This window comes from Acinetobacter sp. BMW17 (genome assembly GCF_001592855.1).
Lineage (GTDB): Bacteria > Pseudomonadota > Gammaproteobacteria > Pseudomonadales > Moraxellaceae > Acinetobacter > Acinetobacter johnsonii.
Window position 1 is genome coordinate 33,228 of the sequence record NZ_LSOD01000036.1, and the last position, 113,519, is coordinate 146,746.

Consider the following 113,519-nt stretch of genomic DNA (forward strand, 5'->3'; position numbering starts at 1 on the left):
AACATGTTGAGCAGTCCAAAATGACCGCTATATTAACCAAGGGGGTCAGTTTTTAAATGCCGTTAGGGGGTTATTTTTACACTGCCGCTAACAGAAGCAATGCGGCAGTATCTGATTGATGTACACCATATCCCAGTGAAGCGTATTTACACCGAAGATCAAAGCACCAGCACTGAGTTAAATCTGATCAATAGTAAAAAGATTTTAGCCAAGCAGCATATTTCTCTCCAGCAACCTATTGCTATTGTGACCAGCGATTTTCATATTCCACGTAGCCGCGCTATAGCCATACGTCAGGGTTATCAAACGCCCATCATGCTCAGCGCTCAGACACCTCTTGCCACTCGCTATAATGCATGGTTACGTGAGTATTTTGCATATTTGAGTGGTTGGTTACTCAATGAATACTAAAATGGGATCATCTTGAATTAATGGAGGCGAATTGTCCGTGGCGATGGTAATTGTAATTGTTTAAATAATTCAGGTTTCTGCATTGAAAATTGATATAAATAGTTTTTGATATCTAATAATAATTTTTCTGGAGCAACCAAAACATTTTGCCCTTCTGGGCTTAAATTCATCGAGACCGTGGTTTTTTCCGAACGTAAGAATGGAATCACTTTTTCGACTAAATCGCTAAGACCAATACTTTGGATTTCGTAGCCCGCCCAATTATCTTTCACTAAAAGTTGTGCTAAACCTTTACTCTGCCACATCGCAAAAGAACGTTGTCCAGTCGGCGTAGCACATAAAGCCCAGCCATCTTGATATAATGCAATAACATAGCCTTGATGTACGATAGTTTCGATAAAAAGACGATAGATTTCAAGAGGATCGTAAGTAGTATTTTGATTTTTAGACGCAGCTTTGCGTTGATATGGGTTTCTCATAAATCTGTCATATTTTAAAATTATTATTGCACAGAAGTGTATGAAAACAGCTTGAGATAAGCAAGGTTTTTACGATAAGGGAATATGGTGGGCGCTGACGGGATCGAACCGCCGACATTCTGCTTGTAAGGCAGACGCTCTACCAACTGAGCTAAGCGCCCTTGAGAATTAAAAATAGCATTGCTATTTTTATGAAGCAAGAAAGAAATCTTGCTTGATTCCATTTACTAGCACAAGGGATCTAGAAAATGGCGCAGCGGACGGGGCTCGAACCCGCGACCCCCGGCGTGACAGGCCGGTATTCTAACCAACTGAACTACCGCTGCAACGGTAATTGCGAATGCAATTAGGGTCATTAAGCTTTACAGCTTGAATATGGTGGGCGCTGACGGGATCGAACCGCCGACATTCTGCTTGTAAGGCAGACGCTCTACCAACTGAGCTAAGCGCCCTGATTTAAGATTGTCAGTCTTTGTGTTCAAATTTAAGCTCAGGGACTTAAATTTATATTTTAAATGGCGCAGCGGACGGGGCTCGAACCCGCGACCCCCGGCGTGACAGGCCGGTATTCTAACCAACTGAACTACCGCTGCATCGTAAAATATGGTGGGCGCTGACGGGATCGAACCGCCGACATTCTGCTTGTAAGGCAGACGCTCTACCAACTGAGCTAAGCGCCCTGATTAAGATTGTCAGTCTTAGTTTTTAAACTCAAGCTCAGGAACTTAAATTTAATCGATTCTTTGAATGGCGCAGCGGACGGGGCTCGAACCCGCGACCCCCGGCGTGACAGGCCGGTATTCTAACCAACTGAACTACCGCTGCATCGCAAAAAATCTGGTGGGCGCTGACGGGATCGAACCGCCGACATTCTGCTTGTAAGGCAGACGCTCTACCAACTGAGCTAAGCGCCCTCATTAAGGATTTTGTATAAATGGCGCAGCGGACGGGGCTCGAACCCGCGACCCCCGGCGTGACAGGCCGGTATTCTAACCAACTGAACTACCGCTGCACTTACACAAAGTCACTAATGTGGTACAAACAATATTAAAAATCTTAAGTGGCGCAGCGGACGGGGCTCGAACCCGCGACCCCCGGCGTGACAGGCCGGTATTCTAACCAACTGAACTACCGCTGCACTTAAGATCTTTAACGTAAAGGCTTGGTGGGCGCTGACGGGATCGAACCGCCGACATTCTGCTTGTAAGGCAGACGCTCTACCAACTGAGCTAAGCGCCCTTAACGTCTTTATCGTTTGTGAGGTGCATTATAGAGAATCTTTACAGGCTGTCAAACGCTTTTCGGCTTGTTTTCACTTTTTTGCAATCGAGTGATTAAAAAATAGGTCAAATGGTATAAAAACAAGTATTTTCTGTATGTTATTTAACATATTTGCGAAAATTAAAATGATTATTCCCTAAATTTCTTTTCCTCAAAATACACATTTTCTATGATTAATCCCCTTCTTCTACTCAATATTCATATTTTAAATTACAGCGTTGAATACTCAATAAAATAAGCTTGCACATTTTTAACAGCTATTTTTAGATTTCAAGTTTATGTTCGAAAATATAAACCAGTGCATTGCAATCAATTAGTTCAAATAACTCTATGACATCCGTATTACGCATACGAATACAGCCATGCGACATCGGCATCCCCATTGGTTCGCTATCTGGTGTTCCATGAATATAGATATAACGTTGATAGGTATCGCAGCCTTCCCCGCGATTAAAGCCCTCTTCTAAACCACTCAGCCATAAAATCCGAGACAAAATCCAGTCCCGTTCAGGAAACTGGTTGGCTAAATCGGTGTCGTAAACTTCCCCTGTAGGCTTTCGAGCAATAAAAACGGCATTTTGAGGTTGCTCAGCACCATGCTTCTCAGCAACCAGATGCCAGCCTCGCGGCGTTTTACCACTATTTTCAGTTTCGCCAATGCCATTTTTCCCCGACGAGATCAGATAAAATTTATTCTTTTTAGGCAGCGTTAAAGTCTGTTCAGCCAGATCAATCAAGACGTCTGCATCTGCAATTACATAAGACATCAGTTGTCCTCTATTTGTTTTTTATCTATTCCAGTATTTGGTTCTGGGCGTAACCATAACCATATTGCGACAAGTAGCATGGTGGTATTGGTAAATAATTTCACTAAAAATGGTGCATTGGTCAGTAGCATGATCAGCCCACTGATCAACATCATGATACTGGCAAACCATTTCGCTTTACGTGGTACAGTGCCATTGGCACGCCATGCTCTTAACGTTGCGCCATATTTAGGATGGTTGAGTAACCAAGCATCCATTTGTGGCCACCCTTTAGAAGCAGCCCAAGCGGCCAAGATCAGAAAAACAGTTGTTGGCATACCCGGCAACAGTGCACCGATAAAGCCTAGGATGACAAAGATCACCACTAAACAACGCCAAAACAACGTTTTCATACCACTTTCCTGAGCACCGAATTGCGGTAGTATAAAGTGTTTTTTAATTTTATCCGTTGTCCTTCTGCATATTTAGCTTCTTTTTTAAGGCACTCACATGCATCTCATTTCACAGCATCAGTTGTTCGAACCTTGGCTCCAACTCAAACATCCATTGGTTCGCCAGTTAGCTTTTGCTGTAGCAAGTCCAAACATTTTGTCTGCGTTGCCGTTAGAGCTCGATATACAACATGCTTTTCATTTTCATCCCTCACAGATCTGGCAACAGCACTTTCAAACCTATTTACCTCGCCTTAAACAGCTCGATCAAGACCCAAAAGAACTTGAAGACTTTATGGCTCAACTGAAAAGTACCCGTCTGGGTCTGCGCTTTGAAATGTTCATATGGTTTTGGTTATTGGATCATCGCTATCATGCCTATGAATTATTGGGTCATAGTATCCAAATCATTGATGGTGCACGTACTACGGGCGAGTTGGACTTTTTAATTAAAAATACCGAAACCAATCAAGTCGAGCATTGGGAAGTCGCCTTGAAATATTATTTAGGTGAAACAGATCTAAGCTTAACCACATGGTATGGGTTGAATCGTACTGATACTTTAAACCGAAAACTAAAACACTTTACCCATAAACAGTTTCAATTCCAGCAAGCTTTAGACACAGACATTCAAACGCGCTTTGCCGTTTTAAAGGGGCAACTTTTTCTCCCTCTAAGAAATGGTTTCACGGCAGTTGATGCTTTAAATCAATACTCCCTTCCCGATTGGCTCAACCCAGACCGTCGACTAGGCACTTGGGGTAACATCATTCCAAAGGCCGACTTGAATTACTATCGCCTACAACGTCAAGAGTGGATTTGCCCAAATGCAGAAATCAGCAGCCAAAATGCACATTGGTGGACAAATGGCCTGTACTTACAAAATCAAAACAATCAGTTTTATATGTATCGAAATCCAAATTTGATTTTAACTTGATTTTGCAGAAGTTCCTTTATACAAAAATACATAATACAACATACGCTTACTTATCTCCTGTAAAACCATGCTATTTTTTATAGTGTTTATTTTTTAATCTTAAACAACATCAGAACAAAATCATTTGATGAATACACTAAAAATTTTGGAGATAGAGATGAAAAAAATTGTTTTAAGTTCACTAGTGATGCTTTTTGTTTTAACAGGCTGTAATACCGTCAAAGGTATGGGTAAAGATGTCTCTTCAGCAGGTAATGCTGTATCAAATACCGCTGAAAAAACCCAAGATGAAATCCGCAAGTAATTAATATCTGCACTTCAAAACCTTATCAATTGATAAGGTTTTTTTATTGCTAAGTTTCGCATTCCAGAGATTAATCGCCTATTATAGTGCCGACTGTTTTATTGACTTTGAAATGCGCATGACCTCTTCTGCTACTCTCGATTTAAGCCTCCAACTTTTACGTCAGCCATCGGTTACACCTGTGGACCACAACTGTCAAAATATTATGGCTGAACGCTTAAAAAAAATTGGTTTCAACATTGAGTCTATGCGCTTTGATGATGTTGATAACCTATGGGCACGAAAAGGCACTGAAGCACCTGTATTCTGCTTTGCGGGTCACACCGATGTCGTTCCTACAGGTAATTTAGATGCTTGGAACTCAGACCCATTTGCCCCTGAAATTCGTGATGGCAAGCTTTATGGTCGTGGCAGTGCAGACATGAAAACGGCCTTGGCTGCAATGGTGGTTGCTTCTGAGCGCTTTGTTGCAAAACACCCAAATCATAAAGGCTCAATCGCGTTCCTCATCACATCAGATGAAGAAGGCCCATCGATCAATGGCACGGTCAAAGTGATCGAAACACTCGAAGCCCGTAATGAAAAAATGAAGTGGTGTTTGGTGGGTGAACCTTCAAGTACCCATCAACTGGGTGATATTGTTAAAAATGGTCGTCGTGGTTCACTCAATGCAGTACTGACAGTCAAAGGAAAACAAGGTCACGTGGCTTATCCACATTTAGCCATTAACCCAATTCACATGGCCTCTAAAGCTGTTGCTGAACTTTGTGATACGGTTTGGGATCAAGGCAACGAATACTTCCCTGCGACGTCTTTCCAAGTGTCAAATATTCAAGCTGGTACAGGGGCAACCAATGTCGTTCCAGGCACCATGACCGTGACTTTCAACTTCCGTTATTCAACTGAATTGACCGCTGAAGAATTAAAAGCACGTGTTTTAGAAATTTTGGATCGTCATGGTTTAGTCTACGACATTAAATGGACACATTCAGGCTTACCATTCCTGACGCCAGTGGGTGAGTTGGTGAATGCAGCTAAAAATGCCATTCGTAATGTAACTGGTGTAGAAACTGAGCTTTCAACCTCAGGCGGAACATCTGATGGTCGCTTTATTGCTCCTACAGGTGCTCAAGTACTTGAACTTGGTGTTCTCAATGCCAGCATCCATCAAATTGATGAGCATGTGAATGTCGCTGATCTTGAACCACTTGCTGAAATTTACGAACAAATTTTAGAAGGCCTTTTGATATAAGCATTCAAACCCATATAAAAAAGGAACTCAGTTGAGTTCCTTTTTTATTACATTCAAACTTAAGCTTAAAGCCCTAAACTCGCCTGAATTTTATTTAAATTCGGTACATGGTAAGTCTCATCTCCCATACGCACCAACTGGAAAATAGTGGGATCATTCACAGGGCTTTCATCATCAACAATTTCAGAAATACGCAAACGAATTGACTTCGGCATTTCATTACACATCAAAGCAAAGCGCTGAGAAGCATCATCCCCCTCAATCACCAGCGCCACCCCTTCCATTTGGTCAGGACGGTTGATGGCATAAACAGGCAGATGAAGATCATGCCATTCCACCGTTTTCACTTGCGTATCACTATCGAGCGCTGAAAGTACAATATTTTGCGGCAAGAGCATGGGGTTTTTACCATGACACTCAATAATATAAGCATCAATAAAACCTGTTGATACTGTAATCAGGTATTGCAACTCTTGCTGACTGATTTGCTCATTCATGCTCTTTGAAACATTTACATTCATTTATTTACCCCTGCTTTTCAGCCAATAACTGCTGAATGTTGGCAAGTAATTCTGCCTCTTGGAATGGTTTGCCCATGTAGTGTGTCACGCCCAAGCTGAAAGCACGTTCACGGTGTTTTTCACCCGTACGCGATGTAATCATAATAATCGGCAAGTTCTGGTGAATTTCATGGTGACGAACCAAATTCGTTACTTCGAAACCATCCATACGTGGCATTTCAATATCCAGCAACATCAAGTCTGGTTTAACGCTCTCAAGCTGCTCCATCGCATCGACACCGTCTTTAGCAGTCACAATATCAAAGCCTTGGCGCTCTAATAAGCGCGATGTGACCTTACGAACCGTGACCGAGTCATCCACAATCATCACTAAACGACGCATATCCTGATGACGACCAAAGTCACGGTGATCGGCGGCATGCGTTACACGCTTGGTACTTAAAATCTGACGTGCGATGTTCTGACCATCTAAAATCAAGCAGACATGACCATCACCCAAAATCGTTGCACCCGCAATTGCACCAATGCTGGCAAACTGTTGTCCAACGGGCTTCACTACAATTTGCGCACGTGAACCAATCAGCTGATCAACCAATAAGGCAATGGTTTGTCCACTATTGCCTTTAATCAATAACACCGGCAATGAATGTCCAATATTACTCAAACGCGGAATCGGCTGATTGGATAAAAACTCAGATAAATAGCGCAGTTTATAACTCACACCATCAATTTTGAATTGGTCATCTTTGCTGTGGAAATAGTGATCCAATGCTGTTGGAGCAATACGCACAATGCGATCAATCTGCGCCAATGGAATCGCATATTGTTGATCGCCTGCTTTCACCATCAAGGCATCGCTCACCGCTACCGTAGTCGGTACGCGAATAATGAAGGTTGTGCCGAATCCAATTTCCGATTCAACCGTGACATGTCCACCCAGTGCTTTAATTTCACTTTGCACCACATCAAGACCGACACCACGTCCAGAAATTTGCGTCACTTCTTTGGCTGTACTGAAACCCGGATGGAAAATAAACTGTAAGATTTCCTGTTTATCCAACACTTGATCGGCTTTAATTAAACCTAAGTTTAGCGCTTTCGCTTTAATCGTGCTTTCATCAATACCTTTACCATCATCTTTAAAGCTGACGATAACGTCTGTACCTTGACGGCTAATGTTTAGTTCAATTTGGCCTGTCACTGATTTTTTCGCAGCACTACGTTGTTCCGCATCTTCAATACCGTGGTCGATTGCGTTACGTAGCATATGCTCAAACGGCGTAACCAAACGTTCAAGAATCGTACGGTCCAACTCACCTTCGGTGTTATGGACGACCAATTCCGTTGGACGGTTCAAAGTTGATGCGGTCTGACGTACAATACGTTGCAAACGAGGCAGCATACGTGAGAACGGTACCAAACGTGTCCGCATTAAGCTTTCTTGAATCTCTGCTTGAATACGGGATTGTTGTAATAACAAGCCTTCCGCATCACGAATTTTCTCAGCCAAAGTGCTCTTGAAGTCGACCAAATCCGAAGCTGATTCGGCTAAGGATTTAGACAATTGATTCAGCGATGAATATTGGTCCATTTCCAAGGGGTCAAAGTCTGCGTAGCGCGAGTTTTCAGAACCGTGCTTCGCAATAATTTGACTCTCAAGCTCACCTTCCATTCGACGCAACTGATCCGCCAAACGCTTAATTGCAAGCTCCATCTCGTTCAACGTATTGCCGAGCTGACCTAAGTCCATCTCAATACGTGAACGGTTAATCGCATTTTCACCGGACAGGTCGATCATTTTCTCAACCAAATCAGCTGAGATACGAATCATTTCATTACCACCATCCAAGTGAGTCGTTTCTTTCCACTCACCCAGCATTGCTGGCGGCTCAGTACCATCACCCTGCACAAACTCAAAACTTGGTACCGCATTGAGTAAATCAATTTGAGTTACACGCGTCGGTAATTGCGCAATCACATCCACATAATCAATAGATGCTAAGCTGTTTTTCAAACCATCATAATTACTAAAATCACGTTTGAAGATGGCTTGTTTTAACCATTCAAATGCGGTTTGCAATAATGGGTCATACACGTTTGAACTGAAATTATGTACAGCAAATTGCTCAAATGTGGTTTCTAGTTCATAAGCAATCGCACCAACGGGTTCATTCTCCGCCATACGTGCGCCGCCTTTTAAACTGTGCGCGGCACGTTGCAATTGTAGTAACACACTACGGTCACTACGTTGTTCAGTCCACTGTTTCAGTAAGCCATCCGTAGTCGCTAAAATTTCTTCAGCTTCTTCCAAGAAGGTTTCTTCAACAATTGATAACAGACTGGCTGCTTCTTCTTGGACAAGTGACGGAGTATCCAGCTGTTCAACGACAGTAACGTCCGTGTTTTCAACTACACTTGACGCTTCAATTGCAGTTGCTGACTCAACAGCAGCAGCAGCTGTTTCAACTTCAATCGTTCTATCTACATTAGATAAAGGTTCTTGAACTAGAGGCTGAGCCTCTTCAATTGCTTTAACAAACGCCTCAACCAAAGGCTCAGATGCTGAAGCGGTAAGAGTCGTACCCTCAACCAAGCTCTGAATGTTATGCAATACCTTAATGGTCGCTGTTGCTGGGTAATCAACCTTCTCCGTACGAATGACCTGAATTCGGTCTGCGACGTCATCCTGTACTAAGCGAATGATGCTGATCAACTGTGGCGTTGTGGCTATTTGCTGACGAATCACACGCTCATAAATAGACTCTAATTCGTGTGCAATCGAACCAATAAAAGGTGCAGAAATCATATTGGCACCACCTTTTAAGGTGTGCAAATAACGCATTAAATTATTGAGCGCTGCTGTATCATTGCCATTTTTAGACCAAGTATTAAGATCCTGATCCATCCCCATCAATAATTCTTCGGCTTCTTCCAAGAAGATATCGAGCAAATCATCATCAAAATCGGTATTGGCCGTATTCGATTGCTTGTACTGATGATCCGATGCAATTTGCTGCGAAATCTGCGCAAGATCAAGGCTTGGTTGTAAAGTATTTCCAGAAACAATAGCCTCAGCAACAGGTTCAATTACCGTCGTCGAAGTCGATTCAACATCTTGCTGTACGAAGGCCATTAATTCATTCAGAACTTTATGCACTTCTTCAGTCAGAATGACACGCTGACCCGCAGCTAAAGTGTCAAATAAATGGATAAATTCTTGATGTGCCTGACCAAATAACTCATATGCATAGTCTACATTGAGTAATTCTGGCTTTTCCAGTAAGGCTTGATAACCCGCATATAGCTCAGAAGTAAAGTCATGAATTCCTTGAGCAGCACGGTTATTGGTGAATTCTAGCAATTGTTTTGCTTGTTCACCTAAGTGCTGAATATAGTCTGGATATTCAACTTTAGCCCGCTGATCAAACTCAAACTCAGCATCAAGCAGCAGATCAATGTTTAACTCGATCAGCTTCGAGACCATACCTTGTGGGTTCAGTTCATCGTCTACGTCTTCTATACTGAAACCATAATTATCCCAAGCCGTAGTGAACGTAGCATAAATCACGTCAAGCTGTTCGTTCGTACCACGCCCAAGCACATGTAAATAGTCACGTACAAATTCAGCATATTGGGTGAGTAAAGATATTTCCTTCGAGGTGGAAACAATCTCTTCTTGAACCAAGGTTTTAAATAGATTTTCGACTTTTGAGCTGGCATTAAAAACATGCTCAATTTGCGCCATAGACGAACTACCGCGCAATGTATGTAAAGCACGGATTAAGCCATTGTAATCTTGTACTTTGGTTTCATCTGCATTTAAGAACTGATCGATAGTCGCTAAATGGTCTTCCGCTTCTTCAATGAAGATCGCTAAAGTTTCTTCAAGGACATCATGCACTTGATTATCCTGCTCAGAAACGTCTACAACTTGTGGCTCAGATTCAGCCACTTCGATATCGCTCAACTCTAATCCCGTCACGACATCATTACTATTTAGATGATTAGACAGTTGTAGCAACTCTTCTAGAGCAGGTTCTAAACTTTGATTTTGTTGTAATTGTTGTCCAATTAAAACCAATGGACGAAGATCAAGATCAATTTCCTGCACCGCTTTAAAAGTCGGATACAGTTTAAATTGAAACAGTTTGAATACTGTTTTAGCAAATTTTTGAACCGTTGCTGTGAGCGGTACAGCTCCTGAAATCACACGATTTAAGGTATCTTCAACCCCCCATGCTGTTTCACCTGCTGACTTTGCCCCCACCATACGACCAGAGCCTTTTAAGGTATGGAAGTGACGACGTATGCTCAACAAGGTTTCTTGATGGGTTGGTTCAGCGTACCACTTTTCAAATAATGGATCTAACTCAACGAAGATTTCTTCAATTTCTTCAACAAAAATTTCAAGAATTTCTGCATCTTGATCTAGATAACTATCTTCCGGAAGCGTTGTCGTTTCAACTAAATGTTTTAATATTTCTTTCATAGCTAAGGCTTCTTGCGTTGTCAGCTACCCAAAAAAGGTGCATAAACTTCATTATAACCATCATCCCAAACCAGTCTTTTTGCTCAAGCTAATTGGGTTGATGTGTATCCTGATTTGGTATGCCACTCAAGCGATGAGCAGCATACCCTCCCCCAAAGCAAGCGCTTAATCAGGCAGTTTAAAGTCTGTTACAGACTCACGTAACGCTTCCGCCATATTTGCAAGTTCAGAGACTGAACGTGCTGTATCGAAAGTCGCAGTGGTGGTTTGTGAGGTAATTTCTTGTACGACGTTCATCGTGGTTGCAATATGACCTGCAGACGCGGATTGTAGCTTTGCTGCATCCGAAATGTTTGCAATCAATTTCGCCAAATTACCCGATACGTTTTGAATCTCATCCAGTGCAACACCCGCATCCTTAGATAAGTTCGCACCGCGTACAACCTCAGACGTGGTTTGTTCCATCGAAATTACAGCTTCGTTGGTGTCGGTCTGAATGGTTTTTACCAGTGTTTCAATCTGTTTGGTTGCTGAAGCTGAACGCTCTGCAAGGCGCTGTACTTCATCCGCAACCACGGCGAAACCACGACCTGCTTCACCGGCCATCGATGCTTGGATCGCTGCGTTTAAAGCCAAGATGTTCGTTTGGTCGGCAATATCGTTAATCAAGGCAACGATGTTACCAATCTCTTGCGAAGATTCACCTAAACGTTTAATACGTTTAGAGGTTTCTTGAATCTGCTCACGAATGATATCCATACCTTCAATTGAACGGTTTACAACGTTCGCGCCATTTGCAGCAATTTTTACTGAACGCTCTGCTACCACCGCTGATTCTTCAGCGTTTGAAGATACTTGGTCAATTGACATTGCCATTTCGTTAATCGCGGCAGATGCACCCGCAATTTCTTGCGCTTGGTGTTCAGATGCTTCGGCTAACTGGTTGGTAATCCCCTGCGTACTTGCCGTATATTGTGCAACCTCTTGAGAGGTTTCAGTAATACGCGATACAAGGTCACGTAATTGGTCAATTGCGAAGTTAATCGAGTCGGCAATTGCACCCGTGAAGTCTTCAGATACCGTTGCATATGAACGTAAGTCACCATCTGCAAGATCGGCAATCTCATCCAGTAAACGTAAAATCGCGTTTTGGTTACGGTCATATTCATCTTGTAGACGAGATACACGTTTTTTATCTGATTCACCACGAAGTACGAGTAATTTAAATACACAGAATAAGAAGGCAATCAAGGCTAGAATTAGACCTAAGGCAGGAATTGCAATCGCTAAACCTGTACCACCAGATAATTTATTTAAATTGCTTAACAAAGCATCTGACTGTTCAAAAATCGATGATGACGCTTGACGTACTTTAACAATTTGTGATGAGTTCTTTAAGACCGTTGCTGCTGCTGACTTCAGTACATCATCATATTCAGATTGAATACTGGTTAAAGAATCACGCATTTCAGGGTCATTAATACGCTCTACACCTAAGTCCGCACTGCCATTTAACTGTGCGTTTAAGTATGACGCGAAGGTTTCTGTATCTGAGCTAAAATCATCCGCAGATTCACGCGAGTTGGCTGAACCCGTCAAGACAGAACCAATTGAACGTAGGATACGTTCCGCAATGAATACTTGGTTTTTTGCAATCACGACTTGGTTGGCTGGCACATTTTGACGTGCCATTTGGTCAACCATTAAGTTATATTCGGCCTGAATCCCAGGAATACTTTCACTAATCGCGATGTTGGTATCGTAGAGTTGGTTAATGATTTTTTGTTGCGATGCAATTAAATCAATATTTTCAGAAACTTTTTTCCACTGCGCATCTACTTCACGCAGTGCATCTGTACTCGCGTGAATATCTTTTACTGTTTCTAAATTTTCAGCAAAAGACTTTTGTGACTCTGTCAGTTTTTTAATAGCTTCAGGGGTACCTGATGCTGTTGCTTCAGTTGCCTGACGAGAAATCGTTTGTGATAAAAGACGTAAATCACCCAAGCTACGGGTGAATTCGTTATTTCGAGGTACGCTATAGAATAGGTACAACAGCAAGAAAATAGCCAGTACGATACAAAATGCCGCACCCAAAATTAATGGCTTGGACTTTTCACTATCACCAAATACACGTGAAAACTGTTCCGTCTGTGATTGAAGTTTTGCTACTAAAGCATTTCCACCTGAGCGGTTACTGCTTCCATCCGTATTTTTCTTTTTAAGTTTAAAGCCCATGCAGCTTCTCCCCAATTTACGCCCTTATAATTTCGCGCGCGACAATGATATTAATTTATAAATTTTATAGATACGTTCATATACTTTGGATTGTCTAATAAGCGACTGAATAAGAAAACATGCCATTGTTGGTTGTGTTGGTGAAAATACCCTTGGCAATATTCTTTTAAATTCCGATCTAAATCTTCATGTTTAGAAAAGAAACTTTTCTTATTAAAGTGCTGAATCCCCAGAACCTGATCTACAACTAAACCGACATAGTGGTCATTGTGACTAATACAGAGTACTTTTTGAGTTGGTGAATACGCACTGCGATGCCCTGATACATAGTGCGCTAAATCGGCAACAGAAAGTAAACGTCCCCGAATATTGGCCAAACCCACAACCCAAGGTTGAGTATTTGGCACTAAGGTATATTTCGGAGGATAAATCACCTCTGCAACTTCACCTAATGGCGCAACGAAATATTGCCCCATCATCTCAAATGCAATGCCCGACCAGCGGTTTACCTCATTTTCGTTTGAAACGTAGTTTTTATTACCACGTTTAGCAAGTCGAAGTAATTCGATAAATCCATTTGCTGCCATAGAGCTTATCCTGCGTTCAGGTGTTGCTTAATCACATCAATCAGTTGGTTTTCATCAACAGGCTTGGTTAAATAATCACATGCACCTTGACGCTTACCCCATACACGGTCCGTAGCCTGATCTTTAGTACTGACGATCACTACGGGAATGTGTTTTGTTGTTGCGCCACGCGCAATTTGACGGGTTGCTTGGAAGCCATTAACGCCTGGCATCACCACATCCATCAACACAAGATCAGGAAGTTCAGCTTGAGCCATGGTTACACCATCGGCACCATTCGACGCTTCAATCACTTCAAAACCGTGTTTCCCCAAAATTTCTTTAAAGCGGAATGTCTCTGTAGGTGAGTCATCCACAATTAAAATACGCGCCATAATTTTCCCCAATTACACTTATATTATTTATGCTGAAACGTGATTACGAATCGCATTTAATAATTCATCTTTACTAAACGGCTTTGTTAAATATTCGTCTGAACCGACAACACGCCCTTTGGCTTGGTCAAATAGACCATCTTTGCTAGAGAGCATCACGACAGGAATATTTTGATAATTTTGTGAATTTTTGATTAATGCACACGTTTGATAACCATCTAGTCGTGGCATCATAATGTCGACAAATACGATATCAGGATTGGCTTGAGCAATTTTTGACAATGCGTCAAAACCATCGACTGCAGTCACCACTTCACAACCTTCGCGTTGCAATAATGTTTCAGCTGTACGACGAATGGTTTTTGAATCATCAATGACCATTACTTTTAGATTCTGGAATTTATCGTCCATTTAATATGACCCTTCCCATTTTTAGAATGTTTGTAGAAACAGATTCGTAGACGCTTTACAAGTTACGTACACTTTTAACATATATTTACTTATATTTTCAACGAACAGTTTCCGCATAAAACCACACTTCATCTTCTTTTTAAGAACGGCTTCACACTTTCCTATACCCGTCGATTTTTTTTTGACTGATTATATTTTTTATTCCTAAATTTAGGACTAATATAGCACTATTTATTGCTTGTAAATAAGTAATTTAGTCAACTTTAAACTGGGGGTATCGATGCTTAGGGAGTTTAATCACAAACTTGCTTTGATCGTGAAAAAAAGGATGACTGCGAAAGTCATTTTGCTGGCTTTGCTAAGTTTGCAGACCATCTCGATTATGGCCGATCCACCTAAAGCGGTCTGGTATCGATATTACGACAGTAAAGGCATCGCGAACGTCAGTAGCAGTGTCACCCCCAACCATATTCGTTATGGTTATGAAGCACTCGATAGCAACATGCAAGTGATTCAACGGGCTCGTCCATACAACGCAGAAAAAGATGCGCAGTATGCGCCACAACGTGCAGCAGCAACCAAGCAACGCGAGTCAGATCTTAAATTAAAACGCGCTTATACCAACAGTCAAGTCGCCACTCAAAAACGCAATACTGCCCTTTCCTATATTTTAAAACAGATTAAGTTCCAGCAAGATGAATTAAAACAATTACAGAATGACCGTATTGGATTCTTACGCCAAGAAAAAGAAAACATGCGTAAAGGCAAAAGCAATCCGAAACCACTCCAAGATATGATTGATTATAATTCCAAAAATATTGTGATGAAAAAAGAACAAATACAATCGTTACAAAGTCACTATCGTAATACCAAGGCTGAATACGACAGAATTATTGCTCGTTTAAAAACCCTTGAATAATCTGCGTTTTATTTACAGTATGCTGACTTTCGCCGCTAGACCAAAGGATTTGACTCAATGCAGGCTGCACCATGTATAAAAACTAAATTAAGCCGCCAAGTGCTCCCTATTTTAAAACTCAGTCCGCTGTGTTTGTGCTTACTCCTCTCGGCCTGCCAAAAACAAGACGAGGCCACATCTCCGACTTCATCTACAGCTAAAATCGAGCTGATCGCAGAAGACTTGGTCCAGTTCCAAGAAGGGCCTTCTATCCAGCGTACAGCTTTTACTGGCACCATTCGAGCCGTCAATCAAAGTTCTATTCAGGCTCAAGTGACAGCAACAGCCACCGCCGTCTCCGCTCAAGTTGGACAAGCCGTTCAAAAAGGCCAAGTACTGGTTCGATTGAACAATCAAGATAATGCTGCGCGTCTCGCTCAGGCTCAAGCCAATCTTGCTTCAACCCAAGCCCAAGCCAATCTTGCAAAAAGCATGGTTCAAAGAAAAAAACGTTTACTCGACCAGGGCTTTATTTCTAAAGTGGAATATGAACAAAACCTTGTGGACTATCAAGCTCAATTAGAAAATGTTCGTGCGCAACAAGCCAATGTTGATATTGCCGAAAAAGCGGATCGCGATGGCACTATTTTAAGCCCGATTTCAGGGGTTATTACTCAACGTCAGGTGGAACCTGGACAAACAGTATCCGCAGGACAAACTCTTTTTGAAATCATTGACCCGAGTCATTTAGAAATACAGGCCAAAATTCCAAGTGATCTACAAGCAGCTTTAAGTTTGGGAGAAAAAATTGAATATCGGCTGCAAGGCAATCCCCAAAAACTGACAGCCAAACTTATTCGTATTTCCCCGATTTCAGATCCCGCAAGCCGTCAAATTGAGTTTTTTGCTCAGCCAATTGAAAGTATTAATTCATTGAGTATTGGGACCTTTGTAGAGGGAAACATACTTGGTTCACAGTCCATCTCAGGGCAAATTATCCCGCTGGATACCATTCAAAATATACAAAATTCGCCTTATGTTTGGGTGATTCGCCACAATAAAATTAAACGTGTTCAAATAAAAGTATTGGAACAACGCTATAGCAACAACAGCGCTGTAGTACAGGGACTACAAGCCGGCGACCGTATCAGCCGTATAAAGTTTAATGAAAAAGATTTGCATCAAATGGTGACAATCAATCCATAAAAATAAGAAAAGGTTGTTGCTATGTGGTTAACCCGTATTAGTGTGAAATATCCTGTTTTTACCATCATGATGATGTTCTGTCTGATGGTTTTGGGCTTAGCCTCTTGGCAAAGAATGGGAGTTGAGGAGTTTCCTGATGTCGATTTCCCCTTCGTGGTGGTTTATACCACTTATCCAGGGGCATCGCCTGAAACAGTTGAGTCTGAAATCACCAAGAAAATGGAAGATCAAATCAATACCATTTCAGGTTTAAAACAGGTCATTTCTCAGTCTAGCGAAGGCTTATCGACCATTATTGCTGAATTTGATCTCGATGTTTCTTCCGCTATAGCCGCACAAGTTGTCCGTGATAAAATTGCACCAGTCACCGCTGAGTTTCGAGACGAAATTCAAGACCCAATTGTTGAACGTTACGATCCTTCTGCCAATGCCGTGATGTCGATTGTATTTGAATCACAAAACATGTCACTGAATGAGCTCAGTTCTTATTTGGATCAGCGCATCGTTCCACAGTTTAGAACCGTTTCTGGTGTCGGGACAGTCAACTTATTGGGTGATGCCAAGCGACAAATTCGCATACAGATTGAACCTGAAAAATTACAAAGTTTTGGGATTGGTATTGATCAGATCATCAACACTCTAAAAGCTGAAAATGTTGAGGTTCCGGGTGGAACGTTGAAGCATGGTAACAGTGAACTCGTGGTCGAGATCAAGTCTAAAGTGATTCATCCTTTAGCCTTCGGCGATTTGGTGATTGCCAATAAAAATGGTGTACCGATTTATTTGCGCCAAGTTGCAAGCATTTCAGACAGCCAAGCCGAACTTGAGTCGAGTGCCTATTTAGATGGTAAAACCGCGGTTGCGATTGATATTTTACGCAGTTCCGATTCAAATGTGATTGATGTAGTCGATGGTGCTTATGAGACCTTAGCAGATATCCAAAAACAGTTACCTGAAGGCACCACAGCAAAAGTCGTGGTAGATTCATCCAAAGGCATTCGTAATAGCATCACCGATGTTGCACGTACCATTATTGAGGGTGCAGCTCTTGCCGTTTTGATTGTCCTGCTGTTTTTAGGCTCGTTCCGTTCCACCGCCATTACAGGCATGACGTTGCCGATTGCTCTTCTTGGCACTCTGACGTTTATTTGGATCTTCGGCTTTAGCATCAACATGATGACCTTACTGGCACTATCACTCAGTATTGGTCTACTGATTGATGATGCGATTGTGGTCCGTGAAAATATTGTGCGACATGCAGACATGGGCAAAGACCCTGTCACAGCAGCCCTTGATGGCACCAAAGAAATTGGACTCGCTGTTTTAGCCACCACCTTAACCATTGTTGCGGTGTTTTTACCTGTGGCATTTATGGGTGGTATTATTGGTCGATTTTTCTATCAGTTTGGCGTAACCGTCAGTACTGCTGTGCTGATCTCCATGTTTGTCAGCTTTACTTTAGATCCCATGCTATCTGCACATTGGGCTGAAAAGCATAATCCACATAAACCACCCAATCGAGTCAAACGTTTCTTCAATTGGATTTCTGGCAAACTAGATAATCTCAGCCATGACTATGAGAAATTACTCAAGCTTGCTCTGCGCTTCCGATTCATCACCCTCATGATTGCTGTGGCTTCACTGTTCGGTGCATTAGGCTTATCTAAACTAATTGGAACCGAGTTTGTCCCTGTTCCAGATAAAGGTGAGATTCGGATTAAGTTCGAAACACCTGTCGACGCCTCTTTGGAATATTCACAAGCCAAACTGCTGCAAGTCGATAAAATTATTCAGCAGCACCCTGACGTTCGAGCAACTTATGCGGTGATTAATGGCGTTACGGATCGTGGTAAAAACCATGTCAGTATTCGCGTAACCGTTACGCCACGCACAGAGCGTAAGAAAAGCTTAACCGACTTAAACAATGAGTTCCGCCAACGCCTACAACAAGTAGGTGGCATTACTGTGACCTCAATTGCCTCGGCAGATGAAACGGTATCGGGCGGACAAAAGCCCGTAATGATTTCCATCAAAGGTCCTGACTTAGCGGAACTCCAGAAGATATCAGACCGCTTTATGGCTGAAATTGCGCAAGTCAAAGGCATTGTCGACTTAGAAACCTCACTTAAAGCCCCTAAACCGACTTTAGGCGTGCATATTAATCGGGTCTTAGCCAGCGATTTAGGACTATCGGTCAACCAAATTGCCAATGTCATTCGCCCACTGATTGCAGGGGATGATGTCACCACATGGCAAGATGACAAAGGCGAAACTTATGACGTTAACCTACGCCTAACTGAAACTGCACGTAGCTTACCTAGTGATGTACAAAACCTTTACCTCACATCGCAAAAAACGGATGCCAATGGCCAAGCTTTATTGATTCCCCTTTCTAGCGTTGCGCATTTAGAGCAAAGTCTGGGGGCATCGCAGATTAATCGTCGCGATCTAGCACGGGAGGTTTTAGTCGAAGCCAACACAGCAGGTCGTCCTGCAGGCGATATTGGTGTAGATCTTAAAAAAATTGAAGACAACTTTGACCTTCCAGCAGGTTATAGTTTTGACACGCAAGGTTCAAACAAAGACATGGCTGAATCCGCAGGTTATGCCATGACTGCAATCACCTTATCCATTGTGTTTATTTATATTGTGCTAGGTTCTCAGTTTAATAGTTTTATTCACCCTGCGGCGATTATGGCTTCCCTACCACTATCATTGATTGGGGTGTTTTTAGCGCTCTTCTTATTTAATTCCACCATGAATTTATTTTCCATTATCGGCATTATTATGCTGATGGGGTTGGTGACGAAGAATGCGATTCTATTGATCGATTTCATTCAAAAAGCCATGGATCACGGCGTTGATCGTTATCAAGCGATTATTGATGCGGGTAAAACACGTCTACGCCCTATTCTGATGACCACAAGTGCCATGGTGATGGGCATGGTGCCTCTGGCTTTAGGGCTAGGTGAAGGGGGGGAACAAAGCGCACCTATGGCACATGCAGTGATCGGCGGTGTCATTACATCGACACTGCTGACCTTGGTGGTGGTTCCTGTGATCTTCACCTATTTAGATGACTTTAAGAACTTTATGCTGCGTCAAGTACGTAAAACCATGTCATAATAATCAACATTTTTCTGAGGCGGTGTCGACATGCCTCCTCATTTTTTATCGTATAATCTTTGACTTTCAAAGTTTAAAATTTTAGGACAGTTTCCATGCGCGCGAGTCGCTTTTTATTTGCAACGTTAAGAGAAACCCCAAATGACGCAGAAGTGATTTCACATCAACTAATGCTACGTGCTGGGATGATTCGTAAATTGGCTTCAGGTTTATATACTTGGCTGCCGATGGGCGTTCGCGTATTAAATAAAGTTGCAGCGATCGTTCATGAAGAAATGAACAATGCGGGTTCACTCGAAGTCCTGATGCCCGTAACTCAGCCAGCGTCTTTATGGGAAGAATCTGGTCGATACGTCCAATATGGCCCTGAACTGCTTCGTTTCAAAGACCGCCATGGCAACCCTTTCGTGCTTGGTCCTACCCACGAAGAAGTCATTACCGATCTTGCGCGCAATGAACTCAAAAGCTATAAACAATTGCCTGCAAACTTCTATCAAGTACAAACCAAATTCCGTGACGAAATTCGTCCACGTTTTGGTGTAATGCGTTCACGTGAATTTATCATGAAAGATGCTTATTCTTTCCACGCAAACCAAGAATCACTGCAAGAAACCTATGACATCATGTACGACGCGTACTGCAAAATCTTTAGCCGTTTAGGTTTAGATTTCCGTCCAGTGCAAGCCGATACAGGTTCAATTGGTGGTTCAGGGTCACATGAATTCCACGTGTTAGCATCAAGTGGTGAAGATGATATCGCCTTCTCGACAGAGTCTGACTATGCAGCAAATATTGAAATGGCTGAGGCCGTTTTAGTTGGGGAACGTGCAGCGCCAACCAAAGCATTAGAAGTTGTCGATACACCAAATCAAAAAACCATTGCAGATGTCTCTAACTTCTTAAAATCTGATCCTGCTCAATCTGTAAAAGCCTTGTTAGTACAAGGTATTGCAGCCGAAGAAGGCCAAGCAACACCGGTAGTGGCATTGTTCTTACGTGGCGATCATGAGCTAAATGAAATTAAAGCCGAGAAGCATCCGCGCATTGCATCACCATTAACTTTTGCAACAGAAGAACAACTTGCTGCACTGGGTTTAACCGCTGGTTTCTGTGGACCACAAGGCTTGATAGAAAAAGGCTTAACGGTCATTGTCGACCGTGCTGCATCGGTACTGTCTGACTTTGTTGCGGGTGCAAATGAGGTTGATAAACACGTGACTGGTCTAAACTGGGAACGTGATGCGCAGTTCACCGAAGTTTATGACTTACGTAATGTGGTTGAGGGTGATCCGTCTCCAGACGGTAAAGGTACGCTGCAAATTAAACGTGGTATCGAAGTTGGGCATATTTTCCAACTGGGTCAAAAGTATTCAGAAGCTTTGGGTTGTAAAGTTTTAGGTGAAGATGGTAAGCCATTTACGGTAACCATGGGTTGTTACGGTATTGGTGTAACACGTGTAGTTGCCTCTGCAATTGAGCAAAACTTTGACGAAAAAGGCATTATTTGGCCTATGGCAATTGCACCGTTTGAAGTTGCCATTGTGCCGATGAATGCACATAAGTCTCCACGCACTTTGGAAGCAGCTGAAGCACTGTACGCTGAACTTACGACAGCAGGTTATGATGTATTGCTGGATGATCGTAACGAACGTCCAGGCGTGAAATTCTCAGACCTTGAGCTTACTGGGATTCCTCACCGTATTGTGATTGGTGAGAAAGGCTTGGATGCAGGTACTTTTGAATATAAAGGCCGTCGTGACGCTGAATCTGTAAACATTTCTAAAGAAGAGTTATTGGCGAAAATTGCAAAATAATTCATTTTAGAATAAAAAATCCCGCGTATATCGCGGGATTTTTTATTACGTTATATATTTAACAGAACTTTAATCCACCGTAGCAATTGGAAATAACATTTTGGCTGGCTCCTAATGGAATATTATTCAGCGGTAAAGGCAATGCTGGCAATGAGCCTAAATTCACCTCCCCCACGTTACTTACAAGTTTTGATGTAAATAATGCACTTACAGCAGAGCCAAAATCTACATAGAGTGGATGATCATCAAACCAATCACTTAAATAAGTCGCAACATCGGGTAAAATTGGATTAATGTCAACTGCGTAATTTTCACTGGCATTCAATGTTCCGAGCTGTACAGGATCATTTACTGCCAACCACCACCCAGGGTCGGCTACCGCTTGCTCTTTAGGCCAAAAAAGTTTTGATTTTTGAAGTGATAGGCTTACAGGGTTGTTCAGTGGTAAAGAATGGATTAACCCCAAACTCTGATTGAGTGCAATATCTGTTTTTAAGCCTGAAATTTGCATATTTACACGCATATCACTGATAGTAAAATTAGATAAAGGGATAATTGTTACCCAAGTTGTTCCCGGCACCACAGCTTTCATATTACCTGAATTTTCTGTCAAAATAATTGTGGGAACATCTGCAAGAGCATTAACATTTACTGAGGTTAATCTTGACCCATTTAAGATAGCTTCTTTAGTAGTAAAATTCACAGGCATAGAAGGAATCTTAATCGTACTATTACTGGTGACAAACTCTCTTGGGCAGTTCAAACAACCTGCAATGTTTACTTTTCCTGTTAACGATTGTGTAAATGGTGTTTCTTGAGTTTTTGTGGAACCCGTTGCAGGTGCAATTTTCATATAACCGCTTAATGTATTAATACCATTTTGGGTACCATCATTTGTTCCCGCTGTAAGTAACCCCACAATTTTTTCTGCGCTGACACGAAATCCCATTACTTCTCTTGTCGCAGCACTCGTAGGATTCTTAATAGCAAACTCTATAAATGGGTTGGTTAGCTTCGCTGATGTTTCCGGTCTCTCTTGACCTGCTTCCGGTATACCACTTAGGCTCAGATTATCAATATCAATATCACAGCCAGCTCTTATACTATTATTGCTACCGCCACAACCTAGTTGTAACTTCTTAATATTGGCATTCAGTTCTATTTCCGCACTTAGTCCCAATTTATAAAAACCAAGATTTGATTGTGTATAAGATTGGCCAAGCGAGTCCGTGCCATTTGAGCCAGCGGTATATTCTAAATTCATCAAAGCTTGGCCTTCGACTTCTGACAATTCCTCGTCATTTAAAGCAGTCATCGCATAACTTTGACTAAACCCTAAAGTCGCTGTGATTAAAATTGAAATTAAAGACTTATTCATTTTATTTATTCCTTGTCATTTTTTTAGCGCGGCGTAATCCCTAATGTGCTACGCATAGCCCCACCCGTAATAGCAATATCGGCAACCTTCTGCATGGTACCCGTTGGAGATAATGCGATCTCCGCTCTAAAGGCAGTCCCTTGCCCACCTGCTAATGCCTTATGGTTAAATTGCACTTGATTGTCGATGACAACTGAGTCCTTTTGCATATGAATTTTTCCATTCAAACCTAAGTGACCTTGCATTTTGTTTAAGTTAAAACTTGAGGTTTTTGTTGTTGTTCCATTGCTATCGGTATTACTTAAACTAATAAAACTGCCTTTTTTACTTTCATTACTTAGGTCTGTGCTACTCAACGTATTAAACTCAAAATTAGACTTAAATGAGAGGTAATTGCTTTGCGATGTTCCGCCTACAGCTTCAAGTCCTGGAATAATAAAGAGTTCGCCTTTACCATCTAACATAAAAGCAATCGATGCGAGAACATCATCTTTTTTGGCAAAGTTATTAATCGGTACGACTTCTTTGGCGCAGCTATCCACCCCTGCTGGGCAGTTATACAGTGCACCTGGAAGCTGCCCGATTGCGATTTCCGCATTGGCAGCAAACAATAAATTATCAGCTTTGATATAGATTTCATTTTCATTAAAGCCAATCACCCCATTGGCTTTAAAATACGAGTCAATATTACGTAAGCCTGTATAGTAGTTAACTTCTTCGCCATGCTTACTCATCGCACCATCGATGACGATAATCGACGTTGTTTTCGGGTTGCCTTGACTATCTTCACCATAACCATCGGTTGATACCGCGATGTCATAGCCCAACCCATCCTTCACTGTTCCAACGGTATTCGTATATTTCTTGGCAAAAAATGCTGCATTGGCATTTAGGTTATAAAGTGGAATACCTAAGCCCCATGTCCCCTCGTTAGTGTTGTTTACCGCAATGGAATTATCTGAAATAAAGCGGGCTTTACGTGCAATGGCTTGAAAATCGAGTCCACGTACAGCAATAAAAGCCATATTTGAAGCATTACCCGTTGGCGATGGGTTATAAATCAGTTCATAGTTTTGCGCACCCAATATCGTCTTAATTTGGTCATTAACCACAAAACCCATTGAATTGGTGCGAATGTTATTAATGTAAATCTGGCCAAAATCAATATAAGCATTTTGACTGTTTATTGCTGAATTGGGGTCAGTAGAAGTACGTACATTGAGCGGTGATAAATTTGAAAACTCGATGGCGTAACTGCCTGTACCAGTGTGTCCTAATTCAAACGTTGTCGGTGTCGCAGCGCCGAGCAAACTATTCCCTGCACGGGTAAAGTCAGCCGATACATTTAAATGTAAGCCGCCCGCATTCTTAAAACCATAACCTGCAGATGCAATCACCTCATTTTCTTGAACATTACCGTTAACACGGTTGACCGTATTAAACTTAGCAACACCAGTTTGGTCAGCATTCAACACGATCTTGCCATTGGTTAATGCACCCGATGCCCCTATTCGAATTAAGTTTCGATGAGTCGAGTTTACTGAGCCATAACGTAAATCAACGTTTAACCCCGGATTTGTGGCATTACCTACACGACTGTCATGCACATCAGTTTTATCTTCCACTCGACCTAAAACAACAATATTATCGCCGACACTGCCCTTTGAAGTGAGAACCACACCTTCCGTTTCATCGATATAAAGATATCCATCAGCAGATAAATTAAAGTTGAAATCTTTTAAGGTTAAATCTTGATTATTCTGTCCATAACTAATACTGGCATTCTGCAATTTAAAATCTAAATGCACCTTTGAGTCGCGGTTAAACAGACCATTCGTCGTTGCTAAGTACACTTCAAAAGGTGAAATAGTTGAAAGCTTAAAACTTCCTAAATTTTGATCCGTTTCACCCGTTGCACAATTTGGTGAACACATCAGCATGATTTGGGCAACCGTTGCGGTAAAAGGTGACACACTTGCAGAGAGCTGAATACCAACCCCTTGCGTACCATTGGCTAATTGTGTTGTTCCCACATCAAAATCGAGTTTGGTTTTAATGTTGTTATAACCAGTCGCCGTTTTTACTTCAATATTATGTAACCCCAGTTTAATCGGTGTTTTTCCGACTTCCGCTGGATCAACCCAATTCAGTTGTTTAATGTCAACTTTTGAAGCTTCATGGGTAATTGAAATACCATCTTGACCCGTTACATCACTTAAAATCTGATCATTCAAAGCTTGTAATGCATAACTTTGATTGGCTGCACAAATACACAGTGTCAGAAGGTTTAGTTTTATTATTTTATGCATTTCAATATCCTTTTGAAACTATAGGTCTAACAGCGGCTACCCACAGTACCCGAGCAGTTATAGCTAAAGATTTTTAGATTTCCATCTAGATGTAAGTTTCCATGGACATTTAAGCCCATAAAGCCTTGTTCCTGACCTTTATCAAAACTTGGTACAGTTTTACTCGCACCATAACTGTTATACGTTGAGGTATTGAAATATCCATTTTCACCACTTTCCACTGAAAGGCTGGCAAAGCCCAAGTTACGAATTTTGAGGGGTTTATCATCGAAAAACTTTAACAGCATCGCAGTTTGTGGCTTGCCTTCTTTATTCAGAATTGTGGTGCCTTCTAGCGAAAATTTATCAATTTGCATTGTGCCTTGGAACTGCTTAAACACCAGCCATTTTCGTTGCCCATTTTCCTTATGATTATTTGGGGAAATGGCGATACGACACAGTTCTAATAAAGCGCAATCTTGATTTGCGCGCATTTGATAATAGGCTTCAGTGACAATAGCCCGCCCATTCGCATCTACACTATTGGTTCTGGAAATCGTATTTAGACTCATATCATTGGCATATTGGTGGTTGATCGATAGCGTTAAGCTCAAATCTGCGCCGCTCTGTCCAGTCACACCAACCAGTTCCGTATTATCCAAATCCACCAAACCCGCTTGAGACAACATAGATCCCGACATCAACAGGGTTATACATAACTTTTTCATCATGTCAGTGTCCTATAGGCCTGTGGTCTTAATTTTTAAGTGTTGGATCAACACACCATCTATAGCAACCGAACCCAGATTCACAGGAACTGCTGTTCCAGTCCCACGAAATACCACTCCCGTAGAATTATTGGCTGTATTGGCTTTGAGCGTATTGGTGGTCGGATCTCGTGTCACACTACCAATCGAAATACTGCTATGTGTTGCGTTATTCCCTTGGTATTGAATCGCGGTACTTCCTGCCCCAGTTTGAACAATATTCGAACCGCAATAGGCCACATTACAAGTTGATCCTTTATAGTCAGTGCTGCTTCCACCTTGTACATCTGGGTAGTAGGTATAAATCTGCTTATAAATCTCAGGCACATTTGGAATACGCGTGACTTCAAGAATAATATTGCGTCCTTCCGAACCTACAACAAAAGGCTGATACATATTGCCCAAGACCAAATTAATATTTGGGCTGTATAAATAAAGTCCTTCACTGGCATCAAAGATTGGAGCCAATGAACGATCTAATGCGGGTGTGACTGCCGTACCATCGTTGGTCGCGGCTGTGCTCAGTCGAAGGACTTTGCCATTCAATAGCGCTTTATTTGCATCTGTATTTTCATAGATTAATGTAGATGGATTATCATTGGTATTAAGCCGAAGTAAAGTTGCCATCCCAAAGGTTTTATTTTGCTGGTCTAGGGTAGATGCTTGGGTTTGAAACATACGAACCTGTGAGCCATTTAAACTCAATCCGTTGGCAACCGTTTGTAAACGTATTCTTTGATTTAAACTTAAATCAGGATCCGCAGCCGCATTGGTTGTTGTTGGTGCACCAGTGATAGGGTCGACTTTATTTTGGGAGTTCCAGCTACGCGAAAAAGCATCCCACCATAGACCTAATTTAATATTATTATCTGCGTCACTGGCTAGAACGGTCGCTAAAGGGGCTTCCAGCCCTAGAAAGCTCACATCTGAACTTGCATTCGATTGATGAAACTGTTTAATCCCCGTGGCTGTGCCAGCGCGAAATAACCAAGGGTTAACATCACTTCCCCATGTAAAGCCCTGATTGCTGAAACGACTATTGGCATTATTATCAGACCGTGAAAGTGCCAAACCATAAATAAAGATGTCCGCTTTGGTTCGTTTCGTGGTCAGATCATCGGCATTGGTATATTTGGAGTAGTTCTCACCTACAGGAATAATACGAATGAAACCCGTGTCGTATTGTTGTGGATTGGCCACGCCACGGTTGTAGCTAGAAGCCGTGGAGAGATCATTGGCCCCTTGGAACACCATCTTGAAGTTTTCAGGAAGTAAAGCAATGCCTTCACCCGTAGTATCCGCTAGATATTCATCGGAAAGTGACTCGAGCGCAAATGTAGACTGTGCAAGCATGAGTCCGACAAGACTAGCTAAACAGGATTTTTTCAATCCTGCGGGATATATACGATTCGTCATCTCGACCATCCTTATTATTCGATGCTCCGCATCTTTATGTACTACATCCTTTGCTTGGCATTCTACTCTGCGCACTATAATTTTTATTTGCGTCAACCAAAGCACTCTAATTCACAATTGATTATGCTGAAACTCAGCACAAATGCAAAACCAACTGTCCGATAATATTTATTTTCCGATGAATGAATTGACATAAAAAAAGCGGATCAATGATCCGCTTTTTTAAATATCAATAACTTAGGTCTTCGGCAAAGTCACACCTGTTTGACCTTGGTACTTACCACCACGGTCTTTATACGATGTTTCACACACTTCGTCAGATTCGAAGAACAACATTTGTGCAACACCCTCACCTGCATAAATACGTGCAGGAAGATTGGTTGTGTTCGAGAACTCTAAAGTAACATGACCTTCCCACTCAGGCTCAAGTGGTGTGACGTTTACGATAATACCGCAACGTGCATAGGTCGATTTACCCAAACACACAGTCAACACATTACGTGGAATACGGAAATACTCAACGGTACGTGCTAAAGCAAATGAGTTTGGTGGAATAATACAAACATCAGCTTCAATGTCGATAAAACTTTTATCATCAAAGTTTTTTGGATCTACAATTGCCGAGTGAACATTGGTAAAAACTTTAAACTCACGTGCACAACGAACATCATAACCATAGCTCGACACACCATAAGAAATGAGTTTTTGACCATTTTCATCTAAACGAACTTGGTTTTCTGCATACGGTTCGATCATGCCGTGTTTTTCGCTCATTTCGCGAATCCAACGATCGGACTTAATAGCCATTTATTCTTTCCAAAAAAGCTTAATTTCAATAATTGCGTTGTACTTTAACTGAAATCGCTTTCAATGAAAATAAGCGCGTTTAAGTTCTCAAAATTTCTGTCTTTAATTACTAAATTAAAAACTTAAAATCGCAGAATAGCTCAGTGGAATCGAAAAACTCATCAAAACCAGCGACGCTGTTTTTTGCAGGTTGGATTGGTTCAGCCAACGAATTTTATTGCTCGCTAAAATTGACCCAATAAAAGTCCAAAAGAAAGCTATCGGAACAATCAACACCAAAAACAGCGACATATGTGACAAGTAATAATCCAATTTTGTCCACGCAATGGTTGGGAAAATGGCAGAAGCAAATAACAATGCTTTAGGGTTCAATAACGTTGCCAAAAACAGTTCACGCGCCCGAATAGTCGGTTGATTAAAACTCACTTCAGCATCGGCTGTACGCCATAATTTGATGGCCAAATAAATGATATAGCTTGCGCTGAACAATTTTAAAATGGTCGGCAATAAAGGCAAGTGCACAGACACTTTTCCAATGAGGAAGCCCCATGCCGTGATTGAAATGAGATAACCAAAAGCTTCTGCAGGAATGAGACGCAATGATTTACGAATACCGACTTGAATACCCGAAGAGGCAAGTAAGGTATTGGTTGGTCCTGGAGTTAAAAGAATGGTTATCACTAAACCAATAAAAAACCAAGTGACCATATTCACAGACCCACATATATATAGCTATAAGCGTAATGACTTGCCTTGCTGAAAGCAATCAAATTTAGTGAACCGTGATAACAGTTTTTTTAATTTTCATTCAATAAGTAACATAAATGAAGCGTAAGACCCTTACCCAATCTAGCATTCATAAAAATGACGCCACATGCTTTATTCTTTTTTCAAATCAATGATTTTATAAATCAAATAGACATGCCTAATGAAAAAAAAACTATTCAAATGATTTTTAATCAGTTACTTTTTAAAACATGCGTATTTTTTATTCATCAATCTGATCACGCTAAGTCAAGGATAAAAGAGCCAAGTGAATGGCTTTGAAGATAATAAAACGAGGAAAAGTATATGAAAAAATGGACTCAACTCACGCTACTTTCAATTGCACTTGCAGGTCTAGGAGCATGCTCAAGTGACAATAAAACCGCAACTTCAGCCGATGCTCAAACTGAAACCAGTGCACAAGCATCCGACAAACTCCAAAGTAAATTTGTCAACATAGCAACAGGCGGCGCATCTGGTCCGTATAACGTGGTTGGCACCAGTTTGGCTGAAATTTATAATAAAACCTATGGTGTAAATTCAAAAACTCAAACCACAGGCGCATCGGTAGAAAATCTTAACTTACTCAAACAGAAAAAAGTTGAAATGGCTTTTGTCATGAGTGACAGCTTAACCGAAGCACTGAATGGCACAGGTAGTTTTGCCAGTGGGAAAATTGATAATGTCCAACAAATTGCAGCACTTTACCCCAACTATGTGCAAATTGTGGCATCAAAAAAATCAGGCATTAAAAAGCTTGAAGACTTAAAAGGTAAACGCATTGCCGTCGGTGCCCAAAACTCAGGGGTTGAAGTTAATGCGCGCACCCTCTTAAATGGTTTTGGTATTACTTACAATGACGTGAAGGTCGATTATCTAGGCTATGCAGAAGCCGCTGATGCTTTAAAGGGGGGAAAAATTGATGCTGCATTCTTAACCAGTGGTATCCCCAACTCATCCTTGATGGAACTGCAACAAGGTTTCGATTTACAACTGGTCGGGATCGATCCTGAGAAAGTGAAACAAATCGCCAAAAACCAAACCTATTTCCTATCTCTGAATATTCCGAAAGGCACTTATGGTAATGCAGAAGATATTCCAACTGCGGCCATTATGAATGCTTTAGTGGTACGTTCCGATCTTTCTGAAGATGATGTCTACAAACTGACCAAAACCTTCTTTGATAGTTTAGGACAGTTGGCCAACTCACATCAGGCAGCGACAGAAATTAATCTGGAAACGGCCCAAAAAGGCGTGGTTGCTCCGCTACACCCTGGGGCTAAGCGTTATTACGATGAACTCGCAGCGAAAAAATGAAGCTGAAAAAAAGTGCAGTGTTTACTGCACTTTTTCTACTCGGTTTATGCGGGCTGTTGTTCTTACCTGTTCGCTATAGCGAAGTGATTGTTGCTCAAATGCAGTGCCGAATTTCAACAGCACAATTTAGTTTGCAATGGAAACATTCAGTTGAAAAAACTCGTTGGATTGAAAACTATCAACGAGGGCAACAACACTTTATATTGCGCTACACCGAACTGATTTCTTTCGGTGCAGGCACACCGAATGACTATCCCATCATCTTTCAAAAAGACGGTATGGTCAGAATGAAAGTTAATCGGCGCATTGATCAAATTAACTGGATCATTTCCAAGAATATGCAAGGCAGTATCATTATTAACCAGAGCGTCTGGCCCATTTTTCAACAATATCCAGATTACACCTTGGTACAAATTACAGCACAACAACAGCCCTTGTGGAAAGCATGGCAGATCGGAGAATGCCGATGACTCAAAATGAAGAAAAAGTTGCCCCTGAACAATTAGATGAGCAACAACAACAAGCCATTTTAGAAAAATTTGATCGTGAGTCAGTGACTCGTTCCCCAAGCAACAAATCTGTGGCATGGTTCATAGCAGCGATTGCTATTTTCTATTCTTTATTTCATTTATTTATTACCTTTAATCCACTACCCGAACTGATTCAACGTTCCGCCCATGTCGCTATTGGTTTGGTTTTGATCTTTCTACTTTATCCTGCGCGTCAGTCCAGTTCACGACAAAGCATCCCTTGGTTGGATTGGTTACTTGCCTTAGCCTCTTTAGCAACCTTTTTATACCTTTGGAAAGAATATCAAGCCATTATGACCACACGTGGTGGTATTCCAAACACCTTAGATATTGTTTTTGCCATTTTAGCCGTTGTGCTGGTGGTTGAAGGCGCACGGCGGGTTATGGGATGGATGCTGCCTATTTTAGGTTTAGTCTTTCTGTCTTACCCGTTTTTTAGCCACTATGACTGGGTCCCTGATCGTTTATTGACGCGTCCATATAGTATTAGTGATATTTTCGGGCAAATGTATTTAAAAACCGAAGGTCTTTATTCTTCCGCAATCGGTGCTTCAGTCACTTTCATTTTCCTGTTTATTTTGTTTGGTGCTTTTCTAGCGAAATCAGGTATGGGTAAACTATTTAATGATCTCGCGATGGCACTTGCGGGACATAAACAAGGTGGTCCTGCAAAAGTTGCCGTCATTTCCAGTGGATTTATGGGCAGCATTAATGGCACAGCAGTGGCCAATGTCGTAGGTACTGGTTCATTCACCATTCCCCTGATGAAAAAAATTGGCTACCACAAAAATTTTGCAGGTGCTGTTGAAGCCAGCGCTTCTGTAGGTGGACAAATTTTACCCCCTGTGATGGGAGCCAGTGCCTTCATTATGGCTGAAACCACGGGTGTCAGTTATGGCACCATTGCCCTTGCCGCCACCCTTCCAGCTTTGCTCTACTATTTAGGCGTGATGGCGCAAGTCCATTTCCGTGCTGGTAAAGACAATTTAAAAGGTGTACCGAAAGCGGATTTGCCACGGGTTAAAGATATCCTAAAAGAGCGAGGGCACTTACTTATTCCAATCGTGGCTTTGGTGTTTTTCCTATTTCAATCCATTCCTGTCAGTTATGCCGCAGTCTACACCATTGTCTTAACTGTGATTGTAGCGAGTTTCCGCAAGTCGACCCGTATGGGTTTCAAAGAAATATTAGAAGCGCTCGCCGATGGTGCAAAGCAATCCCTTTCAGTCATGGCAGCCTGTGCTGTGGTGGGGATTATTATTGGTGTGGTGAGCCTGACCAGCTTTGGCTCTGTCATGACCTCCTCGATTATGAGCATCGGTGCAGGCAGCCTATTTTTAACGCTGTTCTTTACCATGATTGCATCAATGATTTTAGGCATGGGACTTCCTTCGATTCCAGCCTATATCATTACCGCGACTATGGCTGCACCTGCTTTGGCAAACTTTGATATTCCCACGCTGGTGGCGCATATGTTTGTGTTCTACTTTGGTCTGTTTGCCAATATTACTCCCCCTGTCGCCTTAGCCGCCTTTGCAGGTGCGGGAATCGCAGGAGGCGACCCAATGCGCACAGGTTTTCAAGCATTGAAACTTTCTTTGGCTGGTTTCATTGTCCCGTTCCTGTTCGTCTATAACCCTGCCATGCTGATGATTGATACAGCCAATGTCGCAGTCAATGCACGTGAGTTTGCTTTTCCTGCATGGACAACTATTGTGAGTATTGTCTTTACCTCAGTAGTCGGTATTTTGGCGCTGGGTGCAGCAGTTGAAGGTTACTTTAAAGTTGGTTTGAACTGGTTCTGGCGAATTTTCTTAGGTGCAGGTGCTTTATGTATGATTATCCCTGAAACTGTGACTGATATTATCGGGATTGTGATGGTGGTGATCGCCATCAGCATTAATATTATGCAAGCCAAAAAACAAAATCAGTCCTATTCACTGTCCTAAAAAAGAAACAAAAAAAAGCCCAACTTAATGTGTTGGGCTCTTTTTGTTTATGGCTCATTTAGAAAATACGAGTCTGGTCTTTTTCAGCCTGAGGCAGTGCAGCTGCAATTTTTTCAGCAATTTGCATATAGCTGTCTGCTGCACTATCTTCCGCCAAAACAGAAGGCTTACCTGCATCCGCATTTTCACGAATTTGTACATTTAAAGGCAAACGTCCCAACAGCGGAATAGCATATTGCTCCGACAGTTTATCACCGCCGCCCGTCCCAAAAATTTGTTCTTCAAATCCACAATTTGAGCAAATATGGGTCGACATATTTTCAACAACGCCCATGACTGGAATGTGTACGCGGTTAAATAGCTCAATGCCTTTGGTCGCATCCATAAGTGCCACATTTTGCGGTGTGGTTACAATCACCGCACCTGTCACAGGAATACGTTGCGCAAGGGTCAACTGAATATCGCCTGTACCCGGTGGCATATCAATTATCAAGACATCTAAATCAGGCCATAAGGTTTGATTGAACAACTGCATCAATGCCCCTGTCGCTTTCGGCCCACGCCAAGCCACAGGAGTATTGTGATCACCTGTTAAATGCCCAATCGATAACACTGCCAAACCATAGGCATCTAAGGGTACAAAATTTTCCGCTTCAATCATCGGCGTTTTGCCCGCATTGCCCAACATAGTTGGAATACTTGGACCATAAATGTCCGCATCTAAGACCCCAACTTTTAAGCCGAGCTTTTGCAAAGCAAGTGCAAGGTTTACCGTAGTGGTGGATTTGCCCACGCCCCCCTTGCCCGAGGACACCAAAATCACATTTTGAATACGCGGATGCTTCGGCACATCACGTTGTTGTGGCGCTGCTTTTTGAATAGGTGGATTGTTTGGATCAGTTTCAACGGGTTGTGCAGCAGCTTGGGCTGCTGAGCCTGAAGCATCAATCACTGGGGGTAAATTGCTTTTCGGTGCAGCCTCTTTTGCTTGGCTTGAACAGCTCTCACCTTCAGCATGCTGATGTCCACAGCCGCCTGACTTTTCTTTATGTCCCGTTTTTTGTTGAATCACATGCATGTTTAATTCTTTGATACCGCATGCTTCAAGCGCAACCGCCAAATCATCATGAATCTGTTGTAAATCATCAGCTTCGGCAGGAAAAGTATTGATGGTAATTTGCAGAATATTGCCCTGCACATTCACTTGAGTAATGCGGTCTTTCAACGCATGGTTTGAATTGGGCAAGATATAGTTTTGCAGTACTGTTTGGATTTCTTCTTCCTTTACCTCCTGCGCAGGAGAAAAAACTGATTTAAGAGAAGAAAGCCACGACATATATGTACTCCAAATTCGAGTATTCAGCTGAATGCTATAGTTTAACCACAAAACGAACTTAGGTTAAGTTCAGTATTTATAGATTATGCCATGAAATTTAGTATTCCTAGCTTTTTAGTTGGTTTTATACGCTGAATATCAAAGGGCAAAGCATAGCTGTTTAAGCTAACTGAAAAAATAAAATCGGTGAATTGGATCAAATTTGAACGTAAAGAATTGTAAGTACAATCCAATCTCCCCATTTAAGGTGATGTTATTGCATAGCAAAATATCTATATTCTGTTGTTCTATCTTGACGCGATTTGGGGAGAAAAAAATGAAACTTTGGGCCGTGGTTGTTTTGGCTTGCACCATATCTAGCTTTAGTTTTGCAGATACATCAACCAATTCATTTAAAACCCCTGCGGGTCAAACGGTGACTATCGGTGATCAAGTTCAAGACATGCAGAAAAAAATCGATTTATCGCCAATTTCTATGTCCTCTACCCCAATCAGCAGTGCGCCTAATAGCCCACTTGAGACGGTATATGTATATGAAATTGCAAACTATCGTTACACCATCCGCACCGTGAACAATCAAATTCAGAGCATCATGTGGTTTAATTTAGACGCAGACCCTGCACTGAGTACACAGTCTACGCCGTAGTCTTAGCAAACATTTAAGGCCGACATTCGCCATTTCAAACGGATTAAGCTTGGTCGTCTTTTTTAAACTTTTGCAGTGTTTCTGTGGCTTTCTTTTTCAACTCGTCAAACTTTTCAGTGGCTTGCACCTTAAATTCTTCCAGTTTAATTTCAGCCTCATGCTTTAACTCAGTGGCTTTAAGTTTCGCCTCATCCAGTTTATGCCCTGCTTCAACTTTAAAATGATCCAATTTTTCCTGCGCAACTTGTTTCGCATGCTCGGCTTTGGCTTGTGCAGACTCCAACTTTTGCTCAAAGGCTGCATCACCTTCGGCTTTACTTTCTGCTGCGTTCTGCTTTAAGTCAGTCAGCTGCTTTTCAGCATCAAGCTTAGCTTCAGTAGCCTGATGCTTAACATCTTCCAGTACTTTCTCGCCTTCGAGTTTTGCCGCTTGCGCTTTCAACTTCAAGTCTTCGCCCAACTCAGCCGCTTTGGTTTTTAAATCATCGAGTTTATTATCATTCGTCATATCACAGCCCTCTTTCGTATTTAAAATTTTGCTTAACTCAGAGTTATACCTTGCTTTTTAAGTGCTGACCTCATTTGCATCATTTGGAAACAATAGCTGTACAGGATGCAGCAATTTAAACACCATCCTGTACCACTCAACGGAAGAGACTAACGCTTTAACGTACTGATAAAGCTGATGACGGCAAACAGCCAAATAAACAAAATGAAACTACGTGCTTGAGTGAAATGGGTCACGTCTGCACCGTGTACCATATTATGACGGCTGGCCGTGACACTAGAACTCGCATCCATTTTCAATGCTTCAAGGCTCAGAAAATACGGATTGATTTCACTGGCAATTTTAACTTTATGCCATAGGCTTTTGACTTCATGGCCTTTCAAACCTGGTACGATTTTATAGACATCGACAAACTTGGTTTGATTTTGCTGTAAATAGCCATGTTCAATCAGCGCATCCGTCAAAATCCCTTCTATTTGACCATAAAGAACCGTAATACAACCTGCATAACACTGCTGTTGATACAGTTTTAAAGTTTCTTCAATCACGCTGCGGCGTTGGGCTTGGAATGCCCCCAAATCCATCGCGTCGTAAGCGTCAAGCAAAGTCGTTTGGAAATAGTCCGTTTGGATTAAATTGGGCAACTGAAACTTAGTCATATCAGCTTCTTTTTCATTGGCCATTTGCCAGAAAAACAACAGATTGAGCACGTCATTGGCCATTGGTTCATCACTTTCATACTCAAGTTGATCCGCCATGACTGCAAAGTACGGATCTTCAGACTCGAGCTGACGGAGCGACTCGACCAATTGTGCATGTGGTCGACTACCCATTGAAGCAAGATATTGTTCAGCTTGTTGTAAAAGTCGATTGCCCAGTAGTTTAGTCGCTTGTGGATTTTGCGGAATTCGGGTCACAGGTTGGTCAAAATCATCATCGATCATGGACGGCATACTCTTAAAAACGGGCTGAATGCACGTATTATCGCTGTTAATGGCGCATGAATATAGAGAAAATATGCATTAGTTTTAAGCTCTATGACTTGAGTTCTGAACAATCCCTTCAATCTTTCATTAAAAGATGTATAAGCTGCTTTATGCCGTTTTAGACCATGCATTTCCCATGATTTTTTCAGTATTTTGCTCAAATTAGCCATTGATGCTCAATCTAGTGATCAATTCATATGGGCTTTAGTCTCATTTGAAAACTTTTCACTGATTCACTTGTGCAAGTCGCGGCTATCTAAGGTAAAATCGTTGACCTTATATAAAATACGAATGAGAGAGTCATATCCGTGCGTAATATTTTAGTCACTAACGCCCTACCATACGCCAATGGCCCCATCCATATGGGACACTTACTCGGTTATATCCAAGCAGATATTTGGGTTCGTGCCATGCGTGCAATGGGACACGATGTGACTTATGTATGTGCGGATGATGCTCACGGTACAGCCATCATGCTACGTGCCGAAGCGAATGGTATCTCACCTGAAGATCAAATTGCCAATGTGCAAAAGGAACACATCCGTGATTTTGACGGTTTCGGTGTGCATTTCGATCATTATGATTCAACCCATAGTGATGAAAACCGCTCTCGTGCTTCTGAAATTTATGTGAAAAACCGTGAAGCAGGCAATATTGCAATTCGTCCTGTCAACCAGCTTTTTGACCCTGAAAAAGGCATGTTCTTATCGGATCGTTTCATTAAAGGCACGTGCCCGAAATGTAAGTCGGAAGATCAATATGGCGATGCGTGTGAAGTCTGCGGGACAACTTACAACGCAACTGAACTGTTAAATCCAAAATCGACTTTAAGTGGTGCCACGCCTGTAGAGAAATCTTCAGATCATTACTTCTTTAAACTGCCGAATTTCTCAGAATATTTACAAAAATGGACGCGTGACCAAGGTCGCTTACCTGTTTCAATTGCCAACAAACTGGATGAATGGTTTGAAGCGGGTTTATCAGACTGGGATATTTCACGTGATGCACCGTATTTCGGTTTTGAAATTCCAGATGCGCCGAATAAATATTTCTACGTTTGGGTCGATGCGCCGATTGGTTATATGTCGAGTTTTGAAAACTATATCAAAGCTAAACGTCCTGATTTAAGTTTTGACGACTTTTGGAAGAAAGACTCTGACAAAGAAGTCTATCACTTCATTGGTAAAGACATCGTTTACTTCCATGCGCTGTTCTGGCCTGCAATGCTTGAAGGTGCAAATTACCGTACGCCATCGGGTTTATTCGTCAATGGTTTCTTGACTGTAAACGGTCAGAAGATGTCGAAGTCTCGCGGTACATTCATCAAGGCTGAAACGTATTTAGAGCACTTAAACCCTGAATACTTACGTTACTACTTCGCGTCTAAACTGTCTGATAAAGTTGAAGACTCTGATCTGAACTTGGATGATTTCGTTCAGAAAGTAAACTCAGATTTGGTTGGTAAAGTGGTCAACATTGCCAGTCGCTGTGCAAAATTTATCAATACTAAATTTGATAATAAGTTAAGTGCAACTTGTGCAGAGCCTGAATTGGTACAAAGCTTTATTGATGCAGGCGATTCAATTGCGAAAGCCTATGAAGCACGTGAGTTCTCTGCTGCGATTCGTGAAATTATGGCGCTTGCAGATAAAGCCAACCAATATATTGATGAGAAAAAACCTTGGGCTTTAGCAAAAGTTGAGGGCGAAGAACAGCAAGTACATGATGTATGTTCGGTCGGGATTAACCTGTTCCGTCAATTGGCTGTGTACTTGGCACCTGTACTTCCAACCTTAGCGGCTCAAGTTCAAGATTTCTTAAAACTAGATCGCTTTGACTTTGCTTCTGCTCAAACAGCATTGGTCGATCATGAAATTGCATTGTTCCAACCTTTAATGCAACGTGTAGACCCGAAAGCAGTTGCGGCAATGGTCGATGCTTCTAAAGACTCTTTAGCGGCTGCGGCTGAACCTGTAAAAGTGGAAAAGAAAAAAGAGAAAGCCAAAGAGAAGAAAGCTGAACCTAAAGTTGGCGAAGCTGCTCTTAACACAAGCACCATTGGCATTGACGACTTTATGAAAGTTGAACTACGAGTCGCTGAAGTTTTAGAAGCTGCAACGGTTGAAGGTTCAGACAAACTTCTGCAACTGACTTTAAATGTTGGTGAAGCTGAACCACGCAATGTATTCAGTGGTATTCGTGAGTTTTACCAACCAAAAGACCTTAAAGGTAAATTGGTGGTGATGGTGGCTAACCTTGCACCACGTAAAATGCGTTTTGGTATTTCAAACGGTATGGTTTTAGCTGCTGGCAATGGCGAAGGCGTTTGGGTGATTTCACCTGAAGCTGGTGCTAAAGCTGGTGATAAAGTGTCTTAAGGTTTAATCCTTAAAAGTAAAAGCCTCTACTTTGTAGGGGCTTTTTTCTTGGTTTTAAGAACTATCTCCTATAAGGAGAGGTCTAGAAGCACTGCCCCATTTTACAATCTAAACTCAATTTTCACTGTGTGGGCATTGCTTGTCTTACTTTTGAAAGATCAAAAGTAACAAAAATCTTTTGTTAGCTTGATAATACGTCCATGTATCACAAGCTAACGGCGACATCCATGTCGCCTACATCTGAATTAATTTGGTGACGAATTCTGCTTCTTAATTACTTCCAATAATGCCGCTGTCGACTTGAGAACCTCAGTATTCGCTTTAGATTGTTCTTGTATCGAAACTGAGTCTTCTTTAATAGAATCAAAAAGGTTTTGACCAAAATAGCATTTTGCCAAATCTGCTCTTATTTCATCTTGTTTTACCTTTGGTAAATGAACGAGATACTCAGGTAATGCTTCTAACTCCATAAATGTTTGGTGTGCTTGCTCTGAAATTTTTCGATAGAAGCCAATCTGTTTAAAACAGTAAGTAAATAAAGTCGCAATTAAAGCCAGAATTGTTAATTTAATCATTAGAGCATTAGAAACATTTAATGAATCAAAAAAATTGTGTGCGAATAACTGTCCTACGATCAAAGTCACAGATAAACATACGAGTAACATCAGGTACAGTTCATAGACTTCAACAGTTTGCTTATAATCTTTATATTTCTTTTTATAAATTTCTTTTGTTTTTCTTGACGAGGCTTCACCTTTATATAAGTTTAAATCTGATATGAGTTCATCTACTTGATTATTTTTAGCATTAAAACTTGGGTTCAGATCATCCAATATTTTCCTATTTAAGATATCTAAAGAAGTTTTTGTAATTCTTGCAAATACAGTAAATGCTTCATAAGAATTTATAAAGCTTTGGTCTATATCAAACAAGTTACCAATTGAACCACCACTATCAAAAAGAGAGCTTAGATCATCAATATAGTGAGATATGGTTCTTAAGTGTTTACGCATTTCATCCTGCGTATCCTTTGAAATATCATAAAAAAATTCTCGCTCTTGATGACTTAATGATCTAATAATTTGTGATAAATACTTATCCCTACTCTTTATTATTTTAAAAAACTTCTTTTTTTGTATTCCAAAATTTTCAATATCAATTTGAATATTAAAATTAATTTCTTTACTAAAAATGGTACCTATTTCTACATCACTTTTAGAATCCAAATACGCTACAACTTGATCAATCTTTAAAGTTAATCCTTCAAAATACTGACTATTCATCTCCCCCCCGATAGTTATTATTACTCAGTAAAAAATGACTAATTTTACCATTTAAAATAATCAAAAAATCTATTATGTAATAAATTATTCCACTGTACTCAAGCAAGATATAACTTCACATTTTATAAAGATTTTCTTTCTATTCATTATTCAACCTCTCTTATAAGAGGAGAAGAATTTTTCATTAGAAAATGAGGCTCCATATAAAAACTCTATTAGCATTTAAGCAGTACTGTTTTACAAAGATGAAGTTGCAAAGATATCCCCAAAAAACTAGATGAAAAAAATCACCCCACATGCTAAAAAATAGACAATTCAACAAATTTCGTGGAACTTTATAAATGAATAAATTATTTGCTTCGGCTTTAATTAGCTCCAGTCTCATTAGTGTTTCAGCCTTCGCCCTTTCCCCACCTGTCCCAATTCCACAACAAAAACAAGTTTCAGGCTTTTACCAATACCAAGCGGGTGATGTACAAATCACCGCCCTATTAGACGGCACAAACTTCATGTCGCCTAAACTCTTTCAAAATATTCCTGAAAAAGAAATACATGAAATTTTAAAGAAATACGCTGCCGACCAAGCCAAAGGCGTGCAAACCTCTGTCAATGCCTTCCTCGTGAATACAGGCCATTCGCTGGTTTTAGTGGATAGCGGCGCTGCGAGCTGTTTTGGCGAACATTTGGGGTCAGTATTGAGCAACTTAAAAGCATCAGGTTATCAACCAGAACAAGTCGATACCATCTTACTGACGCACCTACACCCAGACCATGTCTGTGGCATTAGTCAAAATGGCGTGGCAAACTTTCCAAATGCAACGGTTTATGTTTCGAGCGATGAAGCGAACTATTGGCTAAACCCGAAACAGGTCGAAAGGCTTCCGAAAGAAAAACAAGCCGGTTACTTAGGAACTGTTGAAAAAATTAAACAAGCTATTGCGCCCTATCAAGCCAAACAACGCTTCAAACCGTATCAGTTGGGTGATCAAGTTCAGGGCTTTAAAGTCATTAATACCGCGGGCCATACGCCGGGGCATTATAGCTATGAGCTGAAAACCATAGATGAAACGGTGGTCTTTATTGGTGACATTGTGCACTCTCATACTGTGCAATTCGACAAGCCAGAAACCGCAATCGATTATGATATCGACCCCAAAAAAGCAGTGCAAACCCGCTTAAAGCAATTTGCTGAATATGCAAAAGGCGGGCAAACCATTGCAGCACCACACTTGCCATTCCCAGCTATTGGACATATCTATTCGGCAGATGGGAAAAGCTATCAATGGATTCCTGTGCATTTTAAGGATTAATTTATACGATAATCGTCTCTTCTTTTGACTGAGAGTTAAAAGTCACTTCAAACCAAATAGAAGTTTGTTAAATCATAAAAATCCCCTCATTTGAGGGGATTTTTTTACTGCTGTGGACTCATCGAATTTTGTACAAAATGCGGAGAGCGAGGTCCATATAGCAACCCTTTTTGCTGCATCAACTGCGGAGCATACAACCGGGTACTCACACTGTTAGACAGCACATAGGCTTTGTCCGATAAGTGATTGGAAATTTGATCAATCAAGGCACCCACCAACATCCCGACCAGACCCGCGTTGCTATTATTATTGGCTTGTTGGATTTTTTCCTGACCTTCCCATAATAATGCTCCGGTTTTTAAATCAACCAATTTCGCCTCTACCGCAACGGTCGAAACGGATTGAATCACCTGATACTTAGAACCATATTCTTTAACTTTGACATACAGTGCGGCATCCGCTCCAAAAATTTCATTGAGTTTCTGAATTGGAATTTGCTGCGCATCATAGCCGTTCGTTACGCCATTTTCTTTAAATAGCGTATCGACCACAGAAATAGGGAACACATAATAGCCCGCTTCTGCTACAGGTAAAGTCACGGTAGACCAATACCCATAGGTTGCCCGTGTATCGGGTGATTCATTTACAGGCGGCAACACCAAAATGGATTTTGGCATATTGGCATGATATGCAGATAAGTCACGTTTACTTTTAGGTGTCGTAGCACAACCCGTGAAGAGTGTCACAGCAAGGCCAAGTACGCATAGTTTTTTGAAATGTTTCACTTCACACTCCCTGCCGCAGTCTGGGCTGTCATTTTTTTCAAAAGACGATCCATTAATACTGTCGACTCTGGGTAGGTTTGACGTTCAAGTTCAAAATACTGAACAGCACGTGGCCCGTTATTGATATTCAAATTCAACAAACCCAAATGTGCATACAATCCCGGAGGCACTGCTGCATTTTTGGCTTTGGCTTTTTCAATATCTTTTTCAAGTTTGCCAATCTGTTCTTGTGGAGAAGTCTTTTCTGGCAGACTCAACATCAAATAGGTTTGCTGTGGATATTCGCCCCAGCTGTATAACGACTTTGGTGCTGAAACACAGCCCACCAGAGTCATGGTGCAAATCGCACCTAAAACCAATACGATTTTTTTCATTGATTCAAACCAGTTACTGCGCAGACCACTTATTGGTTTGAATATCCAACACCAAATTATTAACCGCTTCACGTACAGCCAAATCTAGAACTTTACCGTTTAAAGTTGAGTCATAAGAAGCGGTAGAGCCAAAACCTAAGATTTCACGTTCACTGAGTGCATACTCGCCTGCGCCTTGCACAGAGTGAACAATTTCTGCTGTTTTTACATCGACAATATTTAAGTTCACTTTGGCATAAGCAATTTGGGTTTTACCACGGCCCAATATGCCAAATAGCTGGTGATCACCAACTTCTTTACGGCCAAATTCAGACACGTCGCCCGTTAATACATAACGTGCGCCTTTGATGGCTTGAGAGGATCTAGTAAAGCCTGCTTCTTGTTGTAATTCAGCAAGGTTGTCACGGTTTAGGACAGAGAAATAGCCTGATTGCTGTAAATGCGTTTCTAAAATGGTTTTTGCTTGACCACCTAAACGGTCAACATTGTCTGAAAATATGCCACGCATGTAGCTTGAGCGGTTGTCAAATTTCCCTACAGAAACAGGCGTTTTAGTGCCCGCGTACTTAACTGTCGCTACTGCTGCTGTTACTTGTGGTGCTTGAATTGTTTTTGACGTTTCTGTTGTTGAACATGCAGATAATGCTAAGCCACTCAAAACGGCCAAAAATATAGATTTATTCAAAATTTATCCCTCAAATCTTTAATTTAAAAATCATTAAAAAAATCAAAGGGATTATAACCATTTAGCTTTTAGTTACCTATACAAAATCCAGTTTTGTTGTTGTAACCCTTATCACTTCATTCCAAAAATCAGTTTTAAACCCAACACCGTCATCACCGCCCCTGCTGCGCGGTCAAATACTGCTTTAAACTTCAAATACACACGGCGCGGCTTTTCAGCAGACAATGCCACTGCAACCAACGAACACCAACCCGCATCAATAAAGAAACACAGGATAGGTAGTACAAAATAGTAATAGGTTGGGATTTCTTTGGGTAAAAGTGCAGTAAAAATACTGGCTAGAACAATCGCAATTTTAGGGTTGGAGAGCTGGGTAATTAAGCCAGTCATAAAGGCACGGCGTAAAGTCATTGCTTTTGAGCTGGAATGATCTGCCTCAATCGGCTCTTTGGCATGTTTAATAATTTTAAATGCGAGCCAAAGCAAATAGATTCCACCACAAATTTTTAAGGCCAAATATGCTGACGGCACTGCCAACAAAAAGGCTTGTAAACCAAGTACAGCCAACAGACCAAAAACAGCTGCGCCTGTTCCTGTCCCCAGTGCGGTAAAGAGTCCATGCTTTCGAGAAATCGCAATCGAATTTTTTGCTACATAAATCGATGTCGGTCCAGGGCTCATTGCGCCTAACATTAATGCAAAGGCAATCGAGCCCAAAATCCAAAATGATTCCAAGAGTGACCTCTAAATTGAGAGAATTTATCAGCTGCGATTTTACGCTAAACAAAGTTTTTACGATATTCACTTTATCAGTTATTTTTCACATTTATATCGTGATCAAGCCGCAGCGTGTACGTCCATTATATTTTTTAATGATAAATAAAAAGCCTATTTTTAAGGAAATTTGGCATAGGCCATAGTGAAAACAACAATAGAGCAATTACTCAACAATAAACTGCAACATCAGTTATTTAGATCATATTCAATTTTAATAAAAAGACAAATGTGTATTAAAAATAGCCATCATGTGCTTTTTTTTGATTACAAAATATAATGGGGGGATTGCTTCCCTTTTCATACATTTTTCATATATAAAAAGACTTACTATTTATAAGGTTTTATGTCTCTAAACCACATTTTTTAACTTCATAATTTTTAACATCATAATTAAAGGTGAACCATGCAAAATAAGAAGCGCACCCCATTAGACGCGCAACAGTCCCATCTTTGGATCATTGGTGGTGGTATCGCAGGTATGGCTGCTGCTGCATTTGCGATCCGTGATGCCAAAATCCCTGCCAAAAATATCCATATTTTAGAAGAACTCGATATTTCAGGTGGCTCAATGGACGGCGGACATACACCGCATGCCGCGCAAGCTTGGGTAACACGTGGTGGGCGGATGCTGACCGATGAAACTTATTTGTGCCTATGGGACTTATTTTCCAGTATTCCATCATTAGAAGACCCAAACGTTTCGGTACGTGAAGAATGTCGTGAGTTTAATGAACAAGTGAAAACCCACGCCAATGCACGTTTGATTGATGCCGAACATGTCATTGCGGATGCAGCAAAGCTTGGTCTGAATACGCTACATCGTGCACAGATGCTGCGCCTATTGGCTTCAAAAGAAGAAAAAATTGGCAGTCGCCGCATTGATGAGTTTTTTGATGAAACCTTTTTTGAAACCAATTTCTGGCGCATGTGGCGCACGACTTTCGCTTTTCAAAAATGGCACAGTGCAGCAGAGTTAAGACGCTATTTCTTGCGTTTTATTCAAGAATTGCCACGCATTCATACCTTAGCGGGTGTGAAACGTACCAAGTACAACCAATATGATTCGATGATTCTGCCCCTACAGCGTTGGCTAGTCGCACAAGGCGTCGATGTGCGTTTTGGACACTATGTCACAGATGCGGACTTCATTACCAATGCTGAAACTCAAGAGCGCCATGCGTCGCGCCTATATGTACAATTGCCTGAAGGCTCAGAGCAAATTAATCTAAAAGCCAATGATTTAGCCATTTTCACTTTAGGTTCCATTACTGCGGACTCACGTTATGGCGGTAATCATGACGTGCCTGCCCTCGTTCGTAATCGAGAAGACCATGGCTGGACACTTTGGGAAACTTTGGCACAAAAAGCCCCAGACTTTGGCCGTCCAATGACTTTTTATGGCAATGTTGATGAACATAAGTGGGAGTCTTTCACCCTGACCATGAAAGATGACGTGCTGCTTAAACGCATTATTGACTATACGGGGAATGAACCAGGCACAGGTGCACTGATGACTTGGTATGAGTCGGGTTGGCATTTATCCATTGTGGTCCCTGCGCAGCCACACTTTGCCGACTTACCTGAAGGTTTATATACCTTATGGGGCTACGGTTTCCAAATTGACCATATAGGCGATTACATCAAGAAACCAATGTCCGAAGCCACGGGGCAAGAAATTCTAACAGAACTGATTAAACAACTCGGTTTTGACGACATTTTAGATCATGTTTTAGCAACGACTGATGTTACTACCGCCATGATGCCATATGCCTCTGCCCTATTCGCCTGCCGTAAACCGGGGGATCGTCCACAGGTAATTCCACAAGGCTCACAAAACTTTGCTTTCCTTGGACAGTTTGTGGAAATTGAAGATGACGTGGTCTTTACTGTGGAATATTCAGTTCGTGGAGCAATGCTTGCCATTTATGAATTCTTTGGAGTAGAACGTGAAATCCCTGAAATTTACAACGGTCTGCTTGATCCGAAAGTCGGTTTGAAAGCTTTGGAAACCGTGTTCCACTAAGCTTTTTAATATATAGCGATAAGAGCACCTTTATGTCGCCACTATTACATAGTTTAATTTAAGCAACGTTTGGATACACGAGTGTGGCAGGGATGCCATACGTTATCCATCCTAACAGGAATGTTATGTATGGATAACAAAGGATTTTGCTTACTTTTGGCCTATCAAAAGTAAGGGTATTGCCTACACAAACACCTTTTATACTTTATTGAAAGTTGAGGCCGTGTACGCACCTAATTTTAAATCAGATAAAAAGAAAAATTAGATAAAACTTTATACCTCATTCGTAAATAAATTGACTAATCAACATCGGAAAAACCTCTCCACGTTTTAAATAACACTCCGAAACTGACTAAGTGCTTTTCTATCGTTTTCTCATGATTTTAGATTTCATAAAAATTACAAAACTCACTTGAAGCTTTGACTGCACAGATGCAGCATAAGACTCATCTAAAACTTTAAAAATAAACCTATGAAACTAGCAGAAGCACTTTTATTGCGTAGTGACTTACAAACCAAACTCGCTTCTTTACAACAACGCATCAACAATAATGTGCTAATCCAAGAAGGCGATGAACTGAGTGAAGACCCCAATGCGCTGATTCTTGAGGCCTTTAGTGTAAATACAGAGTTACATCATCTGATTGAAAGAATTCATGCGACCAATGCTCAAGCTAAAACCAGCACGGGTCAATCGATGCTCAGTGTTTTAAACACACGTGATTTGCTCACGCAACAACATCGTATTATTCAACAGGCCATCGACAGCTCACGACGTGAAAATGGTCGTTATAGTTCGAGTGAAATTCGCTGGGTTAAAACCATTGCGGTTGCAGACTTGCAAAAAAAAGCCGATGCAATTAGCCAGCAACTCAGGCAAAATAACTTAGAGATTCAAGCTTCAAATTGGCAAATAGAACTGATCTAACCAATTTGAGCCACAACAGTTTGGGCATATTGGGCGAGTACATGGCCTTTTATACGTTTGTAAGGCTTTAATTCAACAAACGTTTGCAGGAAGTAAGACGTCTACTTCACATTTTCACAAATCTGGCGTAGCACAATGCATCTTTTATACTGCACATCGCACCTTGCACCACCATGTACTGACAATATGCCTCCCTATTTTTACCTATTAGTAGGCATCAGCCTGTGGAGGCGTTTTCTGATTAAAAGCCATTTCTTGTGATGGAAGTTTATAGTCACGATCATGCACAGGAACACCACCAATAATCATGGTACGAGCCTCAGTTCTAGGCTGATTCAACTCCTTTTTTGCATCACACGCGGTCAGTTGAGTGAGCAATAAAACCAATACCAGGGTAGATAAGGTTTTCATCATATCCCCTCATTTATCATTATTGTTCTTTCAGCATAGCACTTTTATTTTTCCAATCCTATCGACTTTGTTACAACTCTTATCCATCTACATGATGGTTCTGTACGTATTTTTTTATTTAAAAAAACATTAATTATTAATAGATAAAACAATAACATGAATGATTTAAATTAGAAAAGGACCAACTGATTTACAAAATCTTACAGGATTGAATATTTACAACGGACACTTTTGTCCGTTAAATAATAGCACCCCCAAATCAAATGAAATAATCGCCATGACCAGTCGTCAACAGCGTGCTGCACAAAACCGTGAAGAATTGCTGGAAGCCGCAGTTCAGGTTTTTCGTACACACGGGATCAATGCACCCTTACAGCAGGTAATTGATGCCGCCAATGTCGGGCGGGCGACGTTTTATCGTAATTTTGCTGACCGTCGTGCCTTGGTGATTGCACTCATGGAGCAAGCTTTGGAACGTCTTGCAGTTCGTGCTGAAGCATTTTCTCAATATGACGATGGTTTTATTCGTTTAATTGAAAACCATGTCTATAACTTGCCGTATTTAACTGCACTGATGGAATATTGGCGAGTGATTGAGCGTAATGATCCCGTCATGGTTGATATCTACGCACGCCGCGATGCGATTTTACAACCTTTAATTGATCAAGCTATTCGACACGGCGTATGCCGCCCCGATTTGACCACTCAAGATTACGCCATGATTACGGCCATTTTAAGGACTTCATTCCAAGGGCTGACCGATATAGAGCAACAACAACTTGCACAACGTGCGATTGAGCTCTTACTCAATGGTATTCGGGCATAAAAGGTCACCAGTCATGACACAGCCACCACGTTTACTCGAACCTGCTCCAAACTGGACAGCCGAAGAAAAACCAACCCTACCCGGCTCTCCTGCCGTGATTGCGCACTCCACACCAAAGCGCTTCATATATTTTTTTATTGGTTTGTTTGTCGCACTGTCTGCAAGTCTCAGTAACGGTTTCATTACCGCCAATTTACCCTTAATTCAGGGTGAATATGGACTAACACCCTCTGAAGTGGCATGGATTCCTGCGGCTTATGTGATGGCCAATGTCAGTGCGAACCTGATTTTGTTTAAAGCCCGCCAGCAATACGGTCTACGTCTATTTTCTGAAATGGGCCTACTGATTTTTATTGTGGTTTTGGTTCTACACGTCTTTGTACATACTTTTGAAATGGCTGTACTGGTGCGTTTTATCAGCGGCATGGTTGCCGCACCTCTCAGCTCCTTAGGCATGTATTACATTATGCAGGCCTTTAAACGGGAGGATTTTGGTCGCAGTATCTATTTGGCTTTAGGCTTTCAACAGCTTGGAATTCCCTTGGCATGGATCATTTCTCCGTATCTCATTGACGTCAATAACTGGAATGTCCTGTATACCTTTGAAATTGGTTTAGCGCTCTGCTGTTTCGCAATGGTGGTGTCGCTTAAATTACCCCGCAGTTTAAGAATTGCTGTTTTTGAAAAGCAAGACTTCTTCACCTTTGCCCTGCTTGCGCCTGGTTTTGCTTTTTTGTGTATTGTGCTGACCCAAGGGCCTATCTTGTGGTGGTTTGAAGTGAAGTGGTTGGCATACCTTTTAATTGCAGGGTTCAGCCTGATTGTGATTGGTTTGGTCTACGAGCATTATCGGGTCAATCCACTGATTATGACGCGTTGGCTGGGTACATCGTCTACGCTTCGTTTTATCATCGGTGCCTTTGCAATTCGCTTCTTAATGTCGGAGCAAAGTTATGCTGCGGTAAGTTTTCTCAAAACCATGGGTATGGGACCCGATCAATTTGTTCCGCTCTATGTGGTGATCTTTTTAGGCATTGTGTCTGGTACCTTATTTAGTGCCATCACTTTTTCACGTGAACGGATTATTTGGCACCTACTATTAGCAGAAGTTTTGGTATTAATTGCTTGCGGGCTGGATTTTCACCTTACCAGCGATATTCGCCCTTCCAACTTCTACGGCAGTCAGTTTTTGGTGGGCTTTGCCAGTGGTGTGTTTATTGGTCCACTATTGATCACAGGTATCTTAAGCGCCATGCAAAAAGGCCCCACTCATATTGTCACGTTTATTGTTTTATTTTCAGCGACTCAAACATTTGGTGGCTTAGTCGGTTCATCGTTTTACTCCACCTATCAACAAGTCCGAACCCAGAACTATCGTGCTGAAATGATTCAACAACTCCCTGAAACCAATCCATTGATTGCACAGCGTCTTTTAGCGTATCAACAAAGTTCGCATAGTTACACGCTCGATCAGCAGTTAGAGCAACAACAAGCCTTAAAAAATTTAAATCAAGTGGTGACTCGAGAGGCTCAGGTGCGTGCCTATAACGATGTGATTAGTTTCAATGGTGTCGTTGCTATGCTGCTGTTGCTGTGGGGGACATTCCTGATTGCACGAAATCAATATCAACTGCGACAACAAGCGAAAATCGGTCCTGCCTAATGCCACTGTTTCCTATTTATTGAGAAATTGTTATGTCTGAAGATCAAAAACCAGTAGCTCCCGCTGAAACAACCGCAAGGTCTGAAAATACCTCTCAGCCTGAACAGCCCGTGGCAGTAGCAACACCGATTACGCCACCTTCGAGTAAATTGATTCCAACAGCGAAACGTACGCTGATTTTGATGTTTTTAATACTCATCATCGGTATTGGCATCATTTTATGGGCATGGAAAATTGGACCATTTGACAGTGCGGTTGAGCCCACTGACAACAGCTATGTCAAAGGCAAAACTACGGTGCTTTCTTCGCAAATTAATGGCTATGTCAAAGATGTATTGGTCAGTGATTTTGATCACGTCAAAAAAGGACAGGTGTTGATGCATATTGATGCCACGACTTATGACCAAAAAGTCACTCAAGCAGAAGCTGGAGTGGATCAAGCGCAAAATAACCTATCTAATCAAAGCCAAAATATTGCACAGCGTAAAGCAGATATTGTGGCGGCAGAAGCTAAGGTCGAACAAGCGCGAGCAGCGTACCAACTGTCATTGGCACAACAGCAGCGCTATCAACAGTTGGGAGACTCTGGCGCAGCGTCTAAATCAGAACAAGACAAAGCCTTTGCCGATACCCAAAATAATTTAGCCTTACTGCAACAAGCACAGGCCAATGTATTGGTGGCGAAAGAAGCGCTCAAAACCGCTCAAGTGGCTGAAACAGGACTCAAAGCGCAAGTAACCAATGCCGCTGCGCAACTGGATCAAGCCAGAACAACTAAAAATTACAGCAGTATTATCGCCCCGATGGATGGGCAACTGGGTGAAGTCAACCCACGTGTGGGACAATATGTGGCAGCAGGCACACAGTTGCTCTATCTGATTCCACAGCAAACTTGGGTGACGGCTAACTTTAAAGAAACTCAAATTGCCAACATGAAAATTGGGCAAAAAGCATGGTTCACGGTGGATGCCCTCAATCATCAGAAATTTACAGGCCATGTCGAGCAAATTTCCCCAGCAGCGGGTTCAGAGTTCAGTGTATTGAAAGCCGATAATGCGACAGGCAACTTTACCAAAGTAGTGCAACGCATTGCGGTAAGGATTGCGATTGATCCAAATCAAACGGGTATCGAAAATTTACGCCCAGGCATGTCCGTGATTAGTTCGGTCGACACCTACTCTGCACAGCGTTAATTCTGTGCAGAAACCACGACTTTTCACTTACACTAAGCACTCAACCTGATTGATAAAAGTCCTATGTTTGAACAGATTGCGCAGTCCATTCCCTATCAGCACATCAGCGTTGGCGGAGTCAATATCAGCATCAAACGTTTAGACCTAGTCCATCCGCAAATTTCAGGCAATAAATTTTTTAAACTGAAATACAACCTGTTGGCGGCACAGCAACAAGGCTGTAAAAAACTGCTGACTTTTGGCGGTGCCTATTCCAATCATATCGCCGCAACGGCCTATGCAGCACAGTTGTTTGGATTTGAGAGTCTGGGCATTATTCGAGGTGAGGAGCTGGCTAGTAAAGCTTTGAATGCAACTTTAAGTACAGCACAGCAATTCGGCATGCAGTTGCAGTTTGTGACGCGAGAAGCCTATCGGCAAAAGCAAAGCCCAGCCTACTTAGCACAGTTACAACAAGATTATCCTGATTATTATGTGATTCCTGAAGGGGGAACCAATCCTCTTGCCATTCAAGGCTGCACAGAAATTCTCTCTGATGCGGATAGACAAAATTTCGATCTGATTTGCTGTGCTGTGGGTACAGGTGGCACCATTGCGGGTCTGATTGAAGCCAGTCATTCACAGCAGCAAATTTTAGGTTTCTCTGCACTCAAGGGCGATTTCCTGAACACAGAAGTCGAGCAACTGACTAAAAAACGGAATTGGCAAATTACCGATCGATATTGCTGTGGCGGTTATGCCAAAACCACCGCTGAACTATTGCAATTTATCCGTGCGTTTGAACAGCAATATGACATTCCACTGGAACAGATTTACACAGGCAAAATGCTGTTGGGCTTAACCGATTTAATTCAACAAGGTGAATTTCCAGTAGATCATCGCATTTTAGTGATTCATTCTGGCGGGCTTCAAGGCCGTTTAGCTGCGCTTTAGATAGTCCTGAAAAAGCAAAAAAGATGGTCTATAATGCCCTGCTTTATTCTCCCGTGAGTGTGTCATGTCCACAAATCAATATGATGTCTTAGTTTTAGGTGCTGGTGCATCTGGCTTAATGACAGCCTATATGGCAGCTCAACGCGGACGTAAAGTCGTGGTGGTAGAAAAAGCCAATAAAGTCGGTAAAAAAATTCTCATGTCGGGTGGTGGTAAATGTAACTTTACCAACCTCTATGTCGAACCAAGCAACTTTATTTCACATAATCCGCACTTTGTAATTTCAGCCCTGACCCGCTATACCAATTGGGATTTTATTGGGATGGTTTGTGAGTACGGCATTGAATATGAAGAGCGTAAACACGGTCAACTCTTCACCCTCAATGGTGCTAAAGAGATTTTAGCCATGCTATTAAGTGAGTGTGAAAAAACAGGTTTGGTCGATATTAAAACCAACTGTGAAGTGAAAGCCATCACTGCACTTGATGAACAAGGTTTTCAAATTGCCACAACACTGGGTTATTTTGAAGCTGAATCTGTCGTGGTTGCATCGGGTGGCTTGTCTATTCCAACCTTGGGAGGGTCAGGCATTGGTTATGAAATTGCGAAACAATTTGGTCATCATGTTTATCCGACTCGTGCAGGTTTAGTGCCTTTCACCTTCTCGGATAGTTTTAAAGAAGTGACCACTCGCTTAAGTGGCAACGCTGTAGATGCAACTTTATCGAATGATTTAAACGCTTTCACTGAAGCTCTTTTATTTACCCATCGAGGACTCAGTGGGCCAAGCTCGCTACAGCTTTCAAATTATTGGGATATTGGGCAAAGCTTCAAAATTGATTTCTTGCCAAGCATAGATTTGCAAGATTACTTAAAAGCGAAAAAACAGAGTCAACCTAAAGCCCTACTGCGTACTTTACTGGGTGAGCATTTCCCGAAAAGTGTGGTGGTTGAACTGCAAAACCTCATTTGGTCTGAACTGGCTGAAACAGCGATTGGCCAACTGTCGGATGAAAAACTGGAGCACATTGCCACGCGCTTGCATGCATTTGAAGTCAAACCATCAGGAACCGAAGGCTACCGTACTGCTGAGGTGACTTTAGGTGGCGTAGACACCACTGAAGTTTCATCGAAAACCATGGAAAGTAAAAAGCAAAAAGGCTTGTACTTTGTCGGTGAAATACTGGATGTTACAGGACATTTGGGAGGCTTTAACTTCCAGTGGGCATGGTCATCTGCGCATGCCGCATCAGAATATGTCTAAGCCATCTGCTTAAATGATAAATTATTCTAAATAATCAGTGCGTAGCAGTACGCACTGCTTTTGCTTCCGCTGACGGGCAAGTGCTAAGTCCATTTTCGCAATGGCAATATGGACATGGCTCGGCTGGATCACTGAACGTTTCATCATCAATGTTTTTTTTAATATTTGTATCATCTGTTTTTTCCTTTTTAAACTGCAATTTATAAAAATAAATCGTGAAATGTCCATGCAGCTATCACAAAAGTATAGGCATGTAAGTATTTCTAATTTATGAAATATCCATATTCCACATGCATCAAACATACCAAATTAAATTTCATTCCACACTATAGACTTTTGTATTATTTTTCATCAGATTTATCCTCATCACGGCCTTCAGTTGCCGCAGTCTGTATTCTTTCAGCATTAGCGTGTGATGTTGTATCGATCTTCGGTTTTGCAAATACAAATTTATAAGCACTCACAAAAAATCCAACCGTAATACCCGCGATGATGATTGGGGCAAAATATTTATTTGGGGCTTTTTTTGACATGAGCTTACTCCAATAAAAAAAACACCAACCGCCATCAGCGGTCGGTGTTTTAGTGTGATTAATTTAGTCTGGATCTTTGGGGTGAACGTCAATATCTTGTTCAGCTTCACCCGTTGAACCAAAAGGTTTATTTAAAGGTTTATGCACAGGATCGACCTCTGCTGTAGTTGGAATATCATCTGCATGTTGGTATTCCTCTGCAACCGTTGGCGTATCCATTTGCTCTTTCAGTGAGGCATGCTCTTCTTTGCCTTGTGCTGATTGTGTGCTTTCAGCTTTGGCCTGATAAAGTGGATTCGGTTGCGTACCTTCTTTTTTGGCTTTATCTAACAAATCGGTCAAAACCCGTTCCGCAGGTTGACGCCCACCGAGACCAAAAGCCAGTGCAAATGCAATGGCAACTGCCCCAAGCGTTAAGCCAAAAGCCAAGTTTACGATCGAATCTGCTATACCCATTGCACGCAAGCCCATCGCCAACACCAAGCCAATGATCAAGACACGTACAATGTTCGCCACCCAACGAGAGCTGTTGTATTCACCACGTTCAATCACCTGTGCAACCAAGTTCGCCAGCCAGAAGCCCACGCCCAGAATGACTGCACCTAATAGGATGTTTGCACCAAACTGGATAAACATCGCAATCAAACCACTGATCTGTTCAAAGCCGAGTCGATTTGCTGCTTCAGAGACCGCAAATAGCATGGTAAAGAACACAATGAAATAACCCACGACGCAAGACGCTTTGGTGTTTCCTAAGAAACGTTGCAAGCCAACTTTGCTTGGAATGTCATCTACACCTGTTCCCGACAAGACTTCAACCACAAGGCTTGCGACAAAACGTGACACCACATAGGCCAAGATTAAAATCAATGCCGCCGCAATGATGTGCGGAATCGCATTCATGATTTCATACAACATAGCCGTCGCTGGTTGAGAAATTGCATCAATGCCTAAAGCTTCAAACGCAATAATCAGCGCTGTGATAATAACGATTGCAAAAACAAAAGATCCGAGCACTTTAGCCAAATCTGAGTTTTTAAACAGTCCTACTTTTTCAACCTGTTTTTGTACATCTAGGCTTCTCAATAAACCCTCAATAATGCCCCGTACAATTTTGGCCAGAATATAACCCGCAAAAACAATCACACCTGCAATAAAGATATTTGGCAGATACAGTACGGCTTCATTGACCATATTTTGGATCGGAAAGAGCAGCCCAGTCAGACCGAGTATCGACAAAACAATGGGTAAGAATAGTAATAAAATCAGCCAATAGACAATTTCACTGATGTTTTGACTCAGCGTACTGACTCCGACATCCTGGCTGAGCTTTTCATCTAGCTGAGTCCGATCAAGTCCTTTTTGCAAACCCACTTTGACCAGATTTGCCACAATCCAACCAATAAAACCCACAGCAACAGCAGCCAACAGTTGTGGAATAAACAACAAGAACTGTTGAACCATATTACTAAATGGCCCACTTACACTGGTGAGATTGAGAACATTGAGTGCACCAATCACCGCAATAATCAAGATGAGCCAAAACACAACTCGAGAGATAATATTTTCAATATTTGAGCGATGGCCGGTAGCACTGGAAAGTTTTTGGTTGGTCCCAAGTTTGGTTAAAACCTTTTTCACAGCACCTGCAATCAATAATGCAATAATCCAACCAATGATCAGGATGGCGATTGCGGACAGGATCGGGTGAAACTGGTCCCAATAATACATCGCATCAAATCGACCCTGATGCCCTACATAATCATTCATTTTGTTCTCCCTCTTGTTATGTCTACCTCACAGCGACCTTTGCTCAAATACAGATTTTAGTTTTGAAGTGATTGTCTGCCATGAGGTATGAATGAGAAATGGAATACCTTTTTGGTGACTGCTAAAGAAAAAACCCCTGTACATTACAAGGGCTTTAGTCACATTTAGCGGTCAGTTGCAGTCGCCGTATTGCTATCGGTGGCTACCGCTTCGTCACCTGCTGTTGCAGTGGTGCTATTATTCGGTGTTGCAGGCTCTGCGCTCGGATTCGGATGGCCTGGAGGCGCCTCAGTCGGATTTGGCTTGGTATCTGCAAACATATAAAGTAATAATGCGATTAAGAAAATTCCAACCAATGCCAACATATACACAGGCACGCGTTTTTTCTTTTGCCGCTCCTCTGGCGTTTGTACATGGGGCGGTTTATTGAAATCATGTGTCATAGCTCCCCCTCAATTTTCTATTATCAAGTTGTCGAATTTTTATACTAACAACTGCTTGTGTAGCATTGTGTTTCAAAGCATAGTGAGATAGTAAACAAGCACTTTATTTTAATATAAGTTATTATTTTATAAGGCTTTAAAAATACTCACTCATCTGTCAATTCAGTGTTAAAAGTCATATAAAAGGTATTTCACCTAGGCATAGACAAAAAGAGTCTGGCGAACAGCGCTCTTCAACTGAATTTGCGCTATAATTATGCACCTTGTTTTAGCTGTTTTTGGACTTTATGGCATATCGTCAACAAAGTGTAACGCTTGATTTAGACACTGATGTTACGCACCAATGTCATTTGCACTACACGCGAGACCAACATCTTATTGGTATTATTGAATTTTCTAAGCCTAGTTATATTCTAAAATGGGGCGATCTGGAGTTTTTCCGTCGTCGTACTGAAGAGTTTTCTGTGATGCCTTTTCCTGAATGTGTCAATGCCATGATTATTGATATTCGAAATGTGCAAGCCTTTTTAGACAATGAAACACCCATCATTCCTTGGCGCTTACTGGAAGAAGAATGTCCTGTGCGTTTAGTTGTACCTCAAGACCGTTTAGATCACTATATTGGACTGTTTGAGCCAACATGGCTGACGACGGATATTGAAACGGCTATTTCTGAAATCCGTGAATATATGGATATGTTTGTGCACTAAGCACTTCTTGATACACACCTGCTCATCTCCTCCCCTTGCGATTGTGCCCCGTCATTTGTTCATAACGTACAGTCGCTTTTATTTTTTAATCCTCTGCAGAAAACGTAGGACAGTAAACCGAATCTAACTGACTTTTATATACTGCGTCATAAAACGGATCATCTTCAAAATAAAGCACTTTCCTTTGCTATTGCAGTTTTAGCATGTTCTACACGAACAAAATCCATTCTGTCATGCATCCATAACGAAACGCATAGCCAACCCTGTGGCATTAGACATTAGCCTAATAAAATGAATTATGAAACTTGAAATGGCACGCATTATGCATAATTTTCTTTTTAATATCAGAGGAATATAGCGATGCACTTATTTAAAGCATTATTAACAAAATATTAAAAATCCCACTTGAGCAGCAAAAGCAATCTCGATTAAGATGCAGACTAAGCTGTAAAAAAATACCATAAAAAGAACATCTTTTGCACAGAATAAAGCTTTAACCCAATTCTGACGTTTTTGATAAAAACAATGCAATTGATGCTGCAAACAAAAGGAGTTTGTACATGACCATGCAACGTAATCTTTCTGCCTTATTTTGTGCAAGTGCACTTGCGCTGAGCCTCAGTGCATGTAGCGACAACAAAGCACCTGCAACGGATGCAGCTAGCACTGGCGCAGATGCTTCACAGTCAGGCACTTTAGATAAGATTAAAAAATCAGGAACCATTGTTTTAGGTTACCGTGACTCCTCTATTCCATTCTCCTATATCGCAGACAACCCAAATCAACCTGTCGGTTATGCACATGATTTACAGCTCAAAGTAGTTGAGGCTGTTAAGCAAAAGCTGAATATGCCTGATTTGAAAGTTCGCTATAACTTAGTCACCAGCCAAAACCGTATTCCATTGGTTTCAAATGGCACAGTCGATCTTGAATGTGGTTCAACCACAAACAACAAAGAACGCCAGCAACAAGTTGATTTTTCTGTGGGCTTCTTTGAAGTGGGTTCACGTTTACTTACTGCAACCGATTCAGGCGTGAAGGATTTTGCTGACTTAAAAGGCAAAAAATTAGTAACGACAGCAGGAACAACCTCAGAACGCTATATTCGTCAGCATGAAAAAGAACTTGGTATTGGTGAAGTGATTTCTGCCAAAGACCATGCTGAATCATTCTTGATGCTCCAAAGCGGTCGTGCTGCTGCGTTTATGATGGATGACATTTTACTTGCTGGGGAAAAATCGAAAGCCAAAGATCCAAACAAGTGGCACATTGTCGGTACAGCACCAATTCAAGAAGTTTATGGCTGTATGTTGCGTAAAGGTGACACAGGCTTTAAGCAAGTGGTTGATGATGCAATTAAAGCCACTTATAGCTCAGGTGAAATTAACAAGATGTACAACAAATGGTTTGAACAGCCAATTCCACCGAAAAATATTAACCTGAACTTTGCTATGTCAGACCAACTTAAAGCCTTAATTGCAAACCCACATGACCGTGATCAGTAAACGATAAAGGAAAGATTAATGTTCACTCAGGCAAAGTTTCTTTGCCTGACCTATTTTAGGGGATTGTCATGAATTATACCTGGAACTGGGGCGTCCTTTGGCAATCCACAGGCGTCGGAGATAGTACCTATCTCAGTTGGATTTTAATTGGTTTAGGCTGGCTGGTTGTTATTGCCATTGTGGCTTGGAGCATTGCAATGGTGCTCGGAAGTATTCTCGGCATTATGCGCACGCTTCCCAATAAAACCGCACGTGCTATCGGCACTGGCTACGTCACCATTTTTCGTAATGTACCGCTACTGATCCAATTATTTATTTGGTTTTATGTGGTGCCGAATTTCTTACCTGGTCCGATTAAGTCATGGTGGATTAATGATTTAAGTGCAGGAACAACAGCACTGATTTCAGCCAGTATCGGTCTTGGACTGTTTACCGCAGCACGTGTCTGCGAACAAGTTCGCACAGGTATTGAAGCTTTACCTACTGGACAGGTCAATGCAGGTTATGCCATGGGGTTTAGTACCGCACAACTATACCGCTATGTCATTTTACCGCAGTCCTTCCGTACGATTTTGCCGCCTCTGAGCTCCGAGCTGACCAACTGCGTCAAGAATACTTCTGTGGCCTCTTTGGTTGGGGTCTCCGAGATTATTTCGCAGATGAAAACCATCAGCGAATATACGCAGAACACCATCGAAATCTATACCTATGTCACGATTATTTTCATCGTTATCAACGTGTGCCTAATTACCTTAATGACGCTGCTTGAAAAACGTTTGCGTGTCCCAGGTTTAATTGCAGGAGCTAAATAATGGAATGGCTCACCGCATTTACCCATGATTTGCAGTTATCTGCACCTGCCCTATGGCATGGTTTAAGTATCACTTTAAAAGTGGTCTGTATTGCCACCATTGGTGGTATTTTCATTGGCACGCTGTTGGCACTGATGCGTTTGTCTTCAATTCGGATCTTGAATTTAATTGCCCAAGGCTATGTCAATTTATTTCGCTCGATTCCACTCCTATTGGTATTGATGTGGTTCTACTTTGCTGTACCGTTCATCTACACCACAGTCACGGGAAATTACCTGACCATTGATACCGCTTTGGTCTCAAGTATTGTGGCGTTCATGTTGTTTGAAGCGGCTTATTTCTCGGAAATTGTACGTGCAGGAATTCAATCGATTCCTAAAGGACAGTCTGCCGCGGCTTATGCACTAGGCATGACCTATGGTCAGTCCATGCGTTTAATCATTTTGCCGCAAGCCTTTCGTAAAATGACACCGCTGCTGTTACAGCAAACCATCATCTTGTTCCAAGACTCGACCATGGTGTACGCCATTGGCCTACTCGACTTTTTCCGCACCAACTACGTGCGGGGCGATTTGATGTCTCTATTAACGCAATATATTTTATTTGCAGGCCTAGTGTATTTCACCATCAGTATGCTAGCCACATATGCAGTAAAACGATTACAAAGGAGGTTAAGCGTATGAGCGACCAAAAAGTAATGATTGACCTCCAAAATGTCAGTAAATGGTATGGCGATTTTCAAGTCTTAACCGATTGCACCACACAAATTTGCCAAGGTGAAGTGGTGGTGGTCTGTGGTCCATCCGGCTCAGGCAAATCGACCCTGATTAAAACAGTGAATGGACTGGAAGCCTTCCAACAAGGTCAAATCACAGTCGATGGAATTCCCATCAAAGACCCGAAAACAGATTTGACCAAATTACGCAGTCGTGTAGGTATGGTGTTTCAGCATTTCGAGTTGTTTCCACATCTCAGCATTACTGAAAATTTAACCATTGCCCAAATTAAAGTATTGGGACGCTCTGAAGCTGAAGCGAAAAAGAAAGGCTTAGGCTATTTAGAACGGGTTGGGCTGAGTGCACATGCACATAAATTTCCAGCCCAACTTTCAGGTGGACAACAACAACGTGTCGCAATTGCCCGTGCATTAAGCATGGATCCGATTGCCATGTTGTTTGATGAGCCGACATCGGCACTTGACCCTGAAATGATTAATGAAGTTCTTGATGTGATGGTCGAGTTGGCACATGAAGGCATGACCATGATGTGTGTCACCCATGAAATGGGCTTTGCCCGCCAAGTGGCCAACCGTGTGTTGTTTATGGATCAAGGTAAAATTGTCGAAGACTGTAGCAAAGATGATTTCTTTAACACCAAACGTGGTGATCGTGCTCAACAGTTCTTAGACAAGATCTTGCACTAGCACAGACGTGTTATCCCACATTAAAAAAGCAGATCACACGATCTGCTTTTTTAATTCACGCTCTAGTCTAAAACCAAGCGCGCATTGGTGGCTTGAACAGGACGATTATTCGGATACCCCATCAGTGCAGCGAAGTTTGCGATTTGCTGTGCTGATGCCTGCTGAATATCTTTTAAGACCACCCAACGTACACCTTCAGTACACGGTGGTGTCGTGAGCGAACCATTAAAACGGTAGTACTCGCGATGTGTCGGCAGAAATTGATCTGCGTTTAAATTGAATACTTTCTGGGATTGCCTATACTGCTGCCATAGTCCATCAAGTGCTTGATTCTTTTTCCCTTGTTCATACATCACTGCAACCACAGCCAGCTCCCCTTTTTCAGAAGCATGGACTAAATGTAATTCCATTGGAAAGTTTTTGCCGTGGATCGTATTTTCTGAAGGGCTATGTAAATGCATTTGTAATAATTGAAATCGTTCTCCTTCTAAACTTAAATAACTGCCTTGATGAAAATTGGCTTGTAAAGTATGAGGGAGCTTCACGATACTCGTTGCAGCCGTTTTATAATCAAAATCAAGTGCCGCAAGGTCTGCTGAAATAACATGCTCAATATTAATGGGCGATTGATTATGCCCCGCACAAGTTTGGTATTTGCTATTGAGCTGGCTCCAATACTGCGGTGCTGTTTGTGCTTGATAACCCCAATCCGAAGTTACTTCACTACTGGCCCAAGCCATCACACATGGGAGACCAAACAATGTTGCTATTAGTTTTTTCTTCATCATAATCCATCAAAAAATATCAGTTTAAAACGCCCCAATATCCTCTAAGAAATCACGTTCAAGCAGCAAAACCTAAAATGCCAATTCTGCCTGCTTGTCTTTGTTTTTTGTGCAAACTCTGTAATCATAACTTTTCAGCAAAAAGCCAATATTGCCCGACTATTTTGTCTCGTTTTAGATGTAAAACGATGAAATAGGACTGATCATATATGACAATAATTACAATTAATCACATGCAGTTATGTGATTATTCACCTTTTATCCGTGATAAATTAAAATAAGAATGAGAAAATACAATCATGTTTAAAATCTTTCACTGATGCACAATCAGCACGCACATTTCATGGTATGTGCGTTCCAAAAGAGAACAAAGCAACGGAGACTCGGCTCACAATAGCTGCTAACCGAATTTTTTTATCATTTTTTTGTGTTGCTACTTTTTGGGTTTCACTCAAAAGATAAACTATACACCTGTATATTTAAAATAAAGAAACTTAGATAAACATAATATATTCATAAACTTAATATTAACTTATATTTTAACCCATGCACCACTGCAATGCACAAACACCATCATGGTGCATAGTTTTGCTTTATATCGAGTCTTATTATTTTTAAGCAAAACTTAATCAATATTTCCTTTTTGCTGAAATCTTCACGAAATTACAAGCATCAGTATACTGGGTTTCTTTTTGCAAAATTTTGCACTCAAATGGAACCCAAACATGCAAAATATTGACTTACTTTTTCTTCTTCTTGGTGCGGTTTTAGTCCTTGCCATGCATGCAGGCTTTGCTTTTTTAGAACTAGGGACAGTTCGTCATAAAAACCAAGTCAATGCTTTAAGCAAAATTTTAACGGACTTTTCACTTTCTGCAATCGCCTACTTCTTTGTAGGTTACTATATTTCCTATGGACACCATTTTTTCCATATCGGAGATACCTTAGCGGCGGATCATGGCTATAACCTGATGCGCTGTTTTTTCCTGCTCACTTTTGCAGCCGCAATTCCAGCGATTATTTCTGGCGGTATTGCCGAGCGTGCTAAAATGCGCTCACAAGCGATTGCAACCGTGTTATTGGTGGCCTTGGTTTATCCTTTTTTTGAAGGGATCGCGTGGAATGGCAACTTTGGTTTACAGCAGTGGCTACAAGATACTTTCGGCGCAAGTTTCCATGACTTCGCAGGTTCAGTGGTTGTACATGCTATGGGAGGCTGGATCGCTTTGGCTGCGGTGGTTTTACTCGGTGCACGTGATGGACGCTACAAGAAAGATGGTCGTGTCAGTGCGCATCCTCCTTCCTCTATTCCTTTCTTGGCTTTAGGTTCATGGATTTTGATCGTGGGTTGGTTTGGCTTTAACGTGATGAGTGCACAGCGTTTAGATGCAATTTCAGGACTGGTCGCGATTAACTCACTTATGGCCATGGTTGGCGGAACCTTGGCAGCCAACTTCGCAGGAAAAAATGACCCAGGCTTCTTACACAATGGGCCCTTAGCTGGTCTCGTTGCAATTTGCGCAGGTTCGGATGTCGTACATCCGATTGGGGCATTGGTGATTGGCGCCATTGCTGGACTGATTTTTGTCAAACTTTTCACCTACACCCAAAACAAGCTGAAAGTCGATGATGTACTCGGTGTATGGCCTTTGCACGGCGTCTGTGGTGCCTTTGGGGGGCTTGCAGTCGGGATCTTTGGTCAAAAATGGCTTGGTGGTTTGGGCGGTGTTGCGATGATGTCACAGCTGATTGGTACACTATTGGCTATTGGTATTGCTGTTAGTGGTGGATTGGTGGTCTATGGCGCGTTAAAAGCCACGATGGGCATCCGTTTAAGCCAAGAAGATGAATTCCGCGGTGCAGATTTATCTATTCATAAAATCTCTGCCAACTCAGATGACAGCATGTTCTAAAGCATTTTCATTTTAGTGCGGCTCACATGGGCCGCTTTTTTTATTCGTATTGAACATTATAAGAGGCTTTTAGCGCTCTAAATAATCAAAAATCTCGGACAATGCCGTGATACTTGGTGCAGACATCTGTACTGAGGGTACATGAAAGCCAGATAGCCACAGTGCTTGCATTCCAGCCTGCTGCGCACCTTGTACATCATTAATAGGATGATCTCCTATAAATAAGCACTGCTCCACCTCAACAGCCAGTTGCTGTGCGGTGTCAATAAAAATATCAGCTTGGGGTTTGGCTTGACCAAACAATCCAGAGCTATTAATCACATCAAAATAATGCTGAAAGCCCAAGCCATTTAATATAGACAGCCGTGTGGCATGACCGCCATTTGAAATAATGGCGAGTTTATATCCTGCTTGCTTTAGACGGGTCAGCGTTTGTTCAGCCTCAGGCATCGCCACAGCACTGCAACCAAACTGTGCAAACCAGAAATTGCTTAACGCTTCTAAATGCGGAGGCGCCTGCCAGTTTAACTCCTGTAGCAACGCATAAGCCACTGAAGCACCGATGCTGGGATGAGTTAAATACTCTTTTAAGGGATAGCCACCATTGTCGATCCGATTCACAATCGACTCAATCTGCTCCACATCAACGCAGTTAAGTTGGCTTTGATAATAGTCGACAAGGTTTTGACTAAAAGCCGCAACACTTCGCCCACGATGCGTCAAGGTATTATCCAAATCAAATAGAACAGCACGTATCGACATGTTTAAACCTCATGTGTTTGAGAGCAAATGTAACACTAACACTGAACCGACACTTTGTATTCGCCTTAAAGCGATAACCAAAGCACAGATCATGCTAAAGCAGATGAAACAGCGTTTATGTTAAGCCTCGTTTAAGCTGACGCTGTTGGAATAGCGCTTATTTTCATAACATGGCCTCACTTGTGTCGGATCAGCAACGTTTTTTCATCCTTCAGTTTTTTATTTTGACGCTGGGTTTTGCCATATTGTGGCTGCTCTTCCCTGTGGCGGGCACCATCGACTTACAACTGATTCACCCCTTTATGGATCAAACTGGTCATTTTCCACTAAAGCGCGACTGGGCCTTAGCAGAACTGAATCATCGTTATATCAAAGACATCATCATCGCGGTGTATGTGATTTATTTACTGAAATGGCTCGCTTCGTATAAATGGGCTGCGTTCAAACCCCAGCGTTGGCAAAATGGCTATTTCATTGGCTTAGTCCTCATCAGTACCAGCCTCATTGGAATTTTAAAATCACAATCCGCGCATGCCTGCCCATGGGACATGACTTTGGCCACGACACATGATTTCTTTTGGGACTTATCTGCCAGCGCAGGACATTGCTTCCCTGGAGGACATGCCGCGACAGGTTTTGCGCTCTTTGTGGGATATTTCGTATACCGTCTAAATGAACCCAAACGCGCGTGGTTTTATTTGCTTGCTGCCCTGATTCTAGGATTTGTCATGGGTTGGGCGCAAATGATGCGGGGTGCGCATTTCCTTAGTCACAATTTATGGACGGCATGGGTGATTTGGCTGATCAATGTACTGGTATATGCACTGTGTTATAAGCAGTTTACACAGTCCAGCCCAAATCAAACCGAAACTACAGCTTAAAGATCACTTGAACTTGTAAGCCGCCCAATCCTGTACTTTGTCCAAAGTGCAGTTTGGCGCCAATTTTTTCCGCGGCTTTATCGACAATGGATAAGCCCAGTCCACTGCCGACTTCCAGATGATGATGTACGCGATAGAAGCGTTTTAAAATATGATCATAAAGTTCTGGCGCAATGCCTGGCCCACTGTCTTCAATTTGAACAATCGCTTGTTGATCTTGCTGATAAATAGAGACATTAATCACGCCCTGTTCAGGGGTATATTTAATCGCATTATCCAAGAGATTATAAACAATGGAATGTAAGGCTGAACTTTGAGTTTCTATCCACAGTGCTTCATGCTGTTCCAAGCCTAAATCAATGTTTTTCGCTAGTGCCAGCTCCATCAGTTGCTCCATACATTCAACCGCCACATCACTTAATCCTAGTCTTTGTGTCGGTTCTAAACTTGGAACAGAAGCATCCTGTTTCGCCAAATTGAGCAATTGTGATACCAAATGTTGAATCCGAATTAAGCCTAGACTTAGGTTTTTTAACGCTTGGTGTTCTGGAAATTCATGCAGCAAAATTTTCATTTGCAAATTCAGTGCAGTAATCGGGGTTCTGAGCTCATGCGCTGCGTCGGCAATAAATTGCTTTTGTTCTTGTTGCGACAGCGAAATTCGTTCAAATAAACGATTCATTTCATTAATGGTCGGAAGAATTTCCAGTGGATAACCGTCTGGACGAATCTCACTCAGTTCATATGGTTCACGCTGTGCAAGTTCCGCTTTAAACTCATCTAAGGGCTTTAGACTACGCCCAATAATCCAACTCAGTCCCCATAAAGCCAAAGGCATAAACAGTAAATATGGAATCAACATATTGGCCGCCAGCTCTAAAGCCAGCTTTTGTCTTACACTGCGCTGCTGACTGACTTGAATTTGATACTTTTCTGTTGGCAGCACATAGGTATTCCATAGCCCCTGTGCCGTGTGATGGGTATAAAATCCAGCTTTTTTAACGGGTTGTATTAATAAATCAAACTCATGTTGCCGTTGTTCAGGCAGCCCATACGACCAGACATCTACAAATAAATCTTCTTCGTGATAGTGTCTGTCCGCCTCAAATTCACTCTTAATTGGAGCGGGATCATGCGCTGCAACACGCTCTGCCAAATTACGCATTTGTGCATCGAGGATCTCATTGGTCTCTTCAAGGGCAATGCGATATGCTGCAATCACCAACAAACAGCCCATCACAATACTAAATAAAGAGGTATAGGTAATTAGTTGACGCTTTAAGGAAACAGGAGTCGACTTCGCCATTTTATGCTTCAACCTGCCCCAAACGATAGCCTAAACCTCGAATGGTACGGATAAAGTCTTTGCCAAGTTTGGCACGCAAATGGTGAATATAAACTTCAATGGTATTGCTGTTAATTTCCGAATCAAGGTCATAGAGCTTTTCTTCCAAATTGGTTTTGGAAAAAATTTTATTGGGATGACTGACCAAAGGAATTAAAATAGCCCATTCACGGTTCGACAAATCAATGGTCTGCCCTTTGTACTTGGCTAAGTGCAAATCTTCATCTAACTCTAGACCTGCATAACTCAAAGTCTGGCTTTGCTTTTGCTGTTTTAACGCGCCACTACGACGTAATAACGCATGAATACGTGCCAGCAACTCATCAAACTCATAAGGCTTAATTAAGTAATCATCCGCACCATGGTTTAAACCATCGACTCTGTTTTGTAATTGATCTCGTGCCGAAATAATCAGCACAGGCAAAGTCGGATAAAGCGAGCGAATATTTTTTAGGACCTGCATCCCATCCATCATCGGCAGACCCAAATCCAACAACACCACATCAAATGGATATTGTTGTAATTGCTTTAAACCATCAAAACCATTGTTGACCCACACCACATCAAACTGCTGATAACGCAGCAACGTTTGTGTGGACTCTGCAATCATAAAATCATCTTCAATAATCAATATTTTTGACATGGTCTAAGCGCTCGCTTTGGTCGCAGTACAGTGTTCTATCATATTATTTTTTGAATCAATCACCGTACTTTTTACCCCAAGTAAACTCAGTAAGCTTGGGAACAAATGATCTTGGCTTAATTCTTGGCTTTTTTGTTGCCCTAAGCAAGCGATTTGTTGCGGATTCTGCTTTTGCCATGTTTCTGAAAACCACATCAGCATCGGTACGTGGGTCTGTTGGCTCGGTGCAATAGCATAAGGTGAACCATGTAAATACAGCCCATGTTCACCAGTCGACTCACCATGGTCAGATAAATACCAAAAACCTGTTTCAAAGTTTGAGTTTTGCTTTAATACACCAATCAGTTGACTCAACACATGGTCGGTATAAAAAATGGAGTTGTCATAACTATTTTTCAGCTGTTCAGGTGTGCAGGCTTGAATGGCATTGGTTTCACACATCGGTTGGAAAGGCTGAAACTTAGGCGTTGAACGCTTATAGTAAGCTGGTCCATGACTGCCCATTTGGTGTAACACAATTAAACGTGGCGTTTTATCATCAGCCGCAATACCAGCCATATAGGCTTTTAAGCTATCCACCAAAATTTCATCGGTACATTCGCCATCGGCTGAACACCATTTTTTCTGTATCGGTTCTGGAATTTTATACTGTTCAACCCGATCACAAACGCCTTTACAGCCAGAGTTATTGTCAATCCATGTCACTTTGTAACCAGCACGCTGTGCAAGATCTAATAAACCTTCACGGTGGTGCGCTAACTGTGCATCATAGTTTTCACGTGGCATGCCTGAAAACATACAAGGCACAGAAACCGCAGTGGCTGTCCCGCAAGAACTGACTTGATTAAAGTTGATGACATTGAGTTTTTCCAGCTCAGGATTGGTCTTTTTCGCATAGCCATTTAAAGAAAAACTTTCTGCACGTGCCGTTTCACCGACCACCAAAACCATCAATTTCGGCAAGTTTTGCTGTCCGACTTGCTTCATCAAATGAGCATCTTCACCATAAGTCACTAACGGTAAATGCTGCTGTGGTCGATTCTTTTTATAATACGACAGGGTTGAACTGATCGCATTTTGCGGTGAAATCATCCCTTTGAGATCACGATGCTCACGGAAAATCGCGGCATAATCAACAAAGAAAATAAACAACATGCCTGCAATCAGTAAAATAGAAACTGCACTACCGAACAGCTTGTGCAGTAACACGGTTTTAAAAGGATCACGGCGGATTTTAACCTTAAATAAAACGACTAAAGGTAGCACCACCATCGCCCCAATCCACAGTACTAGACGCCATGACAACAAGTCGCGCACTTCATTGCCATCGGTTTGCATCATGTTTTGGATCTGATCTGGTGTGATCGAAACGCCTAAGCTGTTGACAAAATAGGCACTCATTCCACCAATGATGATCAATAACGCAGCCAACCCTTTAGCCATCGGCCGCCACTGTAGCAGCTGAAAAACCAAATGATAAAAAGCCAACACCACCAAAATGGTAGCACCGATAAAAGCATACGCTTTGAAACCGTGATACGGCGTAAGCAACTGAACTTGCTTGTAGAACATCACGTTTAAAACCATGGCTAACCACAGCGCCAAATATACGTTAAAGCGCGAAAGTGAAACTTCTTTAAAAATAGACTGCAAATTGAACATTTTAAATCATGTCTTGCTGAGCGGATGCCCCAATGTAGTTTTCTAAACTTAAAACTCGCTTAAATAAAAAAGGCGCTGTGGCCGAATATATAAAGTCATACCGATCAGTTAAGCAATCAGATGCCCTTTTTGAGCCGCCCAATATTATTTGATACGCGGAAGCGTCATCCGCAACCTGTATGTCCATTTAAAAGGAATGTTTTTGCAAAATGATCATTTAAATGCAGAAAAGCAAAAGGTTTTGCGGATGACAAATGTTTTTGGTTCTTTTGGGTCAACCAAAGAACGGACCAGCTCCAAATATTGAATTTTAAAATACGAAAATTCCATCATAAATGACAAAAAGTTAAGGAGTTTCTATAAAACTCCTTAACTGATTCGCATTAATCTTTAGAGACTTTGCCCTTTTCTATCACTTAAACATTAAAATTTGTATTCAATCCCTGTGCCTACTACAGGTTGTTTGGTTTCAAATGATGCTTGTTCAAGGGTCAAAATCCCTGCGTAACCATAAGCTTTAACTTGCTTGGTAAATGCATAGTCAGCACCTGCAATAAACTGCTGCGCATCAAAGTCTTCTTTAGATGTTTTAAAACTGGTTGAGTTTTGACTGTATTGAGCTTTCACTGTCCAAGCTTTGGCAGTCGGTAAGTTATATTCAGCCCCAACCAACCAGCCTTGTGCATCGTCTATGGCAGCCGCGGCAGCATCATTGCCTTGTACATCCGCCACTTCAGAAGTTTGATATAAGGCTTTCAACGCCAGACCATTATTGAGATTTACTCGACCAATCGCGCGTAAAGTATCAGCTGCTGCAAAGGCACTACCAGCCACCCCGCCAGTCACTTCAGGCGCTGAAGCATTCAACGTGCCACGTCCTGCAAAGGTTGACGGAATGGCCTTATCATAACCAATCCCTGCAACAAACTTTTTACTGTCATAGACTACTGATGCTGACCATGCATCGCCCAGACCACGCCCTGCAACTTTTGCACCGCCTTTAGATTTTTCAATACCACCAGCTTCACCTGTTGCTAACAGTGCCGCAGCTTTCAGTTTACCTGCGCCCACTCCCCAAGCAGGTGTTTCATAGACCAGCACGTTATCGACTCGGTTTTCACCCGTGAAAATCCCCGCCACATCGGCTTTGTTGGCCACATAGTTATTAAAGGTATCTACCACTGAAGACAGTTGTTTAACGGGGGTATCAATTTTACCGACTTTCAATGTGCCAAGTTTCTGGTCTTGTAAGCCAACGAGTAAATTACGCGGAACGAAAGTATCCGTGCTACCACCATTGTCCACATAGAAGGTAAATTCAGCTTGGTATAGTGCATTTAAGCGATCTGTTAGCTTCTCTTCGCCCTTTAACCCCAAAAAGGAGTTGTTAGAGTTCAGCTCGACCACATCGCGGTCTTTATTTGGTGAAGTATTGTCTTCAGGTAAATAATCGGCCGTAACATCAATTTCACCATAAAAAGTAGGTGCTGCGAATGTTACCCCTGCCACTAAACTTAAAGCGATTGCGGCTGCAATTTGTGTTTTCATTATCAAAATATCCTACGGTAAATTTGTTACAAATATTACCGTTCAGACATATATGACAAAACAATTAAAAAATTATTTAGTTATATTTTTTAATTGTTTACATCATTATTTAGCACTTTTTATGATTTATTTATGAATGAATTATGAAAGGTCTGAATGCATCGCAATGCCACGCCATTTGAAGATAAACCACAGGCTCAACATCGCAATGACTACAATCATACACAGATAATTAAAATAGCCGAGCCAATCTCCCAATAGACCGCTCACACTATACAAACCACCACTGACAGTGGCCATCAACGCTACTTGAAAAGTAAAGTCCGTGCCTGCCATATGTTTACGACTGTACTGCATCACTAGGGTGAGCATGACCACCAACAGCATCGATGAGGTCATATCTTCAAAGGCATTGATCAGATATATCAGCCACGGCTGCATACTGTGCTGGTTTTCATATTGAAAGGCCAACCATGTATAAGCCGCCAGACTGAATATTTTAAGCACCGAATACAGCACTAAAGCCGTGGCACGACGAATCAACTTCAAACTATAGCCCGCAAGTCCTGCACCCATTAAGGCGGCACATGCACCTAGCATGGTGACATAAAGCCCTATCTGAGAAAAACTCAGCCCCAAATCGACCATTAAAGGTTTCAAAAGTGGCCCTGCTAAACCATCCGCTATTTTAAAGCTCAGCAGCACTGCCAACCATGCTGCGAGTACGGGACTCTGGACAAAATAAGCCAAATAGTTTTTGATCTCTTGGAGATTGAAAGGTGAAGGCTGAGCTTCTGAAACAGCTCGATGCTTTGGCTCTGGATAAATTAAAATCGGCAGCGTGTTTATAAAGACCATTGCCGCCAGCATCAAAAAAGTGGTCTGCCAGCTCAGCCAATCTAGTGCCCACAAGATTGCACCACCACCGACAATAAAACCCAGACGTGATCCAATTACCTGAAAGGTATTACCCCAGTGCTGTTGCTCCCCTTTTAAAATATTAACCGCCAATCCATCGGTTGCAATATCTTGCGTTGCCCCTAGCAAATTCATACTCAGGAGGCCCACAAAGAAAGCCCATAAATAAATAGGTTGATTTAATCCATCAATCGGGAGGAAAGACAGTCCGATCAGCACCAGCACCGTAAGAAACTGCAATGGAATAATCCAACTCCGATAGTGGCCGAAACGGGTGATCCCAAAGCGATCTAACACTGGTGCCCAAAACACTTTGATCGACCATGGCAACATCAGCAGTCCAAAGCCCCCAATCTGTGCCAATGAAACACCCTGCACTCTTAAAATGACGGGCAAGGCATGGGTCATAAACCCGACGGGTAAGCCCTGCGCCCAATACAATGAAAACAGCAAAATATATACATTGCGAATCTGTAGCATGCTGTTCCTATATACATGGATTGGTCAAAATGTTCATCTGAGATCGGTATCCGTTCACTTTTTTTGCCAATGAATTCAAGCCAATCAGTGCTTATGATGAGATGATATACATCTTGGTCGATTGAGTATAATAACAATGAACCAATATTTTCCAGAGCTACCAGATCAAGTTCCAAGTCGTAACTCATCTGCATTCACTCGCGCTATTTTTAAGCAGCTCTTTTTAGCGCAAGGTTGGCGCTTTGTTGGCGAATTTCCCAATCTACCTAAAGCGGTAGCAATTATTTCACCGCATACCTCAAATATCGATGCATGGCATGGCTTTACGGCTCTATTGGGCTTAGGCCTGCAAATCACCATTTTTGGCAAGAACAGCTTGTTTCATACCCCATTGAAACCGTTACTTGAGTGGATTGGCGTGATTCCAGTCAATCGTAGCCATGCTCAAGGGTTAACCCAAGACATTATCGATATTATTCACAGCAAAGAAAAAATTTGGGTCGGTATGGCACCTGAAGGCACACGTAAGCAAGCGGAATCCATCCGTAGTGGCTTTTATCGCATTGCGCATGGTGCACAGATTCCGATTGTGATGTTTTCTTTTGACTATGCGCAAAAAACCATCCACTGCTTGGGCGTATTTCATCCCACAGGACATTTTGAGCAAGACCTAGAGCATATTTTAGATCTGTATATCGGCAAATTTTCAGCCAAGAACCCAAAATGGTTAGCCAAGCCTTTACAAAAACGCTTAAAAAATAGCTAGTAAATCAAGGTCGAATCTGCTGAGATGTGCACCATTATTTGTTTTGCGTTTTAGTATTTTTGACCATGAATTTTGCTCGTTTATCTCTGATTGGTGTACTCACACTGACTATGGCAGGATGTGATCTTGCATCAAAGAAAACACCAACAACTACTCCCATTCAAGCTCGTGAACCTGTGATTGCGATTGCACTCGGCGGTGGCGGTGCCAAAGGTTTTGCACACATTGGGGTGCTTAAAGTTTTAGAGTCACATGGTATTAAACCTAAAATTGTTACGGGAACCAGTGCTGGAAGTTTTGTGGGTAGTATCTATGCCAGTGGTAAAACGCCTTTCCAACTTCAGCAAATTGCCTTGACCTTAAAAGAATCGGACATTCGAGACTTAACCCTCAACACCCAAGGGTTTGTTCAAGGCCAAAAGCTGCAAGACTATGTCAATAAACACGTCGGCAACAAACCGATTCAACAGTTCCCTATCCGTTTTGCTGCGGTGGCGACCCGTCTTGACACTGGACGTAAAGCCGATTTTATCAAAGGCAATGCGGGCCAAGCCGTGCGTGCTTCATGCAGTATTCCGAACGTTTTTGTCCCTGCGGTGATTGGTAGAACCAAGTATGTGGATGGCGGTCTGGTCAGCCCAATTCCAGTAAAAACAGCCAAGGACATGGGCGCGGATATTGTTATCGCAATTGATATTTCAGCGCGCCCTGTCGGCAACAAACCCCTCAATATGTGGGGCTTGCTCGACCAGACCATTAATATTATGGGGCAGCAAAGCATCAATGAAGAATTGAGCCAAGCGACTGTGGTGATTCAACCCAAAGTCGGACACTTGGGCACTTTGGACTTAAAAGCCAGCAATCAATCTATTTTAGAAGGTGAAAAAGCCGCGCAGCTCAAAATTAAATCGATCGAAAAAGCCATTGTCGATTTTAAAAAGACCCCTGCTGCCTTTAAACCAGCCCCTAAAGCCAAATTCTAAAAAATTTGATTTTTAATATTCAAAGACTTATTCATCTGCTAAATTGATATAGATGCTTCTGCATCTATATCCCTATAACGAATATATGAGTAGATGTATGGAATTTGCTTTTGAACCTTGGCACTGGTTTGTATTGGGCGTTCTGTTAATGTTATCAGAGCTGGTTCTGCCTGCTTTTGCCGCATTGTGGTTCGGTATTGCGGCCATTATGGTCGGTATTTTGTACTGGATGTTCCCCATGATGGGTGTTACCACGCAGTTTGTGACGTGGATTATTTTGTCGATTTTATGCACTTTACTTTGGTTTAAATTTATTAAACCGCTTTCGACTGACAAAACCAAAGCAGGACTGTCTCGCGAAGCAACCATCGGTCAAATTGGCATGGTGATTCAAGCAAGTCCTGAAAATGAACACATTCGCGTTCGCTTTCCCATTCCAGTACTCGGTTCAGATGAATGGAACTGTCGTACTTTAGATAAAGTCCACGTCGGCGACCGAGTGCGTGTCGTTGAAATACTGGGCAATGATTTAATGGTCAAAGCACATCTCTCAACCAACGAAAATAGATAAAAGTGAGTTAAGCATATGTCTGGTGGATTTATTGTCGTTTTAGCAATTTTGGCTTTTGCCGCTGTCACCATTTTTAAAGGTGTCCGTATTGTTCCACAAGGTTATAAATGGATCGTGCAACGTCTAGGTAAATACCATACCACGTTGAGTCCAGGTCTCAACTTTGTGATTCCTTATGTCGATGAAGTGGCTTATAAAGTGACGACCAAAGACATTGTATTAGACATTCCCTCTCAAGAAGTGATTACCCGCGATAATGCCGTTTTGCTCATGAATGCAGTGGCCTATATCAACATCACCACGCCTGTAAATGCCGTCTATGGGATTGAAAACTATACATGGGCCATTCAGAACTTAGTGCAAACCTCACTGCGTTCAATCGTTGGTGAAATGGATCTCGATGATGCGCTATCGTCTCGTGATCACATTAAAGCCAAACTTAAAGCAGCCATTTCGGATGATATTTCAGACTGGGGCATTACCCTCAAAACCGTTGAAATCCAAGACATTCAACCCTCTTCAACCATGCAAGCCGCAATGGAAGCGCAAGCGGCAGCTGAGCGTCAACGTCGTGCGACCGTGACCAAAGCAGACGGTGAAAAACAAGCAGCGATTTTAGAGGCAGACGGCCGTTTAGAAGCGTCTCGTCGTGATGCAGAAGCACAAGTGGTCTTAGCAGAGTCTTCTCAGCGTGCCATTGAAATGGTCACTTCGGCTGTGGGCGACAAGGAAATTCCTGTGGCTTACTTGTTGGGCGAACAATATGTCAAAGCGATGCAAGACATGTCTAAATCGAACAATGCTAAAACAGTGGTGTTGCCAGCCGATATTTTAAGTACCATCCGTGGTGTTATGGGACGTAAAGACATCTAACTGATGTGTGGTTTGATTGAATGAAGACAGCTTTCGAGCTGTCTTTTTTATTGTGGTTGAGGAAAAACTCAAGCCTCTTAAGGAACAAACATTAAAAAGAGGACACGCTATGTCCTCTTTTTTTAATCTAAACACTGAAACTTAGCTTTGGCGAGCCAATAAAAACTGTGAAATCTGATTCAGTTCTGCTGCCGCATCCGTTGGGAAATAAGCCAAAGCAGCAAAGGCTTGATCATGCAAAGTCTTGGCATAGTCTTGTGCAGTCTCAAGTCCCATTAAGGCTGGATAAGTCGATTTTTCGACTTGCTCATCCTTCCCTGCGGTTTTACCCAGTACATCTGTATTTGAAATGATATCTAAAATATCGTCTTGCACCTGAAAAGCCAAACCAATTGCCTGTGCATATTCGCGTAACTTAGGAATCGCTTGATCACAACCGTCAAATACAGTCACCGCTGCCATCATCACCGCAGCAGAGATTAATGCACCTGTTTTATTCCGATGGATATTTTCAAGTGCAGCCTGATCGACACGTTTACCTTCGGCTTGTAGGTCAAGGACTTGTCCACAGACCATTTTAGAGCTCGCTGTCGCTAAAATTTGCATCTGCTTCAGTACAATGCCCTGCTCAACTACTGGGCCAGCATCAAACAGACGGCTACCTAAAATTTCAAATGCCATGGACTGTAAGATATCACCAGCTAGCAAAGCCGTATCTTCACCATAAGCCACATGACAGGTCGGCTGACCACGACGCAAAAGATCATTGTCCATACACGGCAAATCATCATGTGCCAAGGAATAACAATGAATCAACTCCACAGCCACAGCGGCGCGGCGCACGGCAGCTGCATTATTGTTTGGATTTAAATGTGCGGTGGCATAGCACAGCGCAGGACGTACACGTTTGCCACCTAACATGACCGCATGATGCACAGCACTCTTTAACGGTTCCGGAATTGAAAAAGCATCAAGTGCCGTCAATAAATCATCGTGAATACGTTGTTGAGCCTGTTGGAGTGCATTTGCTGATACGTCGGTTAGTGCTGACACATTCGCCTCGAATAACAATAGGATAAATTAATCTGGTACTCAGTTTTCCTGAGCCGATCATTTGAAATGATCTGTTGGCATGATACTGCTTTCTGCCCGCTTTCTCTATGCCGAAAGCACAAACAAGGCACAGTATTCTATTAATTTTTGCAGACGAGGTGATAAGAATGACTTTTCTACTATTTCAAGCAGCCATTACACAAGCAATCAAGCTCTAAAAGTCACCTCTCATGCTCTTGGTTATTTTTCACATGCTTATCACAGACCTTAGAGTTGACATAAAAAAGCCTCTACAGAGAGAGGCTTTTTACATCGCGTTAATCCAAGCTTTCAGCTGGGATACGCACCCAACCTTCCATCAGCACACGAGCACTACGGCTCATGGCAGCTTTTTTCACGACCCACTGACCCTTTTCTTGTATTGCTTGCGCTCCTACACGTAAGGTCCCTGAAGGATGACCAAAACGAACCGCTTCACGCGCTCCACCTCCCGCGGCCAAATTGACCAAGGTACCAGGTATCGCTGCTGCAGTACCAATGGCAACAGCTGCTGTCCCCATCATCGCATGGTGTAATTTACCCATAGAAAGTGCACGAACCAATAAATCGGTGTCTTGCTCTGTAATGGTTTTACCACTCGACGAGACATATTGTTTTGGCTTAGAAACAAAAGCAATTTTAGGCGTGTGTTGACGACTGGCAGCTTCAGAAATGTCTTGAATCAGCCCCATCTGTTTTGCACCATAGGCACGAATGGTTTCAAACCGTGCTAAAGCTTTGGCATCGCCATTAATTGCGTCTTGTAATTCACTCCCCCTGTAGCCAATGTCTTCTGCATTTAAGAAAATGGTCGGAATACCTGCATTGATAAATGTCGCTTGAAAGCGACCAATCTCTGGAACCTCTAAAGTGTCAACCAAATTCCCTGTTGGGAACATTGCACCACCATCTTCACCATCATCGGCTGGATCTAAAAATTCAATTTGCACTTCTGCAGCTGGGAATGTCACGCCATCAAGTTCAAAATCACCTGTTTCTTGAACTTGGCCCTGCGTAATAGGTACGTGTGCAATAATGGTTTTTTGAATATTCACCTGCCAAATGCGGACTGTGCAGATGCCATTTTCTGGAATTCGTGTAGCATCGACCAAACCATTTGAAATCGCAAATGAACCAACAGCTGCCGTTAAGTTACCGCAGTTTCCGCTCCAGTCGACAAAAGGCTGATCAATCGATACTTGCCCAAATAAATAATCGACATCATGTTCAGGCTGTTGGCTCTTCGCTAAAATCACCGTTTTACTGGTACTCGATGTTGCACCACCCATACCATCAATCTGCTTTGCATAAGGATCTGGGCTACCAATTACACGGAGCAATAACTGATCTCGAACGCGTCCAGCCTGTTGCGCGGCTTCTGGGAGGTCATCTAATTTAAAGAATACGCCCTTACTGGTCCCTCCACGCATATACGTTGCTGGAATTTTGATTTGCGGTGCAAAACTCATTTTTATTAAATCCTTCATATTTATCATTGTGTTAAGTCAAGCATGCTGATTTAACTTTGGTTCATCATACCTTTTTTCAATATCCATGCGTAACGTACAGGACTTTAGTCTAAGTAAGTATAAAAAAAAACCATTTGTGAACGTCCGGTTTCCAAATAAAATTCCCGATTTTATAATTTAAATAAAATTAATATATTGATTCGTATGTTTTTTATTTACAATTCATTACACATTATTTTTCATATGAATAATAACTTTTTTTCATGAATTTTGAGCTACTATGCGATTTCTTCGCGATCTATTACAATCGGAAACACTTATCCATTGTCGGGCTGAAATAACTTGAATAAAGAGTCGTCTCAACTTCAGCGTGGCTTAAAGAACCGTCATATTCAATTGATTGCCATGGGCGGCGCAATTGGTACTGGCTTATTTTTAGGTTCCGCACATGTGATTGAATCTGCTGGCCCATCCATTATTTTGGGTTATGCAATTGGCGGTTTAATTGCGTTTCTAATCATGCGTCAACTCGGGGAAATGATCGTTGAAGAACCTGTTGCAGGTTCTTTTAGTCATTTTGCAAACAAATACTGGGGCAAATTTGCAGGCTTTCTTGCAGGCTGGAACTACTGGATTCTATATGTTCTAGTAGCCATGACCGAGCTGACCGCTGTTGCGAAGTATATCAACTACTGGTGGCCTCATATTCCTGCATGGGCATCTGTTTTAACCTTCTTTGTTATCATTACCTTAGTCAATTTAGGTAATGTGAAGTTTTACGGTGAATCAGAGTTCTGGCTAGCTATTATCAAAGTCACGGCCGTCGTCGCTATGATTGTATTTGGTCTTTATCTTTTGGCTACGGCAGGCGCAGATTCCACGGCTTCATTTAGCAATCTTTGGTCACATGGCGGTTTCTTCCCGCATGGCGTTGAAGGCCTCTTCTATATGCTTGCCTTCCTTATGTTTGCCTTTGGCGGTATTGAATTGATTGGTATGGCTGCAGCAGAAGCTGATAACCCACAAAAATCAATTCCGAAAGCAATCAACCAAGTGGTATTCCGTATCCTCATTTTCTATGTGGGTTCATTGACCATTTTGTTATCGCTTGTACCTTGGAATGAATTGCAACTTGGCGGCTTAGATAAGAGCCCATTTGTAATGATCTTCAGTCAATTAGGTATTGGTTGGGCTGCGCATTTGCTTAACTTTATTATCTTGACTGCAGCACTTTCTGTATATAACAGTGGTATGTATGCTAACAGCCGCATGTTGTTTGGTTTAGCACAGCAAGGCAATGCACCTAAAATATTCAGTAAAACCAATAAACAAGGTGTGCCAATTCCAGCAGTCTTGTTCTCTGCTTTACTGATTTTCGGTTGTGTACTATTGAATTATTTTGCGCCAGAAGATGCTCTCAGCAACTTAATTTACATCGTTGTTGGTGCTTTAGTATTGAACTGGGCCATGATCAGCTTAACTCATCTTCAATTTATGAAGGCCATGAAAAGTGAAGCGAAAAAACCATTATTTCCTGCACTTTGGTCGCCTTTCAGTAACTACCTTGTTCTTGCATTTATTGCTGTAGTGCTTTACATCATGTGGACTCAAGGTTTAAGCGGCGCTGTGATCATGATTCCAATCTGGATTGCATTAATGTTCGTTCTATACAAAATTCTGTATAGAAAAGCATAAAATATTCATTTTTAAATAGTTATTGTTTCGGCAATAACTATTTTTTTTGAGTAAAATCAGCTACATTAACCGCACTTTTGCGCTCTTAGCTTAACTGGATAGAGCAGTTGCCTCCTAAGCGACCGACGTGGGTTCGAGTCCCGCAGAGCGCACCATTTTATGGTTGTTTTCAACCTCTCTAAGCCTAATCATAAACACTAAAAATTCGATTTATCACACTGTGATACTAATAATCCCCTTCAATATTGGACGCTGATTCAACAGCCGCTCAAACTGATGCAAAAAATTCAGCGTGAAGAAACTCGCTCGCGGCGTCACCTACATCTGGATTTTCAAGTCAGGTTTTAGTAAGTCAAACTGTTCTTGATATTTTACAATTAATTTTCGTCCTCAAATCAATTGCTTGGCTGTTTCATTTTCAAATAGCTGTTCTCAATAGATGCACTGAATGAGCCAAATTTCATACCCAATTTTTCCCTTCTATTTTAGTCCTATAACACAGATTTCATCCTGAAATCTTGGTATAACAAAGCCCCCCTATTTTAAAAAATATTTTTATGAATAATATTAATTTAATTTATAGGTTAATCATTTACCAATTTTATTTATTGCGTAATTAAATTACGTATTGAATAATAATTTAGATCAAGTATGATGAATTAAAACTTCTACACTTGCTCACTCAACATTGAGAATGCTGCTGAACAAGTGCCCCATGTCAGACAAACGGATTTGTCTCTCTCGCTCTAGAATTGTAGCGACCAGTCCGTTGGCTCTGAAAGGAATCGTTAAAAAGATAAGCAATAGGATTGCTTAAAAAAGAAATGAGGACGTTGTATGAATGAATTAGCCAACCCATTAGAATTGTGTGGATTCGAATTTATTGAATTTGTTTCTAAAGATGGTCAGCTAGATGCGGTGTTTGAAACCATTGGGTTCAGCAAAGTGGCAAAGCATAAGTCTAAAAATGCGTATTTATGGCGTCAGGGCAAAATTAATATCATTCTTAATTATCAGCCTGAATCATATGCAGCTTATTTCTATAAAGAACATGGCCCTTCTGCCTGTGCAATGGGTTTTCGCACCAAGAATGCGGCAAAGGCATTTAAAAAGGCAATAGAAATTGGTGCAGAACCAATTTACAACCAAGTTGGCCCGATGGAGCTGAATATCCCAGCAATTAAAGGGATTGGCGGCTCTCCTATTTTCCTCGTCGATTGTGACATTTACCAAAATGACTTCATTTTCTTTGATGATGTACCCTCTCATCCTGTCGGCACAGGTTTATATGAAATCGACCATTTGACCCACAATGTGTATAAAGGCCGTATGCAGTATTGGTCTGATTTCTATGAAAAGATTTTTAACTTCCAAGAAATTCGCTACTTCGATATTAAAGGTGAATATACTGGCCTGACGTCCAAGGCACTCACGGCGCCAGATGGCAAAATCCGTATTCCGCTCAATGAAGATTCGGATAAAGGAAATGGTCAGATTGCCGAATTCCTCAATGAGTTTAACGGTGAAGGCATTCAGCATATTGCCTTCATTTGTGATGACCTGATTAGCACTTGGGACAAGTTAAAAGCTTTAGGTGCCAAGTTCATGACACCTCCGCCAAATACCTATTATGAAATGCTAGATGAGCGTTTGCCTAACCACGGTGAACCTGCTGATGAACTACAAAAACGGGGCATTTTGCTGGATGGCAATACTAAAGACGGTAATAAACGCCTCTTGTTGCAAATTTTCTCCCAAAATATGCTAGGTCCTGTCTTCTTTGAATTTATTCAACGTAAAGATGACGACGGTTTTGGTGAAGGCAACTTTAAAGCGCTATTTGAGTCGATTGAACGCGACCAAATTAAACGTGGCGTTTTAGATGTATCTAAAGCTTAAACGATTTCTAGAATTTCCCTGTACATATAGTTTTATGTACAGGGAAATTTAACTTTTGTGCAAGAACTATACTCGTAAAATTAAAGTCTGCTCCGATGACAATATAAAAATAACGAAACATCATCATGGTTCAAGGCTTTATCTCACATGGATGAAGAATAAAAATGCAGCACATTGAACAAGGAAACCTGAAAAAAGGTTTAAGTAATCGTCATATTCAGCTCATCGCTCTCGGTGGTTCTATCGGCACAGGGCTCTTCCTCGGTATTTCACAAACCATCAAACTCGCAGGACCTTCTGTTATTTTAGGCTATGCCATCGCAGGCCTTATAGCCTTTCTCATGATGCGCCAGCTCGGTGAAATGATTGTGCATGAACCCGTGAGCGGTTCTTTTAGTCATTTTGCTTATAAATACTGGGGCAAATTTGCGGGCTTTATGTCTGGCTGGAATTATTGGGTACTGAATATTTTAGTGTGTATGGCTGAACTCAGTGCTGTCGGCCTCTATATCCATTACTGGTGGCCTGATATTCCAACGTGGGTTTCTGCTTTGGGTTTCTTTATTTTCATTAATGTCATTAATTTACTGCACGTGAAATTATTTGGTGAAATGGAATTTTGGTTAGCCATCATTAAGGTCGTGGCAATTATTGCCATGATTGCTTTTGGTAGTTACTTGTTGGCCAGCGGTAGTGGTCATAGCCAGTCTAGCTTACAAAATTTATGGCAGCTCGGCGGCTTCTTCCCCAATGGTATTACAGGTTTAGTGATGGCTATGGCCATGATTATGTTTGCTTTCGGTGGAATTGAACTGGTAGGTATTGCAGCAGCAGAGACAGATAATCCTCAGAAAACTCTCCCAAAAGCCGTCAATCAAATTGTTTACCGCGTCTTATTGTTTTATATCTTGAGCTTGGTCGTAATTTTGTCGCTTTATCCATGGAATATGATGGCTGAAGGCGGTAGTCCTTTTGTATTGATTTTCGACTCTTTAGGCAGCCAGACCGTGGCCGCTGTTTTGAATTTTGTGGTTTTGACTGCGGCTGTTTCTGTCTATAACAGCACCAATTACTGTACCAGCCGAATGCTGCTTGGACTAGCACAACAAGGTAATGCCCCAAAATTTTTAAGCAAAATTAATCCGCGTGGTATTCCTGTAAATGCCATTATGGTTTCAGCTTTCTTTACTTTAATATGTGTTCTAATTAACTATTTATTTCCTGAAAAAGCATTTAACTTACTCATGATGCTGGTCGTAGCAGCTATTGTGATTAACTGGGTCGTGATTTCTTATACACATTTAAAGTTTAAAAAAGCCATGAATCGCATGCAGGTAAAAACTCAATTTCCAAGTGTGGCCTATCCATTTACCAATTATTTATGTATTGCCTTCATGGCGAGTATTCTGCTCATTATGAGTCGTAGCCCAGATATGCAAATTGCAGTTCTCATGATTCCAGTCTGGATCGCGATTTTACTGACAGCTTACCTCTTTAAACGGAAGCAAGAAGATCATGTTGCGTTGCTTGAAAAAAGTAAAATCACTTCCTTACCAGAAGCGTAATATCGTATTTATCATATTAGGATGTATTCATGTTTCAACATATTGATGCCTATGCAGGTGACCCGATTCTTTCTCTGATGGAGGAATTCAGCAAAGATGCGCGCCAGAATAAGGTCAATCTCAGTATCGGACTTTATTATAATGAAGATAATATTGTACCGCAGCTACAGTCGGTTCAAAAAGCCTATACTCATTTAATTCCTGACTATGACAAAGTCCGAGTCTATTTGCCAATGGATGGACTCAAGAGCTTTAATCAGGCTGCACAAGAACTGATTTTCAGTCAGGCTAGCCCTGCCCGTCAGCAAGGGCGTGTCGTCACCATTCAGACTTTGGGTGGTTCTGGTGCACTCAAAGTAGGCGCAGACTTCTTAAACAAATATTTTCCGCAGTCCGAGATCTGGGTCAGTCAGCCGACTTGGGAAAACCATATTGCGATCTTTAATGGCGCTGGTGTTCAAACCCATTTCTACCCTTATTATGATGCGGACACCCATGCCGTAAATCTAACGGCGATGCTAGATACCTTAAGGCAGCTACCTGCTCAAAGTATCGTACTACTGCATCCTTGCTGTCATAACCCAACAGGTGCAGATTTAGCACCTCACGAATGGGATCAAGTGATTGAGGTTCTAAAAGCAAATGACTTGATTCCTTTCTTGGACATGGCCTATCAAGGTTTTGGTCAAGGCTTGGAACAAGATGCTTATGCAATCCACGCGCTAGATCGGTCTGGTATGAACTTTATTGTCAGCCATTCTTTTTCCAAGATTTTCTCCCTATATGGCGAACGCGTTGGTAGCTTAAGCTTTGTCTGTGATGACGCAAACATTGCCCAAAATGTATTGGGCCAGCTTAAAGCGACAGTCCGTCGCATTTATTCTAGCCCAGCCGCCAACGGTGCGTTATTGGTGAGTCAGGTATTAAATGACACAGCGTTGTCTCAGCTATGGCAGTCTGAATTAGAAGAAATGCGTCAGCGCATTTTACAGATGCGTCGCTTACTTGAAGACAAACTCAGTCAAGCGCTACCAGATATGGATTTTAGCTATCTGACCCAGCAACAAGGTATGTTTAGTTATACGGGCTTAAGTGCAGAACAGGTCGATTTGCTGAAACACGATTATGGTATTTATTTAGTCCGCAGCGGCCGTATGTGTACTGCTGGCCTGAATTTAAACAATATTGATTATGTTGCTGAGTCGATGGCAACTGTGCTTAAAGCAGCAAGTTCCGCTGAGTCTGTGCTTGCTTAAGATATATCATGCTCACTTAGGCTTCTCACTCTAGAGTCAGAAGCCTTTTTTATCGTTATTTTTCAGAACTTGAATCAAGGCAACCTAAGTCTACGAGTTTCAGCTTAGCTATCTAGTTCGTGATTCCCCCTTCGCCTTTAGACAGCGCGGTAAAAAATCAAATATTTCGACTGCCAACCACCACAACCCAATAAAAAAATCCACCAAAGGGTGGATTTAAAACTTAATTCATCTTTTTAATGTCATTGACGCTTTTATATGGCAGCGGCGGGATGAAATAAAGCCTCGATCTGTCGCTGTACGCCAAGTACATAATCAATTGCTTGCTGCATTTGTCCTTCGGGTAACTGATCTTCTGTACCAATACAAGTAATGACATGATCCAGTTGCTGCGTGAAATTAAAGACTGGAATACTAATCGCATTGATCCCAGCCATCATATCTCCTGTGACTGAGGCATAACCTTGACTCAGGATTTTCGCTTTCAGCTCTAAAAAATCTTCCCAATTTGCAGGATACTGCTCTGGTTTAGCGCTACTTTCCCATTCTTTTTCCAATAATGGCTTGATGATGTGCTCGGGCTGATAGCAGGCATGCAAGCGCCCTGTCGCAGATTTCAGCAGAGGCATGCGTGAACCAACTCGAGTAATAATATTAAAGACATGGTTAGATTCTAGAGACTGAACTACGACCGCACCATCGGCGAACCATTTACTGACATGAATACTGCAATTCAGATGTTGCTGAATGTCCTGAATATAACGCTGGCTTAATTCCAACATATCTGTTCGTTTGAGTGCATTCACCCCAAAAGCATGTGCACGCTCACCTAAGCTATAACGCCCATCATTTAATTGCTGAGCATAGCCTTTACGAATCAAACTCACCACATAACGGTGTACTTTGGCTGGATGCATGGATAAAACTTCGGACAGCTCTTTTAACATCATCGGTGCATTATGTACGGTCAATGCATCTAATACGGTTAATCCAACTTCCAGAGACTGAACCCCTCCCTGTATTTTTTCTTCCTCAACACTCATCGCTTTACCCTGCATAGCTGCATTAGTTTTCATGACTCCATCGGTGAATTGTACTACTTAAATCAAAAATGTGAGCCATCTAAACCTGACTCTCTCATTCAGAGTAGTATAGCTCAACAATTTACACTATTCATAAATAAATTATTTATTGCGTAATTTTAAAATATAAGTATGATTCTATCTAGAACTTAAATTTTCCACGGAAAGGATCAATATCCATGAGCAAACGCTTGAAGTCATTTGTTGAAATCGCTGCACATTCAGATTTCCCGCTAGAAAACCTGCCTTATGGCATTTTTAGTGAAAAACACAGTTCGCAGCCTCGTGCTGGCGTAGCACTGGGAGAATGGGTGATTGATCTGGCGGTACTGGAAGCGCATGGTTATTGCAAAGTGGCAGATGGCAAACTGCTCTTTAATCAACCGACACTGAATTTGTTTATTGAATCAGGTAAAGCCAATTGGTCTAAAGTCCGCGCAGAATTACAAGCTTTGTTGTCCGCAGATAATCCTGATCTTCGTGATAATCAAGCTCTGCGTGATCAGGTTTTCTTCAAACAATCAGACGTCAAAATGCATATGCCTGTACACATCCCTGGCTATACCGATTTCTATTCGTCTAAAGAACATGCCACCAATGTCGGTTGCATGTTCCGTGACCCGAAAAATGCGCTGCTGCCCAACTGGTCAGAACTCCCTGTTGGTTATAACGGTCGTGCCAGCTCGGTCATTGTGAGTGGTACAGACATTGTCCGTCCATCAGGACAAATCAAGCTGTCAGATTCAGAACGTCCTGTATTTTCTGCTTGTCGTAAACTCGACTTTGAACTGGAAACTGGTTTTATCGTAGGCAAGGCAAGTCAGCTGGGTCAACCTGTTCCAATTGAAAACGCTTGGGATCATATTTTCGGTATGGTGCTGTTTAATGACTGGTCTGCTCGTGACTTGCAGCAATGGGAATATGTGCCACTTGGTCCGTTTAATGCCAAAACTTTTGCGTCGTCTATTTCACCTTGGATTGTGACGCTGGAAGCACTTGAGCCATTTAAAACCAGTTCGCCTGAACAAGAGCCGAAACCTTTGGCTTATCTGTCTGAAGACAACAGCAGCAACAGCTATGACATTCATCTTTCAGTTGAAATTCAGCCTGAGAATGACGACCAGAGCAATGTGATCTGCAAAACCAACTTTAAATATATGTACTGGTCCATGGCTCAGCAGCTGACACATCATACGATTGCGGGCTGTAACTTACAGGTCGGTGATTTGATGGGTTCAGGGACCATTTCAGGGCCAACCCCAGATTCTTATGGTTCATTGCTCGAGATCACATGGAATGCCACCAAACCTTTAACGCTATCAAATGGCGAACAGCGTAACTTCATTCAAGACGGCGATACCGTCATTATGAAAGGCTATTGTGAAAAAGATGATTTGCGGATTGGCTTTGGTGAAGTCAGCGGCAAAATTCTGTCAGCAGTGGATTTTGGTTTTACCCAATAATTGCAGACTAGGATGTTGCCCATGAAACTGTATACCTACTTTCGTAGTTCTGCGGCTTACCGAGTTCGTATTGCCTTGAATTTAAAAGGTCTGACTGCTGAACATGTCCCTGTGCACTTAGTCAATAATGGCGGTGAACAGCATAGTGAAAGCTATCGTGAGATCAATGCGAGTGAGCTAGTGCCCACATGGGCAGAGCAAGATTTTGTCTTGACCCAATCGCTAAGTATTCTTGAATATTTAGAAGAAAAATTCCCAGACACGGCCCTGCTCCCTCAAGACTTGCAGCAGCGTGCTTTGATCCGTGCATTTAGTTTAAGTATTGCCTGCGATATCCATCCGCTCAACAACCTACGGGTACTTCAATATCTGACTGGTACATTGGAAATAAGTGATGAGCAGAAGAAGGCTTGGTATAAACACTGGGTTTTAACGGGCTTTAAAGCCCTTGAAGCACAACTGGAACAGTCAAATGGAAAATTCTGTTTCGATAATCAGCCGACCCTCGCAGATTGCTGCCTGATTCCACAAGTCTATAACGCTCTACGTTTTAATCTTGATTTATCGGACTATCCAAAAATTTGCTCGATCTACACCCATTGCAACACTTTAGAAGCCTTTCAACACGCTGCACCTGAAATGCAGCCTGAAGCCGCTTAAGTTTTTTATAAGGATATAAAAATGACCATTCAAATTGAAAAAATCCACCACGTGGCCTACCGTTGTAAAGATGCCAAAGAAACGGTGGAATGGTACAAAAAAAACCTAAATATGGATTTCATTCTCGCCTTTGCTGAAGACCATGTACCTTCAACCAAAGCCTTTGATCCCTATATGCACCTATTCCTAGACGCAGGAAATGGTAATGTTCTGGCTTTCTTTGAACTGCCAACCCAGCCTGAAATGGGCCGCGATGAAAACACCCCAAAATGGGTGCAGCACATTGCACTCAAAGTCAAAGACCGTCAGGCACTGATTGATGCTAAAGAACACCTAGAAGCCAATGGTATAGAGGTCTTGGGCATTACCAATCATGGTATTTTCCACTCAATTTATTTCTTTGATCCAAATGGCCACCGTTTGGAACTGGCCTATGACGATGAAAAAGCGCCACAAAAAATTGCCATGATTACTGAACAAATGAAATATGACATGCTGGAAGAATGGAGCAAAACCAAACGCGCACCGCAGCATACGCATTTCCTACATGCAGATGAATTAAGCCAAAACTCTCGTACTGCCAAAGTAGACGCTTAAGTCTGGCGGAAGTTGTGCTGATGGTGAATGCCTTAGAGGCAACTTCAACGATGATAAAAAAACGCAAAGCAGCTTCGGCTGCTTTTCTGATTTAAATAGATAGGTTTTTTTATTTTAATTAGCTACTTAGAGCACCTTAAATCTCCTATCAATCATCAATAATTGCTTTCCATTTGCTTCACGGCGAATTCTATTTCCGTCCTACTCCGTATCGAATCAAATCGAATTGTTCATACATGAAACCTGTCTATACATCCCTTTAAACTTATACGTTTTAGCTAGGCAAGTAGACAGCAATTTCATCAGCCGCAGCTCTTGCTGTTCTGGACACTCCAATTAAAGTCGCCGATGCCATGCCTGTCCACTCACCATAGCCAACCAACCATAAGTTATTTACTTTCATTGAACGCCCATTATGGACAGCAACCGTTTGATCAGGCTCGACCACACCAAGACCTCTTAAATGATTAAGTGCAGGGTTAAATCCTGTACACCAAATGACAGCATCTACCGCTTGAGTTGAACCATCAGCCCAAACAACCGAATGCTCAGCAAATGCGACAAAAGGCTCTCGACTGTGCAAAACTCCTCGTGTTCTTGCCTCTTTAACACTGTCAATCATGACAATATCTCCCAACCCACCTGCGAGTTGTTCCAAACTCCGACCTTCCTGTTGTGCTTTTAAACGCTCCGTTGCACGAAGAAACAAGACTCGCCCATCCACATCATCTGATAAAAATGCTGGTGCTGTCGTCGTGACCCAAGTCGTTTCTGCCACTTTTGAAACTTCGGCAAGAATTTGCGCGCCTGAGTTACCACCACCGACAACGATGACTTTCTTATTTTTAAAAGGCGCTGCATTGACATAGTCCGCTGAATGAAGCTGTATTCCTTTAAATTTTTCACGTCCAATATCATTAGGAATATGAGGCTGGCTCCATGTCCCTGTTGCACTGACCACAGCCTTTGCACGCCAATATTGATCTCCAGCATACACATCTAAATAGTCATCTTCTTGTTCAATATGATCGACATGGACTGGCCGAATGGTCGGAAATTGATAGCGTTGCTCGTATGCCGACAAATACTCGATCACTTCATTTCGCGTTGGGTAGGTGTGTTCAGTCGTTGGCATCATCCAACCCGACAACGAACTCCATGTATGCGGTGAAAAAAGATGTAGCGACTGCCAAGCATGCAGCCATGCACCGCCCGCCTGCGATTGATCATCTAAAATCACAAATGGAACTTTTTTACGTTTGAGAAAATAAGCTGTAGCAAGTGCCGACTGACCACCACCAATAATAATCACATCGACTTCTGCTTGTAGTTGTGCCAAAGCAATTCTCCTCTTTGTTATAGTGAAGCCATATTCATAATTAAAAAAGCCCAGTCTATTCAACAAACTAAGTGACTTTTAAAAACTGATCAAATCTGTAATTGGGCTTTTCAATTGCACAAGCTACTTTTCAACATCTTTGATCATCTAGAGTTTATAAACTCCGTTGATTAACACGCTTAGATAATTCTTCTGCCGACTCTTTTCGCTCTGAATAACGGTCTGTAAGGTACTGACTTTGCCCACGCGTCAGTAGCGTGAATTTATACAGCTCCTCCATAACATCGACAATTCGATCATAAAAGGCTGAAGGTTTCATTCGTCCATCTTCTTCAAACTCTAAAAAAGCTTTGGGAATAGACGATTGGTTTGGAATGGTGATCATGCGCATCCAACGGCCTAAAATACGCATTTGATTGACGCTATTAAAAGACTGCGACCCCCCACTCACCTGCATCAAGGCTAAAGTCTTGCCTTGGGTTGCACGAATTGCACCACCTGCCAGTGGAATCCAGTCAATTTGCGATTTGAAAATTGAACTCATTGAGCCATGACGTTCCGGCGAGCACCACACCATGCCCTCTGACCATGCCAAAAGTTCATGTAGTTCTTTGGCTTTTGGATGCTCCATATCCGCATCTTCAGGTAAGGGCAAGCCCTTAGGATGAAAAATTTTTACTTCAGCGCCAAACTGCTCCAAGATACGACCAGCTTCCATCACCGCCAATCGGCTGTATGAACGCTCACGGTTAGAACCATAGAGCAGCAAAATACGGGGTGGATGATCTAGCACTTTGGCCTGTACCTTTTCTAAAGTCGGTTGATCCAAAAGATTCATATCTACATTTGGGAGAGTCATAGAAATTACACCTCTTCTTTAAAAAACTTTTTTCTAAGCCACAAAGACACACTGACTAAAGCAATCAACACTGGTACTTCAACCAATGGGCCGATCACCGTGGTAAATGCGACTGGTGAAGCTAAACCAAAGGTCGCAATCGCTACGGCCAGCGCCAATTCAAAGTTATTCCCCGCAGCAGTAAAAGAAATGGCTGTGGTTTTAGGATAGTCATTCCCCATCCACTTGCTCATAAAGAAGCTGATGAAGAACATCACGATAAAGTAAATCGTCAATGGAATCGCAATACGCAAGACATCGAGTGGCAAGCTCACCACATCGTTCCCTTTGAGACTAAACATCGCCACAATCGTGAACAATAAAGCCAGTAAACTCAGCGGGCTAATCTTGGGTAAAAAGACATGTTGATACCAATCCAAACCTTTAGCTCGAACCAGTATGAATCGCGTCATAAAGCCAAGGAAAAATGGAATCCCTAAGTACACCAATACCGCATGAGTAATGGTCCAAAAATCCACATTGATCACTTGTCCTGCAACGCCAAAATAAGGTGGCAAGAAGGTTAAGAATAGCCAAGCATAGGTACTGAAGAATAAAATCTGGAAGATACTGTTAAAGGCCACCAATGCAGCGACGTATTGATTATCACCACAGGCTAAACCATTCCAAACCAAGACCATGGCAATACAACGAGCCAGTCCTATCAAGATTAAGCCTGTCATGTATTCAGGATAGCTGTGTAGAAAAATGATGGCTAATGCAAACATCAGAACAGGTGCGATGAGCCAGTTTTGTACTAAGGATAGCGTCAGCGTTTTCTTATCTTTAAACACCTGTGGCAAAGCTGCATAGTCTACTTTTGCTAATGGTGGATACATCATCAGAATCAAACCAATCGCAATTGGAATATTAACGGAATCCACACTCATTTTATCCAATGCCACTGAGGCTTGTGGAAAGAACACACCTATCGCTATTCCGAACCCCATCGCAATAAAAATCCATAGCGTGAGGTTACGATCTAAAAAGGATAATTTTTGTTGAGCCATGATGATCTCATTTAATCTGCGAAATTTGATGGATTGCCGCAATCAAATCTAGGCGAGACGTATGTGTTGTATCGAATGTCCATAAAGCATCTAAGCGACGGTTGATATGATCCACAGTGACTTGGAAGGCTTTGAGTTTTTCTTCTTTCGACAAGACTAAATGTGATAGATCAGCCAAGCCCCAATGTGCCTTGATTGCTCCACCTAAATAAAGTGGGCAAGCTTCCTGAGCGGCTGAATCACAAACCGTAATCACCACGTCAGGTTGGTATTGTTCGCATTCATCAATGGTTTTACTCCACAAGCCATCTGTTGAAAGAGCAAGATTTTCTAGAGTTTCAATGGTCAATGGATGCACCTGTCCAGATGGCTGGCTGCCTGCTCTATAGGCTTTCCAACCCTCTAGGGCACGACTATTAAACAACACTTCGGACAAAATACTGCGACAGCTATTTCCTGTGCATAAAAAAAGAAATTTCATATTGTTCTACTCGCAATAACTCTTTATTTGCGAAAAAGGGCGTTCAATTTGGGGCTGTAAGTCAGCATTTTTGAGGGTATTTAAGACGTCTACGCACCAAGTGGGTAAATTAGGATTGAGACTGTAATAGACCCATTGCCCTTGACGTCGATCTTGTAAAAGACCTGAAGAACGCAGTAAGGCTAAATGCCGCGAAATCTTAGGTTGGCTGAGTTGTAGTTTTTCAGTCAAATCACAAACACACTGTTCATTATTTCCAAGAACCAACATGACGATATTGAATCGCGTTTCATCAGCTAAACATTTAAAAAAATTGATTTGATCCATACTTTCACCTACTCAAACCTCTGGATATAGCAATACTTACAGATACCCAGTACATATTTATTTTAATCGCTGTCCATTTGCATCCAACACTTGTTCACCATCTTCTTTAGTGAAAGCACCCTTTTGTGGGAGTGGCAGAATTTCTAAAACCAGTTCTGACGGACGACTTAAACGAGTTCCTAGTTCAGTCACCACGAATGGGCGGTTAATCAAAATTGGATACTGAAGCATAAAGTTAAGCAATTGATCCTCAGTCCAATCCTCTTGATCAATTCCCAATTCTGTATATGGAGCAACATTTTTACGAATCGCTTCTCTCACCGTTAAACCTGCATCCGAGACCATTTGAATCAGTTCATTTTTAGATGGAGGTGTTACAAGGTACTCAATCACTTCAGGTTCAATATTGGCATTACGGATTAACGCCAATGTATTACGTGATGTACCACATTCAGGATTGTGATAGATCTTCACTTTTGGAGTAGCAGTCATTTACTCAAACTCAATGGAATCTTTACATATATTTATATATGAATAATCATATATATGCAAACCCATATTTAAAGAATAAAAAATGATCTATTTTGAATATATAGTGATCGAATGAGCATGTTAAAATTAGATAAAATATAAGATTTAGAGGTCAAACTATGGAAACAGTCATGATTACTTTGATCTTAGTTATTATTTTGATTTTACTAGTCATATTTTATAACAAGAAAAAATAAACTATGGCTTTTGGGTCTATGAATAGACTCAGTAATGCCCCCCCAATTAATCGGTAAAAAGGTAAGATAGCTTTTTGCTCTCTTCTTAGCTTAGGAATTTCTGAATTATAGCCCATAAAATCAGCAACGACCTCTAACGCTGTAATACAGCGTTAGAGGGATAATGATCTCAAGATTGTATTGTATTGCTTCGGCTGTCTATTTTGCCGTATTAGGCACCATCACCAGCCCAAACCATATCCACTTTTTTAAGCATTGCTTAATGCACTGGCTAAATCACCAGTACCCTTCAAGTCAGACACCTGTCCCTCCAAAGGCTGACTAAATTCAATACGCTGAATCTTTGCTGCCCGCTCTGCGGAGAACACTGGGATTTGACTCATCGCAAATTCAGACAGTGCGGTAATGGTTAGTGAGGGATTCACACCTAAATTTCCAGGTACAATCGAACCATCTAATACGCGTAAATTTTGATAACCAAAGACTTGACCAGTGAAGTCCACAACGCCATTCGACTTGTCATTGCCCATCGCGACACCACTCATAATATGTGCTGTCGTTGGCGTTCCCAGTAAAATTTCGGTGAGTGCAGAACCTGGTTCTCCACCTAACTTTTGTGCAATCATTTTAGTGGCTTCTTCAGCCGCTGGGAATGAAACGGTGAGTGGCGTGTCCCCTTCTTTTTGCACAGCAGTGATACTATTCTGGAATAATCGATACCACTTTCTACGCCATTCAAAATGAATGAATGCTTCAGATTTTTGCATCACCAATAAAATGATAGAGTCTTTGGCTTTATCCTTATAACGCAGTACTTTAAAGGTTTTTAAGGGATGCAACAGTGTATTGAACACAAACTTCATAAAGCGTATAAAGCCCTGACCAGTCACCATCGGCACATATGGAATATAAATCCATGAAGCATCCGCACCTTCAGGGAAACGCGTGACCTCGATATTGGTATCTGCATCGACTGAAATAAAGGAGCTGATTGCCACACCATCATCCAGTTTTTTTCCTGTGTTGTTTACTATGGTCAGGGTTTCCGAATTCGTCCGAACTTCCTGTCCCAGCAATGAAGAAATATTGGGTAAAGTCTTATGCTGATCACGCATTTTTAACAACATCGGTACCGTACCCATCACCCCTGCAGATAACACTACCCCACGACTGTGCAAACGATACTGACGAACATCCTTGCCTAGAGTTTCTTTGACGATGATTTCATAGCCTTCACCACCATCCTCACTCAATGGTGTAATTTTCACCACTTCTGAACTTGGACGAATTTCAACGCCATTACGCTCAGCAAAATACAGGTAATTTTTCATCAGGGTATTTTTGGCATTATTACGACAGCCCAACATACAACTGCCACAATAAATACAGGAGTTACGATCTGGCCCCTCTCCATTGAAATACGGATCTTTCGCTAATTGACCTTCCTGACCAGCTGCTTGCGAAAAGAATACCCCTGTGTTGACCGTTTTAAAAGAGTCTGCATATCCAATTTCACTCGCAACTTCTTTTAACGTGTCGTCTGCAATATTGGTATAAGTATTATTCGCTGTACCCAACATACGTTGAGCGAGACCATAAAACGGCTTTAAGGTTTCTTTCCAGTCGGTACGAATCTTGGTCCACGCCTCGGACTCAAAAACTGCATCAGGTGGAATTAAATGTACATTGGCATAAATTTGTGAGCCCCCACCAACACCTACCCCATGCAAAATAGTGGTTTTACTGGTGAAAGTAAATTGCATCGTACCTCTGAATCCCAGTTCAGGACGCCACAAATAGTTTTTGGTGTCTAAATTGGTGGTTGGAAAATCCTTGTCTTCACGGCGTAAGCCTTTCTCCAAAATCAGGACTTTATAGCCTTTTTCACTAAGGCGTAAAGCACTGACCGATCCACCAAAGCCTGAGCCAATCACGATTTGATCATAATCAAAATCTTTATTATTCATGCTATTAACTCCTTTAATAGTCTTATTTTTCTGTTTTTAAATACACCAACCCCTTCACTTCAAAATATCCATCTTGAAGTGAAAAGTGATGTTGAGGTTTTAAAATTTAGGCACTTATGATTTGATGCGTATCAATAAATTCAACAGCCAATTGGCAAATTTTCCGTAAGGCGGCGCGAGAAACTTCAAGCTTGAAAAACCCGCCTGATAAAACACAGGACGCATTTTGGAAAAAGTCAAAAAGCCTTCATAGCCATGATAGTGCCCCATCCCGCTGGCACCGACTCCACCAAATGGTAAGTCATGCTGCCCGACATGAAATAAGGCATCATTGACCGAAACACCACCCGACATAACTCGGCTGATATAAAATTCGACTAGGCTTTTGTTATTGCTAAATGGATAAAAGGCCAATGGACGATCACGCTGCACAATATAGTCCACTACCTCTTCAGGCTTCTGGTAGGTTTTGACCATCAAGATCGGGCCAAAGGTTTCACGCGTATCAATTTCCATCTCATCATTACTGTTCAACACCAAAGTCAGTGGAAATTTTCGTGTCGCAGCATCAGGCTCTTGCTGATTTAAATTAATCAAACTGGCCCCTTTGGCTTCAGCATCTGCCAAGCTATGTACTAAGCGCTGAAATGCGCGCTCATCAATCACAGAAGTATAATCTTTGCTATGAATATCAGGTACATGTTCCTGAACCCACGCTGCTGACGCTTGAATAAACGCTTGTAACTTCGACTCATGTACAAATAAATAATCGACATTGGTACAAATCTGTCCCGCATTAAACTGTTTCACAAACATAATGCGTTCTACAGCTTTCTCAATAGGGTATTCAGGGTCAATCACCGCAGGAGATTTACCACCCAACTCTAAAGTCACTGGCGTCAAGTTTTGTGCTGCGGCAGCCATGACTTTACGCCCTGTCGCACCAGAGCCAGTAAACATCAAGTGATCAAACGGCAGTTTTGAAAAAGTGATGCCCACTTCACCAGTCTCATCGAAAATCTGTAATTTTTCCGCTTTAAAATATTTGGGGCTTAACTCAATCAGCAATTCAGCCAAATGTCTTGAATTTTCAGACATTTTAACCATAGCCGTATTTCCCGCGGCAAACACGGCCGACAACTGTGAAAACATCAAATTGATGGGGAAATTCCACGGCACAATAATTCCAATCACCCCCAGTGGCTGAGGAATTACGCGGTTCTTCGCACCAAAATACAAGCTATGATCGACATGTCTTTTTTGTACTTTAGTCCACTGTTTCAAGTGTTTGATGCTGCCGTTAATATCATCTGTGACCGTAATAATTTCTGCCAGTAAGGTTTCATGGCGTGAACGATTGCCATAATCGCGATTCAGGGCTTCAATAATTGCTTCACGGTGATCGTTAATCAGTGCTTTTAAATTCAGTAAATGTTGCTTGCGTTGCGCAATTGTTTCAATGCCTTGTTGATGAAAGCTTTTGCGTTGTAATTGAAAACAATCATGTAATGTCTGTTCTATCACTGTTTGCTCGATATGAGACTGAACCGTAAGTTGCATATGCTTTTCCTTTCACGGCTAAAAATGGTGATTCAATACTTCTTTTCTATGTTGGTTGAGATAATCTCTTATCCTACTTTAACAAATGACTTGAATTACGCTTGACTTTTTAGGACACTAAATTGATCTTTTAGGACAACATGGAATGTTGTAATGGGAAGTTATATTCGTGCAGCCAGCCTCGGCGGTTTTGAAGACTTAGTCCGTAGTTATGGCATCAACCCTATAGAAATCTTGAAAGAGATCGGGATTTTACCTGCTTTACTCCGCGATCCAGATTCATTTATTCATTATGATCATTATTTAAATTTATTGGAAAAAGCGGCCTTAGCCTGTCAAGATGACTGCTTCGGTTTAAAACTCGGCGCACTCCAAAATATTAGCACAATCGGTTTGATTGGCGTTTATATGTCCCGACAAACGACCATACTTGAAGCCTTAAGCGTGGCGCAAAAATATGTCTATTTACATGCTGAAGGCATTGTCTTCCACGTCTCGCAGCATAATGCTCTACTCTGTAAGTTGAACTTTGTTCGATTAAGTGAATACAACACCGATGTACCACAAAAATCACAACTGGCCATTTGCCTTGTCGCAAATATTTTAAAAGATTTGATTGGCCCACAGTGGCATGCAGAAAAAATTTACTTCAAGCAAAAAACACCGCAAAAAGGGGCTCAAACTTTCCAGGATCACTTTTCATGTCCAGTGGAATTTGAAACCGATGAGGATGCGCTTTATTTTCCTGCAAGCTTTTTAAACTATAAACCCTATAATTTTAATGAAGATGCCATCAATCAACTGATCGTACAACAGCTTGAAACACAAAGCAGTACCAAAACTGAAGATAATACGGCACTGATAGAGAGTTCAGTCCGCATGCTGATGGCAACAGGAGACTGCAGCATTGAAAATATCGCACTCTGTATGGGCATGCATCCGAAAAAGCTTCAGCGCGTTTTAAAAATGCAAGGAACAACCTATCGAGATATACTTGAAAATGTCCGAAAGAAAGAAGCGCTTCGTATGCTTGATACAGATAATGTGAGTTTGACGGATATTGCTCTACAGTTGGGCTATGCAGAGTTATCTATTTTTAGTCGCAACTTTAAAAGTTGGTTTGGCGTTCCTCCAACCGAGTTAAGAGACAAAAGTCGAAGCCATATTGTTTAACTTCTGGTTTTGTTACTTTGTTCAATAATGAGCATACCTCTGAGTTTCAAGATCAAACCAAATGGCAATATTTCCACGATTAATGAGAACTCGGTTATATGAGGAGCAATTGCTTATACGGTCAATTTTAGGTGCTGGCTTCTTCATTCGGAAATTATATTGCTAAAGATGGCTTTAAGAATAGGTTTGTACAACAAAGCCCATCCTTCTAATCATTTATGGTTCACAGTAGAGCGATAGCGAACTAAAACTCTCACTTTTTTAATAAATTATGCTTTTAACGGTATAACAAAACGATAACTTATTTAAGCCAAGATAGAGTGCTGATTACACCGCTTAATGACCATCTGTCTTCATTCATCTATATTTAAAACTAAGGATTTTTGCTCTTAATATTTGATTCAACTTTTATATATTTTTTATAACACAGCACAATATTCCGCAACAATTATCATTGCTGCTGTAGACCATATTAATCATGTAAAGAACAATAACTTGATCTTATATAAAAATAATCGATAAATGATTTAAAAAATATAATTTTGTATTATAAAACAGTAAAGAAAAACAGTGATACGCATCGCAAAAAGGATTTATGTTTACGCTTAATTGAGTAATTTTTAACCAAAAAAAAATTTTTATATTTCAAATTATATATTTATATTTTTCATTAACTTAAGTTATAAAAATGTGTTTTTTTAGTATAAAAACTCTATTGTGGTCACTTTTTGAACTGATTAGTTATGTCTAGAGCATTTACTCTTATTTTAATTGTGCTATTTTTGTGACACGGAGTAACAAATGATTTCGGTTAACCGACCTCTCCAAAAGCCAAAAAACATAAACACAAAATGAGCAACAAACATTTGCATTTGCACCTCAAGGAAAGACGTAGAATGAAATTAAAGACATTAACGACAGCAATGATTTTAGCAACTGTACCAATGACGGGGGCATTTGCCGCTGCTCTAGATCGTTCAGGTCAGTCAATCTCTGCATTCTTGCAACCTGGTAATTACTTTGAAGCAGGTATTTCTGTATTAGATCCAGATGTGTCTGGACAGGAAGCTGGCACAAGCACAACAAATCGTCAAATTGGTGATATGGCGGGCGATTACTATTTCCCTAGTGCCGCACTAAAATTCCAACTTACTGATAACTTCTCTTTTGGTCTGCTTTACGACCAACCTTTTGGTGCAGATGCTGAATATACTGGCACTAACAATTTTGTTGCAGCTCCAACAGATCGAGTACTAAGCTCACTACCTGTTACAACATCAATGATTGGTGGCACCACTACAGGTAATACTTCAGTTGAAGTGGATACACAAAACATTTCTATGATTTTTGGTTTCCAACCTACTGAAAACTTTAATATTTATGGTGGTGGTGTATATCAAACAATTAAAGGTCATGTTTCATTACGTGGTTCAGCTTATAGCGTGTTCAATGGTTATGATGCGAACATTAAAGAAGATTCTGCCGCAGGTTGGTTGGCTGGTGCAGCATTTCAGATTCCTGAAATTGCATTAAAAGCTTCTGTAACATACCGTTCTGAAATTGATCATGAATTTGTTGCGAATGAAAATCTGAGTTTAGCAACGCCATTAGCAAATGCAGCACCAATGTTGGGTGGTATTGTACCGCCTGCATTATTACCTGCTATTTCACAAGCAATTGGTGGTTTTGCAGCAGCTAATTCAGCTGATGGCAAAACTAAAATTACAACACCTCAATCTGTGAATCTAGACTTCCAAACAGGCATCATGGCGAATACTGTAGCATTTGCAAATGTACGCTGGGTAAATTGGAAAGACTTCTCAATCACACCTTATAAATTTGGGAAAGCTGCTGAAGCTGTTGGACCTTTGGTCAATCGTCCAAATGGTTTTTCTCTAGTAGAATATACCGATGATCAATGGTCTGCAAACGTAGGTGTAGGTCGTAAATTAAATGACCAATGGGCGGGTAACGTTTCTGTAGGTTGGGACTCTGGCGCAGGTAACCCTGTATCAACGCTTGGCCCAACAGAAGGCTATTGGAACGTTGGTTTGGGTGTTCAATACAGCCCAACGCCAGCAACCTTCATCGCCGGCGGTGTAAAATACTTCTGGTTAGGCGATGCTAAAGCTCAAACTGGTGCTCAAGCAGGTGGCTCTGATTATGTAGCAGAGTTTGAAGATAACAATGCTTTAGCTTATGGCTTAAAAATCGGTTACAAGTTCTAATTATTAATACTGAAAAAACCATCTGTGCAGATGGTTTTTTCTTTTTCAACAATGACATCTACACTCTTTTTTATACACTTGTGATTCATTTGAGCAACAAATAAACACTTAAACATTTTGCATAATATTCAATCAACCACTAAGCATCTAAAAATAAATCTATATAAATCATAAAATTAATATTTTTTTTTAGTGTTTTTACTCTACACAAGTACAATTTTTAACTTTTCAGTTCATTTTACAACCGTAGTTGAGCATTTACTCTTTTTGTATTTATGTTACTTTTCGTGCCAATCACTTACATAAAGCTACAACAAGGAATGTTCCCTATGAAGCTTACAGCTCTTCGCTCGGCTATTTTACTCAGCTTAATCCCAACAACTTCAGTATTTGCTGCAGGTCTTGATCGTTCAGGTCAATCTATTCTGCCATTTCTACAATCTGGAAATTATGCAGAAGCATCGATTAGTGTGCTCGACCCAAGTGTAAGTGGCAAAAGCAACAACGGCGCAACTGTTACTGACATGGCGGATGACTATTATTTCCCATCTGCTGCACTTAAAGTTCAAGCAACCGACCATTTTTCTTTCGGTTTACTTTATGACCAACCTTATGGTGCCGACTCACAATATTCACCAGATCTAGGCGCTTTTGGTGATGGTACTGAAGGAACAAGTGTAAAAGTACGCACCAATAATCTTTCATTAATTGTAGGTTACCAACCAACCGAAAACTGGAACATCTACGCAGGTCCTGTTTACCAAACAGTTAAAGGTAATGTATCTTTACGCGGTACAGCCTACTCATTACTTTCTGGCTACAACATTGACCTAAAAGAAGGTGATGCATTTGGTTGGTTAGCTGGTGCAGCTTACCAAATCCCTGAAATTGCACTAAAAGCAGCGATCACGTATCGCTCTGAAATTAAATATGAATTAGATACTACAGAAACTTCAAATGTTTATATTCCACCAAACTATTTACCAACATTACCAAGCGGAATCGATTTACGCTCTATTAGTAGCCAAACTGAGGTAGTAACACCTCAATCGGTTAATCTTGATTTTCAAACAGGTATTGCAAAAGATACTTTAGCTTTTGCCAATGTACGTTGGGCACATTGGGATCAGTTTGCCGTAAGCCCAGCAGCTTTAGCAAGTGCTAGTAAACTCGCTAAAGGTAAAGCTCAGAATTTAATTGACTACTCAGATGATCAAATTTCTGCAACCGTTGGTGTAGGTCATAAATTTACTAGCAAATGGTCTGGTTCTGCATCTGTAGGTTGGGATTCTGGTGCAGGTAACCCTGTAACCACTTTAGGCCCTGTTGAAGGCTTCTGGAGCGTAGGTTTAGGTGGACAATACAGCCCAGCTGAGAACTATTTCTTACAAGCGGGTGTAAAATACTTCTGGTTGGGTGATGCAAAAGCTCAAACTGGGGGTACAGTTGCTGGCGACTTCAGCGATAATGATGCTATCGCTTATGGTCTAAAATTTGGTTATAAATTCTAAAACGTAGCACTATATCCAACAAAAAAGGCGTATCTATTGAGATGCGCCTTTTTGTTTTCGTAGATATAGCTGTTTGTTTTAAGCCGGAATATCACGAACTGAAGCATTACGAATAGCCTCTTTTAAAGCTTCATAACCATGAATTGCAGGGAATTGCGGGAATTCTTTAATCACGTTTTCTGGTGCATCAAACAAAAAACCTTTATCCGCTTCACCCAGCATAGTGGTGTCATTATAAGAATCACCTGCGGCAATCACACGGTAATTTAGTCCATGCAATGCTTTAACTGCTTCACGTTTTTGGTCAGGTTGGCGCAGTTTATAGGTTGTAATCATACCCTTTTCATCAGTCTCTAACTTATGACAAAAAATCGTTGGCCAGCCCAGTTGTTTCATTAATGGATGTGCAAACTCATAGAAAGTATCTGACAAAATAATCAGCTGAAAATGTGTACGTAACCATTCAACAAATTCTTTTGCGCCTGGAAATGGGCCCATCTCAGCAATGACTTCTTGAATATCATTTAAGCCTAAACCATGTTCTTTTAATATATTCAAACGCTGCGTCATGAGCACATCATAATCAGGAATATCACGTGTGGTTGCTTCAAGCGCTTTAATGCCTGTTTTTTTAGCAAAGTTAATCCAAATCTCTGGAACTAACACCCCTTCTAGATCAAGGCAAACAACTTCCATGAATACTCCCTTTTATTTACGTGGAAAAATTTTGAACTATCATAGCTTAATATTTGTCTAATGCATTGCTGTTTTTTAAATCTATTTTTTTCATAAGCATTTATTTTTTAGTGATAAGTGGTTTATTTCAACTCTATTAAAATGCACAGCAAATAACGTAATATAGGTCTTGTTAGATTCCAAGCCTATTGCCAGGATACTTATGACAACCATTCCAACTATTGATCTTGTTGATGCTCTCGCAGCTGAATATGCTGATAAATCTCCAAGTGAAATTTTAGCACTTGCACTGAATCAAACGGGTGAAATTGCCATCTCGTTTTCAGGTGCAGAAGATGTCGTACTTATTGATATGGCTGCTAACTTAGGTAAACCTTTTCGTGTCTTTAGCTTAGACACAGGACGTTTACATGCAGAAACGTATCAATTTATCGAGACTGTGCGTAAACACTACAACATTAATATCGAAATTTGCTTCCCAGAAGCAGATGCCGTTCAACAACTGGTCAATGAAAAAGGTTTATTCAGCTTTTATCAAGATGATCATAAAGAGTGTTGTGGTATCCGTAAAGTTCAGCCTTTACGTAAAAAATTGGCGACTTTAGATGGTTGGATTACTGGTCAACGTAAAGACCAAAGTCCGGGCACACGAACTGAGATTCCAGTTGTTCAGGCAGATGTTGGGTTTTCAGGAGAAGGTAAACAGTTAATTAAATACAATCCTCTTGCCAACTGGTCCAGTGCAGATGTGTGGAGTTACATTCGCATGATGGAAGTGCCTTATAACCCTTTGCATGAACGCGGTTTTATTTCAATTGGCTGTGAACCATGTACGCGTCCAGTGTTACCAAACCAACATGAACGTGAAGGACGTTGGTGGTGGGAAGAAGCGACACACAAAGAATGTGGCCTGCATGCAGGTAATTTGAAAAAGTAAAGACTAAAACCACTGCAAAGCAGTGGTTTTTCGCAACCAATGGATACACACAAAGCGCTCCCATTGTTAAAAAAAATCGATATACTAGGTTTAAGTTCTATAATTCTAACAAGATTGCTCATATAGGAGCGGTCAGATATTGCAGTGAGGCAATCCAGACTATGCGTCCATTACATCCGATTGACTTTATTTTTTTATCACTTGAAAAACGCCAGCAACCCATGCATGTCGGTGGATTATTCTTATTCCAAATCCCTGAAAATGCACCTGCCAGCTTCATTCAAAATTTAGTTGCAGATATTCGTAACTCCAAATCTATTCCTATTCCTCCATTTAATAACAAACTCAACGGTTTATTTTGGGATGAAGATGAAGAGTTTGATCTTGATCACCATTTTCGTCATATCGCACTCCCACAACCGGGGCGTATTCTTGAACTTCTCACCTATATTTCACAGGAACACAGTAGTTTAATTGACCGCGCTAAACCGTTATGGACGTGTCATATCATTGAAGGGATTGAAGGGAATCGTTTTGCAATGTACTTCAAAATTCACCATGCGATGGTGGATGGTATTGCCGGTATGCGATTGGTGGAAAAATCATTATCACAAGATCCAAATGCAAAGAGTATTGTACCACCTTGGTGTGTAGAAGGCCCTCGTGCGAAGCGTTTAAAAGAACCGAATGTTAATCGCTTTAAGAAAATAATGAATGGCGTAATGGGCCAGCTTGAGTCAACACCACGTGTCATGTATGAGTTGTCACAAACAGTCATGAAAGATATGGGACGTAATCCTGATTATGTTTCAAGCTTCCAAGCACCCAGCTCTATTCTTAACCAGCGGGTTAGCTCCTCCCGCCGTTTTGCAGCACAGTCTTTTGAGTTTGACCGTTTACGTCATATTTCTAAAAGTTTGGGTGTCACGATTAATGACATCGTACTGGCTATTTGTTCAGGTGCCTTGCGTGAATATTTATTGTCCCAAGACGCACTTCCTAAAAAGCCTTTAATAGCCATGGTGCCTGCATCAGTTCGCGATGATGATTCGTCTATGTCGAATCGTATCACCATGATTTTGGCAAATTTAGGCACGCATAAAGAAGATCCACTAGAGCGCCTCGCAATTGTTCGTCGCAGTGTGCAAAATGCCAAAGAAAAGTTCAAACGAATGAACTCAAACCAAATTCTAAACTATAGTGCGTTTGTCTATAGTGCTGCCGGACTCAACATTGCCTCTGGCTTACTGCCTAAGCGCCAAGCGTTTAATCTAGTGATTTCAAATGTTCCTGGCCCACGTGAACCATTGTATTGGAACGGGGCACGACTCGATGCGCTATACCCTGCCTCAATCATTTTGGATGGTCAGGCACTCAACATCACTATGACCAGTTATTTAGATAAACTTGAAGTTGGTTTGACTGCTTGCCGAAATGCACTGCCGAAGATGCAGAATCTACTCACGCACTTAGAAGAAGAGATTCAACGCTTTGAAGCGATTGTGGGGGTCGAAGGCCCAAAGTTGCAAGCGGTCAGTTGATGCCGCAAAACGAATCAGAAATACAAGAATAATCAATAAAACTAAGGGGCTTCGATAAGCCCCTTAGTTTTTAATGCTACGACATTGTTTTAATAATTGATAACACGCAGTACGAATCATGGCAGTTGTAATTTGTACTTCTTTACCCTGATCATCCACAATATACGCATTATGCGTTACTTTCGCATCTAATAAATGTTTCAAACTAGGTTGAATAATTGCTTCTCTAACACCCATATCACACCTCATTTGCTAAACCTATTTGGGAGAATAAGCTTTGGCTATTTCCGTGTTTCTAGTATTAAAAATCTAAGATCGAAAGTAAAATTTCAGTTGTAACAACTATTTAACCATATATTGTTACAATTTCAGCTCAGAATGATATCGTATTGCTCTTGCGTATATAAATTTTCCACCTGAAATTTAATCACACGACCAATGAAATGCTCTAAATCCGCGACTGCTGGCGCTTCTGCGGTTAATAAGCGGTCAATCACCGATGGATGCGCAACGACAGTAAAGCCAGTCTGAGATTGATACGCACGTGTATATCTCATGATTTCTCGAAAGATTTCGTAACATACAGACTCAGCTGTTTTCACATAACCTCGTCCCTGACAGGTCGGGCAAGATTCACATAATAAGTGCTCTAATGATTCACGCGTACGTTTACGTGTCATTTCGACCAAACCAAGCTCAGAAACCTGTGTAATTTTGGTTTTTGCATGGTCTTGCTCAAGCATCCGCTCAAACTGAGTCATGACCTCAGTTCGATGTTCCTGCTCTTGCATGTCAATAAAGTCGATAATAATAATACCGCCTAAATTGCGTAGTCTCAGCTGGCGCGCAATGACCTGTGTCGCTTCCATATTGGTTTTAAACACAGTATCTTCTAAAGAGCGGCCACCCACATATGACCCTGTATTGACATCAATAGTCGTCATAGCTTCAGTCTGGTCTATCATCAAATAACCGCCAGACTTCAACGCAACACGCGTCTGTAGAGCTCTTTGAATGTCTTCTTCGACATTATACAAGTCAAAAATTGGGCGCTCACCCGGATAGTGAATGAGACGTTCTTTGATATTAGGGACAAATTCTTCTACGAACTCTTGGAGCTTGCCATGTATTTCACGCGAGTCGACTGAAATTTTAGCAGTCTTTTCACTCGCAAGATCGCGAATAATGCGTTGGGGTAAAGGCAGTTCTTCAAAAATTAACGATGGCACTGCAATACTGATCTGCTTGCGCTGAATAAATTCCCAAAGTTTCGCCAAATAAGCCATGTCTTGCGCAATGGCAGCTTCCGCAATCCCATCAGCGGCGGTACGAACAATCACTGAACCTGGAAGCTTATGTTCCGCTTGAATACGCTCAATCATCGAACGCAAACGATCACGCTCAGCTTCAGACTCAATGCGTTGAGACACACCCGTATGATTGCCATAAGGCATCATCACTAAATAGCGCGAAGGAATGGAAAGATCAGTTGAAAGCCGAGCCCCTTTAGTGCCCAGCATGTCCTTCATGACTTGAACAGTAAGAATTTGTCCTGGCTGTAAGAGCTCAAAAACATTCGGGGTGGGTTGATTACGTGACCAAACCATATCATTAATATGTAAAAAAGCAGTTCGTGACAGTCCAATATCGACAAAAGCAGCCTGCATTCCCGGAAGAACACGCACCACTTTACCTTTATAAATATTGCCCACTAAACCACGTTTCACCGTACGCTCAATAAATAATTCATTGACCGTGCCGTTTTCAATTAACGCGACGCGACATTCCATAGGCGTGACGTTAATTAATAACTCGTCAGACATAACAAACTCAAAACATTATAAAAAATCTTTTGAGACAGTTAATTTAGTGCCTTAACTGCCTGTAATAATTGTACCGTTTCATGCAACGGAAGTCCCACGACATTGCTATAGCTTCCCTCTATACGTGGAATATAACGTGCTGCAATGCCTTGTATAGCATAGGCTCCCGCCTTGCCAATGGGTTCAGATGTAGCCCAATATGCTTCCATATCATTCAGGCTTAAATGCTGAAATTCAACTTCAGTACGAACTACTATACTTGAAATTTGCGTATTTGTACGAACACAAACCGCAGTATATACATCATGCTTGCGCCCAGAAATTTTTCCCCACATTTCAAATGCATGCTGCTTAGATTCTGGTTTGCCTAAAATCTCTTGATCGACCCCTAAACTGGTATCGGCAGCAATCACAATTGCATCAGGATATTGAAGCTGTACTGCCTCAGCTTTAGCACATGCCAGTCGCTCTACATAATCGGCTACCGACTCGCCTGCTTGTACAGATTCATCAATATCTGGACTATAGATATCAAAGACTAGACCGAGCTGTTCAAGCAGCTCACGGCGACGCGGCGAACTGGACGCTAAAATTAAACGCGCCATTTCTTCAACATGAAATAGACCATCGGGAAAGTCAGCACACTACTCAACAGCGGTTGCCAATGACGTGCAAGGGAAAACTGTGCCCCAATCATAATTTGCGCGATCCACGTAATAAACAAATGCGCGATCACAGCCAAGGTAGCGATGACCCAAATATTGGCAAAGGTCATAATTCGACGTTCCCGCGTTAAAAAACGGGACACAAATGTAATCAGGACAAAACTGAGTGCGTTTAAACCCAAAGGTGCATCAAGTAGTAAATCGGTGAAAATCCCGACTGCAAAGGCAAACCAAATCCCGCTCCATGTCGGCTGGCATAGCACCCAAAACAGCATCACCATCATCATAAACAGTGGACGCCAACCAGAGAGCGCATAAGACAAAGGATAAACCATCAACACTGAAGCAATGATCACCGAAAAAATGATCGGAAATAAGGGGTCACGCTGTTTGGCAGCACGAAGTTTAGCGATCGGCATGTGGTTGCTCCATCGCTAAAGAATCGGAAAATAATACAACGACATGATGCCCACCCGCTAACTGTGCAGCAGGAACAACATCAATTTGAGCAAACTCGCCTGAATTATGACGACTGATTTTTGAAATGGTGCCCACCAGATAACCTGCTGGAAAATGCTCACCTAAACCAGAGCTATACACTTTTTCACCCACTTTGATTTCGGCACTGGTCGGCACGTATTCCATTTTCAAATGACCCAAATCTCCAGTCCCTGAAACAATGGCACGCATTCCAGATCGCTCTAAGCGAACCGAAAGAGAATGTTCTTTATCTGAAAGCAACATGACACGACTACTATGCGGATAGACATTAATAATCTGTCCCATAATACCTTTGTCATCGAGCACGGTTTGCCCGACCTTCAACTGACTGTTGGCACCACGGTTTACCACAATAATATGACGCAATGGATCGGCATCTGTCCCAATGACTTCTGCAATTTCCATACGACCATCAATGATCAAAGGTGTATCTAACAGACCGCGTAAACGCGTATTTTCCGCAGATAATTCAGATAATTTTTGTAAACGCACCTGCGCCTGCAATAACTCGGCTTGCATCGCGGTATTTTCACGGCGCAATTGAGCTTCAGACTTGGTTTGTTGATTCAGCCACTCTCGCGATAACACGGGATAACTTGCTACGGCATAAATTGGATTATAAGCGGCGTACAAGACATCTCTTGCAGGTTGAATCACATGTGGCATGCGCCAGTTAAAAAACAGCACGACCAAGCATGTGATCACTGCAATGATAAATGAGCGAAAAGATGGCGGTTGTCTGGAAAACAGATTTGTTTGCACCCGCCGATTCCTTTATTAGCCTACAAATAACATGTCGTGATTTGGATTATCGAAGAATTCTAAAACTTTACCACCACCACGAGTGACGCAAGTTAGAGGATCTTCTGCAACCACAACAGGTAAGCCTGTTTCTTGCGCAAGAAGTTTATCGAGGTTACGTAGTAATGCACCACCACCGGTCAACACTATACCGCGCTCAGCGATGTCTGAAGACAGCTCAGGAGGCGTTTGCTCAAGTGCAGATTTCACAGCTGAAACAATACTTTGTAATGGATCAGAAATCGCTTGAGTAATTTCGTCCGAAGTCACAGTGATCGCACGTGGCACACCTTCAGCAAGGTTACGGCCGCGAACTTCAATTTCAAGTGCTTTGGCATCGGCTTCTGGTAAAGCCATACCCACTTCTTTCTTGATAATTTCAGCGGTAGTTTCACCAATCACGCAACCATGTGCTTTACGTACATAGTTAATGATTTGTTCATCAAATACATCACCACCAATACGTAGTGAGTCAGCATAGACACAACCTTGAAGCGAAATAATCGCAATTTCAGTTGTACCACCACCAACATCGACCACCATAGAGCCGCATGCTTGTTCAACTGGCATACCTGCACCAATTGCAGCAGCCATTGGTTCTTCAATCAAACGAACATCACGCGCGCCTGCATTAAATACAGCTTCACGAATAGCACGACGCTCAACCAAAGTTGATTTGCAAGGCACACACACCACAACACGAGGTGCAGGTGGGAACAGACGTTTTTCATGTACTTTACCAATAAATTGGTTCAGCATGGTTTCAGTCACTTCAAAATCGGCAATCACACCATCCTTCATTGGACGAATGGCAGAGATATTTGCAGGTGTACGGCCCAGCATTTGCTTTGCATCAAGACCTACCGCGGCAACGATTTTTTGTGAACCACTGTGACGAATCGCCACAACTGTCGGTTCATTTAATATAATGCCTCGTCCTGGTGCATAAATAAGTGTATTTGCTGTACCTAAATCAATGGCTAGATCGGGCGAAAACAAGCCAATTAGTCTTTTTAGAATCACGGAGACGTTCTCGATTAAACTTTATGTGGACGCAAGGTGGCAACTTTAACTAAATGTGATGATTTGAACAAGTCAATCGCTTATTATAACGCACGATATTTTGAAATTTTTTAATACTGACTCAGGTGATGTTATGTCTACATCGGATGCACAGCATTCTGCAGATTTAAATGCACAAACAGTTTCAGCAATCGCCAATCTTGCTCGATTGTCGCTAGATGATACGCAATCTGCTGAATATGCTCAAAGTCTAAATAAAATTTTAGGCATGATGGAAACCTTAAAAGGCATCGACACCAATGGTGTTGAGCCGCTTAAAAGCCCATTTGATCACCCACAACCCTTACGTGAAGATGTGGTTTCAGAAACCAATCATCGTGATGAATATCAAGCCATTGCACCGCAAGTGCAAGACGGTTTGTACCTTGTTCCTCGTGTGATTGAATAATTTCTATTCAGTTAAACCATTATTTTGTAAAAATTAACGTAAAGACATTTCTCATGACAGATTTACATCGCTTATCGATTCGTGAACTCTCTGAGGGTTTAGCTGGGGCTAAATTTTCATCTCGCGAACTGACCGAACATTATTTAAAGCGCATTGCAAAACTGGATACACAAGTTAAATCTTATGTAACCGTGACGGCAGAACAAGCGCTTGCACAAGCCGATGCTGCCGATGCTGCAATTAAAGCTGGCACAGCAACCGCATTGACAGGCGTGCCAATTGCACACAAAGACATTTTTTGTACCCAAGGCATTAAAACCACTGCGGGCTCAAAAATGTTGGATAACTTTATCTCTCCTTACGACGCCACCGTTGTAGCGAAAGGCAAAGCCGCTGGTCTGGTCACTTTGGGTAAAGTGAACATGGACGAATTTGCAATGGGTTCAACCTCTGAGAACTCATTCTACGGCGCTACAGCAAACCCTTGGAACTTAGGTCATGTGCCAGGTGGTTCTTCAGGCGGTTCTGCGGCAGCGGTTGCAGCAGACCTTGCTCCATTTGCAACAGGTACGGACACGGGTGGTTCAATTCGCCAACCTGCATCGTTCTGTGGCTTAACGGGTCTTAAACCAAGTTATGGCCGTGTATCGCGCTTCGGGATGATTGCATATGCATCATCACTGGATCAGGGCGGGCCAATGGCGCGTTCGGCTGAAGACTGTGCCTACCTCATGAATGTGATGGCAGGTCATGATGCAAAAGACTCAACATCTGTTGAAAAAGACGTTGATGACTATGTGGCGAATCTAAACGGCACATCTGTTAAAGGTCTACGCATTGGTATTCCAAAGCAATACTTCAATGTCGCTGGTTTAGACGCAGACGTGAAAGCGCGTGTTGAAGAATCATTGAAAAAATTGGAAGAGATGGGTGCGACTTTGGTTGAGATTGACCTCAACATGACTGAAGCTTATGTTCCGACCTATTACTTGATTGCACCTGCTGAAGCGTCATCAAACTTGTCTCGTTACGATGGCGTACGTTATGGCTACCGTGCAGAGAACCCTGTTGACCTGATGGACTTATACAAACGTTCACGTTCTGAAGGTTTTGGTGCAGAAGTGCAACGTCGTATCTTGATTGGTACATATGCGTTGTCTGCGGGTTACTACGATGCTTACTACGTGAAAGCACAAAAAGTCCGTCGTCTGATTCAACAAGACTTCTTAAAAGCATTTGAATCGGTTGATGTGATTGCTGCACCTTCTGCGCCAACCACGGCTTATAAAATTGGCGCGAACTTGTCCCCAGTTGAAATGTACTTGGGCGACATTTACACCATCGCGGTTAATCTTGCTGGTCTTCCTGCGATTAACGCACCTGTTGGTTTTGACAAAGACAACTTACCTGTGGGCTTACAGCTAATTGGTAACTATTGGTCAGAATCTCAACTGTTGTCTGTGGTACATCAGTACCAACAAGCGACGGATTGGCATACGAAACGTGCGGCAATTGCTGAGGAGAATGCATAATGACTAAAAATGCTGCTAAACCAAAATCATTATTGATTGATGGTTGGGAAGTCGTTATTGGGATCGAGATTCACACTCAGCTTGCGACCCAATCTAAAATCTTCTCAGGTTCATCGACTGAATTTGGTCAAGACCCAAATACACAAGCCAGCCTCGTTGACTTGGCAATGCCGGGTGTACTGCCTGTATTAAACAAAGAAGTGGTCGATTTAGCCATTCGCTTTGGTTTGGGTATCGATGCTTATATTGACCAGGCATCTGTGTTTGCACGTAAGAACTACTTCTACCCTGACTCGCCAAAAGGCTACCAAATTAGCCAGATGGATAACCCGATTGTGGGCTTGGGTCATATCGACATTCAACTTGAAGATGGTACGGTAAAGCGCATTGGCGTAACGCGTGCCCACCTTGAGGAAGATGCAGGTAAATCGATCCATGACCAGTTTGAAGGTATGTCAGGTATCGACTTAAACCGTGCAGGTACACCTTTACTTGAAATCGTGTCTGAACCCGATATGCGTTCGGTTGAAGAAGCGGTGGCTTATATCAAGTCGATTCACACTTTAGTGCGTTGGTTGGGTATTTCTGACGGTAACATGGCGGAAGGTTCATTCCGTGCTGACTGTAACGTGTCGTTACGTCGTCCGGGTCAACCGTTCGGTACACGTTGCGAGTTGAAAAACCTCAACTCATTCCGTTTCATTGAACAAGCGATCAATGTTGAAATTGAACGCCAAATGGAAATTTTGGAATGGGATGGCACGATTGACCAAGAAACGCGTCTATTTGACCCTGTGAAGATGGAAACACGTTCAATGCGTTCGAAAGAAGAAGCGAACGACTATCGCTACTTCCCAGACCCTGATTTGCTGCCTGTGATTATTTCAGATGCGCAAATTGAAACGGCTCGTGCTGCGTTGCCTGAACTTCCTGCGGCACGTCGTGAGCGTTTCGTAGCGGACTTTGGTGTGACTGAGTACGATGCACATGTATTGACACTGACCCGTGAAATGTCTGACTTTTATGAAGTGGTTGTGGCTGCTGCTGGCGGTGCTGCACAAGGTAAAGTGTCTGCAAACTGGGTCATGGGCGAGTTCTCTGGTGCTTTAAACAAAGCGGGCTTAGAACTCGCAGACTCTCCTGTTTCTGCTGAAAAACTTGGCGGCATGGTTGCGCGTATCGTGGATAACACCATTAGCGGCAAGATTGCGAAGCAAGTATTCGGCTTTATGTGGGATGAAGGCAAAACTGCGGACGAAATTATTGCGGAAAAAGGCTTGAAGCAGGAAACTGATACAGGTGCGATTGAAGCGATTATTAAAGACGTGCTTGCTGCCAACGAGAAGATGGTTGAAGAGTTTAAATCTGGTAAAGAGAAAGCTTTCAATGGTCTAGTGGGTCAAGTAATGAAAGCGTCTAAGGGTAAAGCTAACCCAGCACAAGTGAATGAGTTGATGAAGAAATTGATTGGTTGATCTGATTAGTTTTGAAAAATGAACCCGCTTTAGAGCGGGTTTTCTTTGTTTAGACGAAATCCAAGATTAAAGGCTATAACTAATTCAAGTGAAAGTAACAGCATAAGTGAAATAATAATATTATTTGTCTTTAATAAATACTCAGCATAAAATAAAGTAGTTTTTTCAGAGCTAGCCCCAGATATAGGGTATGTTACAACTTGACTAGAATCATTATATTTCAACCACTTATGATGAGTCGCATTTCTCAGTTTACTATCGTATTCACGACCAAAAATATTAAAGATACTAATATTTCCCTCAAAGCATTTCATTTTTCCTGCTTTATCAGAAGTCAAATACCTTTGATAGGTTAGTTTTTCACTTTGAAATACATCATATTCTCTAAGATTATCAATATTATTCAAAAAAGCTATTGTGTTAATATTTGAGCCTAGAACTTCAAACACTTCACCATAAATCATTTTTGTACGTCTAAAATTAACAGATGAAACTTTTGAATCTTTAAATGTTTCGACTTCTAAACGTGCTTGTAAGTTCATTTGTTTGAATTCTTGATAATTTGAAAAAAAAGTATCAAAAACCTCCATGTAAGCATTAATCTTTTCAACTAAATTAGGCAGCAATTGATCTTGCATTAACCTATGAAATTCCTGCTTATTTTTTTGAAGAATACGTTTAGAGAAACTCCCTAATATATCTATATCTCTTTCTAAACGGCTACTACCAATGAACATCCCAATGAAACGAAAAATTAATTCTGTTAACTCCTGTCCATTAGTTATTTTATCTCTTTGAACTAAATTATCCTTAATATTAAATTTATAGGCCTTGTATAAATCTTTCCATAGTTCTTCAATATTAGAAACACCCATTACTCCATCAATTTTTTCAGGAGAAAAACTTTTTCCAAAAGCATCTTCTAGAATTTCTCTCATTTGATATAAAAATGGCGAATATAATTCAGTATTACTTTTTTCATCAGGTACTGTAAAATCAGTACTCAAATTAACAACTTTTGCTAAATGTTGATCTACATAGCTTTTGTCAATATATTCTAAATTTTCCAACTCATTAAATGACACTTTTACATTAGGTGGCTCATCTAATAATAGGACTAATCTGGAATCAGTTTCACAATGTGGGCATGAAAAATTTAGTTCCTGTTTTAATCCATGTGAAATTTGAGTTCTTGTAATAATAAATTCATTACATGTTAAGCATTTGAAATATATTCGTGAAATCATAGTACCCCAGACTATTAAAATAATATTTTTAAATATATGAATCTTTTCTTTACTATAAATATATTACATAAGGACTAACTTTAGACAGTATTATAGCTAGTTGATCCTTCTAAATCTTTAAAATATATTTGTTCAACTGTTTCAGTACTTATCCAACTTTTCAAAGTTCTAATTTATACGTGCTTTATAGTTACCCTCATCCCCTTACGCAACAATGCGTCTCATCCCAAAAGGAGAATGTGCTTACATCACAAGTTTCGTGCTTGCTCAAATTTAATATTGAAAATACAGCGCTTCATAAAAGAGAGTTAAAACCTACTATCTAATTCCCCAAAATTCGTTAAAATCTCAAAAAATTTTTCTCTGTACACGACAAATTTCACAGAACCCTTATCCTATCAGGATTCTGCTTTCTTAAAATTGCCAAAATTTCCTTAAACTCTTCTTTTTTC

The 113,519-nt window shown here is 41.5% G+C and carries 100 protein-coding genes, 11 tRNA genes and 2 pseudogenes; 48 read left to right on the top strand and 65 right to left on the bottom strand.

Annotation, left to right across the window (positions count from 1 at the left end; all coding sequences use genetic code 11):
- Positions 1-93: 93 nt before the first annotated feature.
- Positions 94-411 (top strand): annotated as a pseudogene (locus AXW61_RS10975) (YdcF family protein); the annotation flags it as partial.
- Positions 412-428: 17 nt separating this feature from the next.
- Here AXW61_RS10975 and AXW61_RS10980 read toward each other — a convergent pair.
- From AXW61_RS10980 to AXW61_RS11040, 13 genes are all read right to left on the bottom strand, one after another.
- Positions 429-890, bottom strand: a complete 462-nt coding sequence (locus AXW61_RS10980; RefSeq protein WP_062034331.1) for a DUF2750 domain-containing protein — start codon at positions 888-890, stop codon at positions 429-431.
- A gap of 85 nt (positions 891-975) precedes the next feature.
- A tRNA-Val gene (locus AXW61_RS10985) sits at positions 976-1,051 on the bottom strand.
- 88 nt (positions 1,052-1,139) lie between these two features.
- Positions 1,140-1,216, bottom strand: a tRNA-Asp gene (locus AXW61_RS10990).
- Between the two features lie 50 nt (positions 1,217-1,266).
- Positions 1,267-1,342: transfer RNA gene (locus tag AXW61_RS10995), tRNA-Val, on the bottom strand.
- A gap of 64 nt (positions 1,343-1,406) precedes the next feature.
- Positions 1,407-1,483: transfer RNA gene (locus AXW61_RS11000), tRNA-Asp, on the bottom strand.
- An 11-nt stretch (positions 1,484-1,494) separates the two neighbouring features.
- Positions 1,495-1,570 (bottom strand) — tRNA-Val (locus AXW61_RS11005).
- Between the two features lie 68 nt (positions 1,571-1,638).
- Positions 1,639-1,715, bottom strand: a tRNA-Asp gene (locus tag AXW61_RS11010).
- A 13-nt stretch (positions 1,716-1,728) separates the two neighbouring features.
- Positions 1,729-1,804, bottom strand: a tRNA-Val gene (locus AXW61_RS11015).
- Positions 1,805-1,825: 21 nt separating this feature from the next.
- Positions 1,826-1,902 (bottom strand) — tRNA-Asp (locus AXW61_RS11020).
- Between the two features lie 49 nt (positions 1,903-1,951).
- A tRNA-Asp gene (locus AXW61_RS11025) sits at positions 1,952-2,028 on the bottom strand.
- Positions 2,029-2,053: 25 nt separating this feature from the next.
- A tRNA-Val gene (locus tag AXW61_RS11030) sits at positions 2,054-2,129 on the bottom strand.
- Positions 2,130-2,434: 305 nt separating this feature from the next.
- Positions 2,435-2,938, bottom strand: coding sequence for a cell wall-recycling L,D-carboxypeptidase ElsL (gene elsL / locus AXW61_RS11035; RefSeq protein ID WP_062034332.1), 504 nt, complete (start codon positions 2,936-2,938; stop codon positions 2,435-2,437).
- Positions 2,938-3,330: a YbaN family protein gene (locus tag AXW61_RS11040; protein ID WP_062034333.1), complete on the bottom strand. Its 393-nt coding sequence runs from the start codon at positions 3,328-3,330 to the stop codon at positions 2,938-2,940. Before AXW61_RS11040 ends, elsL begins: the two co-directional genes overlap by 1 nt.
- Before the next feature lie 97 nt (positions 3,331-3,427).
- On the opposite strand from AXW61_RS11040, the gene AXW61_RS11045 reads away from it, so the two are divergent.
- From AXW61_RS11045 to dapE, 3 genes are all read left to right on the top strand, one after another.
- A complete protein-coding gene (locus tag AXW61_RS11045) occupies positions 3,428-4,306 on the top strand; it encodes a DUF1853 family protein (protein ID WP_062034334.1) in 879 nt (292 codons plus the stop codon).
- A gap of 157 nt (positions 4,307-4,463) precedes the next feature.
- The gene (locus tag AXW61_RS11050; protein ID WP_058952131.1) at positions 4,464-4,610 is read left to right on the top strand and encodes an entericidin A/B family lipoprotein; all 147 of its coding nucleotides are present in this window, start codon (positions 4,464-4,466) and stop codon (positions 4,608-4,610) included.
- A 118-nt stretch (positions 4,611-4,728) separates the two neighbouring features.
- Positions 4,729-5,862 carry a succinyl-diaminopimelate desuccinylase gene (gene dapE, locus AXW61_RS11055; RefSeq protein WP_062034335.1) on the top strand — a complete coding sequence of 378 codons (1,134 nt, stop codon included), beginning with the start codon at positions 4,729-4,731 and terminating at the stop codon, positions 5,860-5,862.
- Between the two features lie 65 nt (positions 5,863-5,927).
- Here dapE and AXW61_RS11060 read toward each other — a convergent pair whose 3' ends face one another.
- The 6 genes from AXW61_RS11060 to pilG form a co-directional block, all read right to left on the bottom strand.
- A complete protein-coding gene (locus tag AXW61_RS11060) occupies positions 5,928-6,383 on the bottom strand; it encodes a hypothetical protein (RefSeq protein WP_062034336.1) in 456 nt (151 codons plus the stop codon).
- A gap of 4 nt (positions 6,384-6,387) precedes the next feature.
- On the bottom strand, positions 6,388-10,872 hold the full coding sequence (locus tag AXW61_RS11065) for an Hpt domain-containing protein (protein WP_062034337.1): 4,485 nt from the start codon (positions 10,870-10,872) through the stop codon (positions 6,388-6,390).
- 165 nt (positions 10,873-11,037) lie between these two features.
- Complete coding sequence (locus AXW61_RS11070; protein WP_004981158.1) at positions 11,038-13,110, bottom strand: methyl-accepting chemotaxis protein; 2,073 nt, start codon at positions 13,108-13,110, stop codon at positions 11,038-11,040.
- Between the two features lie 50 nt (positions 13,111-13,160).
- Positions 13,161-13,697: a chemotaxis protein CheW gene (locus AXW61_RS11075; RefSeq protein ID WP_062034338.1), complete on the bottom strand. Its 537-nt coding sequence runs from the start codon at positions 13,695-13,697 to the stop codon at positions 13,161-13,163.
- 5 nt (positions 13,698-13,702) lie between these two features.
- Positions 13,703-14,071: a response regulator gene (locus AXW61_RS11080; RefSeq protein ID WP_004694491.1), complete on the bottom strand. Its 369-nt coding sequence runs from the start codon at positions 14,069-14,071 to the stop codon at positions 13,703-13,705.
- A 27-nt stretch (positions 14,072-14,098) separates the two neighbouring features.
- A complete protein-coding gene (gene pilG, locus AXW61_RS11085; RefSeq protein WP_004694493.1) occupies positions 14,099-14,482 on the bottom strand; it encodes a twitching motility response regulator PilG in 384 nt (127 codons plus the stop codon).
- Between the two features lie 280 nt (positions 14,483-14,762).
- On the opposite strand from pilG, the gene AXW61_RS11090 reads away from it, so the two are divergent.
- The 4 genes from AXW61_RS11090 (at position 14,763) to AXW61_RS11105 (ending at position 21,526) form a co-directional block, all read left to right on the top strand.
- Positions 14,763-15,401, top strand: a complete 639-nt coding sequence (locus AXW61_RS11090) for a hypothetical protein (RefSeq protein ID WP_062034339.1) — start codon at positions 14,763-14,765, stop codon at positions 15,399-15,401.
- 57 nt (positions 15,402-15,458) lie between these two features.
- On the top strand, positions 15,459-16,586 hold the full coding sequence (locus tag AXW61_RS11095; protein ID WP_062034340.1) for an efflux RND transporter periplasmic adaptor subunit: 1,128 nt from the start codon (positions 15,459-15,461) through the stop codon (positions 16,584-16,586).
- Between the two features lie 21 nt (positions 16,587-16,607).
- Positions 16,608-19,712 (top strand): efflux RND transporter permease subunit, encoded by a 3,105-nt coding sequence (locus tag AXW61_RS11100; RefSeq protein WP_062034341.1) that lies wholly within the window; start codon positions 16,608-16,610, stop codon positions 19,710-19,712.
- A 95-nt stretch (positions 19,713-19,807) separates the two neighbouring features.
- Positions 19,808-21,526: a proline--tRNA ligase gene (locus AXW61_RS11105; RefSeq protein WP_062034342.1), complete on the top strand. Its 1,719-nt coding sequence runs from the start codon at positions 19,808-19,810 to the stop codon at positions 21,524-21,526.
- Positions 21,527-21,584: 58 nt separating this feature from the next.
- Here the strand turns inward: AXW61_RS11105 and AXW61_RS11110 are convergent, their stop codons facing one another.
- From AXW61_RS11110 to AXW61_RS11135, 6 genes are all read right to left on the bottom strand, one after another.
- Positions 21,585-22,904: a hypothetical protein gene (locus AXW61_RS11110; RefSeq protein ID WP_062034343.1), complete on the bottom strand. Its 1,320-nt coding sequence runs from the start codon at positions 22,902-22,904 to the stop codon at positions 21,585-21,587.
- A 23-nt stretch (positions 22,905-22,927) separates the two neighbouring features.
- Entirely contained in the window at positions 22,928-25,213 is a 2,286-nt protein-coding gene (locus AXW61_RS11115) for a DUF6160 family protein (protein WP_062034344.1), read from the bottom strand.
- Positions 25,214-25,239: 26 nt separating this feature from the next.
- Entirely contained in the window at positions 25,240-25,923 is a 684-nt protein-coding gene (locus AXW61_RS11120) for a hypothetical protein (protein WP_062034345.1), read from the bottom strand.
- Positions 25,924-25,932: 9 nt separating this feature from the next.
- Entirely contained in the window at positions 25,933-27,375 is a 1,443-nt protein-coding gene (locus AXW61_RS11125; protein ID WP_062034346.1) for a hypothetical protein, read from the bottom strand.
- A gap of 237 nt (positions 27,376-27,612) precedes the next feature.
- Entirely contained in the window at positions 27,613-28,182 is a 570-nt protein-coding gene (gene dcd / locus AXW61_RS11130; protein ID WP_004694514.1) for a dCTP deaminase, read from the bottom strand.
- A 114-nt stretch (positions 28,183-28,296) separates the two neighbouring features.
- Complete coding sequence (locus AXW61_RS11135; RefSeq protein ID WP_004694517.1) at positions 28,297-28,890, bottom strand: LysE family translocator; 594 nt, start codon at positions 28,888-28,890, stop codon at positions 28,297-28,299.
- Positions 28,891-29,253: 363 nt separating this feature from the next.
- Here AXW61_RS11135 and AXW61_RS11145 point away from each other — a divergent pair, with 363 nt between their 5' ends.
- Genes AXW61_RS11145 through AXW61_RS11155 form a run of 3 tightly spaced genes read left to right on the top strand, consistent with a single transcriptional unit; the run spans position 29,254 to position 32,743 of the window.
- The gene (locus tag AXW61_RS11145; protein ID WP_062034348.1) at positions 29,254-30,264 is read left to right on the top strand and encodes a TAXI family TRAP transporter solute-binding subunit; all 1,011 of its coding nucleotides are present in this window, start codon (positions 29,254-29,256) and stop codon (positions 30,262-30,264) included.
- On the top strand, positions 30,261-30,734 hold the full coding sequence (locus AXW61_RS11150; protein WP_062034349.1) for a DUF1850 domain-containing protein: 474 nt from the start codon (positions 30,261-30,263) through the stop codon (positions 30,732-30,734). The genes AXW61_RS11145 and AXW61_RS11150 overlap by 4 nt, the downstream gene beginning before the upstream one ends.
- The gene (locus AXW61_RS11155; protein ID WP_062034350.1) at positions 30,731-32,743 is read left to right on the top strand and encodes a TRAP transporter permease; all 2,013 of its coding nucleotides are present in this window, start codon (positions 30,731-30,733) and stop codon (positions 32,741-32,743) included. The genes AXW61_RS11150 and AXW61_RS11155 overlap by 4 nt, the downstream gene beginning before the upstream one ends.
- Positions 32,744-32,801: 58 nt before the next feature.
- On the opposite strand, the gene apbC is transcribed toward AXW61_RS11155, so the two are convergent.
- Positions 32,802-34,079, bottom strand: coding sequence for an iron-sulfur cluster carrier protein ApbC (apbC, locus tag AXW61_RS11160; protein WP_062034351.1), 1,278 nt, complete (start codon positions 34,077-34,079; stop codon positions 32,802-32,804).
- Positions 34,080-34,395: 316 nt separating this feature from the next.
- Between apbC and AXW61_RS11165 the strand changes: the two genes are divergently transcribed.
- On the top strand, positions 34,396-34,725 hold the full coding sequence (locus tag AXW61_RS11165; RefSeq protein ID WP_004694526.1) for a hypothetical protein: 330 nt from the start codon (positions 34,396-34,398) through the stop codon (positions 34,723-34,725).
- 43 nt (positions 34,726-34,768) lie between these two features.
- Here the strand turns inward: AXW61_RS11165 and AXW61_RS11170 are convergent, their stop codons facing one another.
- Both AXW61_RS11170 and AXW61_RS11175 read right to left on the bottom strand, forming a co-directional pair.
- Positions 34,769-35,233 carry a hypothetical protein gene (locus tag AXW61_RS11170; RefSeq protein ID WP_062034352.1) on the bottom strand — a complete coding sequence of 155 codons (465 nt, stop codon included), beginning with the start codon at positions 35,231-35,233 and terminating at the stop codon, positions 34,769-34,771.
- Between the two features lie 149 nt (positions 35,234-35,382).
- Positions 35,383-36,177, bottom strand: a complete 795-nt coding sequence (locus AXW61_RS11175; RefSeq protein ID WP_062034353.1) for a hypothetical protein — start codon at positions 36,175-36,177, stop codon at positions 35,383-35,385.
- Positions 36,178-36,527: 350 nt separating this feature from the next.
- Here AXW61_RS11175 and metG point away from each other — a divergent pair, with 350 nt between their 5' ends.
- Positions 36,528-38,597, top strand: a complete 2,070-nt coding sequence (gene metG / locus AXW61_RS11185) for a methionine--tRNA ligase (protein ID WP_062034355.1) — start codon at positions 36,528-36,530, stop codon at positions 38,595-38,597.
- 245 nt (positions 38,598-38,842) lie between these two features.
- Here metG and AXW61_RS11190 read toward each other — a convergent pair whose 3' ends face one another.
- A complete protein-coding gene (locus AXW61_RS11190; RefSeq protein WP_062034356.1) occupies positions 38,843-39,880 on the bottom strand; it encodes a hypothetical protein in 1,038 nt (345 codons plus the stop codon).
- Between the two features lie 341 nt (positions 39,881-40,221).
- Between AXW61_RS11190 and AXW61_RS11195 the strand changes: the two genes are divergently transcribed.
- On the top strand, positions 40,222-41,190 hold the full coding sequence (locus AXW61_RS11195) for an MBL fold metallo-hydrolase (RefSeq protein WP_062034357.1): 969 nt from the start codon (positions 40,222-40,224) through the stop codon (positions 41,188-41,190).
- A 104-nt stretch (positions 41,191-41,294) separates the two neighbouring features.
- Here AXW61_RS11195 and AXW61_RS11200 read toward each other — a convergent pair whose 3' ends face one another.
- From AXW61_RS11200 to AXW61_RS11215, 4 genes are all read right to left on the bottom strand, one after another.
- Positions 41,295-41,975, bottom strand: a complete 681-nt coding sequence (locus tag AXW61_RS11200; protein WP_062034358.1) for a GNA1162 family protein — start codon at positions 41,973-41,975, stop codon at positions 41,295-41,297.
- Positions 41,972-42,349, bottom strand: a complete 378-nt coding sequence (locus tag AXW61_RS11205) for a DUF4810 domain-containing protein (protein WP_062034359.1) — start codon at positions 42,347-42,349, stop codon at positions 41,972-41,974. The genes AXW61_RS11200 and AXW61_RS11205 overlap by 4 nt, the downstream gene beginning before the upstream one ends.
- Positions 42,350-42,362: 13 nt before the next feature.
- A complete protein-coding gene (locus AXW61_RS11210; protein ID WP_062034360.1) occupies positions 42,363-43,034 on the bottom strand; it encodes a CsgG/HfaB family protein in 672 nt (223 codons plus the stop codon).
- Between the two features lie 111 nt (positions 43,035-43,145).
- Positions 43,146-43,769 carry a LysE family translocator gene (locus AXW61_RS11215; protein WP_005399945.1) on the bottom strand — a complete coding sequence of 208 codons (624 nt, stop codon included), beginning with the start codon at positions 43,767-43,769 and terminating at the stop codon, positions 43,146-43,148.
- A 445-nt stretch (positions 43,770-44,214) separates the two neighbouring features.
- Here AXW61_RS11215 and AXW61_RS11220 point away from each other — a divergent pair, with 445 nt between their 5' ends.
- Both AXW61_RS11220 and AXW61_RS11225 read left to right on the top strand, forming a co-directional pair.
- Positions 44,215-45,834, top strand: coding sequence for an oleate hydratase (locus tag AXW61_RS11220; protein ID WP_062034361.1), 1,620 nt, complete (start codon positions 44,215-44,217; stop codon positions 45,832-45,834).
- Positions 45,835-46,306: 472 nt separating this feature from the next.
- Complete coding sequence (locus tag AXW61_RS11225) at positions 46,307-46,762, top strand: DIP1984 family protein (protein ID WP_062034362.1); 456 nt, start codon at positions 46,307-46,309, stop codon at positions 46,760-46,762.
- Between the two features lie 207 nt (positions 46,763-46,969).
- Here the strand turns inward: AXW61_RS11225 and AXW61_RS11230 are convergent, their stop codons facing one another.
- Positions 46,970-47,173 carry an NF038215 family lipoprotein gene (locus tag AXW61_RS11230; protein ID WP_062034409.1) on the bottom strand — a complete coding sequence of 68 codons (204 nt, stop codon included), beginning with the start codon at positions 47,171-47,173 and terminating at the stop codon, positions 46,970-46,972.
- A 277-nt stretch (positions 47,174-47,450) separates the two neighbouring features.
- Between AXW61_RS11230 and AXW61_RS11235 the strand changes: the two genes are divergently transcribed.
- The 5 genes from AXW61_RS11235 (at position 47,451) to AXW61_RS11255 (ending at position 53,052) form a co-directional block, all read left to right on the top strand.
- Positions 47,451-47,999 carry a TetR/AcrR family transcriptional regulator gene (locus AXW61_RS11235; protein WP_062034363.1) on the top strand — a complete coding sequence of 183 codons (549 nt, stop codon included), beginning with the start codon at positions 47,451-47,453 and terminating at the stop codon, positions 47,997-47,999.
- Positions 48,000-48,012: 13 nt separating this feature from the next.
- Entirely contained in the window at positions 48,013-49,662 is a 1,650-nt protein-coding gene (locus AXW61_RS11240) for an MFS transporter (RefSeq protein WP_062034364.1), read from the top strand.
- 32 nt (positions 49,663-49,694) lie between these two features.
- On the top strand, positions 49,695-50,855 hold the full coding sequence (locus tag AXW61_RS11245) for an HlyD family secretion protein (protein ID WP_062034365.1): 1,161 nt from the start codon (positions 49,695-49,697) through the stop codon (positions 50,853-50,855).
- A gap of 63 nt (positions 50,856-50,918) precedes the next feature.
- Entirely contained in the window at positions 50,919-51,788 is an 870-nt protein-coding gene (locus AXW61_RS11250) for a pyridoxal-phosphate dependent enzyme (protein WP_062034366.1), read from the top strand.
- A 64-nt stretch (positions 51,789-51,852) separates the two neighbouring features.
- Positions 51,853-53,052, top strand: a complete 1,200-nt coding sequence (locus AXW61_RS11255; protein ID WP_062034367.1) for an NAD(P)/FAD-dependent oxidoreductase — start codon at positions 51,853-51,855, stop codon at positions 53,050-53,052.
- Between the two features lie 21 nt (positions 53,053-53,073).
- On the opposite strand, the gene AXW61_RS17605 is transcribed toward AXW61_RS11255, so the two are convergent.
- The 4 genes from AXW61_RS17605 to AXW61_RS11270 form a co-directional block, all read right to left on the bottom strand.
- A complete protein-coding gene (locus AXW61_RS17605) occupies positions 53,074-53,226 on the bottom strand; it encodes a hypothetical protein (RefSeq protein ID WP_164996887.1) in 153 nt (50 codons plus the stop codon).
- Between the two features lie 167 nt (positions 53,227-53,393).
- On the bottom strand, positions 53,394-53,585 hold the full coding sequence (locus AXW61_RS11260) for a hypothetical protein (protein WP_062034368.1): 192 nt from the start codon (positions 53,583-53,585) through the stop codon (positions 53,394-53,396).
- A gap of 63 nt (positions 53,586-53,648) precedes the next feature.
- Positions 53,649-55,355 carry a mechanosensitive ion channel gene (locus AXW61_RS11265; RefSeq protein ID WP_062034369.1) on the bottom strand — a complete coding sequence of 569 codons (1,707 nt, stop codon included), beginning with the start codon at positions 55,353-55,355 and terminating at the stop codon, positions 53,649-53,651.
- A 164-nt stretch (positions 55,356-55,519) separates the two neighbouring features.
- Positions 55,520-55,798, bottom strand: a complete 279-nt coding sequence (locus tag AXW61_RS11270) for a hypothetical protein (RefSeq protein ID WP_004981228.1) — start codon at positions 55,796-55,798, stop codon at positions 55,520-55,522.
- Between the two features lie 287 nt (positions 55,799-56,085).
- Here AXW61_RS11270 and AXW61_RS11275 point away from each other — a divergent pair, with 287 nt between their 5' ends.
- The 5 genes from AXW61_RS11275 (at position 56,086) to AXW61_RS11295 (ending at position 60,248) form a co-directional block, all read left to right on the top strand.
- Positions 56,086-56,508, top strand: a complete 423-nt coding sequence (locus AXW61_RS11275; protein WP_004694572.1) for a hypothetical protein — start codon at positions 56,086-56,088, stop codon at positions 56,506-56,508.
- 560 nt (positions 56,509-57,068) lie between these two features.
- Complete coding sequence (locus AXW61_RS11280; protein ID WP_010326225.1) at positions 57,069-58,013, top strand: transporter substrate-binding domain-containing protein; 945 nt, start codon at positions 57,069-57,071, stop codon at positions 58,011-58,013.
- A gap of 68 nt (positions 58,014-58,081) precedes the next feature.
- Positions 58,082-58,825: an amino acid ABC transporter permease gene (locus AXW61_RS11285; protein WP_004981232.1), complete on the top strand. Its 744-nt coding sequence runs from the start codon at positions 58,082-58,084 to the stop codon at positions 58,823-58,825.
- Positions 58,825-59,508, top strand: coding sequence for an ABC transporter permease subunit (locus AXW61_RS11290; protein WP_062034370.1), 684 nt, complete (start codon positions 58,825-58,827; stop codon positions 59,506-59,508). The genes AXW61_RS11285 and AXW61_RS11290 overlap by 1 nt, the downstream gene beginning before the upstream one ends.
- Before the next feature lie 14 nt (positions 59,509-59,522).
- Positions 59,523-60,248 carry an amino acid ABC transporter ATP-binding protein gene (locus tag AXW61_RS11295; RefSeq protein WP_010326224.1) on the top strand — a complete coding sequence of 242 codons (726 nt, stop codon included), beginning with the start codon at positions 59,523-59,525 and terminating at the stop codon, positions 60,246-60,248.
- A 62-nt stretch (positions 60,249-60,310) separates the two neighbouring features.
- On the opposite strand, the gene AXW61_RS11300 is transcribed toward AXW61_RS11295, so the two are convergent.
- Positions 60,311-61,033 (bottom strand): carbonic anhydrase family protein, encoded by a 723-nt coding sequence (locus AXW61_RS11300; RefSeq protein ID WP_062034410.1) that lies wholly within the window; start codon positions 61,031-61,033, stop codon positions 60,311-60,313.
- Positions 61,034-61,758: 725 nt separating this feature from the next.
- Between AXW61_RS11300 and AXW61_RS11305 the strand changes: the two genes are divergently transcribed.
- Positions 61,759-62,946 (top strand): ammonium transporter, encoded by a 1,188-nt coding sequence (locus AXW61_RS11305; protein ID WP_062034371.1) that lies wholly within the window; start codon positions 61,759-61,761, stop codon positions 62,944-62,946.
- A gap of 69 nt (positions 62,947-63,015) precedes the next feature.
- Here the strand turns inward: AXW61_RS11305 and AXW61_RS11310 are convergent, their stop codons facing one another.
- On the bottom strand, positions 63,016-63,708 hold the full coding sequence (locus AXW61_RS11310) for an HAD family hydrolase (protein ID WP_062034372.1): 693 nt from the start codon (positions 63,706-63,708) through the stop codon (positions 63,016-63,018).
- Positions 63,709-63,878: 170 nt separating this feature from the next.
- Between AXW61_RS11310 and AXW61_RS11315 the strand changes: the two genes are divergently transcribed.
- Positions 63,879-64,589, top strand: a complete 711-nt coding sequence (locus AXW61_RS11315; RefSeq protein ID WP_062034373.1) for a phosphatase PAP2 family protein — start codon at positions 63,879-63,881, stop codon at positions 64,587-64,589.
- Here AXW61_RS11315 and AXW61_RS11320 read toward each other — a convergent pair.
- The 5 genes from AXW61_RS11320 to AXW61_RS11345 form a co-directional block, all read right to left on the bottom strand.
- The gene (locus tag AXW61_RS11320; protein WP_062034374.1) at positions 64,579-65,895 is read right to left on the bottom strand and encodes an ATP-binding protein; all 1,317 of its coding nucleotides are present in this window, start codon (positions 65,893-65,895) and stop codon (positions 64,579-64,581) included. The genes AXW61_RS11315 and AXW61_RS11320 overlap by 11 nt on opposite strands.
- Position 65,896: 1 nt before the next feature.
- Entirely contained in the window at positions 65,897-66,577 is a 681-nt protein-coding gene (locus AXW61_RS11325; protein WP_004694591.1) for a response regulator transcription factor, read from the bottom strand.
- Between the two features lie 3 nt (positions 66,578-66,580).
- Complete coding sequence (locus AXW61_RS11330) at positions 66,581-68,239, bottom strand: phosphoethanolamine--lipid A transferase (protein WP_062034375.1); 1,659 nt, start codon at positions 68,237-68,239, stop codon at positions 66,581-66,583.
- 423 nt (positions 68,240-68,662) lie between these two features.
- Positions 68,663-69,787, bottom strand: a complete 1,125-nt coding sequence (locus AXW61_RS11340) for a porin (protein WP_062034376.1) — start codon at positions 69,785-69,787, stop codon at positions 68,663-68,665.
- A 141-nt stretch (positions 69,788-69,928) separates the two neighbouring features.
- Positions 69,929-71,185, bottom strand: coding sequence for an MFS transporter (locus AXW61_RS11345; protein WP_062034377.1), 1,257 nt, complete (start codon positions 71,183-71,185; stop codon positions 69,929-69,931).
- A gap of 136 nt (positions 71,186-71,321) precedes the next feature.
- Here AXW61_RS11345 and AXW61_RS11350 point away from each other — a divergent pair, with 136 nt between their 5' ends.
- The 4 genes from AXW61_RS11350 to AXW61_RS11365 all read left to right on the top strand — a co-directional run bounded on the left by AXW61_RS11350 (position 71,322) and on the right by AXW61_RS11365 (position 74,378).
- Positions 71,322-71,951 (top strand): 1-acyl-sn-glycerol-3-phosphate acyltransferase, encoded by a 630-nt coding sequence (locus AXW61_RS11350; protein ID WP_062034378.1) that lies wholly within the window; start codon positions 71,322-71,324, stop codon positions 71,949-71,951.
- 65 nt (positions 71,952-72,016) lie between these two features.
- Positions 72,017-72,934, top strand: a complete 918-nt coding sequence (locus AXW61_RS11355) for a patatin-like phospholipase family protein (protein ID WP_062034379.1) — start codon at positions 72,017-72,019, stop codon at positions 72,932-72,934.
- A 97-nt stretch (positions 72,935-73,031) separates the two neighbouring features.
- The gene (locus AXW61_RS11360) at positions 73,032-73,505 is read left to right on the top strand and encodes an NfeD family protein (RefSeq protein ID WP_062034380.1); all 474 of its coding nucleotides are present in this window, start codon (positions 73,032-73,034) and stop codon (positions 73,503-73,505) included.
- A gap of 15 nt (positions 73,506-73,520) precedes the next feature.
- Positions 73,521-74,378 (top strand): SPFH domain-containing protein, encoded by an 858-nt coding sequence (locus AXW61_RS11365; RefSeq protein ID WP_058869115.1) that lies wholly within the window; start codon positions 73,521-73,523, stop codon positions 74,376-74,378.
- Positions 74,379-74,519: 141 nt separating this feature from the next.
- On the opposite strand, the gene AXW61_RS11370 is transcribed toward AXW61_RS11365, so the two are convergent.
- Entirely contained in the window at positions 74,520-75,431 is a 912-nt protein-coding gene (locus AXW61_RS11370; RefSeq protein WP_062034411.1) for a farnesyl diphosphate synthase, read from the bottom strand.
- A gap of 317 nt (positions 75,432-75,748) precedes the next feature.
- Entirely contained in the window at positions 75,749-76,939 is a 1,191-nt protein-coding gene (prpF, locus tag AXW61_RS11375) for a 2-methylaconitate cis-trans isomerase PrpF (protein WP_062034381.1), read from the bottom strand.
- A 342-nt stretch (positions 76,940-77,281) separates the two neighbouring features.
- On the opposite strand from prpF, the gene AXW61_RS11380 reads away from it, so the two are divergent.
- The 5 genes from AXW61_RS11380 (at position 77,282) to AXW61_RS11400 (ending at position 83,354) form a co-directional block, all read left to right on the top strand.
- Positions 77,282-78,634, top strand: coding sequence for an amino acid permease (locus tag AXW61_RS11380; protein WP_062034382.1), 1,353 nt, complete (start codon positions 77,282-77,284; stop codon positions 78,632-78,634).
- Between the two features lie 79 nt (positions 78,635-78,713).
- Positions 78,714-78,789: transfer RNA gene (locus AXW61_RS11385), tRNA-Arg, on the top strand.
- Positions 78,790-79,471: 682 nt separating this feature from the next.
- Positions 79,472-80,533, top strand: coding sequence for a 4-hydroxyphenylpyruvate dioxygenase (hppD, locus tag AXW61_RS11390; protein ID WP_062034383.1), 1,062 nt, complete (start codon positions 79,472-79,474; stop codon positions 80,531-80,533).
- 164 nt (positions 80,534-80,697) lie between these two features.
- Entirely contained in the window at positions 80,698-82,098 is a 1,401-nt protein-coding gene (locus AXW61_RS11395; RefSeq protein ID WP_062034384.1) for an amino acid permease, read from the top strand.
- A gap of 29 nt (positions 82,099-82,127) precedes the next feature.
- On the top strand, positions 82,128-83,354 hold the full coding sequence (locus AXW61_RS11400) for an amino acid aminotransferase (protein WP_062034385.1): 1,227 nt from the start codon (positions 82,128-82,130) through the stop codon (positions 83,352-83,354).
- A gap of 254 nt (positions 83,355-83,608) precedes the next feature.
- On the opposite strand, the gene AXW61_RS11405 is transcribed toward AXW61_RS11400, so the two are convergent.
- Positions 83,609-84,430 carry an IclR family transcriptional regulator gene (locus tag AXW61_RS11405; RefSeq protein ID WP_062034386.1) on the bottom strand — a complete coding sequence of 274 codons (822 nt, stop codon included), beginning with the start codon at positions 84,428-84,430 and terminating at the stop codon, positions 83,609-83,611.
- A gap of 185 nt (positions 84,431-84,615) precedes the next feature.
- Between AXW61_RS11405 and fahA the strand changes: the two genes are divergently transcribed.
- The 3 genes from fahA to AXW61_RS11420 are packed head-to-tail and all read left to right on the top strand — an operon-like array spanning position 84,616 to position 87,156.
- On the top strand, positions 84,616-85,899 hold the full coding sequence (gene fahA, locus AXW61_RS11410) for a fumarylacetoacetase (protein ID WP_062034387.1): 1,284 nt from the start codon (positions 84,616-84,618) through the stop codon (positions 85,897-85,899).
- Between the two features lie 21 nt (positions 85,900-85,920).
- Complete coding sequence (gene maiA, locus AXW61_RS11415) at positions 85,921-86,559, top strand: maleylacetoacetate isomerase (RefSeq protein WP_062034388.1); 639 nt, start codon at positions 85,921-85,923, stop codon at positions 86,557-86,559.
- 21 nt (positions 86,560-86,580) lie between these two features.
- Positions 86,581-87,156: a VOC family protein gene (locus AXW61_RS11420; RefSeq protein WP_058952186.1), complete on the top strand. Its 576-nt coding sequence runs from the start codon at positions 86,581-86,583 to the stop codon at positions 87,154-87,156.
- Between the two features lie 274 nt (positions 87,157-87,430).
- On the opposite strand, the gene AXW61_RS11425 is transcribed toward AXW61_RS11420, so the two are convergent.
- The 8 genes from AXW61_RS11425 to AXW61_RS11460 form a co-directional block, all read right to left on the bottom strand.
- Positions 87,431-88,495, bottom strand: coding sequence for an ArsO family NAD(P)H-dependent flavin-containing monooxygenase (locus AXW61_RS11425; protein WP_062034389.1), 1,065 nt, complete (start codon positions 88,493-88,495; stop codon positions 87,431-87,433).
- Between the two features lie 154 nt (positions 88,496-88,649).
- Positions 88,650-89,354, bottom strand: coding sequence for an arsenical resistance protein ArsH (gene arsH / locus AXW61_RS11430; RefSeq protein WP_062034390.1), 705 nt, complete (start codon positions 89,352-89,354; stop codon positions 88,650-88,652).
- Between the two features lie 5 nt (positions 89,355-89,359).
- Positions 89,360-90,403, bottom strand: coding sequence for an ACR3 family arsenite efflux transporter (arsB, locus tag AXW61_RS11435; protein ID WP_062034391.1), 1,044 nt, complete (start codon positions 90,401-90,403; stop codon positions 89,360-89,362).
- A 7-nt stretch (positions 90,404-90,410) separates the two neighbouring features.
- Positions 90,411-90,884: an arsenate reductase ArsC gene (locus AXW61_RS11440; protein ID WP_062034392.1), complete on the bottom strand. Its 474-nt coding sequence runs from the start codon at positions 90,882-90,884 to the stop codon at positions 90,411-90,413.
- A 6-nt stretch (positions 90,885-90,890) separates the two neighbouring features.
- Complete coding sequence (locus AXW61_RS11445; protein ID WP_062034393.1) at positions 90,891-91,211, bottom strand: metalloregulator ArsR/SmtB family transcription factor; 321 nt, start codon at positions 91,209-91,211, stop codon at positions 90,891-90,893.
- Positions 91,212-91,268: 57 nt separating this feature from the next.
- On the bottom strand, positions 91,269-91,703 hold the full coding sequence (gene arsC, locus AXW61_RS11450) for an arsenate reductase (glutaredoxin) (RefSeq protein WP_062034394.1): 435 nt from the start codon (positions 91,701-91,703) through the stop codon (positions 91,269-91,271).
- A gap of 484 nt (positions 91,704-92,187) precedes the next feature.
- Positions 92,188-93,906 (bottom strand): GMC family oxidoreductase, encoded by a 1,719-nt coding sequence (locus tag AXW61_RS11455; RefSeq protein WP_062034395.1) that lies wholly within the window; start codon positions 93,904-93,906, stop codon positions 92,188-92,190.
- 114 nt (positions 93,907-94,020) lie between these two features.
- Positions 94,021-95,466: a coniferyl aldehyde dehydrogenase gene (locus AXW61_RS11460; RefSeq protein ID WP_062034396.1), complete on the bottom strand. Its 1,446-nt coding sequence runs from the start codon at positions 95,464-95,466 to the stop codon at positions 94,021-94,023.
- Positions 95,467-95,619: 153 nt separating this feature from the next.
- On the opposite strand from AXW61_RS11460, the gene AXW61_RS11465 reads away from it, so the two are divergent.
- Positions 95,620-96,639, top strand: coding sequence for an AraC family transcriptional regulator (locus tag AXW61_RS11465; protein WP_062034397.1), 1,020 nt, complete (start codon positions 95,620-95,622; stop codon positions 96,637-96,639).
- A 30-nt stretch (positions 96,640-96,669) separates the two neighbouring features.
- Here the strand turns inward: AXW61_RS11465 and AXW61_RS17515 are convergent.
- Positions 96,670-96,786 (bottom strand): annotated as a pseudogene (locus tag AXW61_RS17515) (IS5/IS1182 family transposase); the annotation flags it as partial.
- A 749-nt stretch (positions 96,787-97,535) separates the two neighbouring features.
- Here AXW61_RS17515 and AXW61_RS11470 point away from each other — a divergent pair.
- Together AXW61_RS11470 and AXW61_RS11475 are read left to right on the top strand one after the other, a co-directional pair.
- Positions 97,536-98,867: an outer membrane protein transport protein gene (locus tag AXW61_RS11470; protein ID WP_062034398.1), complete on the top strand. Its 1,332-nt coding sequence runs from the start codon at positions 97,536-97,538 to the stop codon at positions 98,865-98,867.
- Between the two features lie 329 nt (positions 98,868-99,196).
- Entirely contained in the window at positions 99,197-100,378 is a 1,182-nt protein-coding gene (locus tag AXW61_RS11475) for an outer membrane protein transport protein (RefSeq protein WP_062034399.1), read from the top strand.
- A 78-nt stretch (positions 100,379-100,456) separates the two neighbouring features.
- Here the strand turns inward: AXW61_RS11475 and thrH are convergent, their stop codons facing one another.
- The gene (gene thrH / locus AXW61_RS11480; RefSeq protein ID WP_062034400.1) at positions 100,457-101,074 is read right to left on the bottom strand and encodes a bifunctional phosphoserine phosphatase/homoserine phosphotransferase ThrH; all 618 of its coding nucleotides are present in this window, start codon (positions 101,072-101,074) and stop codon (positions 100,457-100,459) included.
- A 202-nt stretch (positions 101,075-101,276) separates the two neighbouring features.
- On the opposite strand from thrH, the gene AXW61_RS11485 reads away from it, so the two are divergent.
- Both AXW61_RS11485 and AXW61_RS11490 read left to right on the top strand, forming a co-directional pair.
- Entirely contained in the window at positions 101,277-102,011 is a 735-nt protein-coding gene (locus AXW61_RS11485) for a phosphoadenylyl-sulfate reductase (RefSeq protein ID WP_004694654.1), read from the top strand.
- A gap of 161 nt (positions 102,012-102,172) precedes the next feature.
- Complete coding sequence (locus AXW61_RS11490; RefSeq protein WP_062034401.1) at positions 102,173-103,552, top strand: wax ester/triacylglycerol synthase family O-acyltransferase; 1,380 nt, start codon at positions 102,173-102,175, stop codon at positions 103,550-103,552.
- Positions 103,553-103,615: 63 nt separating this feature from the next.
- Here AXW61_RS11490 and AXW61_RS17610 read toward each other — a convergent pair whose 3' ends face one another.
- The 6 genes from AXW61_RS17610 to AXW61_RS11515 all read right to left on the bottom strand — a co-directional run bounded on the left by AXW61_RS17610 (position 103,616) and on the right by AXW61_RS11515 (position 108,365).
- Positions 103,616-103,789: a PA1571 family protein gene (locus AXW61_RS17610; RefSeq protein WP_171254074.1), complete on the bottom strand. Its 174-nt coding sequence runs from the start codon at positions 103,787-103,789 to the stop codon at positions 103,616-103,618.
- 131 nt (positions 103,790-103,920) lie between these two features.
- Positions 103,921-105,375 carry a ribonuclease G gene (gene rng, locus AXW61_RS11495; RefSeq protein ID WP_004981336.1) on the bottom strand — a complete coding sequence of 485 codons (1,455 nt, stop codon included), beginning with the start codon at positions 105,373-105,375 and terminating at the stop codon, positions 103,921-103,923.
- A gap of 38 nt (positions 105,376-105,413) precedes the next feature.
- Positions 105,414-105,980, bottom strand: coding sequence for a Maf family nucleotide pyrophosphatase (locus tag AXW61_RS11500; RefSeq protein WP_062034402.1), 567 nt, complete (start codon positions 105,978-105,980; stop codon positions 105,414-105,416).
- A complete protein-coding gene (gene mreD, locus AXW61_RS11505) occupies positions 105,968-106,459 on the bottom strand; it encodes a rod shape-determining protein MreD (RefSeq protein WP_062034403.1) in 492 nt (163 codons plus the stop codon). The genes AXW61_RS11500 and mreD overlap by 13 nt, the downstream gene beginning before the upstream one ends.
- The gene (mreC, locus tag AXW61_RS11510) at positions 106,446-107,303 is read right to left on the bottom strand and encodes a rod shape-determining protein MreC (RefSeq protein WP_004694667.1); all 858 of its coding nucleotides are present in this window, start codon (positions 107,301-107,303) and stop codon (positions 106,446-106,448) included. Before mreC ends, mreD begins: the two co-directional genes overlap by 14 nt.
- Positions 107,304-107,318: 15 nt before the next feature.
- Entirely contained in the window at positions 107,319-108,365 is a 1,047-nt protein-coding gene (locus AXW61_RS11515; RefSeq protein ID WP_004694670.1) for a rod shape-determining protein, read from the bottom strand.
- Between the two features lie 133 nt (positions 108,366-108,498).
- Here AXW61_RS11515 and gatC point away from each other — a divergent pair, with 133 nt between their 5' ends.
- From gatC to gatB, 3 genes are read left to right on the top strand one after another with little or no spacing between them, the layout of a single operon-like run.
- The gene (gatC, locus tag AXW61_RS11520) at positions 108,499-108,813 is read left to right on the top strand and encodes an Asp-tRNA(Asn)/Glu-tRNA(Gln) amidotransferase subunit GatC (RefSeq protein ID WP_062034404.1); all 315 of its coding nucleotides are present in this window, start codon (positions 108,499-108,501) and stop codon (positions 108,811-108,813) included.
- A 53-nt stretch (positions 108,814-108,866) separates the two neighbouring features.
- Positions 108,867-110,345 (top strand): Asp-tRNA(Asn)/Glu-tRNA(Gln) amidotransferase subunit GatA, encoded by a 1,479-nt coding sequence (gatA, locus tag AXW61_RS11525; protein WP_062034405.1) that lies wholly within the window; start codon positions 108,867-108,869, stop codon positions 110,343-110,345.
- Positions 110,345-111,820, top strand: a complete 1,476-nt coding sequence (gene gatB / locus AXW61_RS11530; RefSeq protein WP_058952198.1) for an Asp-tRNA(Asn)/Glu-tRNA(Gln) amidotransferase subunit GatB — start codon at positions 110,345-110,347, stop codon at positions 111,818-111,820. The genes gatA and gatB overlap by 1 nt, the downstream gene beginning before the upstream one ends.
- Positions 111,821-111,849: 29 nt before the next feature.
- On the opposite strand, the gene AXW61_RS11535 is transcribed toward gatB, so the two are convergent.
- Positions 111,850-113,067 (bottom strand): hypothetical protein, encoded by a 1,218-nt coding sequence (locus tag AXW61_RS11535; protein ID WP_062034406.1) that lies wholly within the window; start codon positions 113,065-113,067, stop codon positions 111,850-111,852.
- Positions 113,068-113,519: the final 452 nt, after the last annotated feature.

Coding starts and splice junctions, on each gene's coding strand:
- AXW61_RS11350 (WP_062034378.1), top strand. CDS start 71,322: ATGAACCAATATTTTCCAGAGCTACCAGATCAAGTTCCAAGTCGTAAC.
- AXW61_RS11340 (WP_062034376.1), bottom strand. CDS start 69,787: ATGAAAACACAAATTGCAGCCGCAATCGCTTTAAGTTTAGTGGCAGGG.
- AXW61_RS11280 (WP_010326225.1), top strand. CDS start 57,069: ATGACCATGCAACGTAATCTTTCTGCCTTATTTTGTGCAAGTGCACTT.
- AXW61_RS11445 (WP_062034393.1), bottom strand. CDS start 91,211: ATGGATCAAATCAATTTTTTTAAATGTTTAGCTGATGAAACGCGATTC.
- AXW61_RS11475 (WP_062034399.1), top strand. CDS start 99,197: ATGAAGCTTACAGCTCTTCGCTCGGCTATTTTACTCAGCTTAATCCCA.
- arsC (WP_062034394.1), bottom strand. CDS start 91,703: ATGACTGCTACTCCAAAAGTGAAGATCTATCACAATCCTGAATGTGGT.
- AXW61_RS11155 (WP_062034350.1), top strand. CDS start 30,731: ATGACTCAAAATGAAGAAAAAGTTGCCCCTGAACAATTAGATGAGCAA.
- AXW61_RS11175 (WP_062034353.1), bottom strand. CDS start 36,177: ATGATCGATGATGATTTTGACCAACCTGTGACCCGAATTCCGCAAAAT.
- arsB (WP_062034391.1), bottom strand. CDS start 90,403: ATGGCTCAACAAAAATTATCCTTTTTAGATCGTAACCTCACGCTATGG.
- AXW61_RS11490 (WP_062034401.1), top strand. CDS start 102,173: ATGCGTCCATTACATCCGATTGACTTTATTTTTTTATCACTTGAAAAA.
- AXW61_RS11260 (WP_062034368.1), bottom strand. CDS start 53,585: ATGTCAAAAAAAGCCCCAAATAAATATTTTGCCCCAATCATCATCGCG.
- dcd (WP_004694514.1), bottom strand. CDS start 28,182: ATGGCTATTAAGTCCGATCGTTGGATTCGCGAAATGAGCGAAAAACAC.
- pilG (WP_004694493.1), bottom strand. CDS start 14,482: ATGGACGATAAATTCCAGAATCTAAAAGTAATGGTCATTGATGATTCA.
- AXW61_RS11325 (WP_004694591.1), bottom strand. CDS start 66,577: ATGTCAAAAATATTGATTATTGAAGATGATTTTATGATTGCAGAGTCC.
- AXW61_RS17605 (WP_164996887.1), bottom strand. CDS start 53,226: ATGATACAAATATTAAAAAAAACATTGATGATGAAACGTTCAGTGATC.
- AXW61_RS11470 (WP_062034398.1), top strand. CDS start 97,536: ATGAAATTAAAGACATTAACGACAGCAATGATTTTAGCAACTGTACCA.
- AXW61_RS11535 (WP_062034406.1), bottom strand. CDS start 113,067: ATGATTTCACGAATATATTTCAAATGCTTAACATGTAATGAATTTATT.
- AXW61_RS11275 (WP_004694572.1), top strand. CDS start 56,086: ATGGCATATCGTCAACAAAGTGTAACGCTTGATTTAGACACTGATGTT.
- AXW61_RS11110 (WP_062034343.1), bottom strand. CDS start 22,904: ATGAATAAGTCTTTAATTTCAATTTTAATCACAGCGACTTTAGGGTTT.
- AXW61_RS11205 (WP_062034359.1), bottom strand. CDS start 42,349: ATGAAAAAAATCGTATTGGTTTTAGGTGCGATTTGCACCATGACTCTG.
- maiA (WP_062034388.1), top strand. CDS start 85,921: ATGAAACTGTATACCTACTTTCGTAGTTCTGCGGCTTACCGAGTTCGT.
- arsH (WP_062034390.1), bottom strand. CDS start 89,354: ATGACTCTCCCAAATGTAGATATGAATCTTTTGGATCAACCGACTTTA.
- AXW61_RS11270 (WP_004981228.1), bottom strand. CDS start 55,798: ATGACACATGATTTCAATAAACCGCCCCATGTACAAACGCCAGAGGAG.
- AXW61_RS11145 (WP_062034348.1), top strand. CDS start 29,254: ATGAAAAAATGGACTCAACTCACGCTACTTTCAATTGCACTTGCAGGT.
- AXW61_RS11455 (WP_062034395.1), bottom strand. CDS start 93,906: ATGAATAATAAAGATTTTGATTATGATCAAATCGTGATTGGCTCAGGC.
- AXW61_RS11355 (WP_062034379.1), top strand. CDS start 72,017: ATGAATTTTGCTCGTTTATCTCTGATTGGTGTACTCACACTGACTATG.
- AXW61_RS11405 (WP_062034386.1), bottom strand. CDS start 84,430: ATGAAAACTAATGCAGCTATGCAGGGTAAAGCGATGAGTGTTGAGGAA.
- AXW61_RS11315 (WP_062034373.1), top strand. CDS start 63,879: ATGGCCTCACTTGTGTCGGATCAGCAACGTTTTTTCATCCTTCAGTTT.
- AXW61_RS11095 (WP_062034340.1), top strand. CDS start 15,459: ATGCAGGCTGCACCATGTATAAAAACTAAATTAAGCCGCCAAGTGCTC.
- AXW61_RS11230 (WP_062034409.1), bottom strand. CDS start 47,173: ATGAAAACCTTATCTACCCTGGTATTGGTTTTATTGCTCACTCAACTG.
- AXW61_RS11460 (WP_062034396.1), bottom strand. CDS start 95,466: ATGCAACTTACGGTTCAGTCTCATATCGAGCAAACAGTGATAGAACAG.
- AXW61_RS11285 (WP_004981232.1), top strand. CDS start 58,082: ATGAATTATACCTGGAACTGGGGCGTCCTTTGGCAATCCACAGGCGTC.
- AXW61_RS11220 (WP_062034361.1), top strand. CDS start 44,215: ATGCAAAATAAGAAGCGCACCCCATTAGACGCGCAACAGTCCCATCTT.
- AXW61_RS11165 (WP_004694526.1), top strand. CDS start 34,396: ATGAAACTTTGGGCCGTGGTTGTTTTGGCTTGCACCATATCTAGCTTT.
- AXW61_RS11240 (WP_062034364.1), top strand. CDS start 48,013: ATGACACAGCCACCACGTTTACTCGAACCTGCTCCAAACTGGACAGCC.
- AXW61_RS11360 (WP_062034380.1), top strand. CDS start 73,032: ATGGAATTTGCTTTTGAACCTTGGCACTGGTTTGTATTGGGCGTTCTG.
- AXW61_RS11040 (WP_062034333.1), bottom strand. CDS start 3,330: ATGAAAACGTTGTTTTGGCGTTGTTTAGTGGTGATCTTTGTCATCCTA.
- AXW61_RS11310 (WP_062034372.1), bottom strand. CDS start 63,708: ATGTCGATACGTGCTGTTCTATTTGATTTGGATAATACCTTGACGCAT.
- AXW61_RS11170 (WP_062034352.1), bottom strand. CDS start 35,233: ATGACGAATGATAATAAACTCGATGATTTAAAAACCAAAGCGGCTGAG.
- AXW61_RS11195 (WP_062034357.1), top strand. CDS start 40,222: ATGAATAAATTATTTGCTTCGGCTTTAATTAGCTCCAGTCTCATTAGT.
- AXW61_RS11400 (WP_062034385.1), top strand. CDS start 82,128: ATGTTTCAACATATTGATGCCTATGCAGGTGACCCGATTCTTTCTCTG.
- apbC (WP_062034351.1), bottom strand. CDS start 34,079: ATGTCGTGGCTTTCTTCTCTTAAATCAGTTTTTTCTCCTGCGCAGGAG.
- AXW61_RS11115 (WP_062034344.1), bottom strand. CDS start 25,213: ATGCATAAAATAATAAAACTAAACCTTCTGACACTGTGTATTTGTGCA.
- AXW61_RS11295 (WP_010326224.1), top strand. CDS start 59,523: ATGATTGACCTCCAAAATGTCAGTAAATGGTATGGCGATTTTCAAGTC.
- AXW61_RS11090 (WP_062034339.1), top strand. CDS start 14,763: ATGCTTAGGGAGTTTAATCACAAACTTGCTTTGATCGTGAAAAAAAGG.
- AXW61_RS11265 (WP_062034369.1), bottom strand. CDS start 55,355: ATGAATGATTATGTAGGGCATCAGGGTCGATTTGATGCGATGTATTAT.
- AXW61_RS11225 (WP_062034362.1), top strand. CDS start 46,307: ATGAAACTAGCAGAAGCACTTTTATTGCGTAGTGACTTACAAACCAAA.
- AXW61_RS11250 (WP_062034366.1), top strand. CDS start 50,919: ATGTTTGAACAGATTGCGCAGTCCATTCCCTATCAGCACATCAGCGTT.
- AXW61_RS11395 (WP_062034384.1), top strand. CDS start 80,698: ATGCAGCACATTGAACAAGGAAACCTGAAAAAAGGTTTAAGTAATCGT.
- AXW61_RS11245 (WP_062034365.1), top strand. CDS start 49,695: ATGTCTGAAGATCAAAAACCAGTAGCTCCCGCTGAAACAACCGCAAGG.
- AXW61_RS11500 (WP_062034402.1), bottom strand. CDS start 105,980: ATGGCGCGTTTAATTTTAGCGTCCAGTTCGCCGCGTCGCCGTGAGCTG.
- gatA (WP_062034405.1), top strand. CDS start 108,867: ATGACAGATTTACATCGCTTATCGATTCGTGAACTCTCTGAGGGTTTA.
- fahA (WP_062034387.1), top strand. CDS start 84,616: ATGAGCAAACGCTTGAAGTCATTTGTTGAAATCGCTGCACATTCAGAT.
- elsL (WP_062034332.1), bottom strand. CDS start 2,938: ATGTCTTATGTAATTGCAGATGCAGACGTCTTGATTGATCTGGCTGAA.
- dapE (WP_062034335.1), top strand. CDS start 4,729: ATGACCTCTTCTGCTACTCTCGATTTAAGCCTCCAACTTTTACGTCAG.
- AXW61_RS11105 (WP_062034342.1), top strand. CDS start 19,808: ATGCGCGCGAGTCGCTTTTTATTTGCAACGTTAAGAGAAACCCCAAAT.
- AXW61_RS17610 (WP_171254074.1), bottom strand. CDS start 103,789: ATGGGTGTTAGAGAAGCAATTATTCAACCTAGTTTGAAACATTTATTA.
- AXW61_RS11320 (WP_062034374.1), bottom strand. CDS start 65,895: ATGGCGAAGTCGACTCCTGTTTCCTTAAAGCGTCAACTAATTACCTAT.
- AXW61_RS11125 (WP_062034346.1), bottom strand. CDS start 27,375: ATGACGAATCGTATATATCCCGCAGGATTGAAAAAATCCTGTTTAGCT.
- AXW61_RS11100 (WP_062034341.1), top strand. CDS start 16,608: ATGTGGTTAACCCGTATTAGTGTGAAATATCCTGTTTTTACCATCATG.
- AXW61_RS11135 (WP_004694517.1), bottom strand. CDS start 28,890: ATGGTCACTTGGTTTTTTATTGGTTTAGTGATAACCATTCTTTTAACT.
- AXW61_RS11290 (WP_062034370.1), top strand. CDS start 58,825: ATGGAATGGCTCACCGCATTTACCCATGATTTGCAGTTATCTGCACCT.
- AXW61_RS11120 (WP_062034345.1), bottom strand. CDS start 25,923: ATGATGAAAAAGTTATGTATAACCCTGTTGATGTCGGGATCTATGTTG.
- AXW61_RS11255 (WP_062034367.1), top strand. CDS start 51,853: ATGTCCACAAATCAATATGATGTCTTAGTTTTAGGTGCTGGTGCATCT.
- hppD (WP_062034383.1), top strand. CDS start 79,472: ATGAATGAATTAGCCAACCCATTAGAATTGTGTGGATTCGAATTTATT.
- AXW61_RS11420 (WP_058952186.1), top strand. CDS start 86,581: ATGACCATTCAAATTGAAAAAATCCACCACGTGGCCTACCGTTGTAAA.
- AXW61_RS11485 (WP_004694654.1), top strand. CDS start 101,277: ATGACAACCATTCCAACTATTGATCTTGTTGATGCTCTCGCAGCTGAA.
- AXW61_RS11345 (WP_062034377.1), bottom strand. CDS start 71,185: ATGCTACAGATTCGCAATGTATATATTTTGCTGTTTTCATTGTATTGG.
- AXW61_RS11465 (WP_062034397.1), top strand. CDS start 95,620: ATGGGAAGTTATATTCGTGCAGCCAGCCTCGGCGGTTTTGAAGACTTA.
- prpF (WP_062034381.1), bottom strand. CDS start 76,939: ATGAGTTTTGCACCGCAAATCAAAATTCCAGCAACGTATATGCGTGGA.
- AXW61_RS11050 (WP_058952131.1), top strand. CDS start 4,464: ATGAAAAAAATTGTTTTAAGTTCACTAGTGATGCTTTTTGTTTTAACA.
- mreD (WP_062034403.1), bottom strand. CDS start 106,459: ATGCCGATCGCTAAACTTCGTGCTGCCAAACAGCGTGACCCCTTATTT.
- rng (WP_004981336.1), bottom strand. CDS start 105,375: ATGTCTGACGAGTTATTAATTAACGTCACGCCTATGGAATGTCGCGTC.
- thrH (WP_062034400.1), bottom strand. CDS start 101,074: ATGGAAGTTGTTTGCCTTGATCTAGAAGGGGTGTTAGTTCCAGAGATT.
- AXW61_RS11365 (WP_058869115.1), top strand. CDS start 73,521: ATGTCTGGTGGATTTATTGTCGTTTTAGCAATTTTGGCTTTTGCCGCT.
- AXW61_RS11070 (WP_004981158.1), bottom strand. CDS start 13,110: ATGGGCTTTAAACTTAAAAAGAAAAATACGGATGGAAGCAGTAACCGC.
- gatC (WP_062034404.1), top strand. CDS start 108,499: ATGTCTACATCGGATGCACAGCATTCTGCAGATTTAAATGCACAAACA.
- AXW61_RS11190 (WP_062034356.1), bottom strand. CDS start 39,880: ATGAATAGTCAGTATTTTGAAGGATTAACTTTAAAGATTGATCAAGTT.
- AXW61_RS11300 (WP_062034410.1), bottom strand. CDS start 61,033: ATGAAGAAAAAACTAATAGCAACATTGTTTGGTCTCCCATGTGTGATG.
- AXW61_RS11150 (WP_062034349.1), top strand. CDS start 30,261: ATGAAGCTGAAAAAAAGTGCAGTGTTTACTGCACTTTTTCTACTCGGT.
- AXW61_RS10980 (WP_062034331.1), bottom strand. CDS start 890: ATGAGAAACCCATATCAACGCAAAGCTGCGTCTAAAAATCAAAATACT.
- AXW61_RS11440 (WP_062034392.1), bottom strand. CDS start 90,884: ATGAAATTTCTTTTTTTATGCACAGGAAATAGCTGTCGCAGTATTTTG.
- AXW61_RS11075 (WP_062034338.1), bottom strand. CDS start 13,697: ATGGCAGCAAATGGATTTATCGAATTACTTCGACTTGCTAAACGTGGT.
- AXW61_RS11060 (WP_062034336.1), bottom strand. CDS start 6,383: ATGAATGTAAATGTTTCAAAGAGCATGAATGAGCAAATCAGTCAGCAA.
- AXW61_RS11080 (WP_004694491.1), bottom strand. CDS start 14,071: ATGGCGCGTATTTTAATTGTGGATGACTCACCTACAGAGACATTCCGC.
- gatB (WP_058952198.1), top strand. CDS start 110,345: ATGACTAAAAATGCTGCTAAACCAAAATCATTATTGATTGATGGTTGG.
- AXW61_RS11045 (WP_062034334.1), top strand. CDS start 3,428: ATGCATCTCATTTCACAGCATCAGTTGTTCGAACCTTGGCTCCAACTC.
- AXW61_RS11065 (WP_062034337.1), bottom strand. CDS start 10,872: ATGAAAGAAATATTAAAACATTTAGTTGAAACGACAACGCTTCCGGAA.
- AXW61_RS11235 (WP_062034363.1), top strand. CDS start 47,451: ATGACCAGTCGTCAACAGCGTGCTGCACAAAACCGTGAAGAATTGCTG.
- AXW61_RS11305 (WP_062034371.1), top strand. CDS start 61,759: ATGCAAAATATTGACTTACTTTTTCTTCTTCTTGGTGCGGTTTTAGTC.
- AXW61_RS11330 (WP_062034375.1), bottom strand. CDS start 68,239: ATGTTCAATTTGCAGTCTATTTTTAAAGAAGTTTCACTTTCGCGCTTT.